A 113558-nucleotide genomic window follows, 5' to 3' on the forward strand; every position below is an offset into this window, starting at 1 on the left:
GCGAGCGGGGCCGTGTCGGACGACATCTGGACCTACGACCGGGTCCCCGGGCGCCGCCTGGTCCTGCCCTGGTCCGCCCCGGACCTCCCGGACCTCCCGGCCGGGAGCCTGCAGCTGGACTTCGTCTTCGGCGAGGAACTGCTGGAGGAACCCGGCCTGGTGGAGCTGCCGGACGGCGCCGTCCTGCGGGCGGCGACGCCCGAGCTGTCCCTGGCCTGGAAGGTGACCTGGCTGGTGTCCGACAGCTACCCGCAGGGCAAGGACCTCTACGACGCCGTGCTGCTCGCCGAACGGCACACCCTCACGCGGGCGTTGCTCGCCGCGGCGTTGCGGCAGTCCGAGGAGTGGCCGCACTTCACCGCGTCCGGCCGGCTGGCCCGGGAGGACCTGGCCGCGCTGCTCGGACACGTCCTGTGGGACGACTTCACCACCGACCACCCGGAACTGGCGGGCCGCCGGGAGGAGTTCACCGAGCGCCTGCTCGACGCCCTGACCCCGGCCCTCGGCCTGGAACTCGCCTAGGACAGTTCCAGGACTCCCGCGGGGGTGTCGATGCGGGCCACGAGCCTGTCGGGGCCCTCGGTGAGGTCGAGTCCGGTGCCGAGGGCGGCCAGGTGGCGACGGGTCTCGTCCGGGTCCGTGGTGCTGGCCGACATGCCCAGGAGGGACACGCTCGGCAGCCCGGCGGAGGGGTGCCCGGTGACGCCCCAGTCGATCAGGAACGGCACCACCATGCTCTCGCCCGCCGTCAGCCGCCACTCCAGCAGCGTGCCGTCCGGACGCCGGCGGCTCATCCCGCGGAGCGGTCCCGTGGCCACCCCGGCCGAGCGGGCCGCGGCCACCGCCGCGTCCGGGTCCGGCGGACAGATCGCCCAGGTCGCCAGCCGCGGCGCGGACAGATCATCCACCCCGAAGGGCCGCGGGCCCGCCGGCTCCGGCTGCTCCGGGTCCGGTCCCACGATCTCCAGGTACCGCCGGCCGCCCAGACCCACCAGGTAGTTGCGGGTGCCCAGGCCCACGTGCGCGCCGCCCGGCGCGGGAGCCACCCCCGTACGCCGGGTGAACTCGGCGACCGTCGACGCCAGGTCCGGTGTCGCGTGGACGAGATGATCCAACAGCGCGGGAACAGTGGCCACGCCGGGAGGCTACAGCACCCCACCACCACGCCGGACAGCCCCTACAGCGCGGCCGCCCCGCGCTCCCTGAGCGCCTGGCCGTACTGCTGCAGGACCCACAACTCATTCTGCACGGCGGCGAGTCGGGCCGGATCGCCCTGGTGGCCCAGGCGGGCCAGGCTGCTCTGGATCTCCTGGATGCGGCGGTCCACCGCGCGGCGGCGGACCGCGACCAGCTGCTCCCCCGCGTAGTTCTCGTCCACCGGGCGGCGCACCATGATCGCCTCGACCGCCAGCTCGGTGACCATCGCCCGCACGGTGTCGTCGGGCGCGGCCTCCCGGACCCGGATCAGGTACTCCTGCGGCTGCTGCGCCCCGGCCTCGGCGCCGCCCGCTTCCTGGATCGCCTGCCGGACGGCCGCGTAGGGCGGGGCGGTGAACTCGTCCACGCCGTACGCGTCGAACGCCGGGGAGACCAGCTCGGGCCGCTGCAGCGCCAGCTTGATCAGCTCGCGCTCGGTGGCGTGGACCGGGTTGCGGAGGTTGAGCGGCGGGCCGGAGGGGCCGCGGGAGCCCGGACCTGCGGGGGCGGCGGTGCCGGGGCCGTCCTGGGGGTGGCGCGGTCCGCCCTCGGGGGCGGCGGGACCCCGCCCTCCCCGGTCACGGGCCCAGCGGGCGATCTGCGCGACCCGGCGCACCACGAACTGGGTGTCCAGGATGCCGAGCATCCCGGCGAGCTCCACCGCGACCTCGTGCTGCGCGCCCACGTTCTTGATCTTGGCGACCACCGGGGCGGCCTCGTCCAGCGCGGCGGCGCGCCCGGCGGGGGTGTCCAGGTCGTAGCGGCCGACGATCTGCCGCAGCGCGAACTCGAACAGCGGCGTGCGCGGCTCGACCAGGTCGGCGACGGCGTCGTCGCCCTTGGCCAGGCGCAGGTCGCAGGGGTCCATGCCGTCGGGGGCGATGGCGATGTACGTCTCGGCGGCGAACTTCTGGTCGTCCTCGAAGGCGCGCAGCGCGGCCTTCTGGCCGGCCGAGTCGCCGTCGAAGGTGAAGATCACCCGCGAGGTGCCGTTGTCCATCAGCAGCCGGCGGAGGATCTTGATGTGGTCGCCGCCGAAGGCGGTGCCGCAGGTGGCTATGGCGGTGGTCACACCGGCCAGGTGGCAGGCCATGACGTCGGTGTAGCCCTCGACCACCACCGCGCGGCTGCTCTTGGCGATGTCCTTCTTCGCGAGGTCGATGCCGTAGAGGACCTGCGACTTCCGGTAGATCGGGGTGTCCGGGGTGTTCAGGTACTTGGGGCCGTTGTCCGACTCGTAGAGCTTGCGGGCGCCGAAGCCGACGACCTCGCCGCCGATGTCGCGGATCGGCCACATCAGGCGGCCGCGGAAGCGGTCGATGGGGCCGCGGCGGCCCTCCTGGGCGAGGCCGGAGGTGAGGATCTCCTTGTCGGTGAACCCCTTGCCGCGCAGGTAGCGGGTGAGGTGGTCCCAGCCCTGGGGGCTGTAGCCGACGTTGAAGTGCTCGGCGGCGGCCTGGTCGAAGCCGCGCTCGGCGAGGAAGGCGCGGCCGGTCTCGGCCTCGGGGCCGGTGGCGAGCTGCTCGGCGTAGAACTGGGCGGCGATCTTGTGCGCCTCGATCAGGCGGATGCGTTCGCCGCGCTGGTGGGAGGGGTTGTAGCCGCCCTCCTCGTAGCGCAGGGTGATCCCCGCCTGGGCGGCGAGGCGCTCGACGGCCTCCGAGAAGGTGAGGTGGTCGACCTTCATCACGAAGGTGATGGTGTCGCCGCCCTCCTGGCAGCCGAAGCAGTGGAACAGCCCCTTGGCGGGGCTGACCTGGAAGGACGGGGACTTCTCGTCGTGGAACGGGCAGAGGCCCTTGAGGTTGCCGCCGCCGGCGTTCTTCAGCTGCAGGTACTCGGAGACGACGGAGTCGATCGGGACCGCGTCCCGGACCGCCTTCACGTCCTCGTCGTTGATCCTGCCGCCACCTGCCACGTGCAAATTGTACGGGGGTCCGCCGACGCCGCCCCGCCACCGCCGCCGCGGGCGGGTGCGCCGCCCGCCCCCCGGGGTGCGGGGAGCGCGGGCGGGCACGCCCCGGGGGCCCCGGGCGGGGACCCCGCGGGACCTCAGGCGGGGAGGGAGTCCAGGGCGACGCGGGGGTCCGAGAGCGCCTCGGTGTCGACGGGTGCCCGGGAGCGGATCAGGTTCTGGATCGCCGGGGTGACGTCCCACACGTTGACGTTCATCCCGGCCAGCACCCGCCCCTCCTTCAGCCAGAAGGCGATGAACTCCCGCTTCCCGGCGTCGCCGCGGATGACCACCTCGTCGTACGCCCCCGGCGGCGCCCACCCGGAGTACTCCATGCCCAGGTCGTACTGGTCGGAGAAGAAGTAGGGCACGCGGTCGTACACCACGTCCCGCCCGAGCATGGCCCGCGCCGCCGCCGGGCCGCCGTTGAGCGCGTTGGCCCAGTGCTCCACCCGCATCCGCGCCCCGAAGAGCGGATGCGGGAACGCCGCCACGTCGCCCGCGGCGAAGACGTGCGGGTCCGAGGTCCGCAGCGAGGCGTCGACGAGGACGCCGCCGCCCTGCTCCCGCGGCGCCAGTTCGAGCCCCGCCGCCTCGGCGAGCGCGGTCCTGGGCGCCGCCCCGATCGCGGCGAGCACCGCGTGCGCCGGGTGCTCCTCGCCGTCCTCGGTCCGCGCCGCCAGCACCAGGCCGTCCTGCCCGACGATCTCGGTGAGCCGCGCCCCGAACTGGAACCGCACCCCGTGCTCCCGGTGCAGCTCGGCGAAGACGTTGCCCAGCTCGGGCCCGAGCACCCCGTGCAGCGGCGTCGGCGCGGGCTCGACGACGGTGACCTCGGCCCCGTAGTGCCGTCCGGCCGCCGCGACCTCCAGGCCGATCCAGCCGGCGCCGGCGATCAGCAGGTGCCCGTTGTCGCGGCCGAGGGCGGCGAGCACGCCCTTGAGCCGCTCCGCGTGCGCGAACCGCCGCAGGTGGTGGACGCCGGCCAGGTCGGTTCCCGGCACGTCCAGCCGGCGCGGCTCCGCCCCGGTCGCCAGCAGCAGCTTGTCGTAGCGGACCAGGGAGCCGTCGTCGCCGAGCCGCACGGTCCGCGCCGCCGTGTCGACGGCCTCCACGGTCTGCCCGAGGTGCAGTTCGACGTCGTGCGCCGCGTACCAGGCGGGTTCGTGGACGAGGGCGCCCTCGCGGTCCGCCGAGCCCAGCAGGTACCCCTTGGAGAGCGGGGGCCTCTCGTACGGGTGGTCGCGTTCGTCGCTGATCACTATCACCCGCCCGCTGAAGCCCTCGGCGCGCAGCGTCTCCGCCGCCTTCGCGCCGGCCAGGCCTCCTCCGACGATGACGAACGTCTGGTCCGCGTCGACCACGGTGTGCCTCCTTCTCCGGGGGTGCCGGATGAGCGTCCCGCACGGAGGCTAGTGGGAGAAGGGGACCTGTCGAAGGGGCCACGCGGTCCCGGCCGTGCGGTAAAGGGCCCCGCTCACGCCTGCATGGTGAGCCGGGTGTGCAGGACGCGGGCCGAGGCGTCGGTCAGCGAGGCGATCTGGTCGACGATGACCCGCTTGCGCGCCCGGTCGTCCCCCGCCGCCTCGAACAGCGCCGCGAACTGCGGGTCCAGTCCTTCCGGCGCCCGCGCCGTGAGCGCCTCCGCCAGTTCGGCGACGACGATCCGCTGCTCGGCGCGCAGCCGCTCCTGCTCGGCCCGCTGCATCACGTACAGGTCGGCGACCGCCTTGAGCACCGCGCACTCCATCCGGGTGGTCCGCGGCACCACCAGCTGCGCCTTGTACCGGGTCAGCCGCCCGTCGCCGTACGCGGCCCGGGTGGCGGTCTCGGCGGCGGTGCAGAACCGTCCGATCAGCTGGCTGGTGGCGTCCTTCAGCCGGGCCTGGTCGACGGCGCTGCCGTCGTAGCCGTGCGGCCACCACTCCTGCGACTGGAGCCGGTCCAGCGCCGCGCCCAGTTCCTCCGGGTCGGTGTCGGCGGGCACGTAGCGGGCGTCCAGCACCGCCACCGTGAAGATCTCCCGCCGGTCGGTGGCGCTGTGCAGGCGGGACGGCTGGATGTGCCCGGCGTGCAGTCCGTCCTCGATGTCGTGGACGGAGTAGGCGACGTCGTCGGCCCAGTCCATCACCTGCGCCTCGAAGCAGACCCGGTCGCGGGCGGGCGCGTCGGCCCGCACCCAGTCGAAGATGCGCCGGTCGTCGTCGTAGACGCCGAACTTGCGGAAGGCGGGGCCGGCCGGGTGCCCGCCGCGCGGCCAGGGGTACTTGGCGGCGGCGTCCAGCGCGGCGCGGCTGAGGTTGAGGCCGACGCTGGTCTGCTCGCCGGTGGCCCGGTCGGTGACGAACCGTTTGGGCTCCAGGCGGGTGAGCAGCCGCAGCGACTGGGCGTTGCCCTCGAAACCGCCGCAGTCGGCGGCGAACTCGTCCAGCGCCTGCTCGCCGTTGTGGCCGAACGGGGGGTGGCCCAGGTCGTGGGAGAGGCACGCGGCCTCCACCAGGTCGGGGTCGCAGCCGAGCGCGGCGCCCAGCTCCCGGCCGACCTGCGCGCACTCCAGCGAGTGGGTGAGCCGGGTGCGGGGGCTGGCGTCCCAGAGGCGGACGGTGCCGGGGGTGACGACCTGCGTCTTCCCGGCGAGCCTGCGCAGCGCGGCGGAGTGCAGCACCCGGGCGCGGTCGCGCTGGAAGGCGGTGCGCCCGGGGCGCTTGTCGGGTTCCGGGGCCCACCGTTCGACGGCGGCCTCGTCGTATCCGGCGGTCGGTTCGTTGCCTGCCATGCCACCGACAGTAAGGGGTGTCGGTGACCGCCGCCCCGCATCGGCTACGCGGCGGCCAGGGCGTGGCGCGCGGCGGGGGCGGCGGGCCGGCCGGTCAGCGCCTCGTCGTAGCGGAGCAGCACCAGCCCGGCGACGTCCGGGTGGGCGCCGAGCGGGGCGGCGGCGATGCCCGGGGCGGCGCGGACGGTCTCGGTGTGGAAGCGTCCGGGGGCGGTGAAGTAGGAGGCGACGGCGACCTCGGTGCGGCCCCGGGCGGCCAGGGCCGACACCGCCTCGGCGACGGTGGGGGCGGCGGAGGCGCAGGCGTGCTCCACCGGGACGCCGAGACGGGCCGCGAGCGCGGCGGCGGTACGGCGGAGGTCGACGGCCGCGTCGGGGTCGCGGGAGCCGGACGCCGCCAGCACCACGGCGTGCCGCGGCGACGGCGCGGGCGGCCAGCCGGCCTCGGTGAGCCGCTCGTGCAGGGCGCTCACCAGCAGCGGGTGCGGGCCCAGGGCGGGCGCCTGCCGGATCCCGGGGGCGCCGGTGGCGGCGACCGTGGCGGGGATGTCGTGCTTGACGTGGTAGCCGCGGCTGAGCAGCAGCGGCACCAGCACGGCGGGCGCGCCGCCGAGCCCGCGCAGGGTGTCGGCGAGCAGCGGCTCGTTCAGCTCGACGTGTCCGAGCCGGACGTCGAGTCCCGGCCTCCGGCGGCGCACCACGCCGGCCAGCGCCAGCGCGGTGCGCAGGGCGCGGGGGTCGCGGCTGCCGTGGGGCACGAGCACGAGGGCGGGGCGGGTCGTTCGCGGGACTGCGGCCATGCCGTGATCCTCCCCGGTGGAGATTGCCGTCCGGTTGCGGGGCGGGCGTCGGGTTGTTTTCCCCGCCATCACAGCCGCCGGCCGACGGATGTGAGAGGCGACCGGGAACCGCCGCCGCCCTTCCCCGCGTTGAAGACGACGTGGGGAAACGGTGGAGTGTGCGCGAGTCGTGGCTGTCGCGGTGGGCCTGGCGGCCGTGGTCGCCGGGGTTGCCGCGGACGACGGCGGGGCGGCGGCGGCTGGTGAGGGCGGTCGTCGCGGTCTGCGCCGTGGCGCTGCTGCCCTACACGTGGGTGTTCCTGACGGCGGACGACCGGCTGCGCGCGCCCGGCGAGGTGCCGGAGACGGGCGTGGCCGTGGTGTTCGGCGCCGGGCTGTGGGGGGACGAGCCCTCCCCCTACCTGGCGCACCGCCTGGACACCGCGGCCGGGCTCTACGCCGACGGCCGGATACGGGCGGTCCTGGTGACCGGGGACAACAGCCGCGAGGAGTACGACGAGCCGGACGCCATGCGCGCCTACCTCGTGGAGCGCGGCGTGCCCGACGCGCGGATCGTCAGCGACTACGCGGGCTTCGACACCTGGGACTCCTGCGCGCGGGCCAAGCGGATCTTCGGCGTGGACGAGGCGGTCCTGATCACCCAGGGCTTCCACGTCCGGCGGGCGGTCGCGCTGTGCGAGGAGGCCGGCATCACCTCGTACGGCGTCGCCGCCACGGGGGACCGGCACAACCTGAGCTGGTACTACGGCACCGTGCGCGAGGCCTTCGCGGCGGGCAAGGCCGCGCTGGACGCGCTGCTGGAACCCGACCCGCGGTTCCTGGGGCCCCGGGAGAAGGGCGTCGACCAGGCCCTCACAGCGTCGTGAGGCGGGCCGGGAGGTCACCGTCCCGGCCGTGTAACCGGCGGCGATCGGCTCCGTAACACCCACCGCGCACGCTGGGGCGTATGCAGAACACCGCCGCGCCCACGCCCACCCACTGCCCCTACTGCGCCCTGCAGTGCGGCATGAACCTGGCCCCGTCCGGGACGGGCGGGCTCGAGGTGCTGGAGCGCGCGGACTTCCCGGTGAACCGGGGCGCCCTGTGCGGCAAGGGCCGCACCGCGACCGCCGTGCTGGACCGCGCCGCCCGGCTGACCACGCCCCTGGTGCGCGGCGCGGACGGCGAACTCGCCCCGGCGGGCTGGGAGGAGGCCCTGGACCGGGTGGCCTCCGCCCTGCTGCGCACCCGCGCCGAGCACGGCGCGGACGCGGTGGGCGTCTTCGGCGGCGGCGGTCTCACCAACGAGAAGGCGTACGCGCTGGGCAAGTTCGCGCGGGTGGCGCTCGGCACCTCGCAGATCGACTACAACGGGCGGTTCTGCATGTCCTCCGCCGCGGCCGCCGGGACCAGGGCGTTCGGGGTGGACCGGGGGCTGCCGTTCCCGCTGGAGGACATCCCCCGCACCGGCTGCGTGATCCTGGTCGGCTCCAACCCGGCCGAGACCATGCCGCCGGCGCTGCGCTACTTCACGGAGCTGCGCGAGAACGGCGGCACGCTGATCGTGATCGACCCGCGCCGCACCCGCACCGCCGAGCAGGCCGACCTGCACATCGCCCCGCGCCCCGGCACCGATCTCGCCCTCGCGCTGGGCCTGCTGCACCTGGTGGTCGCCGAGGGCCGCGTCGACGAGGCGTACGTCGCGGAGCGGACCACCGGCTGGGAGGAGGCCCGGGCCGCGGCGATGGCGCACTGGCCGGAGTACGTGGAGCGGATCACCGGCGTGCCGGTGCCCGAACTGCGGCAGGCGGTGCGGATGTTCTGCGAGCCGGAGGCGGCGATGGTGCTCACCGCGCGCGGCCCGGAGCAGCAGTCCAAGGGGACCGACACGGTCGGCGCGTGGATCAACCTCTGCCTGGCCACCGGCCGGCCCGGCCGCCCGTACTCCGGCTACGGCTGTCTCACCGGCCAGGGCAACGGCCAGGGCGGCCGCGAACACGGCCAGAAGGCCGACCAGTTGCCCGGCTACCGCAAGCTGGACGACCCGGAGGCCCGACGCCACGTGGCCGGGGTGTGGGGGGTCGACCCGGACTCCCTGCCCGGACCGGGCCGCAGCGCCTACGAGCTCCTCGACGCCCTCGGCACCGACGTCCGCGCGCTGCTGCTCATGGGGTCCAACCCGGTGGTGTCCGCGCCGCGCGCCGCGCACGTGGAGGAGCGGATCCGGTCGCTGGACTTCCTCGCCGTCGCCGACGTCGTGCTCTCCGAGACGGCCGCGCTGGCCGACGTGGTGCTGCCGGTGACCCAGTGGGCCGAGGAGACCGGGACGATGACCAACATCGAGGGCCGGGTCCTGCTGCGCCGCCGCGCGGTGACGCCGCCGGAGGGCGTCCGCGGCGACCTGTCCGTGCTGCGGGAGCTGGCCGACCGGCTCGGCGTGGAGAAGGGGTTCCCCGAGGACCCCGAGGAGGTCTTCGAGGAGCTGCGCCGCGCCAGCGCGGGCGGGCTCGCTGACTACTCCGGGATCACCTACCGGCGGCTGGCCGAGGAGAACGGCGTGTTCTGGCCGGCGCCGGAGCGGGCCGCGGGGGACGGTGCCGCGGCGGGGGACGGTGCCGCCGCGGGGGACGGTGCCGCCGCGCATCCCGGTACGCCGCGGCTGTTCCTGGACCGGTTCGCCCACCCGGACGGCCGGGCCCGGTTCGTGCCGGTCGCCCATCGCGCGGCGGCGGAGGAGCCGGACGAGGAGTTCCCGCTGCTGCTCACCACGGGGCGGGTGGTCGCGCAGTACCAGTCGGGCGCCCAGACCCGCCGGGTCGCCGAGCTGACCGCGGCGGCGCCGGGCCCGTTCGTCGAGCTGCACCCGCGGCTGGCGGAGCGGCTCGGGGTGGCGGAGGGCGACCGGCTGGCGGTGGTGTCCCGGCGCGGCCGGGCGGTGGCCCCGGCGCGGGTCACCGGCTCCATCCGGCCGGACACCGTGTTCATGCCGTTCCACTGGTACGGCGAGGGCCGGGTCAACACGCTCACCAACCCGGCGCTGGACCCGGTCTCCCGGATGCCGGAGTTCAAGACGTGCGCGGTCCGCGTGGAGCGGGCCTAGGACCGGGCCGTCACCGGGCGAACCAGTCGCCGCCGGCGATGATCCGGCCCTCGGTGCGCAGCCGGGCCGCCAGGCGCGGGGCCGCGAGGTAGACCCAGGCGCGCACCACCGCGCCGTCGGCGGTGCGGGTGACCTCGCGTTCCTCGCGGAAGTAGAGGCTGGACGGGTCGCCGGGCCGGTAGTCCTCGAGCTGGTCCAGCGCGGCCAGCACCTGGTCGTGGCGGTCCTCCGCGAGCGTCATCAGCTCGCCGCGGACCTCCCCGCCCTCCGCCTCCTCCACCGCGTACGGGTAGCCGGGGCCCTCGTGCAGCACGACGCCGCGCAGGGTGGCGGGCTCCTCGGCGGTGGTCCGGCCGAGCAGGAAGTCCGGGTGGTAGAGCCCGCCGGGACGGAGCGTCCCGTACACGAACACCGGCAGCCGCCCGGCTGCCACGTCACCCGCCCGAGCCGCCCCGGCGGCGCGGTCCACCCCGGCCGCCCCTGGGGCTCCGGGGTCTGCGGTCACCCCGGCCGCCCTGGCCTCTCCGGTCACCTGAGCCGCTCCAGTCACCTCGGCCGCTCCGGCCTCTCCGGCCTCTCCAGTCACCCGAGCCTCCCCGGTCACCCCGGCCACTCCGGCCACTTCAGCCTCCTTGGTCACCCGAGGCTCCCCGGCCACCCCAGCCGCTCCGGCCGCCCCAGCCACCCCAGCCACCCCAGCCACCCCAGCCTCTCTGGTCACCCCAGCCACTCCGGTCACCCTCGCCGCTCCAGTCACCTCGGTCACCCTGGTCACCCGAGCTTCCCCCGTCACTCCAGCCACTCCGGCCACCTTGGTCACGCCAGCCACTCCGGTCACCGCGGGCTCCCCGGTCGCCCCGGCCGCTCCAGCACCCGAGCCTCCCCGGTCACTCCGGCCACTCCGGCCACCCCAGCCACCCCAGCCACCCCAGCCACCCTGGTCACCCCAGCCACTCCGGCCGCTCCGGCCACTCCGGTCACCCCGGCCGCTCCCGTGCCGGCCGTGGTCGCGGGGTCCTCGGTGCGTCGTCCGGTCACTCGGCCGTCTCGTCCTCGATCCACCGCAGGTACTCCGCGTGGCCCGCCACGATCGGCGTGGCGACGATCTCCGGCGTGTCGTAGTCGTGGGCCTCCCGCAGGTGCGTCTCCAGGGCCTGGTACCGGGCCGCGGTGGTCTTGAACGCCACCTGCCACTCGGCGGCGGTCTCCACCGCGCCCTTCCACCGGTACACCGAGGTCACCGGTCCGGAGACCTGCGCGCAGGCGGCGACGCGCCCCTCCACGGCGCCGCGCGCCAGCGCCTCCGCCTTCTCCGGGGAGTCGGTGGTGGTCAGCACGGTGAGCCAGTCGGCCATGGTCGTCGTCCCTCCGCGGGGGTCTGCGGTCGTCACGCCGGTCGGGGCCATTGTCCGTCACCCGTTCGCCGACCCGCCCCGCACGGCGCCGCCGGGAGCCGGTCCGCGGCCGTGAACTGGGGAAACGCTCCCCACCGCGGGACCGCGGGAGACCGTCCTGACGCGCCTTCAGCAAGCGCTGCGGCACGCCTGCCGCTTACCTCGTAACTGCGGGGGCGTGGGAGTCGGCGGCACTCCCGCATCGCCGGGCGAGAGCGACGGGACTGCCGGACATCTCCGCTGTCCGTCGCCGACCACCGCGCGCCCCTTCCCCCTCCGGGGTCCGAGGCCCCTCACTCCCCGGAGGGGGCCGCCCGCCTCACGCCAGCCACTGGTCGTACGCCATCTTGGCGACCAGCGCGAAGACGACGGTGAGCAGCACCACCCGGACGAAGCCGCTGCCGCGCTTGAGGGCGGTGCGGGCGCCGAGGGTGCCGCCGATCAGGTTGAAGACGGCCATCACCGCGGCCAGCTGCCAGTACACGGTGCCCGCCCAGGCGAACATCGCCAGCGCGCCGGCGTTGGTGCAGCAGTTGACGATCTTGGCGGTGGCGGAGGCGCGGACCAGGTCGAGGTGGAGGATCGCGGTGAGCGCCAGCACCAGGAAGGTTCCGGTGCCGGGCCCGATCAGGCCGTCGTAGAAGCCGATGCCGACGCCGCCGAAGCCGATGGCGGCGAGCACCCGCCGCCGGGAGGCCGGCCCGGCGGAGGGCGTGGTGCCGAACGCGGGCCGCAGGATGACGAACGCGCCGACCCCCAGGAGCACCACCATCACGATCGGCTCGAGCACCTCCGTGCTGAGCGCCGCCGCCACCAGCGCGCCCCCGCCGGCCCCCGCGAGGGCGGCGAGGCCCACCTTCACGGCGGTGCCGACGTCCACGGGGGTGCGGCGGGCGTAGGTGATCGCGGCGCCGGTGGTCCCGACGATGGCCACGGCCTTGTTGGTGCCGAGCGCGAACTGGGCGGCGTGCTGGCCGCCGGCCGGGAGGCCCATCATCAGCGCGGGCAGCAGCAGGAGCCCGCCACCGCCGACCACGGCGTCGACCCACCCGGCGGCGAGCGCGGCGAGACAGAGCAGGACGACGGCGGTCAGCGATATGTCGGGCATGATCGGCAGCCTAGGGAGCCGATAGCTGCACCGTCCACGGACTTGAGCCGCTTCTGAGCTGCCGCGCCCTGCCGGCGCGTGCCCTGCCGGCGCGTGCCCTGCCGGCGCTTCAGAGGGGCAGGTCGTCGGGCAGCACCCGGAACGCCTTGTGCCGTCCCAGCGGCCGTACCGTCCGGAAGTCACGCCGGTCGAGCGTGAGGACGGCATCGGTGTCGTACTCGGCGGCCAGAGCGACGTTCACCGCGTCGGCCAGGTCCAGGTCCAGGTCGCCGTACCGGATGCGAAGGGACTGCGCGGCGGCCAGGTGATCCTCGTCGATCCGCGGGACGACGACGCGCCCCGCACGCATCCATCGCCCGATGTCGTCGACCGCCCCGAGTGCGGCCTCGCGGCCGAGCTCGCGGGTGGCCACATGGTCGAGTTCGGCCAGCAGCAGCGGGGACATGACGAGAAGACCGGCGGCCATGATCGCTTCGCTGGCCGCGCGATGCTCGGGTGTGCTCTGGTGCGTGCAGTCACGCGGACCGCCGCACCAGGCGCCCGCGCTACCGTGCGGGCATGAGCCGCCCGAGACCCGAGGCCCTGCGACCGCGCGCCGAGCTGGACCTCCCCGCCTGCGTGGAGGTGTTGCGCGCCGTGCACGCGCGGGACGGTTACCCCCTGGACTGGCCCGCCGACCCCGTCGCCTGGCTGAGCCCCGCGACCTCGCCTGCCGCGTGGGTGGCGGAGCACGACGGCCGGATCGTCGGCCACGTCGCGCTGTCCCGGCCCGGCGAGGGCGACGAGGCCCCGGCCCGCTGGGGCGGCGGCCCCGACCGCGCCGCCGTGGTCAGCCGCCTCTTCGTCTCCCCCGCCGCCCGGGGCCTCGGCCTGGGCGCGGCCCTGCTGCGGCGCGTCACGGACGAGGCCGCCGCCGCCGGTCTGCACCCGGTCCTCGACGTCCTCTCCACGGACACCGCCGCCGACGCCCTCTACCGACGCCTCGGCTGGCGGCACCTGGGCGACGCCACCCAGCGGTGGGGACCGGACCGGACGGTGACCCTGCGCTGCTACGCGGCGCCCGCGCGCCCCGGCGGCAGGTAGCCGGGCGACGTGGGCCGCGGGCACGCCCCGAGGAGTTCCGCCGGCCCGTACACCCCGTCGAGCCCGGACCCACCGCCGCACACGCCGCCCCCGACCACCCATTGACGCGCTCATGCCTCCCCCGCATCATCGTGGGAGCGCTCCCAAGCAGTGGTCCACAGCCAGTCACCGCCACAACCGCCCACCCGCACCGGGCGTCGTGCCGACGCGGTGCCCGCCCGAGGAGGACACGCCCATGCCGCTCGAACAACGCTCCACGCCGGGCCGCTCAGGCCGCCACCGGACCCGCACCGCGCGCAGGCGTCCCGCCGCCGCCCTCGCCTGCGCCTTCGCGACCGTCGCCGCGCTCGCCGCGATCCCGTCGGCCCCCGCCGCGGCCGGCCAGGCGGCGGAGGCCACCGTCGAGGTCTCCGTCAACGCCGGCCTCGGCCTCGGCACCATCGACCGGGCCGCGTTCGGGGTGAACACCGCCATCTGGGACTCCCACATGAACGACCCCGAGGTCGTCGACCTGATGGGCGACGCGGGCGTGAACGTCATGCGCTACCCCGGCGGCTCCTACGGCGACATCTACCACTGGAAGGACCACACCGCCCCCGGCGGCTACGTCGCCCCGGGCACCGGTTTCGACGAGTTCATGGGCACCGTCCGCGCCACCGGATCCCAGCCGATGATCATCGCCAACTACGGCACCGGCACCGCCCAGGAGGCCGCCGACTGGGTCCGGTACGCCAACGTCACCAAGGGGTACGGCGCCAAGTACTGGGAGATCGGCAACGAGATCTACGGCAACGGCCACTACGGCAGCGGCTGGGAGGCCGACGACCACCCCGACAAGAGCCCCCGCGAGTACGCCCGCAACGTCCTCGAGTACACCCGGGCGATGAAGGCCGTCGACCCCACCATCAAGGTCGGCGCGGTGCTGACCACGCCGGGCGACTGGCCCGACGGCATCGTCGGCGAGGGCGACTCGGCCGACTGGAACCACACCGTCCTGTCCGCCGTCGCCGGCACCGTCGACTTCGTGATCGTGCACTCCTACCCCGGCGGGGCGACCGCCGACGAGGCGCTCGACCGGGTCTCCCGGCTGCCCGGGCAACTGCGGGAGGTCCGCCGCCAGATCGACCGCTACGCCGGGGAGCGCTCCGCGGAGATCGGCATCGCCCTCACCGAGGTCAACTCCAACGTGCAGATGAACAGCCGCCCCAACGGCCTGTTCACCGCCGACGTCTACATGACGGCGCTGGAGAACGGCGTCTTCAACGTCGACTGGTGGAACACCCACAACGGGCCCACCAAGGTGGAGACGGTGGACGGCGAACGGGACTTCAACGACTTCGGCCTGCTCTCCAGCGGCGGTTGCGTGGGCGACGTCTGCCAGCCCCCGGTGAACACCCCGTTCCACCCCTACTTCGGCCTGAAGTCGCTCACCACCCTCGGCAGGCCCGGCGACACCATGGTCGCCTCCTCGACCAGCGACGACCAGGTCGCCGCGCACGCCGTGCACCGCGCCGACGGCACCCTGAGCGTGATGCTGATCAACAAGGACCCGGACACCGCCCACACCGCCGACATCGACTACGCCGGCTACACCCCCACCGCCCAGGCCCCGGTCGTCCACCGCTACGGCCGCGGCGACACCGACGTCACCCGGGTCCCGGCCACCTCCGGCGGTCCCCAGGTCCTGCCGCCCTACTCGATCACCACGGTGACCGTCGCCCCGCACGCGGCGTCCGCCTCCGTCGGCGCGCCCGTCGCCCCCGAGGTCACCGCCGTGGACAGCGGGACGGCGACGCTGAACTGGACCGCGCCCGCACGCGGCACGGCGGTGCGCTACGAGGTCTACGAACGCCTCGGCACCAACGCCCAGCTGCTCGGCACCTCGACCTCCCCGTCGGTCACCCTGCGGAACCTCCCACCGGGCTCGGAGCACACCGTGAACGTCCTCGCCCGGGACGCCGACGGCCGGCTCTCCCGCCCCTCGGAGCCGCTGACCTTCGCCACCACCGCGCCCCGTGACAGCAGCTGCCTGGTCAACTACCGGGTGGACACCGGCTGGGGCAACGGCTTCGTCGCCTCGGTCACGGTCACCAACCTCGGCGACACGGCGATCAACGGCTGGACCCTGGACTTCGCCTGGCCCTCCGCCGGCCAGTCCGTCCAGAGCGCCTGGAACGCCAAGGTCACCGGCTCGGGCACGCGGGTCCACGTCACCGACAACGGCCAGAACGCGGTCCTCGCCCCCAAGGGCGGCTCCACCGCCACCTTCGGCTTCGTCGGCGCCAACGAGGGGGCCAACCCGCCGCCCACCGTCTTCACCCTCAACGGCACGGTCTGCCGCACGTCCTGACCCCGTCGCCGCGCGCGCCCGGCATCTCTCCGGAGGCCGGGCGCGCGAGGTGCGCACCGGCCGGTTCGGGGCGGCGGGAGGCCCCGTAAGATCCTGCCCGACACCAGCCGAGGGGATGTGCCGTGGACGCGACGGTCGTGGCGGTCAGCCGCAACGAGGAGTACAGCTTCACCAAGCCGAACCGGGAGAGCATCACGCTGCTCGCCGGGCTGGGGGTCGAGGGGGACGTACACGCGGGCACGACCGTGAAGCACCGGTCGCGCGTGGCGCAGGACCCGACCCAGCCGAACCTGCGGCAGGTGCACCTCATCCACGAAGAGCTCTTCGACGAGGTCGTCTCGGCCGGTTACGTGGTCGCGCCGGGCGAGCTCGGGGAGAACGTCACCACGCGCGGCGTGGACCTCCTGAAGTTGCCCGTCGGCACGCTGCTCCGGCTCGGCGAGGAGGCCGTCGTCGAGGTGACCGGCCTGCGCAACCCGTGCCTGCAGATCGACAACTTCCAGCGCGGGCTGCTGCGGCAGGTCATCGGCCGCGACGAGAACGGCGAGGTGATCCGCAAGGCGGGGATCATGGGCGTGGTCCGCGCCGGTGGCGTGGTCCGCCCCGGCGACACCATCACGGTCACCCTCCCGCCGGAGCCGCACCGCCCGCTCGAGCGGGTCTGAGCCCCACGGCACCCTCCGGCCCGGCACCGTCCGGCCCCCGGCACCCTCCGGCCCGGCACCGTCCGGCCCCCAGGCACCACCCGGCCCGGCACCGTCCGGCCCCCGGCACCACCCGGCCCGGCGCGACCCCCACCGGCCGGGGAGGTCACAGCCTCCCGCGGAAGTGCTCCTCGATCCACGCGGCGTCGGTCAGGTACCTGCGGTCGTGCCCCTCGGCGACATGGCGGGCGAACGCCGGATGCCCCTGCGCCGCGTGGGCGCGCATGTACTCCACCAGCGCCCGCAGCCGCTCCGCCGCGACCGCGGGCAGCGCGGCCCGGTCCCCTTCCGACAGGCCGTACGCGTCGGCGAACACCCCCAGCCGCCGGAGCGCCTCGGGCACGGGCAGGGTGAGGGCCGCCTCGTCGGGGGCGTAGAGGGGGACGAAGCGGTAGGCCGTGTAGGCCGCGTCCCACACCCGCGGGGCGGGGTGGGCGGTGTCGAAGTCGATCAGGGCGACGGGCAGGCCGCCGGCGAACACCGTGTTGTACGTGGCCGCGTCACCGTGGCAGATCACCTCGGCCGGTTCGCGCGGCGGGAGGTGCCAGACGTCGTCCGGGAGCCGGGGGAAGGTCGCGGAGGCGTCGTGGAAGGCGCGGAGCAGGCGCCCCATGGCGACCAGCGAGGCCTCGCCGCGGACCTGCGGCGCGCCGAAGTCGTGGCCGACCTCCCCGGGCAGGAACTCGACGAGCTCCGTCGCGCCGTCGTCCCCGAGGCCGTGCGGGCGCGGCGCACCCGTGAACCCCGCGTCCCGCAGGTGGGCGAGCAGCCGCTGGACCGTCGGACTCCAGGCTCCGGCCGGCCGGCGGACGACACCGCCCTCCCGGACGACCTCGTTCACCCCGCCGACAAGAACTTCCCGCTCGTCCATGCGGACAGACTAGGCCCGAACGACCCTGAAGACAGACAAGCACGCTTGTCATATGGACAAGCGTGCTTTACGTTTTCGGGCATGACGAATTTCAGTGTGCGGGAGTGGGTCCTGCTGGCGTCGGGAGCGGTGACGTTCTTCGCCGGGGCGGTCGCGGCAGGCGTGCTGCACGCGCGGGACGCGTTGCCGTCGTGGGCGGGATGGGTGCCGGCGATCCTGGCGATCGCCGGGCTGGTGCTGCTGGTGGGTGTCACGGTGAGGGCGTTGTTGCGCGGGGACACCGAAGGCGTGGAGCGTCAGGACGCGGCGCGGGCGTCGATGGTGACGGTCCTGGTGGTCGTGGTGGCGGGCTTCGGGTACGCGTTGCTGGAAGCCTTCGCCGGTCTTCCGAGGGTGACGGCGGCCGTGCCGGCCGCCGCGGCCGGCCTGGTGTGGATGATCACGTTCGCCTGGGGCCGTCCCGGCGGTGAGGAGGGGTGATCGCCAACCGTCTGCCGGTGCTGCGCGCGGAGCGCCGCTGGAGTCAGGCCGAGCTGGCGGACCGGATCAACGTGTCGCGTCAGACGGTGGTGTCGCTGGAGAACGGGCGGTACGAACCGACGCTGAAGGTCGCGATGCGTCTGGCGGCGGTTTTCGGGGTGGCGATCGAGGACATCTTCACCGCCGACCCGACCGACCTGGCCCTCGTGCGGCGGGGCGAGGACCTGTAGTGCACGCGGTGCATCCCCGGAGGGGTGCGTCCGGAACTCCCCGGGCGCACCCCTCCGGGCGCTCACGGTCAGGCGCTCGTCAGTTCCGGTACCGGTAGAGGATCCGGCCCCGGGTCAGGTCGTAGGGGCTGAGCTCCACGAGCACGCGGTCGAACGGGAGGATCCGGATGTGGTTCTTCCGGATCTTGCCGCTGATGTGGGCCAGCACGTGGTGCCCGTTCTGCAGCTCGACCTTGAAGGTCGCGTCGCGCAGGCACTCGGTGACGGTGCCTTCCATCTCCAGGCCGTTCGCTCTTCTCGCCAAGGTTTCCTTTTCCTCGTGTCGGTGTGCCGGAGCCGGACGGCCGCCTCCGGTGCGTTCCTCATGACAGGTGGGGCCGGGGCGGCGCTCAGCCGCGCGCCAGCTCCAGGTGGCCGCCGGCCCGGCGTCCGCCGGCGCCCTCGATCAGGGCGATCGCGGCGGCGTGGGAGTCGTCGACCTCCGCCCACGCGGCCGCGACGCCGTCCCGGTGCAGCGCGTCCAGCGCGTGGGCCAGCAGCGCCCGTCCGATGCCGTGCCGTCGCCGGTCGGCCCGGACGGCGACCAGCCCGACCCGCGCCCGGCGGCGGACCCGCGTGACGCGGGCCAGTCCGGCGTACTCGCCGTCGCCGTCACGGACGGCCACCGCGTACGCCGACGGGTCCACCAGCGTGTCCCCGTCCGGGCCGCACACCAGCTCGGTCGGCAGGACCCGTCGGCCGGCGGTGGCCTCGAACTCGTCCCGTACGGCGCGGTCCAGGGCCCGCAGCAGCGTCTCGTCCGCCTCACCGGCGGGCAGCACGGTCACCCCCGCCGGCAGCCGTGCCGCGTCGAGCCCGGTCTCGCGCGGGTCGGTGGGCAGGTCGTACGCCGACTCCCGGCGCACGACGGCGAATCCGTGCCGCTTCCAGCGCGCCGTCGCCTCGTGCTCGTCCTCACCGACCAGGGTGTGGAGCGGTGCGGGCAGGTGGGCCGGCATCTCGGCGGCGAGAGCGTCGAAGGCGGCGTCCTGCCACGCGTCGATGCTGAGGAAGAGCCGGCCGTCGGGCCGCCGGAGGACGTCGCCCCGGCCCACGGCCCGGTCGTCGGCGACGGCTTCCCACGCGGTCTCCGAGACGCGCGTGATCGTCACAGTGTCCATAGGTGTTCGCCTTTCAGGAGTGCCTGGTCGAAGCGGCGCTCCCGACGGCGCCCGGGTCGGACACCCGGGTCAGTCGCGCACCGTGACGGAAGGAGGGAGCACCCACCTCGGAACAGCGTTCACGGGTCCCACCTCCTCCTGCGATGTCACGGCCGCTCGCAAACTAACGGCCCGCGCGACACCGCGTCCAACCCTTTTCCGGACGCCCGCCCCGCCCTGCCCGCCCGTCCCGCCCGCCCCGTGCGGGCGCCGTCCCCTCACACCGCGGTCCGGTGCCCGCTGAGGGCAGCGTTCCTCGCGGGAAACGGGAGGGATGCGGTCGGGTAACACCCGCGCCGCACGCTTCCGGGTATGACGTCGCAACAGCGTGTGGTGGTGATCGGGGCCGGTCCCGCGGGGGTCCGCCTCGCCCGCCGGCTCGGTGAGCTGGGCGTGCCGGCGGTGCTGGTCGGCGAGGAGGAGCACCGGCCGTACAACAGGGTGCTGCTCGCCGAGGTGCTGGCCGGACGGTACGCGCCGGAGGTGATCGAGCTGCCCGCGCCGGCCGGCCTGGTCCGCGCCCGGGTGGTGAAGATCGACCGGGACGCGCGGCGCGTGTACTGCGACGACGGCCAGGTGCTGGAGTACGGCAGCCTCGTGCTGGCCACCGGCTCCAACCCGGTACTGCCGCCGCTGCGGGGCCTGTTCGCCGTCGGCGACCACCAACTTCCGCGCGGCGTGCACGCGTTCCGCACCATGGACGACTGCCTGGGCCTGTCGGCGGCGGTCCGCCCCGGCACCCGCGCGGTGGTGGTGGGCGGCGGGCTGCTGGGCGTCTCGGCGGCCCGGGCGCTGGCCGAGCGCGGGGCGCAGGTGGTGCTGGCCCAGCAGTCGGAGCGGCTGATGGAGCGGCAGCTCGACCCCGCCGCGTCGGCGCTGGTGCGGCGGCACCTGGAAGGGCTGGGCGTCGAGGTCCACACCGAGCTGCGGGTGCGCGACATCCGCGTGGTGCAGGGGGCGGTCCGGTCGGTGGAGATGGCCGACGGGTACGCCCTGGACGCCGACGTGGTGGTCCTGGCCTGCGGGGTCCGCCCCCGTACCGGCCTGGCCCAGGGCGCCGGGCTGGAGGTCCGCAAGGGCGTCCTCGTCGACGACGAGCTGCGCACGAGCGACCCGCACGTCCGGGCCGTCGGCGACTGCGCCGAGCACGACGGCCAGGTGTACGGGCTGGCGACGCCCGCGCTGGAGCAGGCGGAGGTCCTCGCCCGGTCCCTGGCCGGCGACACCGGCGCCCGCTACACCGGCACCCGCGCCCTCACCCGGCTGACCCTCTTCTCCGACAGCCCCTTCGACCTCGCCGCGTTCGGCGAACCCACCCCGCTCCCGGGGGACGACGTGATCCAGCTCGCCGACGCCACCCGCGGCACCTACCGCAAGGTCGTGGTCCGTGAGGACCGGCTGGTGGGCGGCGTGCTGGTCGGCGAACTCGGCACGGTCGGCGCGCTGGCCCGCGCCTGGGAGGGAGCGGAGCCGCTGCCCTCGGCCGGCTCTCCCCTGCTCCACCTGCTCACCAACGACGGAGGCTCCTGATGCCCATGCCCACCACGGACTCCGCCGCGATCCCCTCCGCGGCCGCTTCCACCATCGTCCTCGTCGGCCACGGCATGGTCGGGCAGCGCTTCCTGGAGGCGCTGGCCGAGCGCGGGCTGACCGCCACGCACCGGGTGGTCGTCCTCTGCGAGGAGCCCCGCCCCGCCTACGACCGGGTCCACCTCACCTCGTACTTCTCCGGCACCACGCCCGACGAACTCTCCATGACCGACCTGGAGTTCATCGAGAAGCACGGCATCGAGCTGCGCCTGGGCGACCCGGCGGAGTCGATCGACCGCGCGGCCCGCACGGTCACCGCCCGCTCGGGCCTGACCGTCTCCTACGACACGCTCGTCCTGGCCACCGGCTCCTACCCCTTCGTCCCGCCGGTCCCCGGCAAGGACGCGGACGGCTGCTTCGTCTACCGCACCATCGAGGACCTGCTGGCCATCGAGGAGTGGGCGAAGGCGCGGGCCACCACCGGCGCGGTGGTCGGCGGCGGCCTGCTGGGCCTGGAGGCGGCGGGCGCCCTCAAGGGGCTCGGACTCGACGCCCACATCGTGGAGTTCGCGCCGCGGCTGATGCCGGTGCAGGTGGACGACGGCGGTGGCGCGGCCCTGCTGCGCACCATCGAGGACATGGGCCTGACCGTCCACACCGGCGCCGGCACCCAGGAGGTGCTGACCGGCGAGGACGGCGCGGTCACCGGCATGAAGCTGTCCAACGGCCGGGAACTCGCCGTCGACCTGGTGGTGTTCTCCGCCGGTGTCCGCCCCCGTGACCAGCTCGCCCGCGACTGCGGCCTCCAGGTCGGCGAACGCGGCGGCATCGCCGTCGACGCGAACTGCCGGACGGTCTCCGACGACCGCGTCTTCGCCATCGGCGAGTGCGCGCTGGCCGCCGACGGCCGGGTCTACGGGCTGGTCGCCCCCGGCTACGAGATGGCGCAGACCGCCGCCGCGGTGATCGCCGAGGACGCCTCCGCCGAGTTCACCGGCGCCGACCTGTCCACCAAGCTGAAGCTGCTCGGCGTGGACGTGGCCTCCTTCGGCGACGCGCACGGCGCCGCCGAGGGCTGCCTGGACGTCGTGTACTCCGACTCCCGGTCGGGTCTCTACAAGAAGCTGGTCATCGGCCGGGACGGCACCCTGCTGGGCGGCATCCTGGTCGGCGACGCCGAGGCGTACGGCACCCTGCGCGCGCTCACCGGCTCGGTCCCGCCGGTCTCCCCGGAGAGCCTGGTCCTGCCGGCCGGCGCGGCGGGCGGCGGCGCGCAGCTCGGCCCCTCCGCGCTGCCCGACGAGGCGGTCGTCTGCTCCTGCCACAACGTCACCAAGGGCACGATCCGCGGCGCGGTCACCGACCACCGGTGCGTGACGGTGCCCGAGGTGAAGAAGTGCACCAAGGCCGGCACCGGCTGCGGGTCCTGCGTGAAGGTGCTGGGCCAGCTCGTCGAGGCGGAGCTGGAGGCGAGCGGCGTCGAGGTCGACAAGGGCCTGTGCGGCTGCTTCGCGCAGACCCGCGAGGAGCTGTACGAGATCGTCCTGGCGCTGCGCGTCACCTCCTACCGCGACCTGCTGGACCGCCACGGCCGCGAGGAGGCCCGCGGCGGCGACGGCTGCGAGATCTGCAAGCCGTCCGTCGCCAACATGCTGGCCACCCTGGCGCCCGCGATCGGCGCCGACGGCCATGTCCTGGACGGCGAGCAGGCGGCGCTGCAGGACACCAACGACCACTTCCTGGCCAACCTGCAGAAGAACGGCTCGTACTCGGTCGTCCCCCGCATCCCCGGCGGCGAGATCGCCCCGGAGAAGCTGATCGTGATCGGCGAGATCGCCCGCGACTTCGGCCTCTACACGAAGATCACCGGCGGCCAGCGGATCGACATGTTCGGCGCCCGTGTCGAGCAACTGCCGCGGATCTGGGCGCGGTTGGTGGAGGCCGGCTTCGAGTCCGGGCACGCCTACGGCAAGTCGCTGCGGACGGTGAAGTCGTGCGTCGGCTCCACCTGGTGCCGCTACGGCGTGCAGGACTCGGTCCGCATGGCCATCGACCTGGAGCTGCGCTACCGGGGCCTGCGCTCCCCGCACAAACTGAAGTCCGCGGTCTCCGGCTGCGCCCGGGAGTGCGCGGAGGCGCAGTCCAAGGACTTCGGCGTCATCGCCACCTCCAACGGCTGGAACCTGTACGTCGGCGGCAACGGCGGCGCCACCCCGCGCCACGCCGACCTGCTCGCCCAGGACCTCTCGGACGCGGAACTGGTCCGCCTGATCGACCGGTTCCTGATGTTCTACATCCGCACCGCCGACCGCCTGGAGCGGACGTCGGTGTGGCTGGACCGGATCCCCGGCGGCCTGGACCACGTCCGCGACGTGGTCGTCCACGACTCGCTCGGCATCTGCGACGAGCTGGAGCGGCTGATGGCCGCGCACGTGGCGCACTACCGCGACGAGTGGGCGGCCGTGCTGGAGGACCCCGAGAAGCTGGAGCGCTTCGTCTCGTTCGTCAACGCCCCCGAGACCCCCGACCCGATGGTCGCGTTCGTCCCCGAGCGCGGGCAGATCAAGCCCGACCTGCCGCTGCTCCAGATCGGCATCCGAGAGATGGAAGGGACCGCATCCCGATGACCACCGCCGTAGCGCCCACCGCCACCCTTGTCAGCACGGTCGTCCAGCTCAAGGCCGGCGAGGACTGGCTGCCCGTCTGCGCCGTGGACCGCCTGGTCCCCGGCCGGGGCGTCGCCGCCCTGCTCCCCGACGGCCGCCAGGCCGCCGTCTTCCTGGACCGCGCGGGCCGCCTCCACGCCGTCGACAACCGCGACCCGTTCACCGGCGCGGCCGTCCTCTCCCGCGGCCTGCTCGGCAGCCGCGGCGGCCACCCCTTCGTGGCCTCCCCCCTGCTGAAGCAGCGCTTCGACCTCGCCACGGGGCAGTGCCTCGACGACGACGCGGTCCGCATCGCGACCTTCGAGGTCCGCGTGGCGTGACCACGGCGGCCCCGAGCCGGGCGGGCGCGCGCCCAAGGACAGCCGCGCGCCCGCCTTCTCCCGTACCGCCCTTCGCCGCCGATCACGCTCCGGTCCGCGATCCGGTCCGCGATCCGGTCGGCGATCCGGTCGGCGTTCCGTCACGCCGGGCTCAGGGCGCGAGGGCTCCGTAGGAGACCCCCGTCAGCCGCTCCGACTCCTGCCACAGCCGGGCCGAGGCGCGGTCGTCGAGGGTCCACGGGGCGCGCCAGGACGGGGCGGGGGCGCCGCGCCACATGAGGAAGGACGGGCCGGTGAAGGAGTCGGGGCGGACGCCGGGGGCGGTGGCGGCGTACAGGGTGGGGAGGGCGCCCGCCTCGGCGGACTGGGCGACGGCGCGGTCGGCGAGGCGCAGCAGCCGCCGCAGGGTGTGCCGGCCCTCCATGGCGGGACCGGCGGCGGTGAGGTTGGTGGCGGAGTAGCCGGGGTGGGCGGCCGCGGCGACCACGTCGGAGCCGGCCGCGGCGAGGCGGCGGGCCAGCTCGTGGGTGAAGAGCAGGTTGGCGGTCTTGGAGCGCGCGTAGGCGACCCACCGCCGGTAGCCGCGCTCGCTGTTGAGGTCGTGGATGTCCAGGTTGGCCAGCGCGTGCAGGAAACTGGAGACGGTGACGACGCGGGCGCCCGGCGTCGCCAGCAGCCGCGGCAGCAGCAGGCCGGTGAGGGCGAAGTGGCCGAGGTGGTTGACGCCGAACTGCGTCTCGAAGCCGTCGGCGGTGGTGCGGTGGGGCAGCGCCATGACGCCGGCGTTGTTGACCAGCAGGTCGAGCCGGTCGTGCGGCAGGGCGTCGGCGAACGCGCGGACCGAGGAGAGGTCGGCCAGGTCCAGGCGGGCCACCTCCACCCGCGCGGCGGGGACCTCGGCGCGGATCCACCCGGTGGCCTCCTCCCCCTTGGCCACGTCCCGGCAGGCGAGCACCACCTCGGCCCCGCTCCGCGCCAGTTCCAGCGCGGTGACCAGCCCGAGCCCTCCGTTGGCTCCGGTCACGACGGCGACACGGCCGCCCTGGTCGGGGATCTGCGACGCGGTCCAACGGGTCATCGGCGGGCGCCCTCTCACGCTCGAACGGCTCCGGCTCCGGCTCCGGCTCCGGCTCCGGCTTCACTTCCGGCACAGGCACAGGCACAGGCACAGGCGCCGGTTCCGGTTCCGGCACCCCCACCGTACGCATGAGCCCCACCGTACGCGTGAGCCCCCACCGACCCCGTCCCCACCGGAACCGCGCGCCGCGCCGCCCTCAGTCGGCGGTGCCCGGAGCCGCGGCCCACTCGACGGGCTGACCGGTGATCTTGGCGATCGTGTCGTAGTCGCCGTCGTAGTGCAGCACGACGGCACCGTGCCGTTCGGCCACGGCGGCGATCAACAGGTCCGCCATGGACAGGGCCCTGTGGTGGCCCTGGGTGACCGCGGTCCCCTGCACCTCCAGGGCGCGCTCCCAGACCTCGTCGGGCGTGCTGAGCAGGTCGAAGCCCCGCAGCCAGGTGCGCAGGCGGGTCGCCTCGGCGGCATTGCGCGCCGAGTACAGGACCTCCATCTCGACCGCCCCGCAGACGGCCAGCAACCCCCGTTCGTGCAGGGGCTTCACGGTCGCGCGTACGGCAGGCCTGCCGTACCTGGCCAGCGCGGACTTGTCGATGAGGAACCGGGGTGTCATGCGGCGCCCCGCTCGGCCTTCCCCGCCGCTCCGGCGGCGTCGCGGCTGTCGTGGGTGAGGTCGATGTCGCCCCGGTCGAGGGCGTCGAAGAACTCCTGCCGCAGCCGGTACTTCACGGCCTCCTCCATCGCCGCGCGTACTGCCGCCGCCTTGGTCTTCGTCCCGTAGAGGCGCATGGCCTCGGTGACGATGTCGTCGTCCAGATCGATCACAGTACGAGCCATACCGAAAACGATACCGTTCTGACCACCTGATCCGATATCGATTCACCCGACGGGGGACAAGAGCGCGCGACCACCGGAATCTCGGTGAGCACGTCGCCCTCGCTCACCCAGGCCGGGCGCGACCGGGCCCCGCCGGGGGCGCGGGTGGCGCGGGGGGCGCGCGCCACGGGCCGTACATGAGGTGTTCACGACATGTTGGGGCTCGGGGGCGGTGCCGGCTCCTACGCTCCCCTGCGGCACGAGGCAGAACACCCCCGCCGCCGTCCGGCGGCCGGGCAGCGTACCCCTCACCCCTGGAGTGAACGTGGAACGTCGCAACCTCCTGCGCGCCGCCGTTCTCGGCGGCACCGCCGCCGCGTTCGGCGGGACCCTGTGGCGCGGCGCGGCCTACGCCGCCCCCGCACAGCCCGGCACCGGCCCGTACGGCGCCCTCGGCTCCGCGGACGCGAACGGGATCCGGCTGCCCTCCGGCTTCACCAGCCGGGTGATCGCCCGCTCGCGGCAGAAGGTCCCCGGCACCGCCTACACCTGGCACGACGCCCCCGACGGCGGCGCCTGCTACGCGGACGGCGCGGGCTGGATCTACGTCTCCAACTCGGAGATCAGCTCCACGGGCGGCGCGGGCGCGGTGAGGTTCGACTCCTCGGGCGCCGTGACGGACGCGTACCGCATCCTCTCCAACACCAACGTCAACTGCGCGGGCGGCAGGACGCCGTGGAACACCTGGCTGTCCTGCGAGGAGGTGGACCGCGGGTACGTGTACGAGACGGACCCGTGGGGCGTGAAGGCGGCGGTGCGGCGGGACGCGATGGGGCGCTTCAAGCACGAGGCCGCCGCCTGCGACCCGGACCGCCGGGTGATCTACCTGACGGAGGACGTCAGCGACGGCGCGTTCTACCGCTTCCGTCCGACGACCTGGGGCGACCTGTCCTCCGGCACCCTGGAGGTCATGATCGGGTCCTCCGCGACCAGCGGCTCGGTCACCTGGGCCCGGGTGCCGGACCCGTCCGGCGCGACGGCCACCCGCAACCAGGTCTCCGGCACCAAGCGCTTCAACGGCGGCGAGGGCTGCTACTATGCGAACGGCACGTGCTGGTTCACCACCAAGGGCGACAACCGGGTGTGGGCCTACGACGCGGCGGCGTCGACCGTCTCGCTGGCCTACGACGACTCGCTGGTCACCTCCGGGACCGCCCCGCTGACCGGCGTGGACAACGTCACCGGCACCGCCTCGGGCGACCTGTACGTCGCGGAGGACGGCGGGAACATGGAGATCTGCGTGATCACCCCGCAGGGGGTGGTCGCGCCGTTCCTGCGGATCGGGGGCCAGTCCGGCTCGGAGATCACCGGCCCGGCCTTCTCCCCCGACGGCCGCCGCCTCTACTTCTCCAGCCAGCGCGGCACCAGCGGCTCCTCCTCCGGCGGCATCACCTACGAGGTCACGGGCCCCTTCCGCGCCTGACCCGGCCCCCGGCCCCGCCCGCCCGCGAAGCCCCGGGGCCCGGAACCGCACGGCGGTTCCGGGCCCCCGGAACTCGCACGGACAACGGGCCGTTTCCCCTGATGAACCCCAAGTCACGTGCCTACCATGCGCGTTGACAGGAGATCGTTCGCGGGACAGGAGAACAGCGCATGGCCGACACCTTCACCTCCAGCGGGTCGGTACCGGAGATCAACACCTCGGTGCCGCATTCGGCCCGGATGTGGAACTACTGGCTGGGCGGCAAGGACAACTACCCGGTGGACCAGCAGGCCGCCGAGCAGTTCCGGGCGGCGTTCCCGCAGATCGCCGAGAACGCCCGTTCCTTCCGCTCCTTCCTGCGCCGCGGTGTCACCTACCTCGCCGCGGACGCCGGCATCCGCCAGTTCCTCGACGTCGGCACCGGCCTGCCCACCGTCGACAACACCCACGAACTCGCCCAGCGGGTGGCTCCCGAGTGCCGCATCGTCTACGTGGACAACGACCCGCTCGTCCTCACCCACGCCCGGGCCCTGCTCGTCGGCACCCCCGAGGGCGCCACCGACTACCTGCACGCCGACCTGCACGCCCCCGAGGCCGTACTGGACGCGGCACGCCGGACCCTCGACTTCGACAAGCCCGTCGCGGTCGTCCTCAGCGGCATCCTGGGCCACGTCATGGACGACGACCTGGCCCGCGACCTGGTCCGCCGCCTCCTCGCCCCGCTCCCCTCCGGCAGCCACGTCCTCATCTGCGACGGCACCGACACCGACGAGGTGCTCCGCGCCGCCCAGGAGGAGCACAACGACCGGGGCGCGGTCCAGTACCGTCTCCGCAGCCCCGAGGTGTTCGCCTCGCTCTTCGACGGCCTGGAGCTCGTCGACCCCGGGGTCGTCCCCTGCACCCGGTGGCGCCCCGAGCCGGGAGCCCCGGCCCCGCACGTCGACTCGTACGGAGCCGTCGGACGCAAGCCGTAGGGCGCCGCCGTCGGCGCGCGGGCCCGCCGAGCGCCGCACCCGCGCCGGGAAGCCGCACAGGCAGCCGCGCGCAAAGGGAAGAGGCGGCACCCCCGCACATGGGGTGCCGCCTCCGTGGGTCGCCCGGGGCCGTGGTGGCGCCGGCCGGATGAGGGTCACGGAACGTGACCGGCTCCGGCCCCGCGGCGGGACCGGTCCGGCGGGGGCACATCCCCGCCGCACCGGGAGCCGAACCGGAGTGACCGGGGGTCAGCGGAAGTCGCTGCCCTCGGACTCCGTGGCGGCGCGACCCGCCTCCAGGCGCGCCACCGGGATCCGGAACGGCGAGCAGGAGACGTAGTCGAGGCCGACCTCGTGGAAGAAGTGGACCGAGTCCGGGTCGCCGCCGTGCTCGCCGCAGACGCCGAGCTTGATGTCGGGGCGGGTGGCCCGGCCGCGCTCGACGCCGGTGCGGACCAGCTCGCCCACGCCGTCGCGGTCGATGGTCTCGAACGGGCTGACGCCGAAGATGCCCTTCTCCAGGTACTGGGAGAAGAAGGAGGCCTCGACGTCGTCGCGGCTGAAGCCCCAGGTGGTCTGGGTCAGGTCGTTGGTGCCGAAGGAGAAGAACTCCGCGGTCTCGGCGATCTGGCCGGCCGTCACCGCGGCGCGGGGCAGCTCGATCATGGTGCCGATGGCGATGTCGAGCTCGGCGCCGGAGGCCGCCTGGACCTCGCGGATGACCTGCTCGGCCTCCTCGCGGACGATCTCCAGCTCCTGGACGGTGCCGACCAGCGGGATCATGATCTCCGCGTGCGGGTCGCCGCCGGCCGCCCTGCGCTCGGCCGCGGCCTCCGCGATGGCGCGGACCTGCATGATGAACAGGCCGGGGATGACCAGGCCGAGGCGCACGCCGCGCAGGCCCAGCATCGGGTTCTGCTCGTGCAGGCGCTGCACGCAGTGCAGCAGGCGCTGCGAGTCGGAGACGTCCTCGCCCTTGGCCTCGGCGACGGCGATCCGCACCGAGAGCTCGGTGAGGTCGGGCAGGAACTCGTGCAGCGGCGGGTCGATGAGGCGGACGGTGACCGGGAGGCCGTCCATCGCCTCGAAGAGCTCGACGAAGTCGCCCTTCTGCAGCGGCTGGAGCTGCGCGAGGGCCTCCTCCTGCTCCTGCTTGTCCTCGGCCAGGATCAGCCGCTCGACGAGCTCGCGGCGGTCGCCGAGGAACATGTGCTCGGTGCGGCACAGGCCGATGCCCTGGGCGCCGAAGCGGCGGGCGCGGGCGGCGTCCTCGGCGTTGTCGGCGTTGGCGCGGACCTTGAGGCGGCGCTGGCCGTCGGCGAAGGTCATGATCCGGTGGACGGCCTTGACCAGCTCGTCGGCGTCCTCGGCGGCCGGGTCGGCCTTGCCCTCGAAGTACTCGACGACCGGCGACGGCACGACGGGTACCTCGCCGAGGTAGACCTTGCCGCTGGAGCCGTCGATGGAGATCACGTCGCCCTCGGCGACCACGCCGCCGCCGGGCACGGTCATCTTCCGCGCCTTGACGTCGACCTCGAGTTCCTCGGCGCCGCAGACGCAGGTCTTGCCCATGCCCCGGGCGACGACGGCGGCGTGCGAGGTCTTGCCGCCGCGGGAGGTCAGGATGCCCTCGGCGGCGATCATGCCGTCGAGGTCGTCGGGGTTGGTCTCGCGGCGGACCAGGATGACCTTCTCGCCGCGGGCGGCCCACTCGACGGCGGTCCTCGACGAGAAGACGGCCTTGCCGACCGCCGCGCCCGGGGAGGCGGCGATGCCCTTGCCGGCCTGCTCCACCCGGGCGTCGGTGTCGAAGCGGGGGAACATCAGCTGGGCGAGCTGCGCGCCGGTGACGCGCTGCAGCGCCTCGGCCTCGTCGATCAGGCCCTGGTCGACGAGCTGCGTGGCGATGCGGAAGGCGGCGCCGGCGGTGCGCTTGCCGACGCGGGTCTGCAGCATCCAGAGCTTGCCGCGCTCGATGGTGAACTCGATGTCGCAGAGATCGCGGTAGTGGTTCTCCAGCGTCTCCATGATCTCCATGAGCTGGTCGTACGACGTCTTGTCGATCGACTCGAGCTCGGCGAGCGGCACGGTGTTGCGGATGCCGGCCACGACGTCCTCGCCCTGCGCGTTCTGCAGGTAGTCGCCGTACACGCCCTGGTGGCCGGAGGCGGGGTCGCGGGTGAACGCGACGCCGGTGCCGGAGTCGTCGCCGAGGTTGCCGAAGACCATGGAGCAGACGTTGACCGCGGTGCCCAGGTCGCCGGGGATGCGCTCCTGGCGGCGGTAGAGCTTGGCGCGGTCGGTGTTCCAGGAGTCGAAGACCGCCTTGATGGCGAGGTCCATCTGCTCGCGCGGGTCCTGCGGGAAGTCCCGGCCGGCCTCGGCCCGGACAATCTCCTTGAACCGGGCGACGAGCGCCTTCAGGTCGTCCGCGTCGAGGTCGGTGTCGACGGTGACGCCCTTGGCCTTCTTGGCGTCGTCGATGGCGTCCTCGAAGAGGTCGCCCTCCACGCCGAGCACCGTCTTGCCGAACATCTGGATGAGGCGGCGGTAGGAGTCCCAGGCGAACCGCTCGTTTCCGGCCTGGCGGGCGAGGCCCTCGACGGAGGCGTCGGAGAGACCGATGTTGAGGACGGTGTCCATCATGCCCGGCATCGAGAACTTGGCGCCGGAGCGGACCGAGACCAGGAGAGGGTTGTCGGCCTGGCCCAGCTTCTTGCCCATCCGGTCCTCGAGGGCGTCGAGGTGCGCACTCACCTCGTCACGCAGTGCCACGGGCTCCCGGCCGCTCTCCAGGTAGACCTTGCAGGCCTCCGTGGTGATGGTGAAGCCGGGAGGCACCGGAAGACCGAGATTGGTCATCTCCGCGAGGTTCGCACCCTTGCCACCGAGGAGGTCCTTGAGGTCCTTGTTCCCCTCGGTGAAGTCGTAGACGAACTTCACCTTCTCAACGCGCGCACCGGAGTGGTGGGACTCGCTGCGGTCTTTGTTTACCAACACGGTTCTCGACTCCTCGAGGACGCGATGACTGCCCTGACGCCGAGGAACATACCCAGATCCAGGGGGTTCGGGTACGTCGGAGTTGGCGCCGCCGGCCCCCGAAGGGGGTCGGCGGGTTGATCGCCAAGTCAAGACTTGGCAAGCATTCCCGGCATTATGTGTTCAACTCTTGAACGGACACACCCGAAGAGAGCGGGGAGGGTGCTCAGATGAGCGGGGTTGCAGCTCGTCTGAATTTGACCGATGAACGATCATCCGATGGCACCGAGTGCCACGGCTTGATGAAGTGCAGCCAGCGCCATTTCGCTCATCTGAGCGGATGATCTATCAGGGGTGGCGAGAATCACGCCCCGGCGCGGGGGTGGATGTCACCATCCGGACGCCTGGTGGGCATGGGGCGCTGCCTGCACACATGAGCGCGGCACCTTCCCATCTGTCGCCGGGCGCCTCACTCCGACAACCCGCTCGGCGCCCCGCCCGGAGCCTCGGAGGCGAACAGTTCCGGACAGATCTCGGCGACGGGCGGCCCGCACGCGCCCGCGTCCGGCCCGGAGGCGGGGCAGCGCCCGCGCGCCCGCCCGGTCCGCCCGTGCAGGGGCGGTCACGCCGCGCAGTGCGCCGCGTCTCACAGCCCGGCCGGCCGAACCGGGTCGTCGCAGGTCAGCCCCGGCGACGCCACCGCCGGGGGCCGTTCGGGACAACGGGCGGAACACGCGGTCCCTTGTCTTTTGTGAAATGCCGATTACATGATGGTTTCGCGTGCTTAATAGACGTACTTCTTGGCAGGCCTGACGGTATGTGTGGTCCACGTCACGTCTGCCGTTCCATGTGACCCCGTTGGAGAGAACCCCCGTGGACACCCCAGCAGCCGCCACCGACGCCGGCGGCCACGCCCGGCCGACGGAGACCGCGGACCAGCCCGCGGAGCCTGCGGATCCCGTCCACGTCCTGCCCTCCATGGCCGGGGAGCCCTTGGTGGTCCCCGCGCTCCCCGACGTGCCCGAGGTCCCGTCCGCTCCCGGTGTCGCCCACGACCGCATCGCCCACGACCCCGCCACGCTCGCCGGCTCCCTGCACGCCCGGGCCTGCCTGGTCCTGGACGAGAACTGGCAGGGCGCGTCCACCGTGCCGTCCCGCTCGCTCTACCCCCACCAGTGGTCGTGGGACTCCGCGTTCATCGCGATCGGTCTGCGCCACCTCTCCGCGCTGCGCGCCCAGACGGAGCTGCTGACGCTCTTCTCCGCGCAGTGGGACGACGGCCGGATCCCGCACATCGTCTTCAACCCCGCGGTGCCGCACGACGCGTACTTCCCGAGCCCCGACTTCTGGCGCTCCCGGACGGACGGGCGCCCCTCCGGCGCGCCGCCGGTCGTCCAGACCTCGGGCATCGTCCAGCCCCCGGTGCACGCGCTGGCCGTGTGGCTGACGCACCGGGCCGACCCGGGCCTGTCCCGGACCAACGGCTTCCTGCGCCGCGCCTACCCGCACCTGGTGTCCTGGCACAACTACCTGCTGCGCCACCGCGACCTGGGCGGCGGCGGCCTGGTGAGCGTGGTGCACCCCTGGGAGCAGGGCATGGACAACAGCCCCTGCTGGGACCCGCCGCTCTCCCGGGTGACGCCCGCCCCGGCCGGGTCGTTCACCCGCGCGGACCTCGCGCACGGCGCCCCCGAGGACCGGCCCACCGACCTCGACTACGGCCGGTACGTCAAGCTGGCCATGGACTACCGGGACCGCGGCTACGTCGACGGCCGCGGCGAGTTCGCCGTGGAGGATCCGGCGTTCAACGCGCTGCTGATCGCCTCCGAGCACTCCCTGGGCCTGATCGAGGCCGAGCTCGGCATCCGGGCCACGGCCCGTCACGTCCGGGCCGCACGGCTCACCCGGGCCCTGGTCGACCGGCTGTGGAGCCGGGAGCACGGCGCCTTCCTCTGCCGCGACGTCCTCGTCGACGAGCTGATCGAGGAGCACGGCGTCGCCCAGCTGATCCCGCTGATCCTGCCCACCCTGGACGAGGAGGTCGCCGGCGCGCTGGTGGAGACGCTCCGCGGTCCGCGGTTCGGGCTCGGCACCACCACCCGGCTGGTGCCCAGCTACGACCTGACCGGCGCCTGCTTCGACCCGCACCGGTACTGGCGCGGCCCGGCCTGGTTCAACGTCGGCTGGCTGGTGGAGCGCGGCCTGCGGACGCACGGCCGCACCGGACTCGCCGCCGGCCTGCGCGACGCGCTGATCGAGGCGGCGGCCTCCTCGGACTTCGCCGAGTACGTCGACCCGTACACCACCGAGGCCTGCGGCGCCCGGGAGTTCTCCTGGACGGCCGCGCTCACCCTCGACCTCCTGCACCGCTCGGAGGAGGCGTTCGACGACCGGTCCCGCGCCGTCCGCGCGGCCGCGGGCACGGGCGCCGCGGGCACGGACACGGGCACGAGCGCCACCGCCCCCGCCACTGCCGCCGTCCCCGCCGACGCCACCTCCCCCGCCCCCGCCCCCACCGCCGGCTGACGGCCGCCGTCCCCCGGGGGAGTTCGCGACCACCCGTCGCGAACTCCCCCTGCTGCCCGCGGTGTTCGTGGGCCCGGGCAGGCGCCGGAGGGCGGCCAACCGGTCCTGTCCGCTCTCTTGACGCCGACGCGCCGCTCTCGCTTGGATGGCGGGCGCACGACACTGGGAGCGCTCCCACCTCCCTGGCACCTCTCTTCCCGCCCCCACACGATTGCGAGAGCCCATCCGTGCGTCCCCTTCCGAAGGCCCGGTCCCTCCTCGCCGCCGCGGCCGCCGCGGCCGCGCTCGCAGGCCTGTCCGTCACCCCGTCGGCCGCGCAGGGCGAGCCGTCCTCCGGCCACTTACGCACCGCGTCCGCCGCCGAGTCACCGGGGCGCACCCTCGCCCCGGGCACCAAGTTCTACATCGAGGGGAACAGCAAGGCCTTCGCCCAGGCCGTCACCGACCGCAGGGCGGGTGACACGGCGAACGCCAAGCTGATGGACGCGATGGCGTCGTACCCGGTCGCGGAGTGGTTCACCGGCTCCACCACCCTGAAGCAGACGACCGACGCGATGGCCCTGCTGCAGTCCAAGGCCGCGCCGCAGCAGCGGGTCCCGGTCACCGTCGCCTACAACGTGCCGGGGCGCGACTGCTCGCAGTACTCGGGTGGCGGCGCGTCCAACAGCGCGGAGTACGCCGCCTGGGTCGACGCCCTGGCCAAGGGCATCGGCGACCGGAGGACCGTGGTCCTCCTGGAGCCCGACGGGCTCGCCCTCTCCCCCGCCTTCTGCGGCGGCACCGCCGAGCAGCAGACCACCCGGCTCCAGGAGATCAACGACGCCGTCGACCGGCTGGCACAGCAGCCCGGCACGATCGTCTACCTGGACGCGGGCCACAGCTCCTGGCACGCCGTGGGCGAGATGGCCCAGCTCCTCGTCGACGGCGGGATATCCCGGGCGCAGGGCTTCTTCCTCAACGTCTCCAACTACCGCACCGACGGCGAGCTGATCCGCTACGGCACGCAGGTCTCGCAGTGCGTCTGGTACCTGCGGAACACCGAGGGCTCCGCGCCGGACGACTGCCCCAACCAGTGGTGGCCCGCGGCCGACGCGGACGCCTGGTACGCCGCGCACGTGCCGGCCGACGCCGAGCTGACGCACTTCGTGATCGACACCAGCCGCAACGGCAAGGGCCCGTGGACGCCGGCCGTGTCCTACCCGGACCCGCAGGAGTGGTGCAACCCGCCCGGCCGCGGCCTCGGTGTCCGGCCCACCAGCCGGACCGGTGTGCCGCTGCTGGACGCCTACCTGTGGATCAAGGTCCCCGGCGAGTCCGACGGCAGCTGCACCCGCGGCACGGCGGGCCCCGAGGACCCGGAGTACGGGATCGTCGACCCGGCGGCCGGCGCGTGGTGGCCCGACCAGGCGCACGCCCTGGCGGCCGACGCGGTCCCCGCGCTGAGGTTCAACACCGACTGGTAGCCCCACCGCGCGGCGCCCGGTCGCCGGACCGGGCGCCGTTCCGGACCGGGCGCCGCGCGAGGCCGGGTGCCGTGCCGGACCGGACCGGGCGCCGCATGAAGGCCAGGCCCCCCCGCGCGAAGGCCGGGCGCCGTGCCGGCCCGCGGGCGGTCCCCGTCAGCCGCCGGAGGTCTCCAGCTCCGCGTCCGCCGTCACGCCCGAGCAGTCGTAGGGGTCCTCCAGCCAGCCGTCCGGCAGGGCCACCCGGTTGTTGCCGGAGGTGCGGCCGCGCGGGCCGTCGGCGCCGGCGGGCCAGGGCTGGTCGAGGTCCAGTTCGTCCAGCCCGGCGCGCAGGGCGTCCAGCGACGACGTGACCGCCAGGCGCTTGCGCATCTCGGAGCCGACCGCGAACCCCTTGAGGTACCAGGCGACGTGCTTGCGGAAGTCGATCACGCCGCGGGCCTCGTCGCCGATCCACTCGCCGAGCAGCGTGGCGTGCCGGACCATCGCGTCGGCCACCTCGCGCAGGGTGGGCGCGGTGCGCTCCGGGCGGCCCTCGAAGGCGGCGACCAGGTCGGCGAAGAGCCACGGGCGGCCCAGGCAGCCGCGGCCGACGACCACGCCGTCGCAGCCGGTCTCGCGGACCATGCGCAGGGCGTCCTCGGCGCACCAGATGTCGCCGTTGCCCAGCACCGGGATCTCCGGCACGTGCTCCTTGAGGCGCGCAATGGCGTCCCAGTCGGCGGTGCCGCCGTAGTGCTGGGCGGTGGTGCGGCCGTGCAGGGCGATGGCGGTGACGCCCTCCTCGACGGCGATCCGGCCGGCGTCCAGGTAGGTGAGGTGGTCGTCGTCGATGCCCTTGCGCATCTTCATGGTGACCGGCAGCGCCCCGGCCTCGGAGACCGCCTCGCGCAGGATGGACCGGAGCAGGTTCCGCTTGTACGGCAGCGCGGAGCCGCCGCCCTTGCGGGTGACCTTGGGCACCGGGCAGCCGAAGTTCAGGTCGATGTGGTCGGCGAGGTCCTCGTCGACGATCATGCGCACGGCCTTGCCGACGGTGACCGGGTCGACGCCGTACAGCTGGATCGACCGCGGCTTCTCGCTCGCGTCGAAGTGGATCAGCTGCATGGTCTTCTCGTTGCGCTCGACCAGCGCCCGGGTGGTGATCATCTCGCTGACGAACAGGCCCTTGCCGCCGCTGAACTCCCGGCACAGGGTGCGGAAGGGCGCGTTGGTGATGCCGGCCATGGGGGCGAGCACCACGGGCGGCTGGACGGTGTGCGGACCGATCCGCAGGGTCTGCGAGGGGGTCATCACGGGCGTGGACATTCCCCCATTGTCCCTCACCGCCGTCGTGGCCCCGCAAGGCGGTCGGGCGCCGCCCGGTGGATGGGGCCCTCCAGCCCGGTCAGCGGCAGGGCGGTGCCGCCGCGGCGGGTGCGGACGATCTCCGCGGCGATGGACACCGCCGTCTCCTCGGGGGTGACGGCTCCCAGGTCGAGTCCGATCGGTGAGGCCAGTCGCCGCAGCCCCGCCTCGTCGACGCCCGCCTCCCGCAGCCGTTCGGTCCGCTCGGCGGCGGTCCGCCGGCTGCCCATCACGCCGATGTACGCGGCGGGCGTGCGCAGCGCCTCGACCAGCAGCGGGACGTCGAACCGGGGGTCGTGGGTCAGCACGCAGACGACGGTGCGGGCGTCGGTCGGGGTGGAGGCGAGGTATTCCGACGGCCAGGCCCGGACCACCTCGTGGGCCATCGGGAACCGCTCCGGGGTGGCGAAGACCGGCCGGGCGTCGCAGACGGTGACCCGGTAGCCGAGGAAGGCGCCGATCCGGGCGGTGGCCGCCGCGTGGTCGATGGCGCCGAAGACCAGCATCCGCGGGGGTGGGGTGAAGGTCCGCACGAAGACGGTCACCTCCTCGCGCCGCCGCTCGCCGCGGGCCCCGTACCGGCGCAGGGCGTCCCCGCCCTGGGCCAGCAGGGCCCGCGCGTCCTGCTCCACCGCCCGCCGCAGCTCCGGGTCCGCGTCGGGAGCGCCGTCCGGCGGGGCGTCGGGACGCACCGCGAGCTGCGTTCCGTCCGGGGCGCCGTCCACGGTCACCACGGTGGCCAGCGCGACGGCCTCCCCGCGGTCGGCGGCCTCCAGGACGGCCACCAGCGCGGCCCGCTCCGCCTCGCCCCGGTAGGCGCGCACCAGCACCCGCAGGGTGCCGCCGCAGGTCAGGCCCACCGCGAAGGCGTCCTCGTCGGCGACGCCGTAGGTGTGCAGCCGGGGCGTGCCGTCCTCCAGCGCGGCGAGTGCCTCCTCGTGGACCGCCGACTCGACGCATCCTCCGGAGAGGCTTCCGGCGACCGTCCCGTCGGCGCCGACGGCCATCGCGGCCCCCGGCCGCCGTGGGGCGCTGCCCTGCGCGTCGACGAGGAGGGCCACCGCGAAGTCGGTTCCGGCCCGGTGCCAGCGGCGCAGCGGGATCAGCAGGTCGTCCATGCCGAGCGTTTTAACACTTAAGCAGTTTTGAAGACACCCCTTGTGGCCCGCACCGCGGGGGTGTTAGACATCTTCGCAATCGACTGTTCAGGCATTAGATAACTCTGTGTAGCGGTGGCGCTCCTCCGGTCGCCGTGTCGCTGGAGGTCCCTGCCCCATGCTCCTGCTTCCCAACGGCCTGGTCGCGCCGACCCAGCGTTCCCTGGCCCCCTTCGTCCTGCACCGCCCCGGTTCGCTCGACGAGGCGGTGGCCGAGGGGGCGCGGCCCGGCGCGGTCTACGCCCAGGGCTGCAGCGACCTGTTCGCGCGGTTCCGCGAGGGTCTGCGCTGCGACAGCCTGGTCTCCCTGGAACGGGTCGCCGGCCTCACCGGCGCCTCGGCCCGCGACGGCGCCCTGGAGATCGGCGCGGGCGTCGCCCACCACGACGGCGCGCACGACCCGGTCGTCCGCGCGGCGCTGCCGGCCTTCGCCGACGCCTGGGGGCGGATCGCCAACCACCGGATCCGGCAGCGCGCGACCATCGGCGGCAACCTGATGGCCCGCCGCACCCGCTACGAGATGTCGATCATGCTCCAGGCGCTCGGCGCCCGTCTGCGCCTGCGCACCGCCGAGGGCCCGCTGGAGCTGGACCCGGCCGCCCTGTGGGACCGTGCCGAACCGCACGGCGCCCTGCTGACCTCGATCGTCGTGCCGGACACCGGGCGCCTCTGGTTCGGCTACGAGCGGTCCATGCGCCCGCTGGCCACCGCCGCGGTGGCGGTCCGGGGCGAGGAGGTGACGCTGACGGTGGGCTCGGAGTACACCCGCCCGCACACCGTCCGCCTGGCACTCGGCGAGGACCCGGCGCGCGCGGCCGCGACGCTGCCGGACAGCCTCGGCGACGCCGCCGCGAGCGCCGACTACCGCCGCCACCTGGCGGGGGTGCTGCTGCGCCGCTTGCTGAACGCCCGTACCCAGGAGCAGGAGGAGGCCGCGTGAGCACCGCCACCGACCGGAGCGCAGACTTCGACCGCAACGCCCACCCCGACCCGAGCACCGCCACCGACCGGAACGCCCACCCCGACCCGAGCACCGCCACCGACCGGAGCGCCCACCCCGACCCGAGCACCGCCACCGACCGGAGCGCCGTCCACCGCATCACCGTCGACGTCGAGGTCGACGGCCGCCGCCGCCGCGAGGAGATACCCGCGCACACCGTGCTGCTGGACCTGCTGCGCGGGCGGATGGGCAACACGGGCGTCAAGGCCTCCTGCGAGCGCGGCGTCTGCGGCGCGTGCACCACGCTGATCGACGGCGTGCCCACCGCCTCCTGCAGCGTCTTCGCCTTCAGCGTGGACGGCTGCTCGGTGGAGACCGTCGCCGGGCAGTTGGAGGGCGGCGAACCCGGCCCGGTGCAGCGGGCGTTCGCCGAGCGCGGCGGCTTCCAGTGCGGCTACTGCACACCGGGCATGGTGATGCTGACCACCGCGCTGCTGCGCGAGGACCCCGACCCCACCGAGGAGCGGATCCGCGAGTGGATCTCCTCCAACATCTGCCGGTGCACCGGCTACCAGATGATCGTCGACTCGGTCCGCCGGGCCGCCGAGCTGATCCGGGAGGAAGCGTGACCGAGGTTGTCGGCGGGCGGACGGGCGCCTTCGGCTCCACCGCGCCGCGCAAGGACGCGAAGCTCAAGGTCACCGGCGCGGCCCGGTACACCGCGGACGTCACCCTGCCCGGGATGCTGCACGCCAAGGTGCTGCGCAGCCCGCACGCCCACGCGCGGCTGCTCCGGGTGGACGCCGCCCGGGCCCGCGCGGTGCCCGGCGTGCACGCGGTGATCACCCGCGACGACCTGGACGGACTGGACGCCGTCTACGGCTACTTCATCAAGGACCAGCCGGTCGTCGCCACCGACCGGGTGCGCTACGCCGGCGACCCGGTGGCCGCGGTGGCGGCGGAGGACGAGGCGGCGGCGCTCCGGGCGCTGGCGCTGATCGACGTCGAGTACGAGGTGCTGGACGCCGTCCCCGACGTGGAGTCGGCGCTGGCCGGGGGCGCGCCGGAGCTGTTCCCGGGCGACAAGCCGCGCGGCGTCGTGCCCCCGTACGGTGCCGGCGCCTCCGCCGAGCTGTGGCCGCGGCCGAACGTCTGCTACGAGTTCCGGTACGAGACCGGCTCCGAGGACGTCTGGGAGCGCTGCGACCACGTCTTCGAGGACACCTTCGTCTTCTCCCGGATGAACCACTTCCACCTCGAGCCCTTCGTCACCGTGGCCGACGCGCGCGGCGACGGGATCGAGGTGTGGACCTCCACCCAGAACCCGTTCCCGCTGCGCAAGGAGATCGCCCGGGTGTTCCGGGTCGAGGAGTCCTCGGTGCGGGTCAACGTGCCGTTCGTGGGCGGCGGTTTCGGCTCCAAGCACAACTGCAAGACGGAACCGGTGGCGATCCTGCTGTCCCGGCTGACCGGCAGGCCGGTGCGCTACTGCCTGACCACCGAGGAGGGCTTCCTCACGCTCAGCCAGCACGCCGCGGTGATGAAGGTCCGCACCGGGCTGACGGCCGACGGCGTCCTCCTCGCCCGGGAGAGCGAGGTGCTGCTCGACGCGGGGGCGTACACCGACGGCAGTCCGCTGGTCGCCGAGAAGGCCGGGTACCGCATACCGGGGCCCTACCGGTGGGAGCACGTCCGCTCCTCCTGCGCCTGCGTGATGACCTCGACGACGCCGGCCGGGCCGTTCCGCGGCTTCGGCGCGACCCAGGCGACCTGGGCGAGCGAGAGCCAGATCGACATGATCGCCCGGCGGCTCGGCATGGACCCCTACGAGCTGCGGGTGAAGAACCTGCGGGCGCTGGGCGAGCCGTTCATGCCGGGCGAGAGCGGCATCGACAGCGACCTGGTCGAAGGGCTGGACCTGGTCGCCGCGGAGCTCGGGTACCACGGGCGGGACGCGGCGCCGAACCGCGGCATGGGGCTGGCCGTCGGCTTCAAGGACGGCGGCGGCGTCAACAAGCCGGCGCAGGCCCGGGTGAAGATCAACGCCACCGGGCAGGTCATCGTCTCCAGCGGCTCGGTGGAGATCGGCCAGGGCATCTCCACGGCCCTCTGCCTGGTCGCCGCGGAGGTGCTGGGGCTGCCGCCGGAGCGGGTCTCCTACGCCCCGGTCTCCACCGACACCTCGCCCTTCGACCAGGGCACCAACGCCTCCTCGGGCATGACGGTGATGGGCCGGGCGGTGCAGCTCGCCGCCGAGCGGGCCCGCGACCGCGTCCTGGAGTTCGCCGCCGGACGGCTGGACTGCGCCCCGGACGACCTGGAACTCGTCGACTGGGGCGTACGGCTCGGCGACACGGTCCACCCCCTGCCGCCGATGATCGCCGCGGTCTTCGGCGGCACCGGCTTCGAGTTCAGCGGCGACGGCTTCTTCAAGGCGCCCAACTCGCACGACGCCCCGCTGGAGGCGCCCTGCGTCTTCTGGGAGATCGGCTGGGCCGGCGCCGAGGTGGAGGTGGATCCGGAGACCGGGGCGGTGACGGTGCTGAAGCTGGTCGCCTCCGGCGACGTGGGCCGGGCGGCGAACAAGCTGGTGGTCCGCGGTCAGGAGGAGGGCGCCGCGCTGATGGGCTACGGCCAGGCGCTGTTCGAGGAGATGCGCTACGAGGACGGCGTCCTGGTCAACGGCGAGGCCCTCGACTACCGGGTGCCGATGGCCGAGGACCTGCCCGCCTCGTTCGTCTCCGTCTCCCAGGAACAAGGGCACGGGCCCGGGCCGTTCGGCGCCAAGGGGGCCGGTGAGGGCACCATGGTGCCGATCGCCGCCGCCATCGCCAACGCCGTCCAGGACGCCACCGGCGCCCGGGTGACCACCCTGCCGCTGACCCCCGAGCGGGTCTTCCGCGCCCTGCGCGAGGCGGCCCCGGCGGCCGGCTGACCGGCTGACGCCGTTCCGCCTCACGACACCCCGCGCCACCCCACCGGTGGGTGGTCACCGCCTCCGGCCCCGGACGACCCCGGGCCGGAGGCCGCTCCGGGCTGCCCGCGTGCCCGCGCGCCCGCGCGCCCGCGCGCCCGCCGGACGATCCCGGCGGCCGCCCGGCGCCGATGCGAAAGCGTTGCGTTTCCCTGCGGTTAATTCAGGTCCAAATTATTGACCCCTTAGATAACCGGTCCTAGTGTCGCCGCATCCCTGCTGACTCCCGCTTGTTCGCGGAAGGATTCCCATGACGACCGTGGCAACGAAAGAAGCGGTGGGCGCCGGCTCCATCGCCGCGAGGCTGGAGCGGCTGCCGCACTCCCGCTGGCACGTCAAGGTCCGATTCCTGATCGGCGCCGTCACCTTCTTCGAGGCGTTCGACCAGCTGCTCGCCGCCTCCGCCCTGCCCGTCCTGACCGAGCACTGGAACCTGTCCACCGCCCAGGCCACCTTCGCCGTCACGGCCGCCTCCGTGGGCATGCTGCTGGGCGCGTTCGTCGCCGGCTGGCTCGGTGACCGCATCGGCCGGGTGCGCACGGTCGCCCTCGGCGTGTTCCTCACCGGCCTCGCCAGCATCGCGGTGGCGGCCTCCCCCAACATCGAGATGTTCGCCCTGTTCCGCTTCCTCCAGGGCATCGGCATCGGCGGCGTGGTCCCGATCGCGGCCACCTACATCAACGAGATCGCCCGCTCCGACAGTCGCGGCAAGCTGGTCCTGCTCTACGAGCTGATCTTCCCGGCCGGCCTCTCCGCGGCCTCGCTGACCGCCGTGTGGGTGGTGCCCAACCTGGGTTGGCAGGCGATGTTCCTGATCGGCGGCCTGCCGGTGCTGCTGGCGCTGGTCCTGGTCCGCAAGGTGCCGGAGTCGCCGCGCTGGCTGGCCTCCCAGGGCCGTCTGGAGGAGGCCGACGCGGTCCTCTCCCGGATCGAGGAGGAGGTCGCCGTCGCGACCGGTGAGCCGCTGCCGAAGCCCGGTCCGGACGTCGCCGCCGAGGAGTCCCGGGGCCGGCTCCGGGAGATCTTCCAGGGCCGCTACCTGCGCCGCACCGCCATCCTGTCGACCATGTGGTTCGTCGCCTACTACGTCAACCACGGCATCTCGACCTGGCTGCCGTCGCTGTACACCAAGCAGTTCGGCCTGGACCTCACCACGGCGCTGGTCTACTCGCTGCTCAGCAACGCCACCGGCCTGATCGGCACGCTGATCGCCGCCCTGGTGGTCGACCGCATCGGCCGCAAGCCGCTGCTGCTGACCGCGCTGATCGGCACGGCGGCGGCGCTGGCCGGTCTGGCGGTGGCGGGCGCCACCTCCAGCGGGCAGGTCGCGCTGTTCGCCTCCTGCACCACCTTCTTCATCTTCGTGATCAACGCCTCGCTGTACCTGTACTCGCCGGAGCTGTACCCGACGCGCAACCGCGCCAAGGGCGCCGCGTTCGGCGGCGTCTGGAACCGCCTGGGCGTGATCCTCGGACCGGTCGCGGTCGGCGCGATCATCGCCTCCGGGGCGGACCTGCGCATGGTCTTCGTCCAGCTCGCGGTGGTGGCCGGCGTGGGCGCGATCGTCGCCTGCTTCGCGGTGGAGACCAAGGGGAAGACCCTGGAGGAGCTCAACGCCTGAGCCGTCCCACGGCGCGCGAAGGGCCGGACGTCCCGTTGCCGGGACCGTCCGGCCCTTCGCGCGCCCGATGCGTACCCGGCGGGTCCGTTAAGGGAGTAGTTTTTCACCGGTAAGAAGACCGGGAGGAGATCGCTGTGGCCGGCAGGGTTCACGGGACCGACGCGGACGCCGTGTCGCGCATCATCGAGGAGTGGCACCGCGAACGGCCGGACCTCGACCCGTCGCCGATCGAGGTGCTGGGGCGGCTGCACCGCTCCTTCCTGCTCTACCAGGCGCAGACGAACCGGCCGGTGGCCGCGGCGGGGCTGTCGCTGGCGGGCTTCGACGTGCTGGCCGCGCTCCGGCGCTCGGGGGAGCCGTACCGGCTCACCGCCGGGGAGCTGGCGGCCACCAGCCTGGTCTCCTCGGCGGGCGTCACGCTCCGGCTGGACCGGCTGGAGGGCGAGGGCCTGATCGTCCGCGAGCGGGACACCAAGGACCGCCGCGTGGTGCACTGCCGGCTCACCCCGGCGGGCCTGCAGCTCATCGACCGCCTCTTCGCCGAACACCTCGACAACGAGCGGCGCATGCTCGCGGCGCTCAAGCCCAAGGAGCGCACCCAGCTCGCCGCCCTCCTCCAGAAGCTGGAACGCTCCCTGGCCGACGCCCAGGACCACTGACCGGCACCCTCGGCCCCCGCCCAACGCCGCGGCCCCCGCAACCGCCGAGAGGCGGTTCCGGGGGCCGGGGAGGGTTCAGGCCGGGCTCAGGCCGGGTTGAGGAGGGCTTCGGCCTGGCGGGCGGCCTCGGCGCGGTAGAGGCGCCGGATCCGCACCACGCCCAGGTCGTGCTGGTACAGGTTCTCCCCCACGTCTCCGTCGGCCGGCATGCCCTCCAGCATCACCCGGTCCTGCTCCAGCACCTCGTGGTGGCGGGCCTCGAGGGTCGTCCGGTACAGGAAGCGCCAGGAGTCGCGCTCCCAGCCCTGGACCGTGCGGGTCCGCCAGTGGAAGACCGCGCACTCGGTGTCGGTGACCGGCACGACCATGCCGACGATGCCGAAGGCGCCGCCCGGCCCGGCGTAGGGCTGGTAGGGGATCTCCAGGTCGACCCAGTCGACACCGGTGCGGCCGAACTCGACCCAGTCGAAGTTCACGCCGACCTGGTCGGTCTTCTCGAAGAAGAAGCCGCGGCCGGTCTCCCGGATGCGGAACCGGGCCGACTTCGCGCCGCCCGACATGGAGTGCGAGTGGCCGTGGAGGAAGGCGCCGTGCATCGGGTCGAGGACGTTGTCGACGTAGAAGCGCCACGGGGCGCCCCACTCGGCGTAGTTGAGGAAGTGCGCGGTCTGCGGGTCGGCGAGCCGGTCGGGCAGGACCAGCTCCGGCGGCTCGGGGTGCTGCTCGTCGCCCCAGTAGGCGAAGATCGCCCCGCAGTGCTCCTGGACCGGCAGCGAGCGCACGAGCTGCTTGCCCTCCAGGTTGCAGCCGGGCAGGCCGGGCACGGAGACCACGGTGCCGGAGCCGTCCACCTGCACCCCGTGGTAGAGGCAGGCCACCCGGTCGCCGAGGTGCTGGCCGAGCGAGAGCGGCGCGCTGCGGTGCGGGCAGCGGTCGGCGATCATGTGGAGCTCGCCGGAGGGGCGGCGGAACAGCAGCCAGGGCTCGTTCCAGCGGGTCACCCGCCGCATCGAGCCGGCGGCCACGTGGTGGGACGGCAGGATCGGGTACCACTGGTTGCGCAGGCCGGTCGCGTGGATCCGCTCGGCCAGTTCCTCGACAGTCGCGGTCGGCATCGTCGGCATGGTCGTCACGCTCCCAGGCGCTTCATCTCGGCCTGGAACGACTCCTCGGTCCAGGGCTGTCCGTCCGGCGGGTACACGCTGCTGCGGTTGAGGCCCTCCACCACGTCGGCGAGGCCGTGGCCGTGGCGGGCGTAGACCTCTTCGAGGGCGCCTGCCAGCTTGAGCTCGTACGCGGTGGGCTCGTGGGTGCGGGTCTGGTGCACCACGACATAACGGGTCGTCATGGGTAACTCCGGTGAACGGGGCGGAAGTCGGGGGGTCCAAGCAGGTTCGGGCGGGGTCACGCGGGGTCGCGCGGAGTCAGAGGTCCAGCACCAGGCGGGCGGAGGCGCACCGGGAGACGCAGATCATCATCGAGCCGCCGGCGGCCTGCTCGTCGGAGCTGAGCAGCATGTCCCGGTGGTCGGGCCTGCCGTCGAGGACGCGGGTCTCGCAGGTGCCGCAGATGCCGTCGCGGCAGGAGGTCTCCACGGCGACGCCGGCCTTCTCCAGGGCGTCGACGATCGACTCGTCGGCGCCCACCGGGACGGTGACGCCGCTGCGGGCGCAGCTGACCTCGAAGGAGTTCTCGCCGCCCTCCGGCGCGGGCGCCTTCACCGCGGCGAACCGCTCCAGGCGCAGCCGGTCGCGCAGGCCGCGTTCCTCGCAGGCGGCCTCGATCGCGGCGAGCAGCGGTTCGGGGCCGCAGCAGTAGACGAGGGTGTCCGGGCCGGCCTCGGCGAGGATGGCCGGCAGGTCGAGGTGGCCGTGCTCGTCCTGCGGGTGGAGGGTCACCGTGCCGCCGCGGGCGGCGAGTTGGGCGAGTTCGGCGCCGAAGGCCATGGAGGCCCGCGACCGCCCGCCGTGCCAGAGCTTCCACTTCCGCCCGCGGGCCGCGGCCTCGCGGGCCTGGGCGAGGACCGGGGTGATGCCGATGCCGCCGGCCACGAAGAGGTACGCGGGGGCGTCGTCCAGGGCGAAGTGGTTGCGCGGGCCCTTGACGGTGACCGTCTGCCCGGGGCGCAGCGCGGCGTGCACGTGGGACGAGCCGCCGCGCGAGGACGGTTCCCTGAGCACGCCGATCCGGTAGCGGCCGGTGTCGGCGGGGTCGCCGCAGAGGCTGTACTGGCGGATCAGGCCGCCCAGGTGGACGTCGATGTGGGCGCCGGGGGTCCAGGCCGGGAGGGGCTTGCCCTCGGGGTGGACCAGGTCGACCGACAGCACGTCGTCGGCCTCCCAGGTCATCCGGTGCACCAGAAGGTCGATCCGTGTCTCCTGCGGGGTGGCGTTCACGGCCGTCCTCCTTCTACTGGTTCTGGCCGGGGATGGAGACCGGCGGGGTGAACGGGTTCTTCATCGGGCCGAGGGCCGTGAGGTCGACCTCGACCAGGGTGGGGCCGGCGCTGTCGACGGCCTCCTTGATCACCGGCCCGGCGTCGGCCTCGGAGGCGATCCGGGCGTAGGGCAGCCCGGCGGCGCGGGCCAGCAGCCCGAAGTCGGGGGTGGCGAGGTCGACGCCGGAGCGGCGGTCGAAGTGCGCGTCCTGCATGTTGCGGAGCACGCCGTACCCGCCGTCGTTGAAGACGATCAGGGTGAGGCGGGGCCTCTCCTGCGCCAGGGTGAGGAGTTCGCCGAGGTGCACGGCGAGGCCGCCGTCGCCGGCGATGACCACGGTGGGCCGCTCGGGGTGGGCGAGGGCGGCGCCGATGCCCATGCCGAGGCCCTGGCCGATGCCGCCGCCGCGCGGGAAGACGTTGTCGCGCGGGTCGTGGATCGGCAGCAGGCGGTTGCCCCAGCTGGACGACGGGATGGTGACGTCGCGGGCGATCACGGCGCGGCGCGGCAGGGCGGCGGTGAGCGCGTCGAGGATCGCGGCCTGCGGGCCGATGCCGTCGCGGAGGGCGGCCCGGGCGCTCTCCCGGGCCTCGCGGACCCGTTCGCCCCAGCCGGGTTCGGTGTTCCGGTCCCGGCCGGCGAGGCGTTCGGCGAGGGCGCCCAGCACCTGGGCGGCGTCGCCGTGCAGGGCGTGCGCGGCGGGGTAGGTCCGGCCGAGGGCGGCGGGGTCGATGTCGATCTGGACGTGCGCCTCGGGGATCCGGAGGCGGTAGTCGGAGGTCTCGTTGGAGCGGAAGTGGGTGCCGACGGTGAGGAGGACGTCCGCCTCGTCGAGCAGGGCGCGCCCGGTGGGGCCGGAGGCGAAGTTCCCGACGACCCTGGGGTCGTCCTCGGGAACGGCGCCGCGTCCGGAGTTGGAGGTGAGCAGGCCCGCCCCCAGGGTGTCCAGGATCGCGGAGAGCTCGGCCCCCGCACGGGCCGCCCCTCCTCCGGCCCACACCAGGGGACGACGCGCGGTGGCCAGCAGGGCCGCGGCGGCGTCGAGTCGGGCGGCGGACGGCACCGGGGCGGTCTTCGCTCCGGTGAGGACGCCGTCCTGGTCCGCCGGGGTCTGGGGGGCGTACTGCAGGTCGATGGGCCACTCGACGCTGGCGGGGCCGCCGGGCGCGGCGAGCGCGGCGGCCGCGGCCTCGCGCAGGATCCGGCCGGCGTCGGCGGCGTCGGTGACGGTGGCGGCGTACGCCGAGACCGCGGTCAGCATGCCGAGCTGGTCCTTGGTCTCGTGGATGAAGCCGCGGCCCTGGCCGAGGTACTCGCTGTCGATCTGGCCGGTGACGTGGAGGACCGAGGCGCCGGCGGAGAGGGCCTCGATCAGCGAGCCGGCCGCGTTGCCCGCGCCGGTGCCGGTGGAGGTGAGCGCGCAGCCGAGGGTGCCGCGGGCCCGGCCGTAGGCGTCGGCGGCGTTGACGGCGCTCGCCTCGTGCCGCACGGGCACGAACCTGAGGTCGCGGTCGACGGCCTCGACCAGCGGCAGGTTGTGCACGCTGACGATGCCGAAGACGGTGTCGACGCCCAGCGCGCGGAGCGTGGCGACCAGCAGGTCGCCGCCGTTGGGGGTGGTCATGGTGGGCTCCTGGGAGGGTGCTCAGGCGGCGTGGCTGATGCCGCCGCAGACGTCGACGCTGATGCCGGTGATGTAGGAGGCGCGCGGGGAGAGCAGTCCGGTGACGGCGTAGGCGACCTCCTCGGCGCGGCCGAGGCGGCCGAGCGCGATGCCCCGGTCGGCGGCGAGGGAGGACTGCCACTCGTCGTACGTCCGGTCCGTCCCGGAGGCCGTGTACCGGCGTTCCCACTGGCCGGTGTCGATCAGGCCGAGGCAGACCGAGTTGACCCGGACGCCGTCGGGGGCGAGTTCCCGGGAGAGCGACTTGGAGAGGTTGAGGATGCCGGCGCGGGCGGCGCTGGTGGTGATCAGGCGCGGCGAGGGCTCCTTGGCCAGCACCGCGTTGATGTTGACGACGGCGGCCGCGTCGGAGCGCCGCAGCAGGGGCAGCGCCGCCTTGAGCGGGTTGAGGACGCCGTCGAACTTGAGCTCCAGCTCGTCGCGCCAGTCCTCGGTGGTGCACTCGGCGAACGGCTTCATCCGGGACTGCCCGGCGTTGTTGACGAGGCCGTCCAGTCCGCCGAAGCGTTCCCGCACGCCGTCGACCATGCGGGTGACGGCGTCGGCGTCGCGGACGTCGCAGACGGCGGTGTGGAGGCGTGCGTGGGCGCCGATCCGCTCCAGGGCCTCGGCCCGCCGGCCGCAGGTGGCGACCTGGGCGCCCTCGTCGAGCAGCATCCGGACGGTGGCGAGGCCGACGCCGGAGCTTCCGCCGGTGACCAGCACCGTGCGGCCGGTGAGTCCGAGATCCATCGTGCTGTCTCCTGGAGGGGGATCGGTGCGGAGGGGATCGGTGCGGAGGGGTCAGTGCATCGTGAAGCCGCCGTTGACGGCGACGGTCTGGCCGGTGAGGTAGCGGGACTCCTCGGAGAGCAGGAAGGCGATGGGTCCGGTGAGGTCGTCCGGCCGCTGGGGGCGGGAGACGGCCCGGTTGAGCCGGTACAGCTCGTGCCGTTCCGCGGGGATCCGCTCGGTGGACTCGCTCTCGGTGAGTCCGGGGGCGACGGCGTTGACGGTGATCCCGTGGTCGCCGGTCTCGCGGGCCATCGCCCGGGTGAGGGCGATCAGCGCGCCCTTGGAGGAGATGTAGTGCGCGAGCCGCGGCGAGCCGTACAGGGCGGCGTCCGAGGCGACGTTGACGATGCGGCCGGTGCCGTTGGCCAGCATCAGCGGGAGCAGCGCGCGGGCGACCAGCCAGGGGCCGCGGGCGTTGACCGTCATGATCCGGTCGAAGTCCTCGACCTCGATCTCGTGGAAGTACCGGCCGCCCACGGCGTCCGCCAGGCCCGCGTTGTTGACCAGGCCGTACAGCGTCCCGCCGGTCAGGTCCCGCACCTCGGCGGCCATCTCCGCCACCGACGCCGGGTCGGCGACGTCGCAGCGGACGAACTCGGCCTCCAGGCCCTCGCCGCGCAGTTCCGCGACGGCCTTCTCGCCCCGCTCGGCGAGGAGTTCGGCGACGACGACGCGGAACCCGTCCTCGCCGGCCCGGCGGGCCGTGGCCAGTCCGAGGCCACGGCCGGCGCCGGTGACGACGACGGTGCGCCGCTCAGTCACGGGTGACGCCGTACAGCGGGGAGTACTCCGGGTAGGTCGGCACCTGCGGCTTCTGCGTGCCGATGATCACGCAGAACAGGGCGTCGGTGTCGCCCTCGTTCTTCAGCGAGCGGGTCACGCCGGCCGGGACGACGATCATGTCGCGGTAGCCGAGGGTGCGGTACTCGACCTCGTCGGGGCCGCGGTGGATGCCGACGCGGACCTGGCCCTCCAGGACGAAGAAGGCCTCCTCGACGTCGTGGTGGGTGTGGGCGGGCCCCTCGGCGCCCGGGGGCAGCAGCATGTTGGAGAAGGTGAAGCCGCCGGACGGGAGGATCCGGGAGTCGTTCTCGTGGTTGCCGGTGGCGCCGGAGCCGACGTAGCGGATCTGCGCGCGCTTGTACTGCGGGCCGGCCTTCTCCTGGAAGGAGAGGGTGCCCCAGTCGGGCTCGCGGGAGTCCTTGGTCGCGATGAGCCGGTCGGTGTACTCGGCCAGGTCTCCGCCGTTGTCGTACTCGGTGGTGGTGAGAGGCATGACTGCTCCTGTCTCGGTGGGTGTGGGGTGGTGGTCAGTCGGACTCGGGGAGCCGGGCGGCGATCCGGAGGTGGGCCCGGACCCAGTCGTTGAAGGCGGCGGGCTGCTCCTGGTTGGCCAGGTGGCCGGCGTCGGACATGATCACGAAGACGCCGCGCCGCATCGCCCCGGCGATGACCTGGCTCTCCGCGATGCCGGTGATCCGGTCGTCCTCGCCGCACAGCACCAGGGCGGGCGCGGTGATCCGCTCCAGCTCGTCGGTGAGGTCGGTGGCGGCCATGGACTCGGCGGCGTGGGCGTAGCCGGGGAGGCGGATCGCGTCGGCCATGATGTCCACGGCCCTGCGCACCTGTTCGGGCGTGGCGCCGGGCGAGAGCAGCCGCGGGGCGCGCTGTTCGGCGAAGGCGCGCGGTCCGGCCTCGGCGAGCTGCGCGCCGCGTTCCCGCATGGCGGCGGCCTTCCCGGCGTCGGTGCCGGAGCCCCGGGTGGAGTCGGCGATCACCAGGCTGGCGACCAGGTCGGGGTGGCGCACGGCGAGCCGCATCGCGATCACGCCGCCCCAGGAGACGCCGACGACGTGGGCGCTGCCGCCGCGTTCGGCGATCAGCCGGGCCGCGGTGTCCGCGTAGTCGTCGAGCGTCAACGGGCCTTCGGGGTCGGGTGACCTGCCGTAGCCGGGGGCGTCCCAGGCGACCACCCGGGCGACCGGGGCGAGGCCGGCGAGCTGGGCGGCGAAGGAGGCGGAGGAGGAGCCGATGCCGTGCAGGCAGAGCACCAGCGGTCCGGCCTCTCCGGCCTCCTCGACGTGCACCGGCGTCCGCGACGTCGCTGCTGCCGCCGCCGTCGCCGCCGGTGCCCCCGTCGGGGCCGGGACCGGGGCCGGGACCGGGACCGGGGTCGGGGTCGGGGTCGGGGTCGGGGTCGTCGGGGTCACAGGATCTGTCCCTTCCGTCCGGTGAGGGCGCCGATGCCGCGCAGCACGGCGTGCGGGACGACCTGGCTGGTGGCGGGGTTGGCCGGGTCGGGGGCGTGGTTGACCTCGAAGCGGTAGTGGCCGTGTGGGCCGGACGCCTCCACGAGGTGCCGGGTGAGGGTGGCGGCCGGGTCGGCGATCACCCGCACCTCGACCTTGTCCGGGTCGCCCACCGCGAGGGCCACCGAGGCGGCCACGTTGGTGGAGCGCGGGAACCGGGCCGGGACCTCGCGGGCGGTGGCGCACATGACCTCCACCGGCCCGTCGGCGCCGCGCATCCGCCCCAGCAACTCCTCGTCCATCCACGGCTGTTCGAGGGTGGCCGGCAGCTTGGTGGTGGTGAGCCGCACCTCGGTCAGCTCGCCGAGGCCGCGGACCGCCTGGAGCAGGTCCAGGCCGCCGACCGCGCCGCCGGTGAAGTAGACCCGGCCGGGGCCGGCCGCGTGGAGTTCCGCGGCGAGGGCGTCGTCGGTGAGGGCGCCGGTGGAGGCCACCAGCAGGTCGGTGCCGGAGGCGAGGATCCGCGCGCCCCACTCGCGGACGAAGCCCTGTCCGGCCGCCTCGACGATCAGGTCGCAGACCTCCAGCGCCTCGGTGATCGGGCACTGCGGGGCGGCGGCCTCGGGCCGGGGCCGGTTGTCGATCACGCGGGTGAGCTCGGCGCCCGGCACCTCGCCCGCGGCCAGGGCGGTGCCGACCACCCGGCCGATGGCGCCCCAGCCGACCACGCCGATCCGCAGCACGGTCGGCCGCGCGGCGCTCACGCGGTCACCCCGGAGGTCTCGTCCGCGGCCGGCGCCACGACGGCGTCGACGGGCGGGGCGAGCGGCCCGGGGTCGGGCGTGCCCGCCATGTGGCAGCGGATCTCCTTGCTCGGCGGGCCCGCGGTGCCCCAGGTGTCGGACAGCTCGGGCACCCGCCGCCACACCCTGGCGATCCACCGGTCCTCGACGATCTGCGCGACCTCGGAGGTGTACTCGCAGACCAGCCCGGCCGGGTCGGTGAAGTAGGAGAAGGTGTTGTCGCCGGGCCCGTGGCGGCCCGGACCCCACTTCGGCGTGATGCCGTGGTGCCGCAGCCGGCCGAGGCCGCGCATGAAGTGGTCGACGGAGTCCATCTCGTAGGCGACGTGGTTGAGCGAGGTCCACTCGGCCTGGTTGAAGGCGATGCAGTGGTGGTCGGCGTTGACCCGCAGGAACGCCATCTGGTGCTCGGACCAGTCGGAGACCCGCATGCCGAGCACGTCGCAGTAGAAGGCGACGGCGGCGTCGATGTCGGTGGTGTTGAGCACGGTGTGGGTGACGCCGACCGGCACCGCCGCCTGCCGGCCGCGCTCCGGGACCGCCTCGACCAGGGCGCTGATCTCGATCAGCCGCCCCTCAGGGTCGGTGAACCGCACGCCGTACCCGCCGCCCGCCTGCTCCAGCGGGCCGGGGCCGTGCACCGGCACGATGGAGCGGGCGAGCAGCCGCCGGGCCGCCTCGTCGACCTCCGCCGGGGAGCCCACGGCGAACGCGATCCGGCCGAGGCCGACCCGGTCGGCGCGGCTCAGCCGCAGCACGTGGTGCTCCTCGCCGGTACCGCGCAGCCAGGCGGCGTCGGTGTCGGCGTCGACGGTCTCCAGGCCCCAGACCTCTGAGTAGAAGTCCGCGGACTCGGTGAGCGTCGGGACGAGGAGCTCCACGGCGCGCAGCTTGCGCAGCCGCGCGACGGGGGGCCGCTGGAGGGCCGTCTCGGACATGCCGTCTCTCCTGGGTCTGATCGTCTGATCGTCGAACGGGGTGGTACGGGCGCGGGCGGGGGCGGAGGAAGGAACCGGGGGGCCGGTCAGGAGGCCCAGGGCAGCGGGGCGGGGTCGGTGCCGAAGTACAGCGACTTCTCCCGCTGGTAGCCGCGCAGCCAGTCGCGGCCCTTCTCGCTGCCGAGCCCGCTCTCCTTCCACCCGGTGAAGGGGGTGCTGGAGCTGAACTGCTTGTAGGTGTTGATCCAGACCGTGCCGGCCTCGATCCGGCGGGCGATCCGCCAGGCGCGGGCCAGGTCGCGGGTCCAGATGCCGCAGGCCAGGCCGTAGACGGTGGAGTTGGCCTGGCGGACCAGGTCCTCCTCGTCGTCGAACGGCAGGCAGACCAGCACCGGGCCGAAGATCTCCTCCTGGCAGGTCCGGGCGTCGGCGGGCAGGCCGTCGAGGACGGTGGGCAGGTAGTACGCCCCCCGGGCGTACCGTTCGCCCTCCGGCACGGCTCCCCCGCACAGCACCCGGGCGCCCTCCTCGCGGGCGAGGTCGACGTAGGCGGCGACCTGGTCGCGGTGCCTGCGGTGCACCATCGGCGCGACCTGGGTGTCCGGGTCGGTGCCGGGCCCGACGCGCAGCTTCCGCGTCCGCTCGACCAGTTGGCCCACGAACTCGTCGTAGACCGCCCGCGCCACGAAGAGCCGCGAACCGGCGATGCAGGACTGCCCGCTGGAGGAGAAGATCCCGTACATCACGCCCGCCAGGGCCTGTTCGACGTCGGCGTCCTCCAGCACCACGGTGGGCGACTTGCCGCCGAGTTCCAGCGAGACGGGGATCAGCTTCTCCGCCGCCGCGTGCGCCACGCCCCGGCCGGTGGCGGTGCCGCCGGTGAAGGTGACCTTGCCGACCAGCGGGTGCCTGACGATCGCGTCGCCGACCACGCTGCCCCGGCCCGGCAGCACGGAGACCAGCCCTTCCGGCAGCCCGCTGTCGGTGATCAGCCGGCCGAGGGCCAGCGAGGTCAGCGGCGTCCAGTCGGCGGGCTTGAGCAGCACGCCGTTGCCGGCCGCGAGGGCGGGGGCGATCTTCTGCGCGTCGGAGGCGATCGGCGAGTTCCACGGGGCGATCGCGCCGACCACGCCGATCGGCTCGTGCGTGGTGACGGTGACGTAGGCGCCGCGCGAGGGGGTGACGGCGTCCTCCGCGGTCTCCAGCAGCGCGGCGGCGTACCGGAAGGTGCCGGCGGCGCTGGCCGCCAGGGCGCGGGTCTCGGCGCGGGTCTTGCCGGTGTCGGCGGTCTGGATCGCCGACAGGCGGTCCGCGTCGGCGTCGATCAGCTCGGCGATCCGGTGCAGGAAGCGGGCCCTCAGGTGCGGGGCGAGGTCACGCCAGGCGGGGTCCGCCGCGGCCCGGGCGGCGCCCCGCGCCGCGGCGTCCACGTCCTCGGGGGAGGCGGCGTGCAGCGTGGTCAGCACCCGGCCGGTCGCCGGGTCGACGACCTCGGTGGCCGCGCCCGCCCCGGTCCTCCAGTGCCCGGCGATCAGCGCCTCGTCCGGCGGCAGAACCAGCTCGGTCATGGCGTCTCCTCCTGGGCGTCCTGGCACTCCGGCACGGGCGGTCAGGCGGCCCTTCGGCCCCCTGATCACTTGGTGCTGAAAAGCTAACCCCTTAAATATCTCGGCGCAAGGGTGCCCGTCGAAATGGGCCCACGGCGACGGCCGCCGCCCGGGCGGACCCGGGCGGCGGCCGTGGAGGTGCCGCGGAAGGAGCGGGGACCGTCAGGCGCGGCCGAAGAACAGACTGCCCGGCGCCTCCGGGTCGTTGGACAGGTAGTGCTCGCGCACGGCGCGGATGAACTCGTGGCGGGAGACGACCCCGTCCCCGTCGGTGTCCAGCCTGTCGAAGGCGTCCAGCGCCTCCGGCGCCTCGCTCCGCCAGACGTCCCGCAGGAAGCGGACGAACTCGTCCTTGCCGATCTCGTTGTCCCCGTCGACGTCGATGACGTCGAAGATCGCGTGGCCGCCGCCCTCGGTGACGTTGAGCCGGCTGGTGTCGACCACGGCCAGCCGGTTGGCGGTGACGAACTGCTCCTTGGTGAGCCGGTCGCCGTCCACGCCGGAGTGCCGCAGCAGCTCCAGCCAGTAGATCTGGCAGAAGGTCTGGATCGCCCGGGCGCGGCGGTCGTTCTTGTCGAGGTGGTAGGCCTGGATGTAGCGGTCCCCGAGCTTCTGGTAGTCCGTCCAGTCCAGGTAGCCGTCCTGGTTGTCGTCCATGGCGTCGAAGCTGCGCTCCAGCTTGGTGGTGATGACGTCCTGCGCGACGGTGGTCATGGCGGTCCCTTTCGTGATCTTGTCCTGCCGACCCCCAGCGTGGGACAGATCACCGTCGAACGGGGCGCATGCGGGTCAAGTGCACTCGATCCGGTGATCATCGGCCGGACGGGAACCGGGCCGCACGGCGAGGGGCCCCACCGCGCGCCTACGCGGTGGGGCCCCTCGCCGTGCCGGTCAGACGGCGTCGAACGCCCCCGCCTTGATCCCCGCCACGAAGCGGGCGAACGAGGCGGCCGGCACGGCCACGACCGGGCCGGCGGGATTCTTCGAATCACGGACGGGGACGACGCCGCGCGAGACGGCGAGGTTCGCCGCGACCTCGACGCACTGACCACCGTTGTTGCTGTAGGAGGACGTGACCCAACGCGGGGATTCGGTCGTCACAGGGTGCCCTTTCGTAGCTGGCTGACCAGGGCGACGGAGTCCGCCTGGGACAGCGCTTCGGCCTGAAGCTGATGGTAGGCCGTCAGCACCGGCAGGACCGAGCGGCTTTCCCGTTCCAGATGGCCCCGCTGGGCGGACTCGGCGTAGGACATCAGCGTCCGGTCCGCGAGCGTGAGGACGGTGACCGGCAGATCGAACGGCCGCCGGTGCCCCATCGTGAACTCGGCGACCTGGAGCACCGTGTTGGGCAGCTCGGCGAAGTGGAGCAGGTGGTCGAACTGCGCCGCCATGACCTCCGGGCCGCCGATCGGCCGCCGCAGGCAGCTCTCGTCCAGCACCACGAACACCAGGGGGCGGTGGCGCCGCTGGAGGGCGGCCTGGCGCTCCGCGACCAGGGCGACCCGCTCGACCGCCTGGTCCGGGCCGATGGCGCCCCGCGCGACCGCGCTCTCCGCCAGCACCGACGCGTACTCGTGCGTCTGCAGCAGCCCCGGGATCACGCCCACCTCGTACAGCCGGATCTCCACCGCCCGGCTCTCGTAGGCGAGGAACTCCGGGAAGCCCTCCAGGAGGCTGCCGTGCCGCAGCTCCCGCGAGAGCCGCTCGAACGACTCGGCCCCGTCGGCGGTCCCGAAGGCCCGGTCGGCACTGCGCGAAAAGCGCAAGGTTGGAAATTTGCGACCGGTTTCCACGGAGGAGATGTGCGTGCTGGAGTACTCCATCCGCTCCGCCAGGTCTTCCTGCTTCCATCCGCGCGCTTCCCGCACGGCCCGCAGACGTGCACCGAAGGCCGCGGCGGGCGAGCTCTCGGGGTTGAGCTCCTTAACGTTCACGGGCGTGCACCAATCTTCCGTCCCCTTTCGCAAAGTTGAGGGCAGGCCGACTCTAGGACACGCTGGGCCGCCCTGGTAGTCGCTCCGTTACGGAGAGGAGTCACCGTGGTCGCCGACCGCATGCCCTCGCACCTGCGGGAACGTCTCGACGAGGCCGGTCCGCCCGCCGTCCCGGCCGTCCGGCGAATCAGCCGCACGAGTGAGTCCGCGCATCGTCCCGTGGATCTGATCCTCCCCCGCGAGACCGCCTCCGTGCGGCTCGCCCGCCGGTTCGCCGAGGACCGCGTCCGCGAGGAGGTACCAAACCCCTCGCCCGAACTCCTCGACGCGGTACGGCTGGTGACCTCCGAGCTGGCGACCAACGCGGTGAAGTACGGCGCGCGCGACGACGACCTGATCGGCGTGACCGTCCTCGTCACCGCGGACCGGGTGCGGATCGAGGTCCACGACCCGAGCCGCCGCCGGCCCTGGCTCCGCGGCGCCGCGGACCGGCAGCGGCGCAACCACGGCAACGGCCTGCACATCGTCGCCGCCCTCTCGGACGGCCGCTGGGGGGTCGGCCCGCGACCGCTGGGCAAGTTCGTCTGGGCGGAACTCCCGCACACCCCGTGAGGCCACGCCCCTTGGGCGGTCGGCCCGGCGATCCCCCCGGCCGCCGCCGGCCGGGGCCCCGGTGGAGGGCCTGGGCCGGCGCTTCTTCGTCCTCCGGGGGGCGCGACGCCTCAGGCGGTGGTGAGCCCGAAGGACTCGGAGGCGCCGATGGTGGTGCCGGCGGCGGTGAGCGGGCTGCCGCCGCCGCTGCCGGCCGTGACGTACCGGTTGTTGACCTGCGCGCGCAGGCTGATGCTGCCGTCGGAGTTGTTCACGCGCTGGAACGTCTCCCAGGGCCCGACGGAGGTGCGGTTGGCGACGAGTGAGCCGCTGCCGGCGTTCTCGGCGCAGACGTACCGGCCGTTGACGCGGGCGCGCAGGGCGACGGCGCCCCCACCGAGGTCGACCAGGTCGAACCGCTCCCAGTCGCCCAGGGCGGCCCGGTTGGCGACGAGCGGGTTGGCGCCGGCGTTCTCCGCGCACACGTACTGGCCGTTGGCCCGGCAGCGGAGGCCGACCACCGGACCGGCGGGGACCGACGGGGTGAGGACCGCTTCCCAGCTCGTGGTGGACGTGCCCGAAGTGGCGTCGGAGGCCAGGCGGTCGCGGGCGGCGGTGTCGGCGTAGAGACTCCAGCGCATCCAGTCCACGTAGGTGGCGACGGTCTGGGTGTGGTTGTAGCCGCTCCAGATGTACTCGTCGTGGCCCGTGCCGCGGTGGGTGAGGAACGCCTTGGGCGCGGGCAGTTCCGCGTACGCCTGGCGGGCGGAGGAGTACTGGGTGAGGGTGTCCTGGTCGCCGTGGACGAAGAGGACCTTCGCGGCGACGGTGCTGCTGGGGTTGCCCATGTCGACGCAGGCGAAGGGGACGGCGGCGGCGACCCGGCTGTCGGGCCAGGCGGTCAGCAGCCCGTGGGTGGTCATGCCGCCCAGTGAGTGGCCGGCGACGCCGACGCCGGCGCCGGTGTCGAGGTGACCGGCGAGCGGGTCGCCGGCGGTGGTGTGGAGGGCGAGGGTGTTGGTGATGACCTGCGACACGTCCAGGGACTGGTTGCCGTTGTAGACGTCCTGGACGTTGCCCGCGGTGCCGCTCGAGGTGGTGGGGAAGACGGGCGCGGGGACGACGAATCCGGCCTCGGCCAGCGGACGGATCAGCGGCGCGTAGCTCTCCGGGTTGCCGCCGAGGCCGTGGCTGAACTCGCAGACCGGGAAGACGCCGTCGGCGACGGGAGCGTTGACGACCGGAGCACCGCCGGGCGTGCCGGTGGCGGGATAGAAGATCCGGGTGGTCAGCCGGCGGCTTCCGCGTGCCCAGGAATACTCCCGCACGCCGATGGCGAAGCGCTGGGTCGGCGCTGCGGCGGCGGCCGCCGGGGCGGAGGTGGCGGCCGAGGCCGCGGTGGCGCCGTGCAGGTGGGCGGCGGCCACGGCTCCGGCCGCGGCGCTCAGGCGCAGTAACGTGCGTCGGTTCACGGCCATGTGCGCGTGCTCCTTGTCGGACGTGGGGGAAGGGGGAGGTCCGGGTCCGGAGGGCCTGTGGGTCCGGGCCGGTCGGCGGAGGGCCCGCTGGGTGAGAGCCACGTGGGGGGACTGTTCCGGGGTCGAGCGCGGTCCGGGCGTCGCGGTGCCGGTGCGACCTCCGGCCGGCCGCCGGGACCGGGCGGCGGGCCACCGGCGGTCACGTCCATGTCGGCGTCCGGCGACTGAAAGGACCGTAGGTTCGGGGTGACGGGGTGTCAATCGTGCTATTCGGCAACTCGGGAACGCCCTTTCCCCGGCTGTGAGCGGTCAGGTGAAAGGGGTGCTCTTCAGGTGAGCGGAAGGCGCGGCGAAATTCCGACGAAAGGCGATACCGCCGCAGCGCCGAGCCGGGCCTTCGCCGGTTTTGCCCGGTCACCGAGGGCGTCGCGGCTCCGAAAGTCAACGAAACCGAGCGTGCCGCCCGCTGTCCGAAAACCGCGTCGCCCAGGACCGCACCGCCGGTCTTTCCGTGGCCCCGCACCGGCGTGACGGCGCGGGAGGGGACGAGGCCGAGTGCGTGGAGTTCGCGGGCCGGCGGTCGTGCGGAGCGCCGTTGCGGGAAGAAGCCCCGGGTGACGAACTCATCCATGCAGATCAAGGCCGTGATCGTGGACGCCGCCGACCCGGAGCGGCTCGCCGGGTTCTGGGCGGAGGTGCTCGGCCGGCCGGTGGCGGGGCGGACGGGCCCCTACGTCTGGCTGGGCCGCCAGGACGATCTCGTCGTCGGCTTCCAGCGGGCGGACGCGCCCCGGCAGCCGGGCAAGAACCGGGTCCACGTCGACATCACGGCCTCGGATCCCGCCGCCGAGCAGCGGCGCATCGAAGGGCTCGGCGGGCGTCGGCTGCACGAGTACGACGACGGCGGGTTCCTCGTGATGGCGGACCCCGAGGGCAACGAGTTCTGCGTCATCCCCGACGGTCCCGACGGCTCCGTCGGCCTCGACGACGAGGGACGCGCGCACTACCTGGACCGGCGCGCGGACTGACGGTCCTCCCGCCACGGAGGCCGGAGGCCGCGGCCGCGGCCGCGGCACGAGCGGACGTTCCCCGGACCGGTGCGGCAGCCGGTGCCGCCGGGCACCGCGCCCCGGCGCACGACCCCGCGGAACGCGGACGGGCCCCGGCCCGCCCCCGCGAAGGGGCGGGCCGGGGCCCGGTGCGTGCGCTCTGAGGCGGAGGCGGAGGCGGCGCTCAGCAGCCGATCAGGCGCGCGGCGAGGTAGCCCTCGATCTGGTCGAGGGAGACCCGCTCCTGCTTCATGGTGTCGCGCTCGCGCACGGTCACCGCGTTGTCGTCGAGGGTGTCGAAGTCGACGGTGACGCAGAACGGCGTGCCGATCTCGTCCTGGCGGCGGTAGCGGCGGCCGATGGCGCCCGCGTCGTCGAACTCGATGTTCCAGTGCTGGCGCAGCGCCTGGGCGAGGCCCTTCGCCTTCGGCGAGAGCTCGGCGTTGCGGGAGAGCGGCAGCACCGCGGCCTTCACCGGGGCGATGCGGTGGTCGAGGCGCAGCACCGTGCGCTTCTCCATCTTGCCCTTGGCGTTGGGCGCCTCGTCCTCGACGTAGGCGTCGAGGAGGAAGGCCAGCAGCGTCCGGCCGACACCGGCCGCCGGCTCGATGACGTACGGCGTGTAGCGCTCGTTGGCCTCCTGGTCGTAGTACTCCAGGGCCTGGCCGGACGCCTTCGAGTGCGCGGAGAGGTCGTAGTCGGTGCGGTTGGCGACGCCCTCGAGCTCGCCCCACTCGCTGCCGCCGAACTGGAAGCGGTACTCGATGTCGGCGGTGCGCTTGGAGTAGTGGGAGAGCTTCTCCTGCGGGTGCTCGTACCAGCGCATGTTCTCCTCACGGAGACCCAGGCCGGTGTACCAGTTCCAGCGCTGCTCCATCCAGTACTCCTGCCACTTCTCGTCCTCGCCCGGCTTGACGAAGAACTCCATCTCCATCTGCTCGAACTCGCGGGTCCGGAAGATGAAGTTGCCGGGCGTGATCTCGTTGCGGAAGGACTTGCCCATCTGGGCGATGCCGAACGGCGGCTTGCGGCGCGCGGAGGTCTGCACCTGGGCGTAGTTGGTGAAGATGCCCTGGGCGGTCTCCGGACGCAGGTAGGCGACGGAGCCGCTGTCCTGGGTCGGGCCGAGGTGGGTGGAGAGCATGCCGGAGAACTGCTTGGGCTCGGTGAACTGGCCCTTCACACCGCAGTTGGGGCAGTTGACGTCCGCCAGGCCGTTCTCGGGGGCGCGGCCCTTCTTCTCCTCGTACGCCTCCTCCAGGTGGTCGGCGCGGAAGCGCTTGTGGCAGGAGGTGCACTCGGTGAGGGGGTCCGAGAAGGTGGCGACGTGGCCGGAGGCGACCCAGACCTCGGGGGCGAGGATCACGGAGGAGTCGATACCGACGACGTCCTCGCGGGAGGTCACCATGTAGCGCCACCACTGGCGCTTGATGTTCTCCTTGAGCTCGACACCCAGGTGCCCGTAGTCCCAGGCGGCGCGCTGGCCGCCGTAGATCTCACTGCAGGGGAATACGAAGCCACGGCGCTTGCTCAGGCTGACGATGGTGTCGATCTTGTCGGCGGCCACGGTGCTCTCTTCATTACGACGACGGGCGGCGAAGGACCCGGCCGGCGGCTGCCGCACCGGCCCCTCGGAGCTTTGCTTCACAGCGAATGCCTCAGGTTACCGGCGGGGACTGCCCCCCGATCAAATCGGTTCCGCCCCTGGGACGCGCACGGGCGAGCGACTCACCCCATCCGGCCCCTTCGTGTGGCTTTGACCACCATTGTTGACAACGGTTTCCATATTAGTTGAAAATGAGAGTCATGAACGTCCGACGACTCATATCCTCGACCGCCGCCGCCACCGCCGCGGTCCTGGGCGCGACCGCCCTGACCGCCTGCTCGGGTGACGCCACGGCCATAGGCAAGAACACCGAGAAGTTCGACGTCGTCGCGTCGTTCTACCCCATGGCCTTCCTCGCCGAGGAGATCGGCGGGAAGAACGTCAACGTCTCCACGCTGGTCGAGCCCGGCCAGGAGCCGCATGACCTGGAGATCACCGCCCGGCAGACCGCCGCGCTCACCGAGGCGGACGCCGTCCTCTACCTGAAGGGCCTGCAGCCCGCCGTCGACGAGGCCGTCGCCCAGACCGAGGGCCCGGCGAAGGTCGACGCCGCCGCCCTCACCGAGCTGCGTGAGCACGGCGCCGAGGTGGACGGCTCCGAGGAGCACGCCGACGAGCACGCGGACGAGCACGCCGAGGAACACGCGGACGAGCACGCCGAGGAACACGCGGACGAGCACGCCGACGAGCACGAGGGCCACGACCACGGCCACTCCCACGCCGCCGGCGCCCAGGACCCGCACGTCTGGCTGGACCCGGCCAAGTACGCCGAGGTCGCCCAGGGCGTCTCCAAGGCCTTTCAGAAGGCCGACCCCGACCACGCGGCCGACTACCGGGCCAACACCGAGGACCTGGTGAACCGCCTCGACGCGCTGGACAAGAAGTTCGAGGACGGCCTCAAGGACCGGAAGACCGACGTCTTCCTCACCAACCACTCCGCCTTCGGCTACCTCGCCGAGGCCTACGGCCTGATCGAGGAGTCCATCACCGGCCTCGACCCCGAGTCCGAGCCCAGCGGCGCCCGCGTCAAGGAGCTCCAGCACATCGCGAAGGAGGACGGCGTCACCACCGTCTTCTACGAGACCCTGGTCAGCGACCGCACGGCGAAGACCCTCGCCCAGGACACCGGGCTGCGGACCGACGTGCTCGACCCGCTCGAGGGCATCACCGAGAAGTCCCGCGGCGACGACTACTTCCAGGTCATGGAGTCCAACCTCGAGGCGCTGCGGAAGGCCCTCGGAGCCCAGTGACACCTCAGCGATCCGACGCCCAGGAGGGCATCGTGGACGAGCCCGTCATCTCCCTCCGCACGGTCCGTGCCGAGCTGGGCGCCAAGCCCGTGCTCCGCGGCATCGACCTGACCGTGCGGCACGGCGAGGTCGTGGCGCTGCTCGGCGCCAACGGCTCCGGCAAGTCGACCACGGTCCGCGCGATCATCGGCCAGGTGCCGGTGGTCTCCGGCGAGATCGATCTGTTCGGCGTCCCCCGGCGCCGCTTCCGGCAGTGGGCCCGCGTGGGCTACGTCCCGCAGCGCACCACGGCCGCCGGCGGCGTGCCCGCCACCGTCACCGAGGTGGTCGCCTCCGGGCGGCTCTCCCGGGCCCGCTTCGGCCTGCTCCGCAAGGCGGACCACGACGCGGTCCGGCACGCCCTGGAGCTGGTCGGCCTCGCCGACCGCGCCAAGGACCCGGTGGACGCCCTCTCCGGCGGCCAGCACCAGCGGGTGCTGATCGCCCGCGCCCTGGCCTCCGAGCCGGAGCTGCTGATCATGGACGAGCCGATGGCCGGCGTGGACCTGGCCAGCCAGGAGGTCCTCGCGGACACCCTGCGCGAGCAGGTCTCCCGCGGCGTCACCGTCCTGCTGGTCCTGCACGAGCTGGGCCCGCTGGAGCCGCTCATCGACCGCGCGGTCGTCCTGCGCGACGGCTGCGTGCTGCACGACGGCCCGCCGCCGAAGGCGCTCGGCCAGCACGCGCTGCCCGGCCACGACCACGTCCACCCGCACGACGACGCGGACGCCGACCACCTCCGTACGGGACTGCTGAGCTGATGGACCTCCTGAACTACGCCTTCATGCAGCGGGCCCTGCTCGCCGCCGTCCTGGTCGGCCTGACCGCGCCGGCCGTCGGCGTCTACCTGGTGCAGCGCCGCCAGGCCCTGATGGGCGACGGCATCGGCCACGTCGCCATGACCGGGGTGGGCCTCGGCTTCCTGCTGAACTCCTCCCCCGTCTGGGTCGCCACCGCGGTGGCCGTGGCCGGTTCCGTCCTGATGGAGCTGATCCGCTGGTACGGCCGCGCCCGCGGCGACATCGCGCTGGCCATGCTCTTCTACGGCGGCATGGCGGGCGGCGTGCTGCTGACCGCCCTCGCGCCCGGCGGCTCCAACGCCAACCTGACCACCTACCTGTTCGGCTCGCTCTCCACGGTGAGCGCGTCCGACGTCACCGCGATCTGCCTGCTGGCCGCCTTCGTGCTGCTGGTGACGGTGGGGCTGCGCCGCCAGCTGTTCGCGGTGAGCCAGGACGAGGAGTTCGCGCGGGTCACCGGGCTGCCGGTGCGGGCGCTGAACCTGCTGGTCGCGGTCACCGCGGCGGTCACGGTGACCGTCGCCATGCGGGTCGTCGGCCTGCTGCTGGTGTCGGCGCTGATGGTCGTGCCGGTCGCGGCGGCGCAGCAGCTCGCGCGGAGCTTCGCGGCGACCTTCGCCGTCGCCGTCGCCCTGGGCGTCGCTGCGACACTGGGAGGTACGACGCTCTCGTACTACAACGACGTGCCGCCGGGCGCGACGATCGTGCTGCTGACCATCGGCGCGTTCGTCCTGCTCACCGCGCTGGCCACGCCGCTGGCCAGGCGCCGGGCGGCGGCCGACCGGAAACGGGCGCGGGCCGCGCGGGTGCCGGGGCCCCAGGACGAGGGCGAGTACGACCTGTCGGTCGCGGACGGGTCCGCCGGGCGCGGGCGGACCGGTCCCTGACCGCCGGGGCGCCGGGCTGGCACAATGGCCCGGCGACCCACGAATGTGAGGAGGCAACGGTGACGTCGACCGCCGGATCGCCCGTACGGGGCCGTTCCACCCGACAGCGCGCGGCCGTGGCGCAGGCCCTTGACGAGGTCAACGGCTTCCGCAGCGCCCAGGAGCTCCACGACATGCTGCGGCACCGCGGGGACTCCGTGGGCCTCACCACCGTCTACCGGACGCTGCAGTCCCTCGCGGACGCGGGGGAGGTCGACGTCCTGCGCACCTCCGAGGGCGAGTCCGTCTACCGCCGCTGCTCCAGCGAGGAGCACCACCACCACCTGGTCTGCCGCGGCTGCGGCAAGGCCGTGGAGGTCGAGGGACCGGCCGTCGAGCGGTGGGCCGACGCGATCGCCGCGGAACACGGCTTCGTCGACGTCGACCACACCGTCGAGATCTTCGGCACCTGCGCCAACTGCGCCACCCCCTGACGACCGCCGCGCTGCCTTGCGGGCGGGCGGGAGGGGTCACGCTTCGGTGGGGGTGCCTCGCATCGCCGACTCCATGGCGAGCAGCTGCTCGTTGGGGACGGCCCCGCCGAAGCGGCGGTCACGCTGCGCGTACTCCATGCAGGCCCGCCAGAGGTCCCGCCGGTCGAAGTCGGGCCACAGCACGTCCTGGAACACCATCTCGGCGTACGCGGACTGCCACAGCAGGTAGTTGGACGTCCGCTGCTCGCCGCTGGGGCGGAGGAAGAGGTCCACGTCGGGCATGTCCGCGTAGTACAGGTACTTCGCGAAGGTCTTCTCGTTGACCTTGGACGGGTCGAGCCGCCCGGCCCGCACGTCCTCCGCGATCGCCTGCGCCGCGTCGGCGATCTCCGCCCGCCCGCCGTAGTTCATGCAGAAGTACAGGGTCAGCTTGTCGTTGCCCTTGGTCTGCTCCTGCGCGATCTGCAGTTCCTTGGCCACCGACCGCCACAGCTTCGGCATGCGGCCGACCCAGCGGACCCGGATCCCCAGCGCGTCCAGCTCGTCCCGCGTCTTGCGGATGAAGTCCCGGTTGAAGTTCATCAGGAAGCGCACCTCGTCGGGCGACCGCTTCCAGTTCTCCGTGGAGAAGGCGTACAGCGAGACCGCGCCGACGCCCATCTCGATGGCGCCCTGGAGCACGTCGAGCACCCGCTCGGCACCGACCTTGTGGCCCTCCGTGCGCGGCAGGCCCCGCTCCTTGGCCCAGCGCCCGTTGCCGTCCATGACGATCGCCACGTGGCCCGGCACCAGCTCGGACGGCAGCTTCGGCGCACGCGCACCCGACGGGTGCGGCTCCGGCGCCTTGTACTCGCGGCGCTGCCGTCCCAGGAATCCGCCTACGGCCATGTGTCCAGCTCCTCGTCCTCGTGCCCCTGCAGTCTTGCGGGTGCCTACTTTTCCACGAACCGGAGCGACCGCAGACCGCGCTCCAGGTGCCAGTGCAGGTACGCGGCGACCAGCCCGCTGCCCTCGCGGACGTGCCGCGGCTCCGCGGCGTCCGCGGTCTCCCAGTCTCCCGCGAGCAGGGCGCCCAGCAGCACCAGGGTGGGCGTCGACGGCACCACGCTGCCCGGCATCCGGCAGTCCACGCAGACCGAGCCTCCGCCCGCGACCGAGAAGAACCGGTTCGGCCCGGGCATCCCGCACCGCGCGCAGTCGCCGAAGCTGGGGGCGTAGCCGTTGACGGCCAGCGAGCGCAGCAGGAACGCGTCGAGGATCAGGTTCGGGGCGTGCTCGCCGCGCGCCAGCGTCCGCAGCGCGCCGACCAGCAGCAGGTACTGCTGCACCGCCTGCTCGCCCTCCTGCTCGGTGAACCGCTCCGCGGTCTCCAGCATGGCCGTGCCGGCGGTGTACCGGTCGTAGTCGGCGACGATCGGCCCGCCGTAGGCGGCGATGGTCTCGCTCTGCGTGCACAGCGGCAGCCCGCGGCCGACCAGCTCACTGCCCCGGGCGAAGAACTGCACGTCGACGTGGGAGAACGGCTCCAGCCGCGCTCCGAACTTCGACTTGGTGCGGCGCACCCCGCGGGCGACCGCGCGCACCCGGCCGTGACCGCGGGTGAGCAGCGTGATGATGCGGTCCGCCTCGCCGAGCTTCTGGGTGCGCAGGACGACGCCGTCGTCCCGGAAGAGACTCATGGCCCCATTCTCCCGCACCCGCCCCCGCGCCCGGCGGGGCCGTCACGTCACCGCCCGACGACCGCCTGGGGCCTGTCCGGCGGCTCTTGCCGCTCTTGCTGCCGAGTTCCCTTGTCACCGCCCTGAGCGGGGGCTGGTGCGTGCGGCTGCAAGGCGGAGGAGGGAGGCGACGCGGAGCGTCGTCGAGTGACGACAACGCCGCAGACGTGCGTACCGGCCCCCTCGACCCACGTGCAAGATCCGTCGGACAGGCCCTAGACGTCGACCATCCACGCCCCGTCCTCCTCGTCGTCGACCCGCGTCTCCAGGTCCCGCAGGTTCATCCCGGCCTCCCACAGCTCGCGGAACCGCCGCAGCCGCTGCCCGACGTGGTCGGGCCGGGCGATCAGCCGGGTCTTGACGTTGACGTCCCGCAGGTCCTGCTCGATCTCGAACGAGACGCCCTCGTCGTAGAGGATGAAGTCGCTGGTGGTGCCCCGCTGCAGGTGCGGCGGGAGTTCCTGCAGCACCGCGGCGCGCAGTTCGATGCCGAGGAGTTCCTGTTCCTCGCAGAGCCGCAGCAGCTTGTCGTCGAGCATCTCCGCGGACTCCAGCAGGAACAGCCGCTGCACGACCACGCCCCGCTCGATGGCCTCCCGCTGGGCCTGGAGGTAGCGGGAGGCGGGCTCGCTGTTCCAGAACTCGCGGTCCACCGAGGTGCTGGTGGCGAAGATCGACCGCTCGGTGGACTGCGTCAGGGAGAGCATCCAGTCGTGGTTCTCGCCCGCGCACTCGGTGGTGAGGTTGTTGAGGTCGGCCATGTGGCGCACCACCCGCTCCAGTTCGGCGCGGGCGAAGGTCTGCAGGATGTCCGGCCCGGTGGTGAGCACCTCGGCGAGGGAACGCCGGGACTGCTCGGGCACGGTGTCGGCGGTGACCCGGTCGACGCGGTAGGCGACGGCCTCCACCGGCCCGGTGGGCGCGGCGGGCGCGGCGGGCGTGCCGGCGGCGGGCCGGCCGGTGTCCGCCCCGCGGGGTTCCGCGGCCTGCCGCTCGAGGCTCGCGCGGACCGCGGCGGCGGTGTCGTCCAGCGCGGCCCGGGTGTCGCGGGTCTCCCGGGTCTGCCGCCCGGCCTGCCGGGACAGCTCGGCCAGGTGCGGGACGACCAGGGCGGTGGCGCCGCAGAGGACGGCCAGGGCGAGCCGCAGCAGCGGCCCGTCGTCGAGGTCGACGGCGGTGGTGACGGCGAAGACCAGCGCCGTCAGCGCCAGGCCGACGCCGGCCCGCCGCAGCAGCGGTGTCCGGTCCTCACGGCCGGCCGGGCGCGCCGGGCGCGTGGTCTCGTCGGGCTGTGGTGACTGCGTGGTGCTCATCTCGCTTCTCCCCCCGTTGGGATGTCCGTGGGATCGGCTGTGCGGGCGCTCAGCGGTACGGGCGTCGTCTGCTCAGGGGGCCATCACCGCCTCCTGGTGGAGTGCGGGGACGGCGTGGAGGGCGAGCTGGTCGCGGATCCGGTGGACCAGGGACTGCCACTGGCGGGTGAACCCGGGCCGCTCCTCCAGCGCGTCCCAGAGGGCGGCGAGCGACGGGTCGAGGCGGGCCCGGGGCATCCACAGGTGCAGCAGGTGGTCGACGGCCGGCCGCAGCGCCCGCACCACGGCGGTGCCGTCCGCGGATCCCAGCCGGCTGCCGTCGAGCAGGCGGACGACGGTGGTGAGCAGCCAGTCGTGCAGGGCGAGGTCCTCGCAGAGGGCGGCGACCTCGGCCGGGTCGGCGTCCGGCGGGACGCGCAGCGTGAGGGTGCGCAGCTCGTCCTCGGCGAGGGTGAGCCGCTCGATCGACGGCCCGCGGCCGTGCTCGGCGGGCAGCGCGGTCCAGCGCAGCCGGGTGGGGCGGGACTTGAAGGGCGGCCGCTGGTCGAGCAGCGGGTGCCGCAGCAGCCGGGTGAGCAGGCCGTCGGCGATCAGGCCGACGTCGAGTTCACCGCGCCGCGCCCCGGCGAGCAGACCGGCGGCCACGGCCTCGCGGGGCAGCTTCCCGAACGGTTCGAGCACGCCCGGCCGGACCAGGTAGTGGCCCCAGGGCCGGCGGTGGTCGGGGCCGCGCGGGGCGACGCCCAGGCGGGCGGAGGTCTGCAGCACCCGGCCCTCGGTGAGGACGCCGCGGACGGCGACGGTGCCGACGGCGCGGACCCGGGCGCCGGTGGTGCTGGGCAGCGGGCAGTCCACGCCGGTCAGGGCGTCCGGGGAGCGGGCGTAGAGGTTGGGCCGCTCGGAGACCAGGACCCGTTCGTCGGCGCGCAGCCGCAGGAGCTGGGCGGCGGCGCGGATGTCGAGCGCCTGGTGCGCGGGCAGCAGCCCGGTCCGCACCTCCCCGCAGAGCAGCACGGGAGCCTGCTCACCGTCCCCCGCTCCCCTCGCCGCAGCCCGACCGGCCGCCGGACCCTGCCCCCGTGTCGGCGTCGCTTCCCGTTCCGGCGTCATCTCGGCACCCCCCTCCATGACCCTGCCCACGCCCCGGCCCCCTGTCACTGTCCGGCGTAGAAGACGTAGGAGATCCGGTCGGCGACCGACGCGGGCACGGCGACGCCCTCGCCCGCGGACCGGAGGGCGACCTGCTGGAGGGCGCCGGGGTCGACCTCGGTCTGGTCGAGGATCACCCGGACCGCGTGTTCCACGGGCAGGAAGCGGTTGGGCAGCACCGAGCACGTGCGGTAGGCGGCGAAGGGCGCGGCGCGGGGCTGGAGCCGCAGCAGCGGCGGCATCTCGTCCCAGTGCGCCGGGAACGGCCCCTCGTGCGGCCGGGGCGTGAGCACCGCCTCCCCCTCCTGGCGCAGCAGCCCGAGCCGGGCGAGCTGCCAGACGGCGGCGAGGAACGGGCAGGACCAGAGCTTGCCGCCGCCGGGACGCTCGCTCCACAGCTCGACGTCGAGGAACACGGAGTGCTGCCGGGCGGCGGTCTCCCGCGGCGCCTGCCAGGGGATCGCCTTCTTCATGGCCTGCGGGGCGCGCACGACCGGGCTGCGCTCGCCGTTGGCCAGCCAGCCGGTCTGGTCGGCGGGCGGGCGCGCGCCGTACGCGCCGGGCGGCGGGGACTCCACCAGCCGCCCGGCGACCGCTTCGGCCACCTGCGCGCCGTCGGCCTCCGCGCAGCCGGACTCGCGGGCCAGGTAGTCGACGGTCAGCCCGGCCCGCTCGGCCTCCTCCAGCAGCATCGGCACGACCTCGCAGGGGGTGGCGAAGCGGGTGAAGTAGTCGTCGATCAGGAAGCAGGTGGAGATGCGCGGGCGCCTGCCGGTCTCGGCGGCGACGCTCCCGCCGACCGCGGCGGCCCAGTGCGCGACCCGCGCGAAGTGGCTGCGCAGGCGCTCCGGGCCGGCCTCGAAGTCCTCCATGTAGAGATGGCCGAGTTCGAGCGAGAGGTGGGAGAGCGGCACCGCCTCGGTCCGCGGCTCGGCGGTGGTCTCGCGGAACACGGACTCCGTCATGGCCGCCCCCAGTAGGCGTCGTCGGTGAGGCGGCGGGCGATCTCCTCGAGCGCCTCCAGCGTCTCCTTGTTGGCGATCTGCTTGGCGAGCACGTCCTCCTCGGTGATGAGCTGCTCGCGCCACTGCAGGATCGGCTCGAGCGGCACGATGCCGAGGACGACGCTGTCGCCGATGCGGTGCTCGGAGGCGAGGCGGCGCAGCGCCTCGTCGCAGGCCTGCATCCAGGCGGCCTGCGCGGGGGTCACCTGGGACCACAGGGCGGACTCGGGGTCCGGCACGGCCGCCCGCACGAAGCGGATGTGGCCGCGCAGCGTCTCCTTGTCGTGCCCGTGTCCGTCGCCGCAGTCGAGGATGCCGTGGTCCTTGTGGACCAGGCCGGCGGCGGCGATCACGTGCTGCCGGGTCCAGCGGTGGAACACCAGCCAGCGGAACGGCACCTGGCGCATCCGGGGGTGCGCGGTGGCCGCGAGGACCATGTCCATGGCGTAGCTGCGGCCGGCGCTGAGGTCGACCACGATCAGGTCGAACTCGGTGTTGAGCCGCAGCAGCAGGTCGACGCAGCGTTCCAGGGTGTCCTCGTCGGTGGCGAACTCGCCGCCGCTGATGTTGCCGGGGTAGAGCACCAGCCTCCCGGCCTGGTTGGGCCGGTTGCGCAGCACGGGGTGCTCGGTCTGCCGCCACACGTCGATCCTGGCGGGCTCGTTGGTCTCGCCCTCCAGGTAGGAGTGCAGGCCGTTCTCCTGGATGCCGCGGATCGCGCCGGGCACGTCGAAGACCGCGGCGGCGGTGGGCGAGCCGAAGTCGAAGTCCACGTACGCCACGTGGTCGCCGAGCAGGGCGCGCTGGTAGGCCAGGTTGGCGCTGGTCACCGAGCGGCCGGTGCCTCCCTTGTCGGAGGCGGCGAAGACGAGCACGGCTCACACCTCCTGGGCGGCGGCGCCCCTGGCCTGGGCCAGCGTGTCGAGTTCCTGGAGCACGGGCAGGGCGAGCGCGAAGGCGGTGGCGGGCCGCTGCTCGACGAGTTCGCGGGCCCGGTCCAGGCGGGTCTCGATGGAGCGCATGGCCCGGCCGCGGCCCCCCTCGTCGGACGGGGCGGCCTCCAGCTGCTCCTTGCCGAAGAGGTGGGTGGCCTCGCTGAGGAGGTGGCGGGCGAGCTCGGCGAGGTCGGCGCTGCGGATGGGGTCCTGGTGGTAGAGCCCGCGGGCGGCGACCAGGCACTCCGTGACGCGCTCGGTCACCGACCAGGAGAGCCGCGAGGGGATCCCCTGGAGCTCCGGGTAGGCGCCCTTGATGTCGTCCCAGAGGCCGGTGCCCTCGCCGTCCTCGATGCGGCGGGCCCACAGGTGCTCGAAGATCTGCTCGGCGAGGCGCAGCAGCCGGTCCTGGCTGGCGATGTTGCGGGACAGCTCGGCGAGCTGCACGGTCCGCTTGAGCAGGTGGGCGGAGAAGTCGGTCATCCGCCACAGCAGCGGCGGCAGTCCGTTCTTGCCCGCCCCGGAGAGCGGCAGGGTCGCGCCGGGGCTGTGCAGGTGGACGTAGGGGTCGTCGAAGGTGAGCCGGCTGGTGACGCGGCCGCGTTCGGCGAGCCGCTCCATGATGGCGACGGTGCGGGTGAGGTCGTCGTCGGTGGCGCGGCGGCGCACCAGGTCGTGCACGAGGATGGCGGCGACGGTGAGCGAGTAGTACTCGGACTCGAGCTGGAGGCCGGTGGTCCGCCAGGGCAGGTCCTCCAGCGGCCAGCGGGTCTCGCCGAAGCGGGCGATGCCGGACCAGTACTGCTGGCTGATCTCCCATCGCAGGCGCAGCGCCTCGGCCAGCTTCTGCTGGTCGGGGTCGAGCAGGCCGAGGGTGAGGGTGCGGTCCGAGAAGAGGTCCTGGATGCCGTCGAGGGCGACGACGGTGAAGTACACGTACGGCAGGTTGTCGGCCACGCCGGGCGGCTGGCTCACCGGCGGCTCGGTCAGGTCGGTGATCTCCGGGGCGTCCCGGACGACGCTCCAGGCCCAGCCGCACTCGAAGAGCTGGTTGTCGTCGCGCAGCATCTCCTCGACGTCGATGCCGAGGACGAGGCTCTCGCCGATGGTCGCCCGCAGCGGCTTGAAGCGGCGGGAGAACTGCTGGATCACGGCGCGGTCGGACTGGCGGCCCTGCCCGATGAGCTGGATCAGCCGCTTGCCCTGGTCGGACTCGGGCTCGAAGACGTTGACGCTGAAGGACCGCAGCAGGCTGACCATGGCGGCGGTCAGCCGGGCGCGGGTGGCCTCCCTGAGGTCCTCCACGGCCTGGCGCACGTCGCTGCGGGCGGTGGTGTCCTCGTAGACCTTGAGGAAGCCGAGGGCGGCGAGGCAGAGCGTGATGGACATGGAGTAGGAGTCCACGACGCCCCACTGGCGCTGCTCCGGGGTGACCTGGTCCTCGGGCCTGCGGGGGCGGAAGTAGTGCCCGCCGGCGAAGGTGGGCTCGCCGTCGGGCCCGGTGTGCTTCTGCATGAACTCGCTGAGCACGGTGACGATGTTGGCCGGGATCTCCAGGCGGGTGCCGACGTGCTCCAGCGCGCGCAGGACGTCCCGTTCCGTGGTGTCGGGCTGGTCCAGGCGGAAGGAGGGGATCTCCGTCGCGGGGTAGAGCAGGCACAGCAGCCGCTCGGCGTCCGCGACGGAGCTGACTCCGCCGAGCTCTCCCCAGGCGAACTTGCCGCCGTCCTGGAACGAGTGGCGGGCGATGGCCCGCCACACGTCCAGCAGGTGCTGACGCGGTTTGATCTGCATTCCCCGTTACCCCTCGTCACAGATCAACCGGGCGGCCTCCCGCCCGGCTCGTTCAGTCGGTCCCGCGGAAGCCGAGGGCGAGCAGCATGCCCTCGTGGCCGTCGCGCAGGTTGAAGTCCAGCTCGTGGTACGTGACCTTCTGCGCCAGCGGGTCCAGGGCCTTGGCGACCTCCGGCTGGTCGACCTTGTAGGCCGGGTACTCGTAGGCGCCGACCTCGTAGCCCTCGGACTGGAGCATGAAGGCGGCGGCGAACGGCGCCCCCGGCTCGAGCACGCCCAGGAAGCGGTCGACCGCCGCCAGGAACTCCTCGCGTGAGTGGGACATGGACTCGGCGACGAAGAACATCGCGCCCACCCCCCAGCGCTCGGCCGTGTCCCCGAGTTCGAGCAGGTCGCCGGAGCGCGGCCGGGCCACCTCGCGGAACCGCTCGCGGCGCTCGCCGTGGACCGCCTTGTACTCGGGGTTGCCGGCGAGTTCCTCCCAGAAGGCGTCCCAGGCGGTGTCGAACCCGGGGGCGAGGGTCTGCCGGCGCAGGTAGTCGAGGTTCTTGGGCCCCTTCTCCAGGAGGGTGATCTCCGAGCACCAGGGCAGCATGCACAGCGCCGGGTACAGATTGGCGCCCGCGCCCACGTCGACCCCCTTCACCGGTCCGTGGCGACCGTCGCCGAAATGATCGGTGAAATGTTTGCCGACCAGGCGGACGATCTGCTGGTCGACGGCAAGTGGGGTGGCGTAGTTCCGCTTCACATAATCATCTGGGCAGAACTGGTCCCATGGTGCTTCAGAATTGAGGGCCATTTCTAGAAAATACCAACGCCGGACCCCGCCCGAACCATCAACGCCGGGTCAAGATAGCAAACTTCGCCGCACCCGCACCTCCCCACCCTCGGTCAACGCGCTTGCATGGAACGGGACTTGACGGGAAGGCTTCTCACACCCCCACCGGCGACAGCCAGCCTCGCGCGCATCGATTTCACCCGATCGAAGGTGGTGCGCCCGCATGACCGCATATACGGAGGCCCTTCCCTCCGCCCCGCCGGAGTTGGTCCTCCGCCGGGCGGAGGAAAAGGATCTTCCCGAACTCCGTCGTCTCGACCACGAGATCTTCGGCCGGTTCGCCTACCCTCCCTTTCTCCTCCGCCAGCTCTTCGATCTCTACCGGCGGTACTTCCTGGTCCTGGTCGACGGCTCCGGCCACCTGCACGGCTACGTGCTGGCCGGGACCGACGCGCTGGGCGAGGACTGCTGGATCCTCGGCCTGTGCGTCACCCAGGACCGCCGAGGGCGGGGGCTGGGCCGCGACCTGATGCACGAGATCCTGCTGATGCTGCGGGACGACGGGATCGGCGTGGTCCGCCTCACCGTGGAGCCCGCCAACAGCGCGGCCGTCCTCCTCTACCGGTCCCTCGGCTTCACCTGCGAGGAACCCGACGGCGGCCTGCGCCCGGACTACTTCGGCCCCGGCGAGGACCGCCTGGTGATGCGCCTGGACCTGGCACCCGTGCGCTGAACCGCCACGGCGACTCCCCCGCGCGGGCGGCGGCGCGGTCTCACGCCGGCGGCCCGAAGCTCCGCACGTACCGCCGCTGCCACGGCGTCTCCACCGCGCGGGGGTGGTAGTGGCGGCGGACCCAGGCCACCGCCCCGGCGGGCTCGACCCCGTCGAGGACGGCCAGGCAGGCCAGCGCCGTGCCGGTGCGCCCGCGCCCGCCGCCGCAGGCGATCTCCACCCGCCGGCCCGCCGCCAGCTCCCGGACCTCGGCCAGCACCGCCCGGGCCTCCTCCCGGTCGGCCGGCAGCCGGAAGTCCGGCCACCGCAACAGCCGCGCCTCCCACGGGACTTCGGGAGCCCGGCGGGCCTGCAGGTACAGCCCGAACTCCGGCTCCGGCCCCGGCGGCAGTCCGTCGCGCAGCCCGCGCCCCCGCACCAGCCGCCCGGACGGCAGCCGCACCACCCCGGGCCCGCCCTCGGGCCAGCTCTCCCACCCGTCGCTCATGCGCCCATCGAACCACGTCGACCGGCTCGGGCAACCTGATCGGACCACACCGCGGTCAGGAGGGGCGAGGAGGTCTTTGATGCAGACCGAACTGGAGGACCGGTTCCAGGAGTTCGTCCAGGCCCGGTGGCCCCATCTGGTGCGGACGGCATTCCTGCTGACCGGTGACCGGCACCTGGCCGAGGACCTGACGCAGACGGCCCTGGCCAAGGCGTACCGCTCCTGGCGACGGGTGCTGCGCGCCGACAGCCCGGAGGCGTACGTCCGGCGGATCCTGGTCAGCTGCAACAGCGACCGGTTCCGCAGGCGACGGGTGCCCGAGGCGCTGACCGCGTCGGTGCCGGAGCGCGCGTGCCAGGAGGACGAGGGCGAACGGGCCGACACCCGCCGGGCGTTGCTCGCGGCCCTGGCCGCGCTGCCGGCCCGGCAGCGGGCGGTGATCGTGCTCCGCTACTGGGAGGACCTGTCCGAGAGCGAGACGGCCGGAACGCTCGGCTGCTCGGTGGGCACGGTCAAGAGCCAGGCCGCCAAGGGCCTGGCCAAGCTGCGCGCCACCCCGGGGCTCGGCGAGGCGCTGGACCGGGCCACGGCCCGTACGACCACGGCGCCGGTGGGCGCCGGACACGGAGGGGAACGATGAACGAGCACGAGGTCCGCGGCGGCTCGACGCCGCCGCGGGACGAGGCGCTGCGCACGCTGCTGGCCGAGAACGCCGAGGGGGTGACGCCCGCCCCGGCACCCTACGAGACGATCCTGCGCCGCGGCCGGGTCGCCCGACGGCGCCGCACGACGGTGCTGGGGACCGCCCTCGCCGTCCTCACCGCCGCGCCGATCGGGGCGTACTGGCTGACCGCGCCCGCCGCCTCGGCGGACCGGGCGGCTCCGGCCGCCCCCACCACCACGGCCGAGGGCGCGGCGTCGGCACGGCCGATGATCCCCGCCCGCCCGGCCACCGAGCGGCAGTTGCTCGACGGGATCACCTTCGAGCAGGCGGCCGAGGGCCTCGACACCTGCCTGGCCGACCGGCAGCGCCAGGAGGACCGGCAGGACAGGCAGGACAGGCAGGAGTCGCGGACCGGAGAGACCGGGGAGACCGGGGAGACCGGGGAGACCGGCGGGACCGGCGGGACCGGGGAGGAAGGCGCCCGGGGCTTCACCCGCTTGGCGCTGCCGCCCGCCGGGGAGTTCCGGATCCTGCTCGCCATGCGGGCCACCGGGGACAGCAACTCCCCGGGCGACGGCTACTTCGTGGTCGCGGTGAACGACCCGGTGAAGACCGGGGAGCAGGTCCGCGTGATCTGCGGCGTCAAGGATTCCCGGTTCGCGAGCCTCGGGGTCAGCAGGGGCGCCGGCGAAGACCTTCCGGACGCCCGACCGGTCGCCCCGGACAGCAACTCGCTGAAGCTCTACAGCCAGTCGGTGATCGACAAGGGCAACTGGAAGCTGCCCTTCCGGTGGGGCGCCATCGGCACGGTGGAGCCCTCGGTCGCCAAGGTGACCGTCGAGTACGGCGGCGAGACCGAGGAGGCCGTGCTGGACGACGGCTGGTTCGTGGCGGCGGGCGAGCTCGACCGGCAGGTCACCCTCGCGCCGCACGTCAAGGGCTACGACGCCGCGGGCAAGCTGGTCTACGACTCCGACCACGACAAGGACCACGAACGGATGCTGCCGTAGGCGGAAGGCCTCGGCGGCGCTCAGGACGGCGTGCGGGCGGACTCCAGCAGGCGGGAGACGTCCTCGGCGGGGAGGGTGAGCGCCGCGCCCACCGTGGTGAGCACCTCGCGTTCGGCCGGATGGTAGGGGCCGTCCGCGAGGGCGATCCGCGCGGCCTGGAGGAGAATCGATTCGCGCCCGGCCGGGGCCAGGTGCGGGGCGAGCGGGACGAGCGCCTCGTGCAGTTCCAGGGCGATCCCGGCCTCGCAGGGGCGGCCCAGCCGGAGGGAGGAGGCCTCGTCCTCGATCACCCGGGCCAGCAGGGCGAGCTGGTCGGCGGTGCAGTCGTCGGAGCCGGCGGCCCGGGCGCCCTCGGCGGCCGTCTCCAGGGCCGTCCGCGACGCCGTGCCGCCGGCCACCAGCACGGCCAGGGCCACGGTGTGCACGGCGTCCCGCAGCAGCGCGGAGAACCGGGCGGTGGTGGGGTGGTCCAGGACCTCCGCGCCGAACCTCGTGCCGCAGGAGGCGCATTCGACGACCGGCCCGGTCTCGCCCCGGTCGAGCAGCGGGACGCCCAGCACGGTGAGCCTCGACCGGCCGCGCATCCGCTGGTAGTTGCGGTCGCCACCGCATCCGGGGCAGAAGAACTCGCCCTCACCGGCGTCCGTCCAGGTGGTGCGCAGACCCACCATCCGGGGTGCGCGCACGGGGCGCCGCCTGCTGTCTCGTCCGCTCCCTGGCAGCACGTCGCACCTCCGTACGGGTAAGCCGCGGCACCGTCGTCGCGCTCGGCGTGATGTTAGCCACACCACCGATGCCCCGTCAGCCCCCGGACGAGACCTTTCCGTGATCATCCGGGGCCAAGTGGCCGGAAAGGGCCGGGGCCCGCCCGCCGCCGGCCGGTGTCGGCGGGCGGTGGACGGGCCCCGGGCGGAGCGCTCGGACCGGAGCGGACGGACACGCCCGCCGGGAGGTCAGCGCGACGCGCGGTTGACGGCGGAGACGACCGCCTTCAGCGAGGCGCGCGTGGTGTTGGGGTCGATGCCCATGCCCCACAGCACCTTGTCCCCGACGGCGCACTCGATGTACGAGGCGGCCTGCGCGGAGGCGCCCTCGCTCATCGTGTGCTCCTGGTAGTCCAGCAGGCGTACGTCGATCCCGATGTTCTGCAGGGCGTCGAAGAAGGCCGAGATGGGACCGTTGCCGGTACCGGTCAGCACGGTCGGCTCACCGTCGACCGTGCAGCGCACGGCGAGGGTGTCGACGCCGTCCTGGTCGGTGGTGGACTGGCCGGTCTCGACCTGGATGCGGCCCCAGGCGTTCCGGGGGTTGGGCAGGTACTCGTCCTGGAAGATCGCCCAGATGTCCTTGGGCGTGACCTCGCCGCCGTCGGCGTCGGTCTTGGCCTGGATGATCTTCGAGAACTCGATCTGCATCCGGCGCGGCAGGTCCAGCTTGTGGTCGTTCTTCAGGACGTACGCCACACCGCCCTTGCCCGACTGGGAGTTGACCCGGATGACCGCCTCGTAGGAGCGGCCGACGTCCTTGGGGTCGATCGGCAGGTACGGGACCGCCCACTCCAGGTCGTCCACCGTGACGCCCTGGGCGGCCGCGTCGGCCTCCATGGCGTCGAAGCCCTTCTTGATGGCGTCCTGGTGGGAGCCGGAGAAGGACGTGTAGACCAGGTCGCCCACGTACGGGTGGCGCGGGTGGACCTCCATCTGGTTGCAGTACTCCCAGGTGCGGCGGATCTCGTCGATGTCCGAGAAGTCGATCTGCGGGTCGACGCCCTGGGAGAAGAGGTTCATGCCCAGGGTGACCAGGTCGACGTTGCCGGTGCGCTCGCCCTGGCCGAACAGGCAGCCCTCGACGCGGTCCGCGCCGGCCATCACGGCCAGTTCGGCGGCGGCGACGGCGGTGCCGCGGTCGTTGTGCGGGTGCGCGGACAGGCAGACGAACTCGCGGCGGGACAGGTTGCGGTGCATCCACTCGAACCGGTCCGCGTGCGTGGACGGCGTCGAACGCTCCACGGTGGCGGGCAGGTTGAGGATGATCTCGCGGTCCGGACCGGGCTGCCAGACGTCCATGACCGACTCGCAGACCTCCAGCGCGAAGTCCAGCTCGGTGTCGGTGAAGATCTCGGGGCTGTACTGGTAGCCGAACGAGGTCTCGGGGCCCAGCAGCTTCTCGGCGTACTCCATCACCAGCTGCGTGCCGTCGACGGCGATCTGCTTGATCTGGTCCCGGGAGCCGCGGAAGACGACCCGGCGGAAGACCGGCGCGGTGGCGTTGTACAGGTGGACGGTGGCCCGGCGGGCGCCCTTCAGGGACTCCACGGTGCGTTCGATCAGGTCCTCGCGGGCCTGCGTCAGCACCGAGATGGTGACGTCCTCGGGGATGGCGTCCTCGTCCTCGACGATGGAGCGGACGAAGTCGAAGTCGGTCTGGCCGGAGGCGGGGAACCCGACCTCGATCTCCTTGTAGCCCATGCGTACCAGCAGGTCGAACATGGCGCGCTTGCGGGCCGGCGACATCGGGTCGATCAGGGCCTGGTTGCCGTCGCGCAGGTCGGTGGAGAGCCAGCGGGGGGCGACGGTGACGCGCTGGTCGGGCCAGGTGCGGTCGGGGATGTCGACCTGCTCGTACCGGCCGTACTTGTGGATCGGCATCGAGGAGGGCTTCTGGCGGTTCACCATGGCGGATTCGGCTCCTTGGGTGTCCGGATGGACGGGAAGTCCTGGAGGACGGCCGACTGACGGCAGCAACGCCGGACACCGCGGGGAGGGGGTCGGCCTTGCGACTTACAGACCCTCGCCGCGGCAGCTAAGGAGGAGCAGCCCGTACCGCATGATGTGCCGCAGCCTAGCCGAGCCGCGCCACGATGCGCGCTCGCGTATCAGTATGCGGGACCCGTGGGAGCACATGGTCAAAAGGTGCCCGATACCACAAAAGAAGCGACACCCTCGATCACCAGCGGCTTTCTTGGATCACTTGTCGTCACCTCTAGTGACATTGCCATAACTCACCGCAATCATGGTGAGGTATGAGCACAAATCGGGTCTTCTGCACGATCATCCCCCCACACATCCTCGACACGCTCTCCCGAAGCGGTGACGAACTCCTCTCCGGGCCCGCCCGCCGCACCCGCGAGCGCGACTCCCTGGAGCGCACCCGCCGCCGGCTGACCGCGGTGGCCGGCGCCCGGGCGGTGGCCCGTCCGGAGGCCGCGGAGGCCGGCAAGCCGCAGCGCACGATCTACGACGCGGAGAACCGCGAGACCCTCCCCGGCACCAAGGTCCGCGCGGAGGGCCAGGAGCCGGGCCGGGACGCCAGCGTGAACCGCGCCTACGCGGGCCTCGGCGCCACCTTCGACCTCTTCCTGAAGGTGTACGGCCGCGACTCCATCGACGGCCGCGGGCTCCCGCTGGACGCCACGGTCCACTACGGCGAGCAGTACGACAACGCCTTCTGGAACGGCGAGCAGATGGTCTTCGGCGACGGCGACGGCGAGGTCTTCCTGGACTTCACCATCCCGGTCGACGTCATCGGCCACGAACTCACCCACGGCGTCACGCAGTACACGGCGAACCTCGAGTACTACGGCCAGTCCGGGGCGCTCAACGAGTCGGTCTCCGACGTGTTCGGCTCGCTGATCAAGCAGTACACGAAGGGCGAGACGGCCGCGGAGGCGGACTGGCTGGTGGGCGCGGGGCTGCTCGCGCCGCGGGTCACCGGCAAGGCGCTGCGCTCCATGAAGGAGCCGGGCACCGCGTACGACGACGACGTCCTCGGCAAGGACCCGCAGCCGGGGTCCATGGACGACTACGTCGACACCCGTCAGGACAACGGCGGCGTCCACATCAACTCCGGCATCCCCAACCGGGCGTTCTACCTGGCCGCCACGGCGCTGGGCGGTCACGCCTGGGAGAAGGCGGGGCTGATTTGGTACGACGTGCTGACCGGCGGCGCCCTCAAGGCGGACGCCGAGTTCGCCGACTTCGCCCGGCTCACGCTGAAGGCGGCGGCCACGCGGTTCGGCGAGGGCGCGGAGGCTCAGGCGGTGGAGAAGGCGTGGCAGGAGGTCGGGGTTCTGCGCCGGGAGGCGTGAGAACCGCGTGCGGGGGCGGCGGATGCGCTAGACAGGTGCCATGCGTATCGAGGTGACGCGGTCGGGTGGGTTCGCCGGGTTGGTCCGTCGGGCGGTCGTCGACACGGCGGACCTTCCGCCCGAGGAGGCACAGCGGTGGCAGGCGCTCGCCGAGGCGGCGCTGGCCGCGGGCGGGGGGCGGCCCCCCGGGGACTCCCCCGTCCGCGACGGCTTCCGCTACGAGATCGCGGTCGACGACCGCGTCCTGGAGGCCGACGAGCACGACCTCTCCCCCGCCGGCCGCGACCTCGCCACCCGCGTCCTCGCCGAGGGAACGCGGGCGTAGCCGCCCAGGCCGCCCAGTCCACGCCCGTGCCGCCCGGGCTCCGGCTCCGCCCCGGCGACGGGCCGGCTCAGGCTCCCGCTCAGGCGCGGGGACGGGCCGGCTCGGGGACAGGCCGGCTCGGGCTCCTTCTAGGGGACGGGCCGGCTCAGACGCCGGGACGGCTCGGGGGCGAGCCGGCGCGAGCGCGGGACGGCGCGAGCGCGGGACGGCGCGAGCGCGGGACGGCGCGAGCGCGGGACGGCGCGAGCGCGGGACGGCGCGAGCGCGGGACGGCTCGGGGCCAAAACGGCTCGAGGCCAAGTCGGCTTGAGGGCAGGCCGGCTCGGGCGTCGGCTCGGGCTCAGGCGGTGAGGGTCTCGCGGACGGCGCCGTCGAGGCCGGCGACCAGGACGGGCGTCCCCTCGCCGCCGAGGTCGCGGACGGCGGCGAGGTCCTCGGCCGGAAGGCCGGCGCCGGTCACCACGGCCGCCGCCTCGAGCGACTTCGCCCCGGAGGCGACGGCCATGGCCACCGCCGTCCGCAGCGCGCTCAGCCGCAGCGAGTCCAGGGCGACGGTGCCGGCCACGTAGGTCCTGCCGGTCTCGTCCCGCACGGCGGCCCCCTCCGGCACGCCGTTGCGGGCCCGCGCGGAGCGGGCCAGGGTCACGATCTTGCGGTCCTCGGGGTCGAGGTCGTGCGCGCTGCTGTCGGTCATGCCCCGAGCATACGGAGCCGCGGCTCCGCGCCGGCCGTGAGGCCAGCGTCTGGACGACCTCGCCCCGCCCCCCGGCGGCGTACGTGACCCGTGCCGCCGCCCCGTTGACCAGCGGCAGCCAGGGCCGTACGTGCCCGCACTCGACGTCGGCGACGATCGGCACCCCGAGCCCGCCCAGCGCGTCCAGCACCCCCACGACCACCTCGTGGCCGCGGTCCCGGACGACCTGGAGCGCGTACTCGAGGCGGGGCAGGAGCGGCTTCTGCACGCCGCTGGAGGGGGCGGTGACGCCGACGCGGTCGCCGGGCCGCAGGGGCGCGGGGAAACGGATCGTCATGCCCCGCGATCCTGCCGTGGGCGCGGCCCCGGGGACAACGGCTCTACGGCCGGTCCAGCCGCAGCCGCTCCGCCCGGGGCAGGCCGGCCACCACCAGGTCGTAGGAGTCCTCGACCAGTTCGCGGACGAGCGCGTCGGGGAGCGCGCCGTCGGCGGTGACCGTGTTCCAGTGCCGTTTGTTCATGTGCCAGCCGGGGAGGATCCGGCCCGCGTGCTCGCGCCGCAGCCGGAGCGCGTCGTCGGGGTCGCACTTGAGGTTGACCTTCAGGGGCCGCGCGTCCAGTGCCGTCAGGGCGAACAGCTTGCCGCCCACCTTGAACACCGAGGTGTCCGGGCCGAACGGGAAGTCCTCCACCGCCCCGCCGAACGACAGGCAGAGGGCGCGCAGCTCCTGGGGGGTCATCGCTCCCGCTGCTCCCCGTCCTCGGCGGGTTCCGGTTCCACCGGCTCCACCAGCACCGTGACGATCTTGTTGCGGCGGCCGGCCGCGGACTCCGCGGTCAGCCTGAGCCGGCGGCCGTCGGGCAGCTCGACCACGGAGGAGGCCCCGGCGATCGGTACCCGGCCCAGCGCCTTGGCGAGCAGGCCGCCGACCGTCTCGACGTCCTCGTCGTCGTACTCCTCGACGCCGTAGAGGGCGCCGAGGTCGCTGATGTCGAGGCGGGCGGTGACCCGGTGGCAGCCGTTCTCCAGCTCCTCCACGGGGGGCAGTTCCCGGTCGTACTCGTCGGTGATCTCGCCGACGATCTCCTCCAGGATGTCCTCGATGGTCACGATGCCGGCCGTGCCGCCGTACTCGTCGATGACGACGGCGACGTGGTTGCGGTCGCGCTGCATCTCGCGCAGCAGGTCGCCCGCGTTCTTGGTGTCCGGCACGAACGCGGCCGGCCGCATCACCGTGGTGACCAGCTCGCCCTCCGCCTCGCGGCTGATGTGGGTGCGGCGGGCCAGGTCCTTGAGGTAGACGACGCCGATGACGTCGTCCTCGCTCTCCCCGGTGACGGGGATCCGGGAGAAGCCCGACCGCAGGGCGAGGGTGAGGGCCTGACGGATCGTCTTGAACCGTTCGATGACCACCAGGTCGGTGCGGGGCACCATCACCTCGCGGACGAGGGTGTCGCCGAGTTCGAAGACCGAGTGCACCATCCGGCGCTCCTCGTCCTCGATCAGCGACTCCTTCTCCGCCAGGTCCACCATGGCGCGCAGTTCGGCCTCGGAGGCGAACGGGCCGCGCCGGAAGCCCTTGCCGGGGGTCAGCGCGTTGCCCAGGAGGATCAGCAGCGACGGGACGGGGCCCATGATCCTGGCCAGCGGCAGCAGCACGTAGGCGGCGACCGTGGAGGTGTTCAGCGGGTGCTGGCGGCCGATGGTGCGCGGCGAGACGCCGACGGCCACGTAGGAGACCAGCACCATCACCGCGAGGGCGGTGAGCAGCGCCTGCCAGGTCTCGGCGAAGTGGTCGAGGCAGGCGTAGGTGACGAGGGCGGCGGCCGCCATCTCGCAGGCGACGCGGACCAGCAGCGCCACGTTGAGGTAGCGGGTGGGGTCGGCCGCCACCTGGGCCAGCTTGGCGCTGCCCCGGCGGCCGGTGCGTATGGCCTCCTCGGCGCGGAAGCTGGACACCCGGGCGAGGCCCGCCTCCGCGCAGGCGGCGAGCCAGCCGGCGATCACCAGGGCGACGACGCCCACGATCAGTTGGACGCTCATGAGACGGTCGGGGCCGGGGACGGACCGGTGAGGCCCTTCTCCGCACGCCAGCCGTCCACGATGGCGGCCTGGAGGCCGAACATCTCGGCCTTCTCGTCGGGCTCCTCGTGGTCGTAGCCCAGCAGGTGGAGGACGCCGTGGACGGTGAGGAGCTGCAGCTCCTCGTCCATGGAGTGCCCGGTCGGCGCCTCCTTGCCCTGCTTCTCGGCGACCTCCGGGCAGAGCACGATGTCGCCGAGGAGCCCCTGCGGGGGCTCCTCGGCGTCCTTGGACGGAGGCCGCAGCTCGTCCATCGGGAAGGACATCACGTCGGTGGGACCCGGCAGGTCCATCCACTGGATGTGGAGCTGCTCCATGGCGTCGGCGTCCACCACGATCACCGACAGCTCGGCGAGGGGATGGATACGCATGCGCGCGAGTGCGTAGCGGGCGATGTCGAGGATCGCCTCTTCGTCGACCTCGGTGCCCGATTCGTTGTTGACGTCGATCGCCATGGTGCTGGTCGGCTCTACTTCCCCTTGTGCCCGGCCCGGCCGCGGCCGCCCTTGTGGGCGCCGTTCTCCGTGCCGTGCGTGCTGTCGTACTTGTCGTAGGCATCGACGATACGTCCGACCAGCTTGTGCCGGACGACGTCCTGGGACGACAGCCGGGAGAAGTGGACGTCCTCGACGCCCTCCAGGATGTGCTGCACCTGGCGCAGACCCGACTTGGTGCCGTCCGGGAGGTCGACCTGGGTCACGTCACCGGTGATCACGATCTTGGAGTCGAAGCCGAGACGGGTGAGGAACATCTTCATCTGTTCGGGCGAGGTGTTCTGCGCCTCGTCCAGGATGATGAAGGCGTCGTTGAGCGTCCGGCCGCGCATGTAGGCGAGGGGCGCGACCTCGATCGTCCCGGCCGCCATCAGGCGGGGGATGGAGTCGGGGTCGAGCATGTCGTGCAGTGCGTCGTACAGCGGGCGCAGGTACGGGTCGATCTTCTCGTACAGCGTTCCGGGCAGGAAGCCGAGCCGCTCGCCGGCTTCGACCGCCGGGCGGGTGAGGATGATCCGGTTGACCTGCTTGGACTGCAGGGCCTGCACTGCCTTCGCCATCGCCAGGTACGTCTTGCCCGTACCGGCCGGTCCGATGCCGAAGACGACCGTGTGCTTGTCGATGGCGTCGACGTAGCGCTTCTGGTTGAGCGTCTTGGGGCGGATGGTGCGGCCTCGCGACGACAGGATGTTCTGGGTGAGCACCTGCGCCGGCGTCTCCTCGGCCTCGCCGCTTCCACCGGCCTTGAGCATGGCGATCGAACGTTCCACGGCGTCCTCCGTCATCGGTTGCCCGGTGCGGAGCACCAGCATCATCTCTGCGAAAAGGCGCTGGATGAGCCCCACGTCCCTCGGGTCGCCCACCGCGCTGATCTCGTTCCCCCGGACATGGATGTCGGCCCCGGGGAAGGCCGTCTCGATCACGCGCAGGAGGGAGTCGCCGGACCCCAGCACCGTCACCATGGGGTGCTTCGCGGGGACGGTGATCTGCGCGCGTGCGGGTCCCTCGCCGGGACCGGGTGCTTGGGGTGTCTGCGTCATGGGCCGGCCCGCAGGCCTGCACATCCTCCTCGCTGGAGTTCGCCCGCCACAGGTGGGCCTTCCGTATCCCAGGGTACGACGGGTCACGGTCAACACCCCAGGGGTTTTGGGGTCACCCGGAACGGCGGAACCCGATGGTGGGGACGGCGCGTCGGCGCGGCCAGGGCGCCGTGTCCCGGCGCAGCGGGTCGGGGATCAGCCCGTCGAGGAACGCGTACCGGCCGAGACCCTGCGGGTCCTGCCCCTCCAGGGACTGCACGGTCCGCCACCAGGCGGAGACCTCGGCCCAGCCGGGCGCCGAGAGCGAGCCGCCGAAGTCCTGCACGGAGAGCGCCGCCGTCAGTCCGGCGAACGCCAGCCGGTCGGCCAGCGGCCAGCCCGCCAGCGTGCCGGTGACGAACCCGGCCACGAACACGTCGCCCGCCCCGGTGGGGTCCAGCGCCTCCACCGCGATGGCGGGCACCTCCGCCGACTCGCCGGTCCGGCCGTCCACCGCGTAGGCGCCGTCCCCGCCGAGGGTGACCACCGCGACCGGGACGTGCTCGGCGAGCGCGTGGGCGGCGCGGCGCGGGCAGTCGGTGCGGGTGTAGCGCATCGCCTCGTCGGCGTTGGGCAGGAACGCCTCGCAGCGGGCGAGGTCCGGGAGGTCGGCCAGGTCCCAGGCGCCGGTGTCGTCCCAGCCGACGTCGCCGAAGATCAGGGCGCCCGCCTCGGCGGCGTGCGTCACCCAGGGTTCGCGGCGGCCGGGGGCCAGCGAGGCGACCGCCGCCCGGGAGCGCGGCGGGAGGGCGGGCGCGGGCTGGGCCTCCTCGGGCGGCTCGTGGCCGTGCGACACCATCGTCCGCTCGCCCTCGTAGGCCATGGAGACGGTCACCGGGGAGTGCCAGCCGGGCACGGTGCGGGACGGGGAGAGGTCGATCCGTTCGCCCTGCTCGAGCGCGTCCCAGCAGTACTCGCCGTAGTGGTCGTCGCCGAAGGAGGCGGCGAGCGAGGTGCGCAGGCCCAGGCGGGCCAGGGCGGTGGCCATGTTGGCGACGCCGCCGGGGCTGGAGCCCATGCCCCGCGCCCAGGACTCGGTGCCGCGGACGGGGGCGGATTCCAGGCCGGTGAAGATGATGTCCAGGAAGACGGTGCCGGTCAGGAACACGTCGCAGGGCGGCTCGTCCGGGCCGCGCAGGGCCGCCAGCGGGTCGACCTGGGGGCCGGTGTCCTGCTGGCCTGCGTCCCGGGGGGCGGTGCCCTGCGGGGCGGTGTCCCGGGGGGAGGTGCCCAGCGGGGCGGTGCCCTGCGGGGCGGGGGCGTCGTGGGGCTGGGGCTGGGGCTGCGTGGACGCTTTCACGGGCGGAGCCTTCTTGCCGGTGGTGCGGTTCCGGCCAGTCTGCCCCATCCGGCGCCCCCGGCACACGGTCCGGGCCGCAGGGCGGGCCGGACCCGGGCCGCGGGCGACCCGCCGCTGCCCGGCCCGGCGGCCCGGCGGCCCGGCCGTCCCCTCGTTCAGGCGACGCCGCGGATCCGGTGGACCAGGACCGCGCCCGCCAGGGCGGCCACGGTCGCGGCGAGGAAGAGGGACGTGTAGCCGCCGAGGGCGACCACGGGTGCGGCCAGGGCCGGAGCCAGCACCTGCGGGAGGGAGTTGGCGATGTTGATCACGCCGAGGTCCCGCCCGCGCGCCGCCGCCTCCGGCAGGACGTCCGTCATCAGGGCGAAGTCCACCGAGGTGAAGATCCCGAACCCGATCCCCAGGAGCACCGCGGCGGCGATCGCGCCCGGCCAGGTCTGCCAGCCGGCCAGCAGCGCCGTGGCCACCGCCATCAGCACGCCCGACCCCAGCACGAACGGCTTGCGGCGGCCGGTCCGGTCCGACCAGGCGCCGCCGGCCACCACCGTGGCCAGCAGCGCCGCCGCGTTGATCGCGGTGAGGACGAACACGCCCTGCTCCGGGTCGCGGTGGCCGACCGCGTCGCGCAGGAAGTAGAGCAGGTACAGCAGCCCGACGGCGTTGGCGAGGTTGACCAGGAACCGGGTCAGCCAGGCCCACGCCAGGTCCGGGTGGCGTCGCGGGTCGAGGAGGAACCCGGCCAGGAAGCCGCGCGCCGACCACGCGGGGCGCGCCGCGGCCGGCAGCGGCGCCTCCGGCCGGCGCAGGTACGGCAGCACGCCGAGCGCCGCGCAGGCGGCGCAGGCCGCGTACCCGGCCGCGACGCCCCCGGTCAGGGTGGCCAGCCCGGTGCCGGCCACCACGCCGAGGATCTGGGCGGCGCCCAGCCAGCCGCCGACCGTGCCGCGCTGCAGCCGGGGCACCCGGTCGGGGACCGCCGCGGTGACGGCGGCGAAGGCGGCGTTCAGGGTGAGCTGGACCAGGCACCAGGCGACGACCATGGTCCACAGGCCGCGCGCCTGGCCGAGGAGCAGCAGCGACAGCGCCCCCAGCAGGGCGCCCGCGAGCGTCCACGGGCGGCGCCTGCCGAAGCGGGAGGCGGTGCGGTCGGAGAGGGCGCCGAAGACCGGGTTGGCGACCAGCGCGACCATGGCTCCGGCGCCGGTCACCCAGGCCAGCATCGTCTCCTTGGACATGCCGTGGCCGGCGGCGTACTCGGCGGCCTGGGAGGCGAGCAGGATCTGGATGGGGCCGTACCAGCCGATCCAGATCGCCGCGTTGGCCAGCGACAGGGAGGCGGTCCAGCCGCCCCGGACCCGCGCGGACGGTTCCGCCAGCGGGTCCGGCGGGCCCGGCAGCGGGCCCGCCCCGGACGCCGTCGTCACCTCTGGGCCCGCAGGGCGTCCCGCAGCCAGGCGTAGGAGGCCTTGGGGGTGCGGGTGCGCTCCGGGGAGTCGAAGTCGACGTGCACCAGCCCGAACCGCTGCCGGTAGCCCTCGTTCCACTCGTAGTTGTCCAGCAGCGACCAGACGAAGTAGCCGCGCACGTCCACGCCCTCCTCGATCGCCCGGTGCAGGGCGCGGAGGTGGGAGTCGAGGTAGGCGATCCGTTCCTGGTCGTCGAGGCCGGGGTAGGAGCAGCCGTTCTCGGTGATCATCACCGGTGGGAGGCGGTCGCCGTAGCGGTCGCGCAGACCGGTGAGGGTCTGGGTGAGGCCCTCGGGGACCACCGGCCAGCCGAACGCGGTCCTGGGCCGGTCCTCGATCTCGTGCAGCGCGAACGGCAGCCCGGCGGGCACGTCGAAGGTGCCGTAGGCGCTCTTCTCCCCGGTGGGGGCGCCGACCAGGGAGGGCGCGTAGTAGTTCACGCCGTACCAGTCGAGCCGCTCGGAGACGACCTCCAGGTCCGCCGCCACGTCGCCGGGCATCAGCTGCTCCAGCCCCTCCGGGTAGCGGCCCAGCAGCAGCGGGTCGGAGAACGCGCGGTTCATCAGGACGTCGTAGTGGTCGGCGGCGGCCAGGTCCGCCTCGTCGCCGGTCAGCGGCCAGGTGGGGCTGTGCGAGGCGGCGATCCCCACGTCGGTGGCCCCGGCGGCGCGCAGGGCGCGGACCGCGAGGCCGTGCGCGAGCAGCTGGTGGTGGGCCACCGGCAGCGCGTCGTAGAGCAGCGTGCGGCCGGGGGCGTGCACGCCGAGGGCGTGGCCGAGGACGGTGTGCTCGGCGGGCTCGTTCAGGGTGATCCAGGTGTGTACCCGGTCCCCGAGGCGGGCGGCGACGCGCTCGACGTACTCCGCGAACCGGGCGGCGGTGTCGCGGTCCAGCCAGTCCAGCGAGGCCGGCAGGTCCCAGTGGAACAGGGTCGGCACCGGGCGGACGCCGGCCGCGAGGAGGTCGTCCACCAGGCGCTCGTAGTGGTCGAGGCCGCCCGGGGAGTCGGCGCGGGGCCAGGAGACGGAGAACCGGTAGGCGTTCATGCCGAGGCCGGCGAGGAGCGCGACGTCCTCCCGGTGCCGGTGGAAGCTGTCGCAGGCGACGGCGGCGGTGGAGCCGTCGCGGATCACGCCGGGGCGGGCCTCGAAGACGTCCCACACGGACGGCCCGCGCGCGTCGACGGCGCCCTCGATCTGGTGCGCGGAGGTGGAGGCGCCCCAGAGGAAGCCGGGCGGGAACGGGGGAAGCGCGTCGGCGGCCATGCGCGGATCCTGCTCACTCCACGGTGACGGGTCAACACCCCTGCGGCAACGGCTTGTTCGCCCGCGGCGGCGCCCTGCCGCCACTCCCGGCCCGCGCTCACGCGCACCACCCTCCGGCCTCACGCGGCGTGAGGGCCGAGCCCCGCCCCGCGGCCGGAGTGGGACGGGTCACGGTGGCCGGAGGGGAGTGCGGGCGGCCGTCGGTACGAGGGCGCCGCCGGATCGGGGAGAATGGGCGGCATGAGCGTTCGTACACAGTCACCGCAGCCGTCCGAGGACCTCTACCGGGCCGGCTTCGCCTGCTTCGTGGGCCGCCCCAACGCGGGCAAGTCCACCCTCACGAACGCGCTGGTGGGCCAGAAGGTGGCGATCACCTCCAACCGCCCCCAGACCACCCGGCACACGGTCCGCGGCATCGTGCACCGCCCGGACGCGCAGCTGATCCTGGTGGACACCCCCGGGCTCCACAAGCCGCGCACCCTCCTCGGCGAGCGGCTCAACGACGTGGTCCGCACCACCTGGGCCGAGGTCGACGTCATCGGCTTCTGCCTGCCCGCCGACCAGAAGATCGGCCCCGGCGACCGCTTCATCGCCAAGGAACTCGCGGCGATCAAGAAGGCCCCGAAGGTGGCGATCGTCACCAAGACCGACCTGGTGGACTCCAAGCAGCTCGCCGAGCAGCTGATCGCGGTGGACCAGCTCGGCAAGGAGCTGGGCATCACCTGGGCGGAGATCATCCCCGTCTCGGCGACCGCCGGGAAGCAGGTCGACCTCCTCGCCGACCTGCTGATCCCGCTGATGCCGGAGGGGCCGGCCCTCTACCCCGAGGGCGACCTCACCGACGAGCCGGAGCAGGTGATGATCGCGGAGCTGATCCGCGAGGCCGCCCTGGAGGGCGTGCGGGACGAGCTGCCGCACTCCATCGCCGTGGTCGTCGAGGAGATGCTGCCGCGCGAGGACCGGCCGGCCGACAAGCCGCTGCTGGACATCCACGCCAACCTGTACATCGAGCGCTCCAGCCAGAAGGGCATCGTCATCGGCCCCAAGGGGCAGCGTCTGAAGGACGTCGGGATCAAGTCCCGCAAGCAGATCGAGGCGCTGCTGGGCACCCCGGTCTTCCTGGACCTGCACGTGAAGGTCGCCAAGGACTGGCAGCGCGACCCGAAGCAGCTGCGCAAGCTGGGCTTCTAGCACCCGCCCGCCGCGTACGGCGACGGCCCCGGCACCGCGTCCACGGTGCTGGGGCCGTCGTCGTGCGCGGCCGGGCTCAGGCGGGGAACTGGTACGCCTCGACCTCGGCGAGGTAGCGGGCCCGGCGCTCCTCGTCGTCCTCCAGGAAGGAGGCGAGGAAGGAGTTGCGGGCCAGCTCCCGCAGCCGCTCCGGGTCCAGCCCCAGCCGGTCGCGGACGGCGTCGAAGTTGTCCTGGACGTAGCCGCCGAAGTAGGCGGGGTCGTCGGAGTTGACGGTGCACATCAGCCCCGCCTCCAGCATGGCGGGCAGCGGGTGCTGCTCCAGGACGTCGACGGCGCGCAGCCGCACGTTGGAGAGCGGGCACAGGGTCAGCGGGATCCGCTCCCGGACCAGGCGTTCCACCAGCGCCGGGTCCTCCATGCACCGCAGGCCGTGGTCGACCCGTTCGACGCCGAGCACGTCCAGCGCCTCGGTGATGTAGGAGGCGGGCCCTTCCTCACCGGCGTGCGCGACCCGGCGCAGACCGAGCGCGGCGGCGGCCTCGTAGACCTCCCGGAACTTCACCGGCGGGTGCCCCACCTCGGCGGAGTCCAGGCCGACGCCGGTGATGCGGTCCAGGTGCGGCCGGGCCAGCTCCAGCGTCTCCAGGGCGGACTCGGCGGACTCGTCCCGCAGGAAGCACATGATCAGCCGGGTGGAGACGCCGTGGGTCTCCTCGCTCCGGGCCAGGGCGCGCCCCAGGCCCTCGACCACGGTGCCCATCTCCACGCCACGGGCGAGGTGGGCCTGCGGGTCGAAGAAGATCTCGGCGTGCCGCACGCCCTGGGCGGCGGCCCGGCGCAGGTAGGCGTCGGCGAGGTCCTCGAAGTCCCGCTCGGTGCGCAGCACCGCCATGCAGGCGTAGTACAGGTCGAGGAAGGACTGCAGGTCCTCGAAGGCCTGGGCGGCGCGCAGCGCGTCGACGCTCGGGTACGGCAGGGCGACGCCGTTGCGCTCGGCGAGCTCGAAGGCAAGCTCCGGCTCCAGGGTGCCTTCGATGTGAAGGTGCAGTTCGGCTTTGGGGATGGGCATCAAAGGATGATACGCAGAAGTCCCGCAGTGTCCTGGATCGACCTCAGACCCGTTTGGGTACCGGCACCCGCTGGAGGTCCCGGGCCACGGTCAACTCCCCCTCGAAGCCGGCCGCCCGGGCCTGCCGTTCGAACTCCTCCGGGTCCGGGTAGCGCTGGCTGAAGTGGGTGAGGACCAGGTGGCGGACGCCTGCGTCGCGGGCGACCCGGGCCGCCTGGCCGGCGGTGAGGTGCCCGTGCTCGTCGGCGAGGGCCACGTCCTCGTCGAGGAAGGTGGACTCGATGGTGAGCAGGTCGCAGCCCTCGGCGAGGCGGTGGACGCCGTCGCAGAGCCGGGTGTCCATGACGAACGCGAACCGCTGACCGCGGCGCACCTCGCTGACCTCGTCCAGGGTGACGCCGTTCAGCTCGCCCTGCCGCTGGAGGCGGCCGACGTCGGGGCCGGTGATGCCGTGCGCGGCGAGCCGCTCGGGCAGCATCCGGCGGCCGTCGGGCTCCACCAGCCGGTAGCCGTAGGACTCGACGGGGTGGGAGAGGCGGTGGGCCTCCAGCGTGTACCCGGCGGTCTCGGCGACCGGGCCGTCGGAGTCGACCGGCGCCTCGGTGAGCCGGACCGTCTCCCGGTAGGCGGTGGCGTACCGCAGCCGGTCGAAGAAGCGCTGCCCGGAGCGCGGGTAGTGGGCCGTGACGGGGTGCGGGACCCGGTCGAGGTTGATCCGCTGGATGACTCCAGCCAGGCCGAGGGAGTGGTCGCCGTGGAAGTGGGTGACGCAGAGCCGGTTGAGGTCGTGCGCGGCGACCCCGGCGCGCAGCATCTGCCGCTGGGTTCCCTCGCCGGGGTCGAACAGGATGCCCTCGCCGTCCCACCGCAGCAGGTAGCCGTTGTGGTTCCGGTGCCGGGTCGGGACCTGGCTGGCGGTGCCGAGCACCACCAGTTCACGCACGGACACGCTCGCCGCCCCCGGTCAGCCGGGGGGCCACTGCAGGCCGCGGCCGCCGAGCACGTGGGCGTGCGCGTGGAACACCGTCTGGCCGGCGCCGGACCCGGTGTTGAAGATCGTGCGGTAGCTGTCCAGCTTCTCCGCCTCGGCCACGGCACGGGTCTCGCGCAGCACGTCGGCGGCGATCTCCGGGGCCTCGGCGGCGAGGGCGGCGGCGTCCGCGTGGTGCGCCTTGGGGATCACCAGGACGTGCGTGGGGGCCTGCGGGTTTATGTCCCGGAACGCCACGGTCGTGTCGGTCTCCCGCACGACGTTGGCGGGGATGGTCCCCGCGACGATCTTGCAGAACAGGCAGTCGTCCTGCGGCTCCCCGGCCATGGGCCCTCCTCGGTCGTGATCGTTCACGCACGGTCATCGTAGCGTCCGGGTCCGACACCACGAGGTCGGGTGCGGCAGCCGGGAGCGGAGGCGGGCGGGCGCGGCCCCGCGGAGGGCGGGGGCCGCGCCCGGTGTCAGCCGGTGCCGGCCTGGCCGGCCGGGCCGGCCGCCGTCAGCCGGCGGTCACAGCGACGGCGGCGTCTTGGCGGGGGTGCGTGACAGCGCCTCCAGCGCGATCCGCACGGCCTCGTCGAGCTGCGGGTCGCGGCCCGCGCCGTGGTCCTGCGGCGTGCACACCACCTCGACGTCCGGGTCGACGCCGTGGTTCTCGACGCCCCAGCCGAGCTCCTCGAACCAGAACGCGTACTTGGGCTGCGTGACCAGCGTGCCGTCGACCAGCCGGTACCGGCTGTCGATGCCGACGACCCCGCCCCAGGTCCGGGTGCCGACCACCGGCCCGATGCCGAGCGCCTTGATCGCCGCGTTGACGATGTCGCCGTCCGACCCGGAGAACTCGTTCGCCACGGCGACCACGGGGCCGCGCGGCGCGTCCTGCGGGTAGCTCATCGGCCGCATGCCGCGCGGCACGTCCCAGCCGACGATCCGCCGCGCCAGCTTCTCCACGACGAGCTGCGAGGTGTGCCCGCCCCGGTTCTCCCGGACGTCGACGATCAGCCCCTCGCGGGCGACCTCGACGACCAGGTCGCGGTGGATCTGCGCCCAGCCCGCGCCCATCATGTCGGGCACGTGCAGGTAGCCGAGGCGGCCGCCGCTGAGCTCGTGGACGTGGGCGCGCCGGTCGGCGACCCAGGCGTGGTACCGCAGCGGCTCCTCGTCGTCGGTGGGCACCACCACGGTGTGCCGGGGCGCGCCGCCGTCCGCGGGGGCGACGGTCAGCTCGACCGGCTTGCCCGCGGTGCCGGCCAGCAGCGGCCACGGCCCGCGCACCGGGTCGACGGGCCGCCCGCCGACGGCCACGATCGCGTCGCCCGGCCGCACGGCCACCCCGGGGGCGGCCAGCGGGGAACGGGCCTTGGGGTCGGAGGTCTCCGAGGGCAGCACCCGGTCGACCCGCCACTGCCCGTCCTCGTGCCGGGACACGTCGGCGCCGAGCAGGCCCTGCCGTTCGTCGCCGCCCTGGCCGGTGGGGGTGACGTAGGCGTGCGAGGTGCCGAGTTCGCCCTGCACCTCCCAGAGCAGGTCGACCAGGTCGTCGTGGGTGGCGACCCGTTCGACGACCGGCCGGTAGCGGTCCAGGACGGCCTGCCAGTCGACGCCGCCGAGGTCGGGGCGCCAGAAGTTGTCCCGCATCAGGCGGCCGGTCTCGTCGAACATCTGCCGCCATTCGGCGGCCGGGTCGACGAGCTGGTGGATCCGGCCGAGGTCCACGGTGAGCTCGTCGTCGCCGGAGGCCCGCCGGTCGCCGGGCACGATCCGCAGCCGGCCGCCGCCCCACACCGCCAGCCGCTTGCCGTCGCCGCTGACGGCGTAGGCGTCGACGTCGTCGCCGAGGGTCTCCAGGCGCAGCTGGGCCAGGTCGTAGCGCTCGAGCTCGCTCTTGGGGCCGGAGTCGTCCGGCGTCGCCCGGGAGGCGCCGAGCACGCCCCGCACCGGGTGGCGGAGCCAGAGCACGCCGTCCTTGGCGGTGCGCAGCGCGGTGTAGCGGGAGGCCTCCACCGGGAAGGGCACGATCCGGTCGGCGAGGCCCTCCGGGTCGATCCGGGTGGCGGGCGTGCCCTCGCTCTCCGGGGTCTCGTCCTTGTCGGGCGCGTCCACCGGGCGTCCGTGCCGCTGCGGGCCGAAGGGGGACGGCGTGGCCGCGGCCAGGGTGATCAGGTAGGGGCGGTTCGAGCCGACGAAGGCCATGTCGAAGGCGTGCTCGTCGTAGACCGGGTCGAAGGCGCGCGCCGACAGGAAGGCGAGGTGCTTGCCGTCGGGGGTGAAGGCGGGCGAGAAGTCCTTGAACCGCAGCGGGGTCGCCTCGACCACCGACAGGTCGGCGGTGTTGGCCAGCTTCAGCTGGGCCAGCTCGCCGACGCCCGGGTGGGACCAGGCCAGCCAGGCCGAGTCGGGCGAGAACACCAGCCCGGAGCAGTCGCCGTTCTCGCTGCGGTCGACCTCGCGGACCTCGCCGCTCTCCCGCTCGACCAGCAGCACCCGCCCGTCGTGGGAGGCGACGGCGAACCGGCCGCCGTCGGGCGCCACGGTGAGCCCCAGCACCCGGCCGAGCCGTCCGCCGGCGATCCGGCGCGGGCCTCCGGCGGCGGGCCCGGTGGCGGGCGCGGACTCCAGGGCGTCCTCGCCCTCGGCGTCGGTGACCCAGACCGCCCACTCCTCGCCGTCGACCCGGAAGGCGCGGGCCAGCCGGTTGCGCACGCCCGGCTCGGCGGCCAGCGCGCGGGCCGGGCCGGAGCGGTGGGTGACCCAGTGGACCGCGCCGCGCACGGTGACGGCGCTGCCGCGGGCGGTGTGGTCGGGGGCGAACCCGCCGAGCCAGCGGGACGGGGTGACGGGGTAGGGCTGGAGGTCGAGGCGCTGGCCGCCGAGACGGATCTCCGGGCGGCGCGGCCCGGCGCCGTCCAGGTCGTCCAGGAGCCACAGTTCGCCGGCCGAGACGTACACCACGCGGCTGCCGTCGGTGGCGGCGTGCCGCGCGTAGAAGACGTCGTCCCCGACCGGGGTGTGGCGGCGCAGGTCCGAGCCGTCGGCGAGGGAGGAGTACAGGGCGCCGACGCCCTCGTGGTCGGAGAGGAACGCCAGGCGCTCCCCCACCCACAGGGGGTTCTCGATGTTGCCGTCGAGGTCCTCGTGGAGGCGGGCGAACTCGCCCGGCGTCTCCTCGGACTCGATCCACAGCTTGCCGGCGGTACCGCCGCGGTAGCGCTTCCACCAGGCCGCCTCGCGCCCCATCGGCGCGGAGAGCAGCACGGTGCGCGGGCCGAACGCGACGTCGCCGACGGGGCCGTAGGGCAGGGTTTCCGCGGGGCCGCCGTCCAGCGGTACGGCCCGGGCCCAGGAGCGGCGCAGGGTGGCCTGTCCGTGCGCGGAGGTCACCAGGACCCGTCCGTCGGGGGTCCAGCCGCGGACCCGGGTGGTGGGCGCGCCCCAGTGGGTCAGCCGTCGCGCGGGGCCGCCGTCCACGGGCGCGACGTACGCCTCGGGGGCGCCGTCGCGGGTGGAGGTCCACGCGACGTGCGCGCCGTCCGGGGAGATCCGCGGGTGGTTCACCGGCTCGTTGTCGGCACTGACCCGCCAGGCACGGCCCCCGTCGAGGGGGGCGACCCAGACGTCGTCCTCGGCGGTGAACGCGACGAGGTCGCCGTGCAGGTGCGGGTAGCGGAGGTATGCGGGAGCGAGCGTCGAGGCAGACTCTGTCACCCCGTCAGCCTAAGCACCGGGGCTCCTTCCCCAACAGGGGTTTCCCGCACCCGTGCCGCCCGGCGGCAGGATTGCCCGCGGCGTGCACGGCACGACCGCGCGGGCGGCGCGGGACCGTCAGGACCAGCGTCCCGTGCGGCCGAGGAGGAGCGCGACCGCGGCCGTGCCCGCCGTGGAGGTCCGCAGCACGCTCCGTCCCAGCCGGTAGGCCCCCGCTCCCGCCTCCGCGAACAGCTCCAGCTCCTGCGGCGCGACCCCGCCCTCGGGGCCGACGACCAGCACGATCTCCCCCTCCGCCGGCAGCTCGCAGGTGGCCAGCGCCTCACCGGGGAAGTCCCGGTCCTCGTGCAGCACCGCCGCGAAGTCGGCCCGTGCCAGCAGCGCCGCGACCTGCTTGCCGTTCGCGAGCTCCGCGACCTCGGGGAACCGCGTGCGCCGCGACTGCTTGCCCGCCTCCCGCGCGGTGGCCCGCCACTTGGCGAGCGCCTTGGCCCCCCGCTCGCCGCGCCACTGGGTGATGCACCGGGCCGCCGCCCAGGGGACGATCGCGTCCACCCCGGTCTCGGTCATGGTCTCCACGGCCAGCTCTCCCCGGTCGCCCTTGGGCAGCGCCTGCACCACGGTGATCCGCGGGCTCGGCACGGGCTCCTCCCGCACCTCGGCGAGCCCGCCGACGAGCAGCCGGTCCTTGCCCTCCGCGGCCTGGACGACGCCCTCGGCGAAGCGCCCCCGGCCGTCGGTGAGCACCACCGCCTCGCCGGGCCGGAGTCGCTTCACCGACACGGCGTGCCGGCCCTCGGGCCCCTCCAGCAGGAACGTGGGCCCGCCGGGGACGAGCTCGTCGACGACGAAGACGGGGGCGGTCACGGCGCCTCCTGGTGCGGTGGAACGGGGTGGGCGGTCGGAGAGGGTACGTCGGGGTGGGCGATCGGGGCGGGGACCACGGGGGGGGAACGACCGGGAGCCGCCGCGGCACGAGGTCCGCGACGGCTCCGGTGCGGGGCGCCTCAGCGCCCGTTGAACGCGTCCTTGAGGCGGGAGAACAGGCCCTGCTGTCCGGGCTGGAACTGCCCGGTGGGCCGCTCCTCCCCGCGCAGCTTGGCCAGCTCGCGCAGCACCCGCTCCTGCTCCGGGTCCAGCTTGGTCGGCGTCATGACCTCGACGTGGACGATGAGGTCGCCGCGTCCGCCGCCGCGCAGGTGGGTGACGCCGCGCCCGTGCAGCGGGATCGACTGCCCGGACTGGGTGCCCGGCCGGATGTCGACCTCCTCGTGCCCGTCGAGCGTCTCCAGCGGCACCTTGGTGCCGAGGGCCGCCGCGGTCATCGGGATGGTGACCGTGCAGTGCAGGTCGTCCCCGCGGCGCTGGAACGTCTCGTGCGGCAGCTCGTGGATCTCGACGTAGAGGTCGCCCGCCGGGCCGCCGCCCGGGCCGACCTCGCCCTCGCCGGCGAGCTGGATCCGGGTGCCGTTGTCCACACCTGCCGGGATCTTCACGGTCAGCGTCCGGCGCGACCGGACCCGGCCGTCGCCCGCGCACTCGGGGCACGGGTTGGGCACGACCGTGCCGAAGCCCTGGCACTGGGGGCAGGGCCGCGAGGTCATGACCTGGCCGAGGAACGACCGCGTCACCTGGGACACCTCGCCGCGGCCGCGGCACATGTCACAGGTCTGCGCGGAGGTGCCGGGCGCGGCCCCCTCGCCGTGGCAGGTGTTGCACACCACGGCCGTGTCGACCTGGAGTTCCTTGGTGGTCCCGAAGGCCGCCTCGGTGAGCTCGACGTCCAGCCGGATCATGGCGTCCTGGCCGCGGCGGGTCCGCGAGCGCGGTCCGCGCTGCGAGGCCGTGCCGAAGAAGGCGTCCATGATGTCGGAGAAGTTGCCGAAGCCGCCGGCCCCGAAGCCGCCCGCGCCCGCGCCGGCGCCGCCGGCCTGGGAGAGCGGGTCGCCGCCGAGGTCGTAGACCTGCTTCTTCTGCGGGTCCGAGAGCACCTCGTAGGCGGCGTTGATCTCCTTGAACCGCTCCTGCGTCTTCGGATCGGGATTGACGTCCGGGTGCAGCTCGCGCGCGAGCCTCCGGAACGCCTTCTTGATCTCGTCCTGGGACGCGTCGCGGCGTACGCCGAGTACGGCGTAGTAGTCCGTGGCCACTTACGACTCCGCCAGGATCTGTCCGACGTACCGTGCCACTGCGCGTACTGCTCCCATCGTTCCCGGGTAATCCATGCGGGTCGGTCCGACCACGCCGAGCTTGGCGACTGCCTCGCCGCCCGAACCGTAGCCCACCGACACGACGGACGTGGAGTTGAGCCCCTCGTACTCGTTCTCATGACCGATACGGACGGTCATGGCCGAATCCTTCGCCTCGCCAAGGAGTTTGAGGAGCACGACCTGCTCCTCGAGGGCCTCCAGGACGGGCTGGATGGTGAGGGGAAAGTCATGTGTGAAGCGGGTCAGATTGGCGGTGCCGCCGATCATCAGCCGCTCCTCGGTCCGCTCGACGAGCGTCTCCAGCAGGGTGGAGAGCACCGAGGAGACCGTGCCGCGGTCCTCCGGGTCGAAGGCCTCCGGCAGGTCCTGCACCAGCTGCGGAACGTCGGTGAACCGGCGTCCCGTGGTCCGGCTGTTGAGCCGGGCCCGAAGGTCGGCCAGGGTGTTCTCGCCGATCGGGGCGGGGCAGTCGATCATGCGCTGCTCGACCCGGCCGGTGTCGGTGATCAGCACCAGCATCACCCGGGCCGGCGCGAGCGCCAGCAGCTCGACGTGCCGCACCGCCGAACGCGTGAGCGACGGATACTGGACGACCGCGACCTGGCGGGTGAGCTGCGCCAGCAGCCGCACCGTGCGGGCCACCACGTCGTCGAGGTCGACGGCGCCGTCCAGGAAGTTCTGGATGGCCCGCCGCTCGGGCTGGGTCATCGGCTTCACGTCGGCCAGCCGGTCGACGAAGAGCCGGTAGCCCTTGTCCGTGGGGATCCGCCCCGCGCTGGTGTGGGGCTGGGCGATGTAGCCCTCCTCCTCCAGCGCGGACATGTCGTTGCGCACCGTCGCGGGGGACACACCGAGGTTGTGCCGCTCGGTGAGGGCCTTGGAGCCCACCGGCTCCTCGGTCCCGACGTAGTCCTGGACGATGGCGCGCAACACCTGCAGCCTGCGTTCACTCAGCACCGCGCACACCTCCGGATGTCGGCTCCGCCTCACCGCTTCTGCCCCTTGCGTCGACTGGCACTCTGCCTTCGCGAGTGCCAGTCGTCCTCAGCCAGTGTACGGCCGGGGGGTACGGCGCGGGCAAGGGCGGTCGCCGTGCGGTCCCGATAGCGTCGCCCCATGAGCGTGACCTGGGAAGCCCCTGGTGGGTGGGAAGACCTCGGCTGGGAACCGCTGGCCCCCGGGGTGGGGCGGCTGCGGCTGCCGGTGTGGGACTGCACGGTGGGTCTGGTGGCGGGTGCCGAGGGGGCGCTGCTGGTGGACGCCGGTTCGAGTGTGGCGGAAGGCACGCGGATCCGCCAGGAGGCCGAGGAGCTGCTGCGGGCGGGACACCCGGCGCCCGGTCCCGAGGGCACCGGGCGGGGCTCCGGGCGGCGGGTGACCCATGTGGCGCTCACCCACCCGCACTTCGACCACGTGCTGGGCGCCTGCGTCTTCGCCGGGGCGGAGGTCTTCGCGGCGGTGGGCGCGGGCGCGCCGCTCACCTCGGAGGACGGGCGGGACGCGCTGCGGGCCGACGCGGTGGCCAACGGGCTGACCGCGGGGGCGGCGGACGGCGCGCTGGAACTGCTGACCGCGCCGGGGCACGAGGTGCACGACGACCACGTGCTGGACCTGGGCGGCGGCGTCCGGCCGCTGCTGGCCAACGTGGGGCCGGGGCACACCGCCTACGACCTGGCGGTGCTGGTGCCCGGACCGCGCCCGGTGGTGTTCTGCGGCGACCTGGTCGAGGAGTCCGGCGCCCCGCAGGCCGGCCCGGACGCGGTGCCCTCGCGCTGGGCGGCGGCGCTCACCCGGCTGCTGGAGCTGGGCGGCGAGGACGCGGTGTACGTGCCGGGGCACGGGGCCGTGGTGGACGCCGCGTTCGTGCGGCGTCAGCGCGAGGAGCTGTCCCGGAGGTTCGGCACGGCCTGGTGAGGCGGCGCGGGGGCCGGTCGCGAGGGCGCGAGGGCGTGTCGCGTACCCACCGGTCGCGATTTCTCCTATCGTCGGCCGAATGCGCCAGTACTCCGCCGACCTCACGCCGCCGTGGAAGAAGCCGAAGCCGGTGCCCGAGGTGCCGGCGGAACCCGGCCTGGTCGTCGAGGACCCGGCCACCGGGTTCTGCGGCGCCGTCGTCGGCTGCGAGGCCGGCACGGTGACCCTGGAGGACCGGCACGGCAAGCACCGCGTGTTCCCGCTGGCCCCGGCCGCCTTCCTCCTGGAGGGCCGCCCGGTGACCCTGGTCCGCGCCGCGGCGGGCGCCCCGCGCCGCCCGGCGCGCACCGCCTCGGGCTCGGTGGCCGTGCCCGGCGCCCGGGCCCGCGTGGCCCGCGCGGGGCGGATCTACGTCGAGGGCCGGCACGACGCCGAGCTGGTCGAGAAGGTGTGGGGCGACGACCTGCGGATCGAGGGCGTGGTCGTGGAGTACCTGGAGGGCGTGGACGACCTGCCCGCCGTGGTCGCCGAGTTCGCCCCGGGCCCCGACGCGCGCCTGGGCGTGCTGGTGGACCACCTGGTGCCCGGCTCCAAGGAGTGGCGCATCGCGGAGGCGGTCACCAGCGAGCACGCGCTGGTCGTCGGCCACCCGTACATCGACGTCTGGGAGGCGGTGAAGCCGTCCGCCCTGGGCATCGACGCCTGGCCCACGGTCCCGCGCGGCCAGGACTGGAAGACCGGCGTCTGCCGCGCCCTCGGCTGGCCCGACAACACCGGCGCCGCCTGGCGCCACATCCTCTCCCGCGTCCACGGCTGGAAGGACCTCGAACCGGAGCTCCTGGGCCGCGTCGAGGAACTCATCGACTTCGTCACGGCCCCGGCCGGGGCCTGACCCCGCCGAGCACGCGGCCCGTCCGTGGCGAGGCCGCTCAGTCCACCAGGTCCCGCACCACCGCGTCGGCCAGGAGGCGGCCCCGGAGGGTCAGCGCGGCGCGGCCGGCGGCGTAGGACTCCTCGCGCAGCAGGCCGTCCGCGAGGGCACGGTCCGCGGCGGCGCGGCCGGCCGGGCGCAGGAGGTCCAGCGGGACGCCGTCCACCAGCCGCAGCTCCAGCAGGATCCGCTCCACGCGCCGGTCCTCGGCGGAGAGCAGTTCGCGCCCCGCCCCCGGCGAGCGCCCCTCGGCGAGCGCCGCCGCGTAGGCGCCGGGGTGCTTCACGTTCCACCACCGCACGCCCCCGACGTGGCTGTGCGCGCCGGGCCCGGCGCCCCACCAGTCGGCGCCGCGCCAGTACAGCTCGTTGTGCAGGCAGCGGGCCGCGTCGGAGGTCGCCCAGTTGGAGACCTCGTACCAGTCGAACCCGGCCGTCGACAGCATCTCCTCGGCGATCAGGTACCGGTCGGCGTGCACGTCGTCGTCGGTCATCGGGACCTCGCCGCGCCTGATGCGGCGGGCCAGCCCGGTGCCCTCCTCGACGATCAGCGCGTACGCCGAGACGTGGTCGGGCCCGGCGCCGAGCGCGGCCTCCAGCGAGGCGCGCCAGTCGTCGTCGGTCTCGCCGGGGGTGCCGTAGATCAGGTCGAGGTTGACGTGGTCGAAGCCGGCCGCGCGGGCCTCGGCGACGCACTCCTCGGGGCGGCCGGGGGTGTGGGTGCGGTCCAGGATCCGCAGCACGTGCGGCCGGGCGGACTGCATGCCGAAGGAGATCCGGTTGTAGCCGCCCGCGCGCAGCTCGGCCAGGTACTCCGGGCCGACGGACTCAGGGTTGGCCTCGGTGGTGACCTCCGCGTCCTCGGCGAGGCCGAACTCCTGGCGGACCGCGTCCAGCATCCGCACCAGGTCGCCGGCGGCCAGCAGCGTGGGGGTGCCGCCGCCGACGAAGACGGTGCGCACCGGGCGGGGGTCGTCGCCCAGCACCTTGCGGGCCAGGCGGACCTCCTCCGCGAGGGTGTCCGCGTAGTTGTCGCGGGAGGCCAGCACCCCGCCGCTGCCGCGCAGCTCGGTGGCGGTGTAGGTGTTGAAGTCGCAGTACCCGCAGCGGGTCGCGCAGTACGGGACGTGCAGGTAGAACCCGAGAGGGCGCGCGGGGGCGCCCTTGAGGGCGGAGGCCGGCAGCGAGCCGTCGGAGGGGACGGGTTCGCCGTCGGGAAGAGCGGAAGGCATGGGGTCCATTGTCCCCCACCGCCGCGGCGTCCCGGGAGGACCGGACGGGACCCCGGGAAGACCGAACGCCCCGGCCTCCGGACCGCCTGGGGAAGGCGGCGCGGGGGCCGGGGCGCTGAAAAGGGTGCCGGGTCCGTACCCGCGTGGCGAACGCAGGCCGCGTACGGACCCTGGGTGCCGGTCGGGAGCGGATGAGAGAGGGCCCGCTCTGGGTCCTTCCGGCGGTCGTTCAGTCGTTCAGATCACAGAACGAACCGAGGTGGTTCAGCCCTGGAGGCCGGCGACCTTGGAAGCAAGCGCCGACTTCTTGTTGGCGGCCTGGTTCTTGTGGATGACGCCCTTGGAGACGGCCTTGTCCAGCTGACGCGCGGCGGCGCGCTGGTACTCGGTCGCCTTCTCGACGTCACCCGCGGCGGCGGCCTCGCGGGCCTTGCGGATCGCGGTCTTCAGAGAGGACTTGACGGCCTTGTTGCGCAGCCGGGCCTTCTCGTTGGTCTTGTTCCGCTTGATCTGGGACTTGATGTTCGCCACGAAGGAGCCTTTTCAGGTTCTTGGCACACGGGGGCGGACCCCGGGGGCCGTGTGATTTTCTTGGGTGAGCCTCCCCGCACGGAACCCGGGCAGAGCCCGGGCACAGGGCATGGAGACACAGCGACCCAGGCTAGCAGTCGCCCGAGGAGCGGCCCAAACCCGTCACAGGGGCCGGGCCGTGGGACGATGGAGGCTACGTACAGATCCGACCCGAGGCATAAGGCGCCTCAAGAGACAGGACCCTGCGTGCCCGCGACCCCTAACAATGTGCCCGAGCCGAGCCGTACCGACCCGGCTCTGATCCGCAACTTCTGCATCATCGCGCACATCGACCACGGCAAGTCCACGCTCGCCGACCGGATGCTCCAGCTGACCGGCGTCGTCGAGCAGCGGCAGATGCGCGCCCAGTACCTCGACCGCATGGACATCGAGCGTGAGCGCGGCATCACGATCAAGTCCCAGGCGGTGCGTCTGCCGTGGGCCCCCAACACCGGGGACCAGCAGGGCACGACGCACATCCTGAACATGATCGACACCCCCGGGCACGTCGACTTCACCTACGAGGTGTCCCGGTCCCTGGCGGCCTGCGAGGGCACCATCCTGCTCGTCGACGCCGCCCAGGGCATCGAGGCCCAGACCCTCGCCAACCTGTACCTGGCGATGGAGAACGACCTCGCGATCATCCCGGTGCTGAACAAGATCGACCTGCCGGCCGCGCAGCCCGAGAAGTTCTCCGAGGAGCTCGCCAACCTGATCGGCTGCGACCCCTCGGACGTGCTGAAGGTCTCGGCCAAGACCGGCATCGGCGTCGAGGACCTGCTGGACCGGGTCGTGGAGCGGATCCCCGCGCCCGTCGGCGTCAAGGACGCCCCGGCCCGCGCGATGATCTTCGACTCGGTCTACGACTCCTACCGCGGCGTGGTCACCTACGTCCGTGTCATCGACGGCCAGCTCAACAAGCGCGAGCGCATCCGGATGATGTCGACGGGCGCCACCCACGAGCTGCTGGAGATCGGCACCAACTCGCCCGAGATGCTGCCGGCCGACGGCCTGGGCGTCGGCGAGGTGGGCTACCTGATCACCGGCGTGAAGGACGTCCGCCAGTCCAAGGTCGGCGACACCGTCACCACGCTGAACAAGGGCGCCACCGAGGCGCTGGGCGGTTACAAGGACCCGAAGCCGATGGTGTTCTCGGGCCTGTACCCGCTGGACGGCTCGGACTACCCGCTGCTGCGCGACGCGCTGGACAAGCTCCAGCTCAACGACGCGGCGCTGGTCTACGAGCCGGAGACCTCCGCGGCCCTCGGCTTCGGCTTCCGCGTCGGCTTCCTGGGCCTGCTGCACCTGGACGTGATCCGGGAGCGCCTGGAGCGCGAGTTCGGCCTGGACCTGATCGCCACCGCCCCGAACGTGGTCTACCGCGTGGTCATGGAGGACGGCAGCGAGCACGTCGTCACCAACCCGAGCGAGTTCCCCGAGGGCAAGATCAACGACGTGTACGAGCCGGTCGTGCGGGCCACGATCCTCGCGCCGTCGGAGTTCATCGGCGCGATCATGGAGCTGTGCCAGACCCGCCGCGGCACGCTGCTCGGCATGGACTACCTCTCCGAGGACCGCGTCGAGATCCGCTACACGCTGCCCCTCGCGGAGATCGTCTTCGACTTCTTCGACCAGTTGAAGTCCAAGACCCGCGGCTACGCCTCGCTGGACTACGAGCCCACCGGCGAGCAGACGTCCAGCCTGGTCAAGGTGGACATCCTGCTGCACGGCGACAAGGTGGACGCCTTCTCGGCGATCACCCACAAGGACGCCGCGTACGCCTACGGCGTGCGGCTGGTCGCCAAGCTGCGCGAGCTGATCCCGCGGCAGGCGTTCGAGGTGCCCATCCAGGCCGCCGTCGGCTCCCGGGTGATCGCCCGCGAGACGATCCGCGCCATCCGCAAGGACGTCCTCGCCAAGTGCTACGGCGGTGACATCTCGCGTAAGCGGAAGCTGCTGGAGAAGCAGAAGGAGGGCAAGAAGCGGATGAAGATGGTGGGTTCCGTGGAGGTCCCCCAGGAGGCCTTCATCGCGGTGCTGTCCAGCGACGACAGCGCGTCCTCGGGCAAGGGCAAGAAGTAGGCCGGAACCGGCCGATGCGCCGGCCCGGCGTCACCGGAGGGGCCCGTCGTGTGTTCACGGCGGGCCCCTTCGGCGTTCCCGGGCCGGGAGAACTGCGCAAATGCCTGCCCGTAGCCTCTTACATACCGCCGGGTCGGCCCTTACCCTGATGCCCTGCTCGCCAGTTACTCGTGAGTTAAGACAGTCAAGACAGTTGCGACAGTCAAGACAAGAACGCGCGAGGCCCTTGCGGGCGCGATACCAGCCAGCCCGACCACCAGCCAGCCGCAAACCAGCCAGCCGCACCAGCAGCCGTCAGTAGTGGCCGAGCCGGCCGCACGCACTGCCGCGGGCCCCGGAGGATGTCGTGAGCGACACACAGACCCAGATCGATAACCGTCCGCCGAGTGTGGCGAACCTGTTCCTGGAGCGCGTGGAGGCCACGCCCGAGGCCGAGGCGTACCGCTACCCCGTACCGGCGTCCTCCGGGCAGGGCCCCGACGAGTGGCGGTCGCTCACCTGGAAGCAGGCCGCGGACCGCGTCTTCGGCATCGCGGCCGGCCTGATCGACCTGGGCGTGGGCCCGGAGGAGCGGGTGGCGCTGGCCTCGGCCACCCGTGTGGAGTGGATCCTCGCCGACCTCGGCATCCTCTGCGCGGGTGCGGCCACCACCACGGTGTACCCGTCCACCAACGCCGAGGAGTCGGCGTTCATCCTCTCCGACTCGGACAGCAAGGTGCTGATCGCCGAGGACGCCTCGCAGGTCGCCAAGGCGCTGGAGAAGAAGGCGGAGCTGCCCTCGCTCACCCACATCGTGGTCGTCGACGCCCAGGGCGTGGAGACCGACGACACGGTCCTGACGCTGGAGGACCTCGAGCGGCGCGGTACCGCGCTGCTGGAGAAGTCCCCCGAGGCGATCAAGGAGCGGGTCTCCGCGATCACCAAGGACCAGCTCGCCACCCTGATCTACACCTCCGGCACCACCGGCCGCCCGAAGGGCGTGCGCCTGCCGCACGACAACTGGGCCTACATGGCCAAGGCGATCGCCGCGACCGGCCTGGTCACCACGGAGGACACGCAGTACCTGTGGCTGCCGCTGGCGCACGTCTTCGGCAAGGTGCTGCTCTCCAGCCAGGTCGAGACGGGTCACGTCACCGCGGTCGACGGGCGCGTCGACAAGATCATCGAGAACCTGCCGGTGGTCCGCCCGACCTACATGGCGGCCGTCCCGCGCATCTTCGAGAAGGTCTACAACGGTGTGGCCGCCAAGGCCCGGGCGGGCGGCGGCGCCAAGTACAAGATCTTCCGCTGGGCGGCCGAGGTGGCCCGCGAGTACGGCAAGGTCACCCAGGAGAACTACCGCCGCACCGGCAACGCCACCGCGCCGTTCACGCTCTCCCTCAAGCACGAGATCGCCGACCTGCTGGTCTACAAGAAGATCCGCGAGGCCTTCGGCGGCAACCTGCGCGCCTGCGTCTCCGGCTCGGCGGCCCTGGCCCCGGAGATCGGCTACTTCTTCTCCGGCGCGGGCGTGCACATCCTCGAGGGCTACGGCCTCACCGAGTCCTCGGCCGCCTCCTTCGTGAACCCGGGCGAGGCCTACCGCACCGGCACGGTCGGCAAGCCGCTGCCCGGCACCGAGGTCCGGATCGCCGACGACGGCGAGATCCTGCTGCGCGGCCCCGGCATCATGCAGGGCTACCACAACCTGCCGGACAAGACCGCCGAGGTCCTGGAGGAGGACGGCTGGTTCCACACCGGCGACATTGGCGAGCTCTCCACCGACGGGTACCTGCGGATCACCGACCGCAAGAAGGACCTGATCAAGACCTCCGGCGGCAAGTACGTCGCCCCGGCCGAGGTCGAGGGCCAGTTCAAGGCGATCTGCCCGTACGTCTCCAACATCCTGGTGCACGGCGCCGACCGCAACTACTGCACGGCGCTGATCGCCCTGGACGAGGCCGCCCTGATGGGCTGGGCCGCGGAGAACGGGCTGGCCGGCAAGTCGTACGCGGAGGTCGTCGCGCACGCGGAGACGGTGGCCATGGTCGACGGCTACGTGCAGCGGCTCAACGCGGGTCTGCAGCGCTGGCAGACCATCAAGAAGTTCCGGCTCCTGCCGCGTGACCTGGACGTGGAGCACGGCGAGATCACCCCGAGCCTGAAGCTGAAGCGGCCGGTCGTCGAGCGGGAGTACGCCCACCTCATCGAGGAGATGTACGAGGGCGCCCGCGAGGCCTGACCCGCCCGCACACGGCGGCGGGGCCGCAGGGGAACGCCGCAAGGCCCCCGCTGCGGCCCCGCCGCCGTTCACGTCCTCCCCGCCGGGGGCTTGCTTGCGCGGCGCCGCGCGCCCGGCGTGATCCTCAGCCCGCCGGACCACGCCACCGCACCGGCCGGACTCCCGCACTTCCCGGCCGGGGCCGCCGCGGCTCCCGCCCAGGACCATCGCCGCTCCCGCCGAATGCCGTGGCCCCCACCCAGGCCACCGTGAGTCCCACCGGAGCCGTCGCGGCTTCCCCCAGGACCGTCGCGCTCCCGCCGGGCTGCCGTGGCTCCCGCGGGCTCCGGGCGGGGCCATCGTGGGTCCTGCCGGGCCTGCCGCCGCCCGCGCGGCTCCCGCCGGACCACGCCACCGCACCGGCCGGGTTCCCGCACTTCCCCACCGGGGCTGCCATGACCCCCGCCGGGGCCGTCGCGGCTCCCGCCGAATGCCGTGGCTCCCGCCCAAGCCACCGTGGGTCCCGCCGGATCGTCGTGGGATCGCGTTCGGGTCGTCGTGGCTCCGGTTACGGGCGGGGGGCCTGGGGGCGGGCCGCGCGGGCGATGACGTGGACGGCCTTCTCGAGGGCGTACGCGGGGTCGTCCCCCGCTCCCTTCACCGCCGCGTCCGCGTCGGCGACGGCCCGCAGCGCCACGGACACCGCGTCCTGGGACCAGGTCCGGGCCTGCCGCTTGACCACGTCCACCTTCCACGGCGGCATGCCCAGCTCGCGCGCCAGGTCGGCCGGACGGCCACCGCGCGCGGACAGCAGCTTGCCGATGCCCCGCACCCCCTGGGCCAGCGCGCTGGTGATCAGCACCGGCGCGACGCCCGTGGACAGCGACCACCTCAGCGCCTCGAGCGCCTCGGCGGCCTTGCCCTCGACGGCCCGGTCGGCGACGGTGAAGCTGGAGGCCTCGGCACGGCCCGTGTAGTACCGGCCCACGACCTCCTCGTCGATGGTGCCGTCGATGTCGGCGACCAGCTGGGAGGCGGCGGAGGCCAGCTCCCTGAGGTCGCTGCCGAGGGCGTCGACCAGCGCCTGGCACGCCTCGGGGGTGACGGACCGCCCGGCGGCGCGGAACTCGCCGCGGACGAAGGCGAGCCGGTCGCCCGGCTTGGTCATCTTCGGGCAGGCGACCTCGCGGGCCCCCGCCTTGCGGGCCGCGTCCAGCAGGCCCTTGCCCTTGGCGCCGCCCGCGTGGACCAGCACCAGGGTGATCTCCTCGGCGGGCGAGCCGAGGTACGCCTTGACGTCCTTCACGGTGTCGGCGGAGAGGTCCTGCGCGTTGCGGACGACCACGACCTTGCGCTCGGCGAAGAGCGAGGGGCTGGTCAGTTCGGCGAGGGTGCCGGGCTGGAGCTGGTCCGGCGTGAGGTCGCGGACGTCGGTGTCCGCGTCGGCGGCGCGGGCTGCCGCGACCACCTCCCGCACGGCGCGGTCGAGGAGCAGGTCCTCCTGGCCCACGGCCAGGGTGACCGGCGCGAGGAGATCGTCGTGAGCTGTTTTCCTGGCCATCCGCTCCAGCATCCCACGCGCCGCCGACAGCCCGGCCGGGGTCCGGTCAGGGCTCCTCGCGCCAGCCGTCCCACTCGGCGGCGTACTCGTCCAGGGCGGCGGGGTCCAGTTCCTCGTCCTCGTCGGCCAGCACGACCAGCCACTGGGCGTCCTCGGCGTCGTCCTCGCCGGCGAGCGCGTCCCGCACGATCCGCGGTTCCTCGTCGACGCCGAACCGCTCGCCGAGCGCCTCGGCCGCCTCCTCCGCGGCCTCGCGGTCGGGCAGCACCAGCACATGTCTCACATCGTTCACGCCGACATTTTGCGGCACGCCCCACCGGGCCCCCGTGGCACCCCCGTCCTGGCTCGTGGGGGCGAGCTAGCCCTTGGGGACGATCTGGACGTCCAGGTCGATGCGGATGCTGGGGCCGACCACCGCGATCCCGCGGGCGACCATGGCCTGCCAGCTGACCGTGAAGTCGTCACGGTGCAGCTCCGTGGTGGCCCGGCAGGCGGCACGGGTCTCCCCCTCCAGGCCGGTGCCGACGCCCAGGTACTCGGTCTCGAGGGTGACGGTGCGGGTGACGCCGTGCAGCGAGAGGGCGCCGACCACGTTCCAGCGGCCACCGCCCTGGTGCACGAAGCGGTCCCCGTAGAACTCCAGCGTCGGATAGTTGGCGACGTCCAGGAAGTCGGCGGAGCGCAGGTGGTCGTCGCGCATCCGGACGTTGGTGTTGATGGAGGTGGCGTCGATCACCACGTGCATGGCCGACTCCTCCATGCGCTCGCCGATCCGCAGGGCGCCCGCGAAGTTGTCGAACCGGCCGTGGACCCGCGCCAGCCCGATGTGGCGGGCGGTGAAGCCGATGGTGGTGTGGCTGGGGTCGATCTCCCAGTCCCCGGGCCCCGGAAGCTCCGGCGGCGGGGCCAGGTGCAGCCGGATGTCGCCCAGGGAGGCCAGCTCGCCCTCCACCACCTCGACCGACGACCGGTGGGGCAGGAAACCCTCCGCGGACACCGCGACCGTGTACTCGCCGGGCGGCACCGTGGCGACGAAGCTGCCGAACGGGTCGGTGCCGCCGCCCACCGCCTTGCGGCCGTGCGAGTCGGTCAGGGTGAACGCCACGTGCGGGACGACGTCGTCCACCAGGTCGAGCACCCGGCCGGCCACCACGCCGGCCCGGGCGGGTATCCGCAGCCCCGCCAGCGGTCCGGCGTCCGTCGTCGTGGTCCTCCGGCTGCTCAACCAACGACCGATCATGATCGGTGACACCCCTGTTCGTTATTTCCGCGTGACAGAAGCATTCGATCACTATCGATGCCTTCTGAGCAAAAATGTGCGTGGCGTGAAGGTTGCGTAGAAGAGCCACTTTGTGTTACCCGGGGTTGCCGGTCACGTCGGTCACGTCGGTCCCGTCACGTCGGTCCCGTCACGTCGGTCCCGTCACGTCGGCCCGGACGCGGCGACCCGCAGGGCGCCGTTCCGGCCGGTGACGGCCAGCGCGCCGTCCCGGTCGGTGCGCAGCACCCGCGCTCCGCCGGCCTCCAGCGCCGCCACGGTGGACGGGGCCGGATGACCGTACGGGTTGTCGCGGCCGCAGCTGATGAGCGCCAGCCCGGGCGCCAGACGGCGTATCAGTTCCGGGTCCTGGTGGGCCGAGCCGTGGTGGGCGACCTTGAGGACGTCCACGCCGCCCCGCTCCGCGAGGAGGGGGGAGGCGGCGAGCGCCCGCTGGGCCGGGGGCTCGAGGTCCCCGAGCAGCAGCAGCCGCAGACCGGCCGTCCGCACCAGCAGGGTGACGCTGGCGTCGTTGGGGTTCGCCGCCACGCCTCCCCCGCCGGCCTCGGGCCACACCACCCGCCACCGCAGCCCGTCCCCCACCCGCCTCTCCTGTCCCGCGACCGCGGAGGTGACGGGGACCCGCGCCGCCGCCGCGGTCCGGTGGACGAACTCCGCCTGGTCGGCGGGTTCGGCGTGCCCGGTGGCGGCGATCTCCGCCACCGCGCGGCCCCGCAGCACACCGGGCAGCCCCGCCACGTGGTCGGCGTGGAAGTGGGTGAGCAGGACGAGGGGGACGCGCCGCACGCCGAGCTCGGCCAGGCAGCGGTCCACCGGCCGGGGCTCGGGCCCGGCGTCGACCACCACCGCCGTGCCGGGGCCGGCGTTGAGCACCAGCGCGTCGCCCTGCCCGACGTCGCAGACCACCATCCGCCAGTGCGGCGGCGGCCACCCGGTGACCAGGCGGGTCAGCTGCGGCGGCCGCAGCACCGCGACGGCCAGCAGCAGTCCGCACCCGGCGCAGAGCAGCGGGCGCCGGGGCAGCCTCCGCAGGACGGGCAGCGCCGCCACGGTGACGGCGGCCAGGAGCGCGGCCCCGCCCCATCCGTCGGGCCAGTCGACGCCCGCGCCCGGCAGGCCGGCCCCGGCCCGCGCCACGTCGACGACCCACCCGGCGGGCCACGCCGCGATCCCCGCCAGGAACTTCGCCACCGGTATCGCCACCGGCGCGGTGAGCAGGGTGGCGAAGCCGAGGACGGTGGCGGGGGCGACGGCGAACTCGGTGAGCAGGTTGCAGGGGACGGCGACCAGGCTGACCCGCCCGGAGAACACCACGACCACCGGCGCGCACACCGCCTGTGCCGCGGCCGCCGCCGCCAGCGCCTCGGCGAGCCTGGGCGGCACCCGGTGGCGGCGCAGCGCCACGCTCCAGCGGGGGGCGAGCAGCAGCAGCGAACCGGTGGCCAGGACGGAGAGCAGGAAGCCGAGGCTGCGGGCCAGCCACGGGTCGTACAGCACCAGCAGCAGCACCGCCGCCGCCAGCGCCGGCACCATGGCCCGCCGCCGCCCGGTGGCGAGGGCGAGCAGCACCACCGCGCCGCAGGCGGCGGCCCGCAGCACGCTCGGGTCGGGGCGGCAGACGAGCACGAAGGCGAGGGTGAGCGCGCCGCCGAGGATCGCGGTGGTCCGCAGGGTGAGGCCCAGGCGGGGCGCGAGGCCGCGCCGCTCGGCGCGCTGGGCGAGGCCGGGCGGCCCGAGCAGCAGGGCCAGCAGGATGGTCAGGTTGGAGCCGCTGACGGCGAGGATGTGGGCCAGGTCGGTCTCCTGGAAGGCGTGGTCGAGCTCCGGTGTGATCCGTGAGGTGTCGCCGACCACCAGGCCCGGCAGCAGGGCCCTGGCATCCGGTTCCAGGCCGTCGGTGGCCTCCCGCAGGCCGGCCCGCAGCCGCCCCGCGGTCAGCTGGGCCCCGGTGGGGCCGGCCACCACGCGCGGGGCGCCGCCGCCGCGTGCCGTGAGCACCGCGGCGAACCGGTCCCCGCCGGAACGGGCGGACGTCAGGCGGCCGGTGACGGCGAGCCGGGTGGAGGGCAGCAGGGCGAGCCAGCGGGCGCGGGCGTCCCCCGGGTCGGCCAGCAGCAGGACCGGGGTGCGCAGCGCGGCCCGTCCGGACGGTCCGTCCAGGCGGCGGATCTCCGCGTCGACCAGGACGGTGGGCCGTATCGGCCGGTTGCCGGTGACCCGCGGGCGGGCGAGCCGGGGGTCGGAGGTGAGCCGCACCTCGGCCGCCACCACCGCCTCGCGGGCGGCGAGGGAGGGGACGGGGCCGCTGCGGAGCTGGGCGCCGTGCAGCCCTGCGGAGGCGGCCGCCGCGGCCGCGCAGAGCAGCGCCGCGGCCACGGCGGCACGCGGCCCGGCCCGGGTCGCCGGCGGCCGGGGCCTGCCCCCGCCACCGCCGAGCAGGAGCAGGGCGGCGGCCAGACCGGTCACGGCGACCCCGCCGCTCACCCAGGACGGCGCGGGCACGGTCACCGCGGCGGTCCCCCATGCGGTCACCGCGGGAACGGCCAGCCGGAGGTCCACCGGACCCTCCTGCCGGGGATGGGACGCCCCGCGGGCCCCGGCGGCCTCGTGGGCGGGGGACCGGACGGGGACGGCCGCGTGGGCGGGGGCCCGGACGGGGAGCTGCCCGGTCATGGCCGCACCAGGTTCCGCAGGTCGGCGAACCGCCGGTCCCCGATGCCGTTGACCTCACGGAGCTCCTCCACCGAGCGGAAGCCGCCGTTGCGGGTGCGGTGCTCGACGATGTGCCGGGCCAGCACGGGCCCCACTCCGGGCAGGGTGTCGAGCTGTTCCACGGTCGCGGTGTTCAGCGACACGGGCGCCGTGGGGCCGCCCGCTCCCGCGCCGGGGGCGGCCCCGGCCGCGGCCTGGCCCGGTGGGGGCGGCGCGGCCCCGGGCGGCGGGTCGACGCCCACGAGGAGCTGTTCACCGTCGACCAGGAACCGGGCCCGGTTGAGGGCCCCGGTGTCCGCGCCCGGCCGGGCCCCGCCGGCGGCCCGCAGCGCGTCCTCGACCCGGGACCCGGCGGGCAGGCTGTGCACCCCGGGGTCGCGCACCTTGCCCGCGACGTCCACCACGATCGGCGGCGCGGTGGCGTGCCCGGCCCCCGCGGGACGGGGCCGGAAGGGGCTCGGTTCCGCCGCGGTGACGTGCTTCGGCGGGGCGACGGGCGCGGGCCGGGCGGCCAGGTGGTGCTGGAGCGCGAGGGCGACGGCCAGCGCGAGCAGTGCCGCGAGGGCGACGACACCACGCCGGTGCAGCGCGCAGGTCGCCCGCAGCCACGGCGGCAGCCGGTCCCGCAGGCCCTCCGCCCAACCGCTCCCCGCCCGCCGTCCCTCGGCCCCGCCGCCCTCCTCGCCCCAGGACGGGTGCGCGGACGGCGCCGGGACGGACGGCGGCTGCACCGACCGGCTCTCCCCCGGCGGCACGCCCGGCAGGAACCCGCCGTGCGGGGAGGACCGGTACCGGGCGTCGACGCGCCCGCGATCCGGTGGCACCGGCGGGGACGCCGCCCCTCCCGGCGGCGTCGCGAACAACGCCGCCGCCCGGTTCCGGGTGGCGTCGGCGGCCACCGGGACCCGCCGGTGACGACCCCGGCCCGGACCACCGGAGGCGGCGGGCACCGGAGGACGCCGTGCGGTGCCCGGCCCGCCACGCGGCTGAGCGCGCAACGCGACCGGAGGGCCGGCGGACGCGTCCGCGGTGGCCGTGGGCCGCGCCCCGGCAGGGGGCGCTCCCGGACGGGTGGCGGCACGAGGTGCTCCCGGCGGAGCGGTGCCGTACGCCGAACCGCGTGGAGCCGCCCCCGAGGCGGTCGGACGCGCCGCCGGGGGCGGCACGGGCGGC

The 113558-nt window shown here is 73.8% G+C and carries 102 protein-coding genes and 2 pseudogenes (1 of these 104 cut by a window edge); 36 read left to right on the forward strand and 68 right to left on the reverse strand.

From position 1 onward, the window contains the following. On the forward strand, positions 1–522 hold the 3' portion of the coding sequence (locus ABZ836_RS04345) for a nucleotidyl transferase AbiEii/AbiGii toxin family protein (RefSeq protein WP_361139102.1). 498 nt of this gene lie to the left of the window's left edge; the window shows 522 of its 1020 coding nt (coding positions 499–1020); its start codon lies off the left edge, out of view; it ends in the stop codon at positions 520–522. Here ABZ836_RS04345 and ABZ836_RS04350 read toward each other — a convergent pair. From ABZ836_RS04350 to ABZ836_RS04370, 5 genes are all read right to left on the reverse strand, one after another. After that, positions 519–1136, reverse strand: coding sequence for a VOC family protein (locus ABZ836_RS04350; RefSeq protein ID WP_361139105.1), 618 nt, complete (start codon positions 1134–1136; stop codon positions 519–521). The genes ABZ836_RS04345 and ABZ836_RS04350 overlap by 4 nt on opposite strands. Before the next feature lie 41 nt (positions 1137–1177). Further along, positions 1178–3115, reverse strand: coding sequence for a DNA primase (gene dnaG / locus ABZ836_RS04355; RefSeq protein WP_356131332.1), 1938 nt, complete (start codon positions 3113–3115; stop codon positions 1178–1180). A gap of 134 nt (positions 3116–3249) precedes the next feature. Further along, positions 3250–4515: an FAD-dependent oxidoreductase gene (locus tag ABZ836_RS04360; RefSeq protein ID WP_356131334.1), complete on the reverse strand. Its 1266-nt coding sequence runs from the start codon at positions 4513–4515 to the stop codon at positions 3250–3252. Positions 4516–4628: 113 nt separating this feature from the next. Beyond that, entirely contained in the window at positions 4629–5927 is a 1299-nt protein-coding gene (locus tag ABZ836_RS04365; RefSeq protein WP_356131336.1) for a deoxyguanosinetriphosphate triphosphohydrolase, read from the reverse strand. A 44-nt stretch (positions 5928–5971) separates the two neighbouring features. Continuing rightward, positions 5972–6727: a sirohydrochlorin chelatase gene (locus ABZ836_RS04370; RefSeq protein WP_356131338.1), complete on the reverse strand. Its 756-nt coding sequence runs from the start codon at positions 6725–6727 to the stop codon at positions 5972–5974. A 158-nt stretch (positions 6728–6885) separates the two neighbouring features. On the opposite strand from ABZ836_RS04370, the gene ABZ836_RS04375 reads away from it, so the two are divergent. Both ABZ836_RS04375 and ABZ836_RS04380 read left to right on the forward strand, forming a co-directional pair. Beyond that, positions 6886–7593, forward strand: coding sequence for an ElyC/SanA/YdcF family protein (locus ABZ836_RS04375; RefSeq protein ID WP_361139109.1), 708 nt, complete (start codon positions 6886–6888; stop codon positions 7591–7593). An 80-nt stretch (positions 7594–7673) separates the two neighbouring features. Beyond that, positions 7674–9806: a molybdopterin oxidoreductase family protein gene (locus ABZ836_RS04380; RefSeq protein WP_361139111.1), complete on the forward strand. Its 2133-nt coding sequence runs from the start codon at positions 7674–7676 to the stop codon at positions 9804–9806. A 10-nt stretch (positions 9807–9816) separates the two neighbouring features. Here ABZ836_RS04380 and ABZ836_RS04385 read toward each other — a convergent pair whose 3' ends face one another. The 4 genes and pseudogenes from ABZ836_RS04385 to ABZ836_RS04400 all read right to left on the reverse strand — a co-directional run. Continuing rightward, entirely contained in the window at positions 9817–10239 is a 423-nt protein-coding gene (locus ABZ836_RS04385) for a gamma-glutamylcyclotransferase family protein (protein WP_356131597.1), read from the reverse strand. A 601-nt stretch (positions 10240–10840) separates the two neighbouring features. Beyond that, the gene (cutA, locus tag ABZ836_RS04390) at positions 10841–11161 is read right to left on the reverse strand and encodes a divalent-cation tolerance protein CutA (protein WP_361139360.1); all 321 of its coding nucleotides are present in this window, start codon (positions 11159–11161) and stop codon (positions 10841–10843) included. Between the two features lie 358 nt (positions 11162–11519). Next, a complete protein-coding gene (locus tag ABZ836_RS04395; RefSeq protein ID WP_356131345.1) occupies positions 11520–12308 on the reverse strand; it encodes a TSUP family transporter in 789 nt (262 codons plus the stop codon). A 109-nt stretch (positions 12309–12417) separates the two neighbouring features. Further along, positions 12418–12804: pseudogene (locus ABZ836_RS04400) on the reverse strand (PIN domain-containing protein); the annotation flags it as partial. Positions 12805–12866: 62 nt separating this feature from the next. On the opposite strand from ABZ836_RS04400, the gene ABZ836_RS04405 reads away from it, so the two are divergent. The 3 genes from ABZ836_RS04405 to ABZ836_RS04415 all read left to right on the forward strand — a co-directional run bounded on the left by ABZ836_RS04405 (position 12867) and on the right by ABZ836_RS04415 (position 16406). Next, entirely contained in the window at positions 12867–13391 is a 525-nt protein-coding gene (locus ABZ836_RS04405) for a GNAT family N-acetyltransferase (RefSeq protein WP_361139115.1), read from the forward strand. 235 nt (positions 13392–13626) lie between these two features. Next, positions 13627–15741 (forward strand): cellulose binding domain-containing protein, encoded by a 2115-nt coding sequence (locus tag ABZ836_RS04410; RefSeq protein ID WP_361139118.1) that lies wholly within the window; start codon positions 13627–13629, stop codon positions 15739–15741. Between the two features lie 122 nt (positions 15742–15863). Next, positions 15864–16406: an MOSC domain-containing protein gene (locus ABZ836_RS04415; protein WP_356131351.1), complete on the forward strand. Its 543-nt coding sequence runs from the start codon at positions 15864–15866 to the stop codon at positions 16404–16406. Positions 16407–16551: 145 nt separating this feature from the next. On the opposite strand, the gene ABZ836_RS04420 is transcribed toward ABZ836_RS04415, so the two are convergent. Further along, complete coding sequence (locus ABZ836_RS04420) at positions 16552–17316, reverse strand: phosphotransferase (protein WP_361139121.1); 765 nt, start codon at positions 17314–17316, stop codon at positions 16552–16554. Positions 17317–17397: 81 nt separating this feature from the next. On the opposite strand from ABZ836_RS04420, the gene ABZ836_RS04425 reads away from it, so the two are divergent. Together ABZ836_RS04425 and ABZ836_RS04430 are read left to right on the forward strand one after the other, a co-directional pair. Then, on the forward strand, positions 17398–17796 hold the full coding sequence (locus ABZ836_RS04425) for a hypothetical protein (RefSeq protein ID WP_361139124.1): 399 nt from the start codon (positions 17398–17400) through the stop codon (positions 17794–17796). Then, positions 17793–18026, forward strand: coding sequence for a helix-turn-helix transcriptional regulator (locus ABZ836_RS04430; protein WP_356131357.1), 234 nt, complete (start codon positions 17793–17795; stop codon positions 18024–18026). The genes ABZ836_RS04425 and ABZ836_RS04430 overlap by 4 nt, the downstream gene beginning before the upstream one ends. A gap of 79 nt (positions 18027–18105) precedes the next feature. On the opposite strand, the gene infA is transcribed toward ABZ836_RS04430, so the two are convergent. Together infA and ABZ836_RS04440 are read right to left on the reverse strand one after the other, a co-directional pair. After that, on the reverse strand, positions 18106–18330 hold the full coding sequence (infA, locus tag ABZ836_RS04435; RefSeq protein ID WP_356131359.1) for a translation initiation factor IF-1: 225 nt from the start codon (positions 18328–18330) through the stop codon (positions 18106–18108). 85 nt (positions 18331–18415) lie between these two features. After that, a complete protein-coding gene (locus ABZ836_RS04440) occupies positions 18416–19186 on the reverse strand; it encodes a GNAT family N-acetyltransferase (RefSeq protein WP_356131360.1) in 771 nt (256 codons plus the stop codon). A 351-nt stretch (positions 19187–19537) separates the two neighbouring features. Here ABZ836_RS04440 and ABZ836_RS04445 point away from each other — a divergent pair, with 351 nt between their 5' ends. From ABZ836_RS04445 to nirD, 3 genes are read left to right on the forward strand one after another with little or no spacing between them, the layout of a single operon-like run. Further along, on the forward strand, positions 19538–20755 hold the full coding sequence (locus ABZ836_RS04445; RefSeq protein ID WP_356131362.1) for an FAD-dependent oxidoreductase: 1218 nt from the start codon (positions 19538–19540) through the stop codon (positions 20753–20755). Continuing rightward, positions 20755–23382, forward strand: coding sequence for a nitrite reductase large subunit NirB (nirB, locus tag ABZ836_RS04450; RefSeq protein WP_361139129.1), 2628 nt, complete (start codon positions 20755–20757; stop codon positions 23380–23382). Before ABZ836_RS04445 ends, nirB begins: the two co-directional genes overlap by 1 nt. Then, positions 23379–23741: a nitrite reductase small subunit NirD gene (gene nirD / locus ABZ836_RS04455; RefSeq protein ID WP_356131366.1), complete on the forward strand. Its 363-nt coding sequence runs from the start codon at positions 23379–23381 to the stop codon at positions 23739–23741. The genes nirB and nirD overlap by 4 nt, the downstream gene beginning before the upstream one ends. A 151-nt stretch (positions 23742–23892) precedes the next feature. Here the strand turns inward: nirD and ABZ836_RS04460 are convergent, their stop codons facing one another. The 3 genes from ABZ836_RS04460 to ABZ836_RS04470 form a co-directional block, all read right to left on the reverse strand. Then, positions 23893–24819 (reverse strand): oxidoreductase, encoded by a 927-nt coding sequence (locus tag ABZ836_RS04460; protein ID WP_361139132.1) that lies wholly within the window; start codon positions 24817–24819, stop codon positions 23893–23895. Between the two features lie 196 nt (positions 24820–25015). Further along, positions 25016–25432, reverse strand: coding sequence for a PIN domain nuclease (locus ABZ836_RS04465; protein WP_356131370.1), 417 nt, complete (start codon positions 25430–25432; stop codon positions 25016–25018). After that, complete coding sequence (locus ABZ836_RS04470; RefSeq protein ID WP_356131372.1) at positions 25429–25656, reverse strand: type II toxin-antitoxin system VapB family antitoxin; 228 nt, start codon at positions 25654–25656, stop codon at positions 25429–25431. The genes ABZ836_RS04465 and ABZ836_RS04470 overlap by 4 nt, the downstream gene beginning before the upstream one ends. A gap of 304 nt (positions 25657–25960) precedes the next feature. Here ABZ836_RS04470 and ABZ836_RS04475 point away from each other — a divergent pair, with 304 nt between their 5' ends. Both ABZ836_RS04475 and ABZ836_RS04480 read left to right on the forward strand, forming a co-directional pair. Then, positions 25961–27118 (forward strand): alkaline phosphatase PhoX, encoded by a 1158-nt coding sequence (locus ABZ836_RS04475; protein ID WP_361139137.1) that lies wholly within the window; start codon positions 25961–25963, stop codon positions 27116–27118. Positions 27119–27288: 170 nt separating this feature from the next. Further along, entirely contained in the window at positions 27289–28092 is an 804-nt protein-coding gene (locus ABZ836_RS04480) for an SAM-dependent methyltransferase (RefSeq protein WP_361139140.1), read from the forward strand. A 249-nt stretch (positions 28093–28341) separates the two neighbouring features. Here the strand turns inward: ABZ836_RS04480 and ppdK are convergent, their stop codons facing one another. After that, the gene (ppdK, locus tag ABZ836_RS04485) at positions 28342–31035 is read right to left on the reverse strand and encodes a pyruvate, phosphate dikinase (protein ID WP_361139363.1); all 2694 of its coding nucleotides are present in this window, start codon (positions 31033–31035) and stop codon (positions 28342–28344) included. A gap of 1014 nt (positions 31036–32049) precedes the next feature. On the opposite strand from ppdK, the gene ABZ836_RS04490 reads away from it, so the two are divergent. Further along, positions 32050–33597 carry a hypothetical protein gene (locus ABZ836_RS04490; protein ID WP_361139366.1) on the forward strand — a complete coding sequence of 516 codons (1548 nt, stop codon included), beginning with the start codon at positions 32050–32052 and terminating at the stop codon, positions 33595–33597. 227 nt (positions 33598–33824) lie between these two features. Further along, positions 33825–35060, forward strand: a complete 1236-nt coding sequence (locus ABZ836_RS04495; RefSeq protein ID WP_356131381.1) for a glycoside hydrolase family 6 protein — start codon at positions 33825–33827, stop codon at positions 35058–35060. 156 nt (positions 35061–35216) lie between these two features. Here the strand turns inward: ABZ836_RS04495 and dusB are convergent, their stop codons facing one another. Together dusB and ABZ836_RS04505 are read right to left on the reverse strand one after the other, a co-directional pair. After that, positions 35217–36368: a tRNA dihydrouridine synthase DusB gene (gene dusB / locus ABZ836_RS04500; RefSeq protein ID WP_356131383.1), complete on the reverse strand. Its 1152-nt coding sequence runs from the start codon at positions 36366–36368 to the stop codon at positions 35217–35219. A gap of 14 nt (positions 36369–36382) precedes the next feature. After that, entirely contained in the window at positions 36383–37525 is a 1143-nt protein-coding gene (locus ABZ836_RS04505; RefSeq protein ID WP_361139145.1) for an XdhC/CoxI family protein, read from the reverse strand. Between the two features lie 157 nt (positions 37526–37682). Between ABZ836_RS04505 and ABZ836_RS04510 the strand changes: the two genes are divergently transcribed. The 5 genes from ABZ836_RS04510 to ABZ836_RS04530 all read left to right on the forward strand — a co-directional run bounded on the left by ABZ836_RS04510 (position 37683) and on the right by ABZ836_RS04530 (position 43758). Then, positions 37683–38504 carry an FAD binding domain-containing protein gene (locus ABZ836_RS04510; protein WP_356131389.1) on the forward strand — a complete coding sequence of 274 codons (822 nt, stop codon included), beginning with the start codon at positions 37683–37685 and terminating at the stop codon, positions 38502–38504. Next, positions 38501–39133 (forward strand): (2Fe-2S)-binding protein, encoded by a 633-nt coding sequence (locus ABZ836_RS04515; protein ID WP_361139148.1) that lies wholly within the window; start codon positions 38501–38503, stop codon positions 39131–39133. Before ABZ836_RS04510 ends, ABZ836_RS04515 begins: the two co-directional genes overlap by 4 nt. Continuing rightward, on the forward strand, positions 39130–41439 hold the full coding sequence (locus tag ABZ836_RS04520; protein WP_356131394.1) for a xanthine dehydrogenase family protein molybdopterin-binding subunit: 2310 nt from the start codon (positions 39130–39132) through the stop codon (positions 41437–41439). Before ABZ836_RS04515 ends, ABZ836_RS04520 begins: the two co-directional genes overlap by 4 nt. A gap of 289 nt (positions 41440–41728) precedes the next feature. Continuing rightward, complete coding sequence (locus ABZ836_RS04525; RefSeq protein ID WP_356131396.1) at positions 41729–43099, forward strand: MFS transporter; 1371 nt, start codon at positions 41729–41731, stop codon at positions 43097–43099. Positions 43100–43233: 134 nt separating this feature from the next. Then, positions 43234–43758, forward strand: coding sequence for a MarR family transcriptional regulator (locus ABZ836_RS04530; RefSeq protein ID WP_356131399.1), 525 nt, complete (start codon positions 43234–43236; stop codon positions 43756–43758). An 86-nt stretch (positions 43759–43844) separates the two neighbouring features. On the opposite strand, the gene ABZ836_RS04535 is transcribed toward ABZ836_RS04530, so the two are convergent. The 14 genes from ABZ836_RS04535 to ABZ836_RS04600 form a co-directional block, all read right to left on the reverse strand. After that, positions 43845–44873 (reverse strand): Rieske 2Fe-2S domain-containing protein, encoded by a 1029-nt coding sequence (locus ABZ836_RS04535; protein ID WP_356131402.1) that lies wholly within the window; start codon positions 44871–44873, stop codon positions 43845–43847. A 14-nt stretch (positions 44874–44887) separates the two neighbouring features. Next, on the reverse strand, positions 44888–45106 hold the full coding sequence (locus tag ABZ836_RS04540; protein ID WP_356131404.1) for a recombinase-like helix-turn-helix domain-containing protein: 219 nt from the start codon (positions 45104–45106) through the stop codon (positions 44888–44890). 76 nt (positions 45107–45182) lie between these two features. Beyond that, entirely contained in the window at positions 45183–46106 is a 924-nt protein-coding gene (locus ABZ836_RS04545) for a PDR/VanB family oxidoreductase (protein ID WP_361139369.1), read from the reverse strand. A 61-nt stretch (positions 46107–46167) separates the two neighbouring features. Next, the gene (locus ABZ836_RS04550) at positions 46168–47820 is read right to left on the reverse strand and encodes a thiamine pyrophosphate-binding protein (protein WP_361139154.1); all 1653 of its coding nucleotides are present in this window, start codon (positions 47818–47820) and stop codon (positions 46168–46170) included. 21 nt (positions 47821–47841) lie between these two features. Further along, the gene (locus ABZ836_RS04555) at positions 47842–48612 is read right to left on the reverse strand and encodes an SDR family oxidoreductase (protein ID WP_361139157.1); all 771 of its coding nucleotides are present in this window, start codon (positions 48610–48612) and stop codon (positions 47842–47844) included. A gap of 51 nt (positions 48613–48663) precedes the next feature. Next, positions 48664–49416, reverse strand: coding sequence for an SDR family oxidoreductase (locus ABZ836_RS04560; protein ID WP_361139160.1), 753 nt, complete (start codon positions 49414–49416; stop codon positions 48664–48666). Next, positions 49409–49930 carry a cupin domain-containing protein gene (locus tag ABZ836_RS04565; RefSeq protein ID WP_356131415.1) on the reverse strand — a complete coding sequence of 174 codons (522 nt, stop codon included), beginning with the start codon at positions 49928–49930 and terminating at the stop codon, positions 49409–49411. The genes ABZ836_RS04560 and ABZ836_RS04565 overlap by 8 nt, the downstream gene beginning before the upstream one ends. 34 nt (positions 49931–49964) lie before the next feature. Then, entirely contained in the window at positions 49965–50741 is a 777-nt protein-coding gene (locus ABZ836_RS04570; protein WP_361139163.1) for an alpha/beta fold hydrolase, read from the reverse strand. Positions 50742–50860: 119 nt separating this feature from the next. Beyond that, the gene (locus tag ABZ836_RS04575; protein ID WP_361139166.1) at positions 50861–51667 is read right to left on the reverse strand and encodes an aspartate dehydrogenase domain-containing protein; all 807 of its coding nucleotides are present in this window, start codon (positions 51665–51667) and stop codon (positions 50861–50863) included. Beyond that, on the reverse strand, positions 51664–52644 hold the full coding sequence (locus ABZ836_RS04580; protein WP_361139169.1) for a VOC family protein: 981 nt from the start codon (positions 52642–52644) through the stop codon (positions 51664–51666). Before ABZ836_RS04580 ends, ABZ836_RS04575 begins: the two co-directional genes overlap by 4 nt. Before the next feature lie 86 nt (positions 52645–52730). Next, positions 52731–54212 carry an aldehyde dehydrogenase gene (locus tag ABZ836_RS04585; RefSeq protein WP_361139172.1) on the reverse strand — a complete coding sequence of 494 codons (1482 nt, stop codon included), beginning with the start codon at positions 54210–54212 and terminating at the stop codon, positions 52731–52733. A gap of 201 nt (positions 54213–54413) precedes the next feature. After that, positions 54414–54965, reverse strand: a complete 552-nt coding sequence (locus ABZ836_RS04590) for an EF-hand domain-containing protein (RefSeq protein WP_356131425.1) — start codon at positions 54963–54965, stop codon at positions 54414–54416. A gap of 177 nt (positions 54966–55142) precedes the next feature. Continuing rightward, entirely contained in the window at positions 55143–55352 is a 210-nt protein-coding gene (locus tag ABZ836_RS04595; protein WP_361139176.1) for a DUF397 domain-containing protein, read from the reverse strand. Further along, entirely contained in the window at positions 55349–56185 is an 837-nt protein-coding gene (locus tag ABZ836_RS04600) for a helix-turn-helix transcriptional regulator (protein WP_361139179.1), read from the reverse strand. The genes ABZ836_RS04595 and ABZ836_RS04600 overlap by 4 nt, the downstream gene beginning before the upstream one ends. A gap of 219 nt (positions 56186–56404) precedes the next feature. On the opposite strand from ABZ836_RS04600, the gene ABZ836_RS04605 reads away from it, so the two are divergent. Further along, positions 56405–56797, forward strand: a complete 393-nt coding sequence (locus ABZ836_RS04605; protein ID WP_361139182.1) for an ATP-binding protein — start codon at positions 56405–56407, stop codon at positions 56795–56797. Between the two features lie 110 nt (positions 56798–56907). Here ABZ836_RS04605 and ABZ836_RS04610 read toward each other — a convergent pair whose 3' ends face one another. Further along, on the reverse strand, positions 56908–58254 hold the full coding sequence (locus ABZ836_RS04610; RefSeq protein ID WP_361139185.1) for an alpha/beta hydrolase: 1347 nt from the start codon (positions 58252–58254) through the stop codon (positions 56908–56910). 614 nt (positions 58255–58868) lie between these two features. On the opposite strand from ABZ836_RS04610, the gene ABZ836_RS04615 reads away from it, so the two are divergent. Continuing rightward, positions 58869–59282: a VOC family protein gene (locus ABZ836_RS04615; protein WP_356131439.1), complete on the forward strand. Its 414-nt coding sequence runs from the start codon at positions 58869–58871 to the stop codon at positions 59280–59282. A gap of 205 nt (positions 59283–59487) precedes the next feature. Here ABZ836_RS04615 and ABZ836_RS04620 read toward each other — a convergent pair whose 3' ends face one another. Next, the gene (locus tag ABZ836_RS04620) at positions 59488–60870 is read right to left on the reverse strand and encodes a glycine--tRNA ligase (protein WP_361139188.1); all 1383 of its coding nucleotides are present in this window, start codon (positions 60868–60870) and stop codon (positions 59488–59490) included. Between the two features lie 239 nt (positions 60871–61109). On the opposite strand from ABZ836_RS04620, the gene ABZ836_RS04625 reads away from it, so the two are divergent. Genes ABZ836_RS04625 through ABZ836_RS04640 form a run of 4 tightly spaced genes read left to right on the forward strand, consistent with a single transcriptional unit; the run spans position 61110 to position 64358 of the window. Next, positions 61110–62159: a metal ABC transporter substrate-binding protein gene (locus ABZ836_RS04625; protein ID WP_361139191.1), complete on the forward strand. Its 1050-nt coding sequence runs from the start codon at positions 61110–61112 to the stop codon at positions 62157–62159. Between the two features lie 29 nt (positions 62160–62188). Next, complete coding sequence (locus ABZ836_RS04630; protein WP_356131617.1) at positions 62189–62959, forward strand: metal ABC transporter ATP-binding protein; 771 nt, start codon at positions 62189–62191, stop codon at positions 62957–62959. Beyond that, positions 62959–63885, forward strand: a complete 927-nt coding sequence (locus tag ABZ836_RS04635) for a metal ABC transporter permease (RefSeq protein WP_356131445.1) — start codon at positions 62959–62961, stop codon at positions 63883–63885. Before ABZ836_RS04630 ends, ABZ836_RS04635 begins: the two co-directional genes overlap by 1 nt. 59 nt (positions 63886–63944) lie before the next feature. After that, complete coding sequence (locus ABZ836_RS04640; protein ID WP_361139195.1) at positions 63945–64358, forward strand: Fur family transcriptional regulator; 414 nt, start codon at positions 63945–63947, stop codon at positions 64356–64358. A gap of 36 nt (positions 64359–64394) precedes the next feature. On the opposite strand, the gene ABZ836_RS04645 is transcribed toward ABZ836_RS04640, so the two are convergent. The 8 genes from ABZ836_RS04645 to ABZ836_RS04680 all read right to left on the reverse strand — a co-directional run bounded on the left by ABZ836_RS04645 (position 64395) and on the right by ABZ836_RS04680 (position 73070). After that, a complete protein-coding gene (locus tag ABZ836_RS04645) occupies positions 64395–65246 on the reverse strand; it encodes an isoprenyl transferase (RefSeq protein WP_361139198.1) in 852 nt (283 codons plus the stop codon). Between the two features lie 44 nt (positions 65247–65290). Next, positions 65291–66037 (reverse strand): DNA repair protein RecO, encoded by a 747-nt coding sequence (gene recO, locus ABZ836_RS04650; protein ID WP_356131459.1) that lies wholly within the window; start codon positions 66035–66037, stop codon positions 65291–65293. A 254-nt stretch (positions 66038–66291) separates the two neighbouring features. Further along, complete coding sequence (locus ABZ836_RS04655; protein WP_361139201.1) at positions 66292–67389, reverse strand: hypothetical protein; 1098 nt, start codon at positions 67387–67389, stop codon at positions 66292–66294. A 72-nt stretch (positions 67390–67461) separates the two neighbouring features. Then, a complete protein-coding gene (locus tag ABZ836_RS04660) occupies positions 67462–68403 on the reverse strand; it encodes an SCO2521 family protein (RefSeq protein WP_356131464.1) in 942 nt (313 codons plus the stop codon). 140 nt (positions 68404–68543) lie between these two features. Then, positions 68544–69503, reverse strand: a complete 960-nt coding sequence (locus tag ABZ836_RS04665) for an SCO2522 family protein (RefSeq protein ID WP_361139204.1) — start codon at positions 69501–69503, stop codon at positions 68544–68546. Next, positions 69500–70417, reverse strand: a complete 918-nt coding sequence (locus ABZ836_RS04670; RefSeq protein ID WP_356131470.1) for an SCO2523 family variant P-loop protein — start codon at positions 70415–70417, stop codon at positions 69500–69502. Before ABZ836_RS04670 ends, ABZ836_RS04665 begins: the two co-directional genes overlap by 4 nt. A gap of 3 nt (positions 70418–70420) precedes the next feature. Beyond that, the gene (locus ABZ836_RS04675; RefSeq protein ID WP_361139208.1) at positions 70421–72271 is read right to left on the reverse strand and encodes an SCO2524 family protein; all 1851 of its coding nucleotides are present in this window, start codon (positions 72269–72271) and stop codon (positions 70421–70423) included. A 52-nt stretch (positions 72272–72323) separates the two neighbouring features. Continuing rightward, positions 72324–73070 carry an SCO2525 family SAM-dependent methyltransferase gene (locus ABZ836_RS04680; RefSeq protein ID WP_356131474.1) on the reverse strand — a complete coding sequence of 249 codons (747 nt, stop codon included), beginning with the start codon at positions 73068–73070 and terminating at the stop codon, positions 72324–72326. 202 nt (positions 73071–73272) lie between these two features. Between ABZ836_RS04680 and ABZ836_RS04685 the strand changes: the two genes are divergently transcribed. After that, entirely contained in the window at positions 73273–73782 is a 510-nt protein-coding gene (locus tag ABZ836_RS04685; protein WP_361139212.1) for an N-acetyltransferase, read from the forward strand. Positions 73783–73822: 40 nt separating this feature from the next. Here the strand turns inward: ABZ836_RS04685 and ABZ836_RS04690 are convergent, their stop codons facing one another. Continuing rightward, positions 73823–74269 carry a protein-tyrosine phosphatase family protein gene (locus ABZ836_RS04690; RefSeq protein WP_356131480.1) on the reverse strand — a complete coding sequence of 149 codons (447 nt, stop codon included), beginning with the start codon at positions 74267–74269 and terminating at the stop codon, positions 73823–73825. A gap of 79 nt (positions 74270–74348) precedes the next feature. Here ABZ836_RS04690 and ABZ836_RS04695 point away from each other — a divergent pair, with 79 nt between their 5' ends. Together ABZ836_RS04695 and ABZ836_RS04700 are read left to right on the forward strand one after the other, a co-directional pair. Then, positions 74349–74909, forward strand: a complete 561-nt coding sequence (locus ABZ836_RS04695; protein WP_361139216.1) for a SigE family RNA polymerase sigma factor — start codon at positions 74349–74351, stop codon at positions 74907–74909. Continuing rightward, on the forward strand, positions 74906–75943 hold the full coding sequence (locus tag ABZ836_RS04700) for a hypothetical protein (protein WP_361139219.1): 1038 nt from the start codon (positions 74906–74908) through the stop codon (positions 75941–75943). Before ABZ836_RS04695 ends, ABZ836_RS04700 begins: the two co-directional genes overlap by 4 nt. Before the next feature lie 20 nt (positions 75944–75963). Here the strand turns inward: ABZ836_RS04700 and ABZ836_RS04705 are convergent, their stop codons facing one another. Both ABZ836_RS04705 and leuA read right to left on the reverse strand, forming a co-directional pair. After that, positions 75964–76614, reverse strand: coding sequence for a TerB family tellurite resistance protein (locus ABZ836_RS04705; protein ID WP_356131620.1), 651 nt, complete (start codon positions 76612–76614; stop codon positions 75964–75966). Positions 76615–76896: 282 nt separating this feature from the next. Then, the gene (leuA, locus tag ABZ836_RS04710) at positions 76897–78618 is read right to left on the reverse strand and encodes a 2-isopropylmalate synthase (protein WP_356131489.1); all 1722 of its coding nucleotides are present in this window, start codon (positions 78616–78618) and stop codon (positions 76897–76899) included. A gap of 347 nt (positions 78619–78965) precedes the next feature. Here leuA and ABZ836_RS04715 point away from each other — a divergent pair, with 347 nt between their 5' ends. Together ABZ836_RS04715 and ABZ836_RS04720 are read left to right on the forward strand one after the other, a co-directional pair. After that, positions 78966–80030, forward strand: a complete 1065-nt coding sequence (locus tag ABZ836_RS04715; protein ID WP_356131492.1) for a M4 family metallopeptidase — start codon at positions 78966–78968, stop codon at positions 80028–80030. A gap of 40 nt (positions 80031–80070) precedes the next feature. Continuing rightward, positions 80071–80355, forward strand: coding sequence for a protealysin inhibitor emfourin (locus ABZ836_RS04720; protein WP_356131494.1), 285 nt, complete (start codon positions 80071–80073; stop codon positions 80353–80355). 340 nt (positions 80356–80695) lie between these two features. Here the strand turns inward: ABZ836_RS04720 and ABZ836_RS04725 are convergent, their stop codons facing one another. The 9 genes and pseudogenes from ABZ836_RS04725 to ABZ836_RS04765 all read right to left on the reverse strand — a co-directional run bounded on the left by ABZ836_RS04725 (position 80696) and on the right by ABZ836_RS04765 (position 88736). Further along, positions 80696–81049 (reverse strand): cytidine deaminase, encoded by a 354-nt coding sequence (locus tag ABZ836_RS04725; RefSeq protein ID WP_356131497.1) that lies wholly within the window; start codon positions 81047–81049, stop codon positions 80696–80698. A gap of 43 nt (positions 81050–81092) precedes the next feature. After that, a pseudogene (locus ABZ836_RS04730) lies at positions 81093–81239 on the reverse strand (LD-carboxypeptidase); the annotation flags it as partial. 190 nt (positions 81240–81429) lie between these two features. Next, entirely contained in the window at positions 81430–81789 is a 360-nt protein-coding gene (locus ABZ836_RS04735; RefSeq protein WP_356131500.1) for an MmcQ/YjbR family DNA-binding protein, read from the reverse strand. Further along, complete coding sequence (locus ABZ836_RS04740; protein WP_356131503.1) at positions 81786–83093, reverse strand: hemolysin family protein; 1308 nt, start codon at positions 83091–83093, stop codon at positions 81786–81788. The genes ABZ836_RS04735 and ABZ836_RS04740 overlap by 4 nt, the downstream gene beginning before the upstream one ends. Further along, on the reverse strand, positions 83090–83587 hold the full coding sequence (gene ybeY, locus ABZ836_RS04745) for an rRNA maturation RNase YbeY (RefSeq protein ID WP_361139226.1): 498 nt from the start codon (positions 83585–83587) through the stop codon (positions 83090–83092). Before ybeY ends, ABZ836_RS04740 begins: the two co-directional genes overlap by 4 nt. Positions 83588–83601: 14 nt before the next feature. After that, positions 83602–84666, reverse strand: a complete 1065-nt coding sequence (locus ABZ836_RS04750) for a PhoH family protein (protein WP_356131506.1) — start codon at positions 84664–84666, stop codon at positions 83602–83604. Between the two features lie 112 nt (positions 84667–84778). Beyond that, positions 84779–85852, reverse strand: coding sequence for a PfkB family carbohydrate kinase (locus ABZ836_RS04755; protein WP_356131622.1), 1074 nt, complete (start codon positions 85850–85852; stop codon positions 84779–84781). A 308-nt stretch (positions 85853–86160) separates the two neighbouring features. Further along, entirely contained in the window at positions 86161–87429 is a 1269-nt protein-coding gene (locus ABZ836_RS04760; protein WP_361139229.1) for an MFS transporter, read from the reverse strand. Continuing rightward, complete coding sequence (locus ABZ836_RS04765; RefSeq protein ID WP_361139232.1) at positions 87426–88736, reverse strand: family 1 glycosylhydrolase; 1311 nt, start codon at positions 88734–88736, stop codon at positions 87426–87428. Before ABZ836_RS04765 ends, ABZ836_RS04760 begins: the two co-directional genes overlap by 4 nt. A 240-nt stretch (positions 88737–88976) precedes the next feature. Between ABZ836_RS04765 and era the strand changes: the two genes are divergently transcribed. Next, positions 88977–89927 carry a GTPase Era gene (era, locus tag ABZ836_RS04770; RefSeq protein WP_361139234.1) on the forward strand — a complete coding sequence of 317 codons (951 nt, stop codon included), beginning with the start codon at positions 88977–88979 and terminating at the stop codon, positions 89925–89927. A gap of 76 nt (positions 89928–90003) precedes the next feature. On the opposite strand, the gene ABZ836_RS04775 is transcribed toward era, so the two are convergent. The 7 genes from ABZ836_RS04775 to hrcA form a co-directional block, all read right to left on the reverse strand. Continuing rightward, complete coding sequence (locus tag ABZ836_RS04775) at positions 90004–90999, reverse strand: adenosine deaminase (RefSeq protein ID WP_356131517.1); 996 nt, start codon at positions 90997–90999, stop codon at positions 90004–90006. A 43-nt stretch (positions 91000–91042) separates the two neighbouring features. Further along, positions 91043–91948 (reverse strand): ribonuclease Z, encoded by a 906-nt coding sequence (locus ABZ836_RS04780; RefSeq protein WP_356131520.1) that lies wholly within the window; start codon positions 91946–91948, stop codon positions 91043–91045. Positions 91949–91963: 15 nt separating this feature from the next. Further along, positions 91964–92317, reverse strand: a complete 354-nt coding sequence (locus tag ABZ836_RS04785) for an HIT domain-containing protein (RefSeq protein ID WP_356131523.1) — start codon at positions 92315–92317, stop codon at positions 91964–91966. Between the two features lie 183 nt (positions 92318–92500). Continuing rightward, positions 92501–95695 carry a S41 family peptidase gene (locus ABZ836_RS04790; RefSeq protein ID WP_361139239.1) on the reverse strand — a complete coding sequence of 1065 codons (3195 nt, stop codon included), beginning with the start codon at positions 95693–95695 and terminating at the stop codon, positions 92501–92503. Between the two features lie 117 nt (positions 95696–95812). After that, complete coding sequence (locus tag ABZ836_RS04795; RefSeq protein ID WP_361139242.1) at positions 95813–96562, reverse strand: 16S rRNA (uracil(1498)-N(3))-methyltransferase; 750 nt, start codon at positions 96560–96562, stop codon at positions 95813–95815. Between the two features lie 140 nt (positions 96563–96702). After that, on the reverse strand, positions 96703–97845 hold the full coding sequence (dnaJ, locus tag ABZ836_RS04800) for a molecular chaperone DnaJ (protein WP_356131532.1): 1143 nt from the start codon (positions 97843–97845) through the stop codon (positions 96703–96705). Beyond that, positions 97846–98862: a heat-inducible transcriptional repressor HrcA gene (gene hrcA, locus ABZ836_RS04805; protein ID WP_356131535.1), complete on the reverse strand. Its 1017-nt coding sequence runs from the start codon at positions 98860–98862 to the stop codon at positions 97846–97848. It abuts the gene before it with no gap. Between the two features lie 159 nt (positions 98863–99021). On the opposite strand from hrcA, the gene ABZ836_RS04810 reads away from it, so the two are divergent. Together ABZ836_RS04810 and ABZ836_RS04815 are read left to right on the forward strand one after the other, a co-directional pair. Then, positions 99022–99819: an MBL fold metallo-hydrolase gene (locus ABZ836_RS04810; protein ID WP_361139247.1), complete on the forward strand. Its 798-nt coding sequence runs from the start codon at positions 99022–99024 to the stop codon at positions 99817–99819. 79 nt (positions 99820–99898) lie between these two features. Further along, positions 99899–100711, forward strand: a complete 813-nt coding sequence (locus ABZ836_RS04815) for a DUF3097 domain-containing protein (RefSeq protein WP_356131541.1) — start codon at positions 99899–99901, stop codon at positions 100709–100711. 37 nt (positions 100712–100748) lie between these two features. On the opposite strand, the gene hemW is transcribed toward ABZ836_RS04815, so the two are convergent. After that, positions 100749–101981, reverse strand: coding sequence for a radical SAM family heme chaperone HemW (gene hemW / locus ABZ836_RS04820; protein ID WP_361139251.1), 1233 nt, complete (start codon positions 101979–101981; stop codon positions 100749–100751). A 264-nt stretch (positions 101982–102245) separates the two neighbouring features. Then, positions 102246–102512 (reverse strand): 30S ribosomal protein S20, encoded by a 267-nt coding sequence (rpsT, locus tag ABZ836_RS04825; RefSeq protein WP_108955366.1) that lies wholly within the window; start codon positions 102510–102512, stop codon positions 102246–102248. 246 nt (positions 102513–102758) lie between these two features. Between rpsT and lepA the strand changes: the two genes are divergently transcribed. Then, positions 102759–104633: a translation elongation factor 4 gene (gene lepA, locus ABZ836_RS04830; RefSeq protein WP_356131548.1), complete on the forward strand. Its 1875-nt coding sequence runs from the start codon at positions 102759–102761 to the stop codon at positions 104631–104633. Positions 104634–104979: 346 nt separating this feature from the next. After that, positions 104980–106854, forward strand: coding sequence for a long-chain fatty acid--CoA ligase (locus ABZ836_RS04835; protein WP_361139256.1), 1875 nt, complete (start codon positions 104980–104982; stop codon positions 106852–106854). 547 nt (positions 106855–107401) lie between these two features. Here the strand turns inward: ABZ836_RS04835 and holA are convergent. The 5 genes from holA to ABZ836_RS04860 all read right to left on the reverse strand — a co-directional run bounded on the left by holA (position 107402) and on the right by ABZ836_RS04860 (position 113116). Further along, positions 107402–108394, reverse strand: coding sequence for a DNA polymerase III subunit delta (gene holA, locus ABZ836_RS04840; RefSeq protein ID WP_356136337.1), 993 nt, complete (start codon positions 108392–108394; stop codon positions 107402–107404). 46 nt (positions 108395–108440) lie between these two features. Beyond that, positions 108441–108686, reverse strand: coding sequence for a hypothetical protein (locus ABZ836_RS04845; RefSeq protein ID WP_356136339.1), 246 nt, complete (start codon positions 108684–108686; stop codon positions 108441–108443). A 66-nt stretch (positions 108687–108752) separates the two neighbouring features. Continuing rightward, positions 108753–109634 carry a YceI family protein gene (locus ABZ836_RS04850; RefSeq protein ID WP_356136340.1) on the reverse strand — a complete coding sequence of 294 codons (882 nt, stop codon included), beginning with the start codon at positions 109632–109634 and terminating at the stop codon, positions 108753–108755. A gap of 183 nt (positions 109635–109817) precedes the next feature. After that, positions 109818–112346 carry a ComEC/Rec2 family competence protein gene (locus ABZ836_RS04855; RefSeq protein ID WP_361139260.1) on the reverse strand — a complete coding sequence of 843 codons (2529 nt, stop codon included), beginning with the start codon at positions 112344–112346 and terminating at the stop codon, positions 109818–109820. Then, entirely contained in the window at positions 112343–113116 is a 774-nt protein-coding gene (locus tag ABZ836_RS04860; protein ID WP_361139263.1) for a ComEA family DNA-binding protein, read from the reverse strand. Before ABZ836_RS04860 ends, ABZ836_RS04855 begins: the two co-directional genes overlap by 4 nt. Between the last annotated feature and the right edge of the window lie 442 nt (positions 113117–113558).

This window comes from Streptomyces sp. NPDC047130 (genome assembly GCF_040643475.1).
Lineage (GTDB): Bacteria > Actinomycetota > Actinomycetes > Streptomycetales > Streptomycetaceae > Streptomyces.

Coding starts and splice junctions, on each gene's coding strand:
- ABZ836_RS04645 (WP_361139198.1), bottom strand. CDS start 65,246: ATGGCCGTAGGCGGATTCCTGGGACGGCAGCGCCGCGAGTACAAGGCG.
- ABZ836_RS04680 (WP_356131474.1), bottom strand. CDS start 73,070: ATGGCCCTCAATTCTGAAGCACCATGGGACCAGTTCTGCCCAGATGAT.
- ABZ836_RS04725 (WP_356131497.1), bottom strand. CDS start 81,049: ATGACCGACAGCAGCGCGCACGACCTCGACCCCGAGGACCGCAAGATC.
- ABZ836_RS04785 (WP_356131523.1), bottom strand. CDS start 92,317: ATGGCCGGGGAGCCGCAGGACGACTGCCTGTTCTGCAAGATCGTCGCG.
- ABZ836_RS04610 (WP_361139185.1), bottom strand. CDS start 58,254: ATGGCCGTGAACCGACGCACGTTACTGCGCCTGAGCGCCGCGGCCGGA.
- ABZ836_RS04525 (WP_356131396.1), top strand. CDS start 41,729: ATGACGACCGTGGCAACGAAAGAAGCGGTGGGCGCCGGCTCCATCGCC.
- ABZ836_RS04365 (WP_356131336.1), bottom strand. CDS start 5,927: ATGGCAGGCAACGAACCGACCGCCGGATACGACGAGGCCGCCGTCGAA.
- ABZ836_RS04555 (WP_361139157.1), bottom strand. CDS start 48,612: ATGGATCTCGGACTCACCGGCCGCACGGTGCTGGTCACCGGCGGAAGC.
- ABZ836_RS04675 (WP_361139208.1), bottom strand. CDS start 72,271: ATGCAGATCAAACCGCGTCAGCACCTGCTGGACGTGTGGCGGGCCATC.
- ABZ836_RS04380 (WP_361139111.1), top strand. CDS start 7,674: ATGCAGAACACCGCCGCGCCCACGCCCACCCACTGCCCCTACTGCGCC.
- ybeY (WP_361139226.1), bottom strand. CDS start 83,587: ATGGCGATCGACGTCAACAACGAATCGGGCACCGAGGTCGACGAAGAG.
- ABZ836_RS04405 (WP_361139115.1), top strand. CDS start 12,867: ATGAGCCGCCCGAGACCCGAGGCCCTGCGACCGCGCGCCGAGCTGGAC.
- ABZ836_RS04655 (WP_361139201.1), bottom strand. CDS start 67,389: ATGAGCACCACGCAGTCACCACAGCCCGACGAGACCACGCGCCCGGCG.
- ABZ836_RS04580 (WP_361139169.1), bottom strand. CDS start 52,644: ATGTCCGAGACGGCCCTCCAGCGGCCCCCCGTCGCGCGGCTGCGCAAG.
- ABZ836_RS04550 (WP_361139154.1), bottom strand. CDS start 47,820: ATGACCACCCCCAACGGCGGCGACCTGCTGGTCGCCACGCTCCGCGCG.
- dusB (WP_356131383.1), bottom strand. CDS start 36,368: ATGTCCACGCCCGTGATGACCCCCTCGCAGACCCTGCGGATCGGTCCG.
- ABZ836_RS04750 (WP_356131506.1), bottom strand. CDS start 84,666: ATGACGCAGACACCCCAAGCACCCGGTCCCGGCGAGGGACCCGCACGC.
- nirB (WP_361139129.1), top strand. CDS start 20,755: ATGCCCATGCCCACCACGGACTCCGCCGCGATCCCCTCCGCGGCCGCT.
- ABZ836_RS04585 (WP_361139172.1), bottom strand. CDS start 54,212: ATGACCGAGCTGGTTCTGCCGCCGGACGAGGCGCTGATCGCCGGGCAC.
- cutA (WP_361139360.1), bottom strand. CDS start 11,161: ATGGCCGACTGGCTCACCGTGCTGACCACCACCGACTCCCCGGAGAAG.
- ABZ836_RS04695 (WP_361139216.1), top strand. CDS start 74,349: ATGCAGACCGAACTGGAGGACCGGTTCCAGGAGTTCGTCCAGGCCCGG.
- ABZ836_RS04735 (WP_356131500.1), bottom strand. CDS start 81,789: ATGACCCCCCAGGAGCTGCGCGCCCTCTGCCTGTCGTTCGGCGGGGCG.
- ABZ836_RS04635 (WP_356131445.1), top strand. CDS start 62,959: ATGGACCTCCTGAACTACGCCTTCATGCAGCGGGCCCTGCTCGCCGCC.
- ABZ836_RS04460 (WP_361139132.1), bottom strand. CDS start 24,819: ATGACCCGTTGGACCGCGTCGCAGATCCCCGACCAGGGCGGCCGTGTC.
- ABZ836_RS04440 (WP_356131360.1), bottom strand. CDS start 19,186: ATGGACACTGTGACGATCACGCGCGTCTCGGAGACCGCGTGGGAAGCC.
- ABZ836_RS04545 (WP_361139369.1), bottom strand. CDS start 46,106: ATGACCTGGGAGGCCGACGACGTGCTGTCGGTCGACCTGGTCCACCCC.
- ABZ836_RS04740 (WP_356131503.1), bottom strand. CDS start 83,093: ATGAGCGTCCAACTGATCGTGGGCGTCGTCGCCCTGGTGATCGCCGGC.
- ABZ836_RS04775 (WP_356131517.1), bottom strand. CDS start 90,999: ATGCCCATCCCCAAAGCCGAACTGCACCTTCACATCGAAGGCACCCTG.
- ABZ836_RS04685 (WP_361139212.1), top strand. CDS start 73,273: ATGACCGCATATACGGAGGCCCTTCCCTCCGCCCCGCCGGAGTTGGTC.
- ABZ836_RS04625 (WP_361139191.1), top strand. CDS start 61,110: ATGAACGTCCGACGACTCATATCCTCGACCGCCGCCGCCACCGCCGCG.
- era (WP_361139234.1), top strand. CDS start 88,977: ATGAGCGTTCGTACACAGTCACCGCAGCCGTCCGAGGACCTCTACCGG.
- ABZ836_RS04815 (WP_356131541.1), top strand. CDS start 99,899: ATGCGCCAGTACTCCGCCGACCTCACGCCGCCGTGGAAGAAGCCGAAG.
- ABZ836_RS04715 (WP_356131492.1), top strand. CDS start 78,966: ATGAGCACAAATCGGGTCTTCTGCACGATCATCCCCCCACACATCCTC.
- holA (WP_356136337.1), bottom strand. CDS start 108,394: ATGGCCAGGAAAACAGCTCACGACGATCTCCTCGCGCCGGTCACCCTG.
- ABZ836_RS04410 (WP_361139118.1), top strand. CDS start 13,627: ATGCCGCTCGAACAACGCTCCACGCCGGGCCGCTCAGGCCGCCACCGG.
- ABZ836_RS04420 (WP_361139121.1), bottom strand. CDS start 17,316: ATGGACGAGCGGGAAGTTCTTGTCGGCGGGGTGAACGAGGTCGTCCGG.
- ABZ836_RS04395 (WP_356131345.1), bottom strand. CDS start 12,308: ATGCCCGACATATCGCTGACCGCCGTCGTCCTGCTCTGTCTCGCCGCG.
- ABZ836_RS04465 (WP_356131370.1), bottom strand. CDS start 25,432: ATGACACCCCGGTTCCTCATCGACAAGTCCGCGCTGGCCAGGTACGGC.
- ABZ836_RS04490 (WP_361139366.1), top strand. CDS start 32,050: ATGGCCGGGGAGCCCTTGGTGGTCCCCGCGCTCCCCGACGTGCCCGAG.
- ABZ836_RS04505 (WP_361139145.1), bottom strand. CDS start 37,525: ATGGACGACCTGCTGATCCCGCTGCGCCGCTGGCACCGGGCCGGAACC.
- nirD (WP_356131366.1), top strand. CDS start 23,379: ATGACCACCGCCGTAGCGCCCACCGCCACCCTTGTCAGCACGGTCGTC.
- ABZ836_RS04470 (WP_356131372.1), bottom strand. CDS start 25,656: ATGGCTCGTACTGTGATCGATCTGGACGACGACATCGTCACCGAGGCC.
- ABZ836_RS04810 (WP_361139247.1), top strand. CDS start 99,022: ATGAGCGTGACCTGGGAAGCCCCTGGTGGGTGGGAAGACCTCGGCTGG.
- ABZ836_RS04720 (WP_356131494.1), top strand. CDS start 80,071: ATGCGTATCGAGGTGACGCGGTCGGGTGGGTTCGCCGGGTTGGTCCGT.
- ABZ836_RS04590 (WP_356131425.1), bottom strand. CDS start 54,965: ATGACCACCGTCGCGCAGGACGTCATCACCACCAAGCTGGAGCGCAGC.
- ABZ836_RS04425 (WP_361139124.1), top strand. CDS start 17,398: ATGACGAATTTCAGTGTGCGGGAGTGGGTCCTGCTGGCGTCGGGAGCG.
- ABZ836_RS04535 (WP_356131402.1), bottom strand. CDS start 44,873: ATGCCGACCGCGACTGTCGAGGAACTGGCCGAGCGGATCCACGCGACC.
- ABZ836_RS04510 (WP_356131389.1), top strand. CDS start 37,683: ATGCTCCTGCTTCCCAACGGCCTGGTCGCGCCGACCCAGCGTTCCCTG.
- hemW (WP_361139251.1), bottom strand. CDS start 101,981: ATGCCTTCCGCTCTTCCCGACGGCGAACCCGTCCCCTCCGACGGCTCG.
- recO (WP_356131459.1), bottom strand. CDS start 66,037: ATGAGTCTCTTCCGGGACGACGGCGTCGTCCTGCGCACCCAGAAGCTC.
- leuA (WP_356131489.1), bottom strand. CDS start 78,618: ATGGTGAACCGCCAGAAGCCCTCCTCGATGCCGATCCACAAGTACGGC.
- ABZ836_RS04540 (WP_356131404.1), bottom strand. CDS start 45,106: ATGACGACCCGTTATGTCGTGGTGCACCAGACCCGCACCCACGAGCCC.
- ABZ836_RS04480 (WP_361139140.1), top strand. CDS start 27,289: ATGGCCGACACCTTCACCTCCAGCGGGTCGGTACCGGAGATCAACACC.
- ABZ836_RS04705 (WP_356131620.1), bottom strand. CDS start 76,614: ATGGTGGGTCTGCGCACCACCTGGACGGACGCCGGTGAGGGCGAGTTC.
- ABZ836_RS04700 (WP_361139219.1), top strand. CDS start 74,906: ATGAACGAGCACGAGGTCCGCGGCGGCTCGACGCCGCCGCGGGACGAG.
- ABZ836_RS04370 (WP_356131338.1), bottom strand. CDS start 6,727: ATGGCCGCAGTCCCGCGAACGACCCGCCCCGCCCTCGTGCTCGTGCCC.
- ABZ836_RS04445 (WP_356131362.1), top strand. CDS start 19,538: ATGACGTCGCAACAGCGTGTGGTGGTGATCGGGGCCGGTCCCGCGGGG.
- ABZ836_RS04765 (WP_361139232.1), bottom strand. CDS start 88,736: ATGGCCGCCGACGCGCTTCCCCCGTTCCCGCCCGGCTTCCTCTGGGGC.
- ABZ836_RS04690 (WP_356131480.1), bottom strand. CDS start 74,269: ATGAGCGACGGGTGGGAGAGCTGGCCCGAGGGCGGGCCCGGGGTGGTG.
- ABZ836_RS04665 (WP_361139204.1), bottom strand. CDS start 69,503: ATGACGGAGTCCGTGTTCCGCGAGACCACCGCCGAGCCGCGGACCGAG.
- ABZ836_RS04850 (WP_356136340.1), bottom strand. CDS start 109,634: ATGATCGGTCGTTGGTTGAGCAGCCGGAGGACCACGACGACGGACGCC.
- ABZ836_RS04855 (WP_361139260.1), bottom strand. CDS start 112,346: ATGACCGGGCAGCTCCCCGTCCGGGCCCCCGCCCACGCGGCCGTCCCC.
- ABZ836_RS04565 (WP_356131415.1), bottom strand. CDS start 49,930: ATGCCTCTCACCACCACCGAGTACGACAACGGCGGAGACCTGGCCGAG.